Source organism: Sphingomonas sp. Tas61C01, from assembly GCF_052567495.1.
In genome coordinates this window covers 2,116,484-2,229,460 of sequence record NZ_CP199583.1, presented here as the reverse complement: position 1 = coordinate 2,229,460, position 112,977 = coordinate 2,116,484, and the positions used below count along the sequence as shown (strand labels likewise).

102 protein-coding genes, 3 tRNA genes and 1 pseudogene (2 of these 106 only partly in view) are annotated in these 112,977 nt (G+C 68.3%); 47 read left to right on the top strand and 59 right to left on the bottom strand.

Annotation, left to right across the window (positions count from 1 at the left end):
* The 4 genes from ACT009_RS10350 to ACT009_RS10335 all read right to left on the bottom strand — a co-directional run.
* Positions 1-428: the 5' end (the start) of a M20/M25/M40 family metallo-hydrolase gene (locus ACT009_RS10350; protein WP_445191009.1), read on the bottom strand. Its footprint begins 967 nt before the window's first position; only the first 428 of its 1,395 coding nucleotides appear in the window; the start codon lies at positions 426-428; its stop codon lies off the left edge, out of view.
* Between the two features lie 162 nt (positions 429-590).
* Entirely contained in the window at positions 591-1,535 is a 945-nt protein-coding gene (locus ACT009_RS10345; RefSeq protein ID WP_445191008.1) for an aspartyl protease family protein, read from the bottom strand.
* A 55-nt stretch (positions 1,536-1,590) separates the two neighbouring features.
* Positions 1,591-4,065, bottom strand: a complete 2,475-nt coding sequence (locus tag ACT009_RS10340) for a ligase-associated DNA damage response DEXH box helicase (protein ID WP_445191007.1) — start codon at positions 4,063-4,065, stop codon at positions 1,591-1,593.
* Positions 4,025-4,201, bottom strand: coding sequence for a hypothetical protein (locus ACT009_RS10335; protein WP_445191006.1), 177 nt, complete (start codon positions 4,199-4,201; stop codon positions 4,025-4,027). The genes ACT009_RS10340 and ACT009_RS10335 overlap by 41 nt, the downstream gene beginning before the upstream one ends.
* A 100-nt stretch (positions 4,202-4,301) precedes the next feature.
* On the opposite strand from ACT009_RS10335, the gene ACT009_RS10330 reads away from it, so the two are divergent.
* Entirely contained in the window at positions 4,302-5,300 is a 999-nt protein-coding gene (locus ACT009_RS10330) for a ligase-associated DNA damage response exonuclease (protein WP_445191005.1), read from the top strand.
* A gap of 139 nt (positions 5,301-5,439) precedes the next feature.
* On the opposite strand, the gene rpoN is transcribed toward ACT009_RS10330, so the two are convergent.
* From rpoN to ACT009_RS10305, 5 genes are all read right to left on the bottom strand, one after another.
* Complete coding sequence (rpoN, locus tag ACT009_RS10325; protein WP_445191004.1) at positions 5,440-6,915, bottom strand: RNA polymerase factor sigma-54; 1,476 nt, start codon at positions 6,913-6,915, stop codon at positions 5,440-5,442.
* Positions 6,916-6,918: 3 nt separating this feature from the next.
* Positions 6,919-7,701 (bottom strand): LPS export ABC transporter ATP-binding protein, encoded by a 783-nt coding sequence (gene lptB / locus ACT009_RS10320; protein WP_445191003.1) that lies wholly within the window; start codon positions 7,699-7,701, stop codon positions 6,919-6,921.
* Between the two features lie 122 nt (positions 7,702-7,823).
* Complete coding sequence (locus ACT009_RS10315; protein WP_445191002.1) at positions 7,824-8,369, bottom strand: LptA/OstA family protein; 546 nt, start codon at positions 8,367-8,369, stop codon at positions 7,824-7,826.
* A gap of 5 nt (positions 8,370-8,374) precedes the next feature.
* Complete coding sequence (gene lptC, locus ACT009_RS10310) at positions 8,375-9,013, bottom strand: LPS export ABC transporter periplasmic protein LptC (RefSeq protein WP_445191001.1); 639 nt, start codon at positions 9,011-9,013, stop codon at positions 8,375-8,377.
* Positions 9,006-9,626, bottom strand: coding sequence for a ribonuclease D (locus tag ACT009_RS10305; RefSeq protein ID WP_445191000.1), 621 nt, complete (start codon positions 9,624-9,626; stop codon positions 9,006-9,008). Before ACT009_RS10305 ends, lptC begins: the two co-directional genes overlap by 8 nt.
* A 303-nt stretch (positions 9,627-9,929) precedes the next feature.
* Between ACT009_RS10305 and ACT009_RS10300 the strand changes: the two genes are divergently transcribed.
* The 4 genes from ACT009_RS10300 to era all read left to right on the top strand — a co-directional run bounded on the left by ACT009_RS10300 (position 9,930) and on the right by era (position 14,294).
* Positions 9,930-10,793 (top strand): cold-shock protein, encoded by an 864-nt coding sequence (locus ACT009_RS10300; protein ID WP_445190999.1) that lies wholly within the window; start codon positions 9,930-9,932, stop codon positions 10,791-10,793.
* A gap of 76 nt (positions 10,794-10,869) precedes the next feature.
* Entirely contained in the window at positions 10,870-11,637 is a 768-nt protein-coding gene (locus ACT009_RS10295) for a glutaminyl-peptide cyclotransferase (RefSeq protein WP_445190998.1), read from the top strand.
* Between the two features lie 349 nt (positions 11,638-11,986).
* Positions 11,987-13,405, top strand: a complete 1,419-nt coding sequence (locus ACT009_RS10290) for a M20/M25/M40 family metallo-hydrolase (RefSeq protein ID WP_445190997.1) — start codon at positions 11,987-11,989, stop codon at positions 13,403-13,405.
* A complete protein-coding gene (gene era / locus ACT009_RS10285) occupies positions 13,398-14,294 on the top strand; it encodes a GTPase Era (protein WP_445190996.1) in 897 nt (298 codons plus the stop codon). The genes ACT009_RS10290 and era overlap by 8 nt, the downstream gene beginning before the upstream one ends.
* Positions 14,295-14,450: 156 nt before the next feature.
* Here era and ACT009_RS10280 read toward each other — a convergent pair whose 3' ends face one another.
* Positions 14,451-15,146 (bottom strand): NAD-dependent deacylase, encoded by a 696-nt coding sequence (locus tag ACT009_RS10280; RefSeq protein ID WP_445190995.1) that lies wholly within the window; start codon positions 15,144-15,146, stop codon positions 14,451-14,453.
* A gap of 163 nt (positions 15,147-15,309) precedes the next feature.
* On the opposite strand from ACT009_RS10280, the gene dapB reads away from it, so the two are divergent.
* From dapB to ACT009_RS10265, 3 genes are all read left to right on the top strand, one after another.
* Positions 15,310-16,038 carry a 4-hydroxy-tetrahydrodipicolinate reductase gene (dapB, locus tag ACT009_RS10275; RefSeq protein WP_445190994.1) on the top strand — a complete coding sequence of 243 codons (729 nt, stop codon included), beginning with the start codon at positions 15,310-15,312 and terminating at the stop codon, positions 16,036-16,038.
* Complete coding sequence (gene nth, locus ACT009_RS10270; protein ID WP_445190993.1) at positions 16,035-16,700, top strand: endonuclease III; 666 nt, start codon at positions 16,035-16,037, stop codon at positions 16,698-16,700. The genes dapB and nth overlap by 4 nt, the downstream gene beginning before the upstream one ends.
* 79 nt (positions 16,701-16,779) lie before the next feature.
* Positions 16,780-16,856 (top strand) — tRNA-Arg (locus ACT009_RS10265).
* A 22-nt stretch (positions 16,857-16,878) separates the two neighbouring features.
* On the opposite strand, the gene ACT009_RS10260 is transcribed toward ACT009_RS10265, so the two are convergent.
* Genes ACT009_RS10260 through ACT009_RS10240 form a run of 5 tightly spaced genes read right to left on the bottom strand, consistent with a single transcriptional unit; the run spans position 16,879 to position 21,749 of the window.
* Positions 16,879-17,400 (bottom strand): DUF2141 domain-containing protein, encoded by a 522-nt coding sequence (locus tag ACT009_RS10260; protein ID WP_445190992.1) that lies wholly within the window; start codon positions 17,398-17,400, stop codon positions 16,879-16,881.
* Entirely contained in the window at positions 17,397-18,731 is a 1,335-nt protein-coding gene (locus tag ACT009_RS10255; RefSeq protein ID WP_445190991.1) for a lipopolysaccharide biosynthesis protein, read from the bottom strand. The genes ACT009_RS10260 and ACT009_RS10255 overlap by 4 nt, the downstream gene beginning before the upstream one ends.
* Before the next feature lie 13 nt (positions 18,732-18,744).
* Positions 18,745-19,866 carry a CDP-alcohol phosphatidyltransferase family protein gene (locus tag ACT009_RS10250; protein WP_445190990.1) on the bottom strand — a complete coding sequence of 374 codons (1,122 nt, stop codon included), beginning with the start codon at positions 19,864-19,866 and terminating at the stop codon, positions 18,745-18,747.
* A gap of 45 nt (positions 19,867-19,911) precedes the next feature.
* Complete coding sequence (locus ACT009_RS10245) at positions 19,912-21,024, bottom strand: hypothetical protein (RefSeq protein WP_445190989.1); 1,113 nt, start codon at positions 21,022-21,024, stop codon at positions 19,912-19,914.
* The gene (locus ACT009_RS10240; RefSeq protein WP_445190988.1) at positions 21,021-21,749 is read right to left on the bottom strand and encodes a phosphocholine cytidylyltransferase family protein; all 729 of its coding nucleotides are present in this window, start codon (positions 21,747-21,749) and stop codon (positions 21,021-21,023) included. The genes ACT009_RS10245 and ACT009_RS10240 overlap by 4 nt, the downstream gene beginning before the upstream one ends.
* A gap of 102 nt (positions 21,750-21,851) precedes the next feature.
* Between ACT009_RS10240 and ACT009_RS10235 the strand changes: the two genes are divergently transcribed.
* Positions 21,852-23,072, top strand: coding sequence for a class I SAM-dependent methyltransferase (locus tag ACT009_RS10235; RefSeq protein WP_445190987.1), 1,221 nt, complete (start codon positions 21,852-21,854; stop codon positions 23,070-23,072).
* A gap of 1,381 nt (positions 23,073-24,453) precedes the next feature.
* Here the strand turns inward: ACT009_RS10235 and ACT009_RS10230 are convergent.
* Genes ACT009_RS10230 through ACT009_RS10215 form a run of 4 tightly spaced genes read right to left on the bottom strand, consistent with a single transcriptional unit; the run spans position 24,454 to position 27,866 of the window.
* Positions 24,454-25,143: an HAD family hydrolase gene (locus tag ACT009_RS10230; protein WP_445190986.1), complete on the bottom strand. Its 690-nt coding sequence runs from the start codon at positions 25,141-25,143 to the stop codon at positions 24,454-24,456.
* Complete coding sequence (locus ACT009_RS10225) at positions 25,140-25,880, bottom strand: NTP transferase domain-containing protein (protein ID WP_445190985.1); 741 nt, start codon at positions 25,878-25,880, stop codon at positions 25,140-25,142. Before ACT009_RS10225 ends, ACT009_RS10230 begins: the two co-directional genes overlap by 4 nt.
* Before the next feature lie 13 nt (positions 25,881-25,893).
* Entirely contained in the window at positions 25,894-26,808 is a 915-nt protein-coding gene (locus tag ACT009_RS10220) for a hypothetical protein (RefSeq protein WP_445190984.1), read from the bottom strand.
* Positions 26,805-27,866, bottom strand: a complete 1,062-nt coding sequence (locus tag ACT009_RS10215) for a diacylglycerol/lipid kinase family protein (RefSeq protein WP_445190983.1) — start codon at positions 27,864-27,866, stop codon at positions 26,805-26,807. The genes ACT009_RS10220 and ACT009_RS10215 overlap by 4 nt, the downstream gene beginning before the upstream one ends.
* Before the next feature lie 99 nt (positions 27,867-27,965).
* Between ACT009_RS10215 and ACT009_RS10210 the strand changes: the two genes are divergently transcribed.
* Both ACT009_RS10210 and mgrA read left to right on the top strand, forming a co-directional pair.
* The gene (locus tag ACT009_RS10210) at positions 27,966-28,688 is read left to right on the top strand and encodes a haloacid dehalogenase type II (RefSeq protein WP_445190982.1); all 723 of its coding nucleotides are present in this window, start codon (positions 27,966-27,968) and stop codon (positions 28,686-28,688) included.
* A 79-nt stretch (positions 28,689-28,767) separates the two neighbouring features.
* On the top strand, positions 28,768-29,853 hold the full coding sequence (gene mgrA, locus ACT009_RS10205; RefSeq protein ID WP_445190981.1) for an L-glyceraldehyde 3-phosphate reductase: 1,086 nt from the start codon (positions 28,768-28,770) through the stop codon (positions 29,851-29,853).
* A 6-nt stretch (positions 29,854-29,859) separates the two neighbouring features.
* Here mgrA and ACT009_RS10200 read toward each other — a convergent pair whose 3' ends face one another.
* From ACT009_RS10200 to ACT009_RS10165, 8 genes are all read right to left on the bottom strand, one after another.
* Positions 29,860-31,380, bottom strand: a complete 1,521-nt coding sequence (locus ACT009_RS10200) for a methyl-accepting chemotaxis protein (RefSeq protein ID WP_445190980.1) — start codon at positions 31,378-31,380, stop codon at positions 29,860-29,862.
* Positions 31,377-31,685: a hypothetical protein gene (locus ACT009_RS10195; RefSeq protein ID WP_445190979.1), complete on the bottom strand. Its 309-nt coding sequence runs from the start codon at positions 31,683-31,685 to the stop codon at positions 31,377-31,379. The genes ACT009_RS10200 and ACT009_RS10195 overlap by 4 nt, the downstream gene beginning before the upstream one ends.
* A gap of 149 nt (positions 31,686-31,834) precedes the next feature.
* The gene (locus tag ACT009_RS10190) at positions 31,835-33,313 is read right to left on the bottom strand and encodes a tryptophan halogenase family protein (RefSeq protein ID WP_445190978.1); all 1,479 of its coding nucleotides are present in this window, start codon (positions 33,311-33,313) and stop codon (positions 31,835-31,837) included.
* Positions 33,314-33,326: 13 nt separating this feature from the next.
* Positions 33,327-34,352: a cupin-like domain-containing protein gene (locus tag ACT009_RS10185; protein WP_445190977.1), complete on the bottom strand. Its 1,026-nt coding sequence runs from the start codon at positions 34,350-34,352 to the stop codon at positions 33,327-33,329.
* Positions 34,349-35,065 (bottom strand): SapC family protein, encoded by a 717-nt coding sequence (locus ACT009_RS10180; protein ID WP_445190976.1) that lies wholly within the window; start codon positions 35,063-35,065, stop codon positions 34,349-34,351. The genes ACT009_RS10185 and ACT009_RS10180 overlap by 4 nt, the downstream gene beginning before the upstream one ends.
* Positions 35,066-35,208: 143 nt before the next feature.
* Positions 35,209-38,391: a TonB-dependent receptor gene (locus ACT009_RS10175; protein WP_445190975.1), complete on the bottom strand. Its 3,183-nt coding sequence runs from the start codon at positions 38,389-38,391 to the stop codon at positions 35,209-35,211.
* Between the two features lie 250 nt (positions 38,392-38,641).
* The gene (locus tag ACT009_RS10170) at positions 38,642-41,191 is read right to left on the bottom strand and encodes a glycoside hydrolase family 9 protein (protein WP_445190974.1); all 2,550 of its coding nucleotides are present in this window, start codon (positions 41,189-41,191) and stop codon (positions 38,642-38,644) included.
* Between the two features lie 74 nt (positions 41,192-41,265).
* On the bottom strand, positions 41,266-43,611 hold the full coding sequence (locus tag ACT009_RS10165) for a glycoside hydrolase family 31 protein (protein WP_445190973.1): 2,346 nt from the start codon (positions 43,609-43,611) through the stop codon (positions 41,266-41,268).
* Between the two features lie 252 nt (positions 43,612-43,863).
* Here ACT009_RS10165 and ACT009_RS10160 point away from each other — a divergent pair, with 252 nt between their 5' ends.
* A complete protein-coding gene (locus ACT009_RS10160; RefSeq protein WP_445190972.1) occupies positions 43,864-44,976 on the top strand; it encodes a lactonase family protein in 1,113 nt (370 codons plus the stop codon).
* A 258-nt stretch (positions 44,977-45,234) separates the two neighbouring features.
* Here ACT009_RS10160 and ACT009_RS10155 read toward each other — a convergent pair whose 3' ends face one another.
* From ACT009_RS10155 to ACT009_RS10140, 4 genes are read right to left on the bottom strand one after another with little or no spacing between them, the layout of a single operon-like run.
* The gene (locus ACT009_RS10155) at positions 45,235-46,269 is read right to left on the bottom strand and encodes a glycoside hydrolase family 5 protein (protein WP_445190971.1); all 1,035 of its coding nucleotides are present in this window, start codon (positions 46,267-46,269) and stop codon (positions 45,235-45,237) included.
* Positions 46,270-46,292: 23 nt separating this feature from the next.
* Positions 46,293-47,627: a glycoside hydrolase 5 family protein gene (locus ACT009_RS10150; RefSeq protein ID WP_445190970.1), complete on the bottom strand. Its 1,335-nt coding sequence runs from the start codon at positions 47,625-47,627 to the stop codon at positions 46,293-46,295.
* A 30-nt stretch (positions 47,628-47,657) separates the two neighbouring features.
* Positions 47,658-48,872 (bottom strand): glycoside hydrolase family 27 protein, encoded by a 1,215-nt coding sequence (locus ACT009_RS10145; protein ID WP_445190969.1) that lies wholly within the window; start codon positions 48,870-48,872, stop codon positions 47,658-47,660.
* Positions 48,873-48,900: 28 nt separating this feature from the next.
* The gene (locus ACT009_RS10140) at positions 48,901-50,142 is read right to left on the bottom strand and encodes an ROK family protein (RefSeq protein WP_445190968.1); all 1,242 of its coding nucleotides are present in this window, start codon (positions 50,140-50,142) and stop codon (positions 48,901-48,903) included.
* 216 nt (positions 50,143-50,358) lie between these two features.
* Here ACT009_RS10140 and ACT009_RS10135 point away from each other — a divergent pair, with 216 nt between their 5' ends.
* Entirely contained in the window at positions 50,359-51,627 is a 1,269-nt protein-coding gene (locus tag ACT009_RS10135) for a sugar MFS transporter (protein ID WP_445190967.1), read from the top strand.
* A 132-nt stretch (positions 51,628-51,759) separates the two neighbouring features.
* Here ACT009_RS10135 and ACT009_RS10130 read toward each other — a convergent pair whose 3' ends face one another.
* The 4 genes from ACT009_RS10130 to ACT009_RS10115 are packed head-to-tail and all read right to left on the bottom strand — an operon-like array spanning position 51,760 to position 59,324.
* Positions 51,760-53,220, bottom strand: a complete 1,461-nt coding sequence (locus ACT009_RS10130) for a carboxylesterase/lipase family protein (protein WP_445190966.1) — start codon at positions 53,218-53,220, stop codon at positions 51,760-51,762.
* Positions 53,217-53,951, bottom strand: a complete 735-nt coding sequence (locus tag ACT009_RS10125; protein ID WP_445190965.1) for an SGNH/GDSL hydrolase family protein — start codon at positions 53,949-53,951, stop codon at positions 53,217-53,219. Before ACT009_RS10125 ends, ACT009_RS10130 begins: the two co-directional genes overlap by 4 nt.
* A 22-nt stretch (positions 53,952-53,973) precedes the next feature.
* Positions 53,974-55,923 (bottom strand): glycoside hydrolase family 97 protein, encoded by a 1,950-nt coding sequence (locus tag ACT009_RS10120; protein ID WP_445190964.1) that lies wholly within the window; start codon positions 55,921-55,923, stop codon positions 53,974-53,976.
* Positions 55,920-59,324 (bottom strand): glycosyl hydrolase 2 galactose-binding domain-containing protein, encoded by a 3,405-nt coding sequence (locus ACT009_RS10115; RefSeq protein WP_445190963.1) that lies wholly within the window; start codon positions 59,322-59,324, stop codon positions 55,920-55,922. Before ACT009_RS10115 ends, ACT009_RS10120 begins: the two co-directional genes overlap by 4 nt.
* Before the next feature lie 215 nt (positions 59,325-59,539).
* On the opposite strand from ACT009_RS10115, the gene ACT009_RS10110 reads away from it, so the two are divergent.
* Positions 59,540-61,990 (top strand): glycoside hydrolase family 3 N-terminal domain-containing protein, encoded by a 2,451-nt coding sequence (locus tag ACT009_RS10110; RefSeq protein WP_445194060.1) that lies wholly within the window; start codon positions 59,540-59,542, stop codon positions 61,988-61,990.
* Between the two features lie 175 nt (positions 61,991-62,165).
* On the opposite strand, the gene ACT009_RS10105 is transcribed toward ACT009_RS10110, so the two are convergent.
* A complete protein-coding gene (locus ACT009_RS10105; RefSeq protein WP_445190962.1) occupies positions 62,166-63,095 on the bottom strand; it encodes an L-threonylcarbamoyladenylate synthase in 930 nt (309 codons plus the stop codon).
* A 40-nt stretch (positions 63,096-63,135) separates the two neighbouring features.
* Here ACT009_RS10105 and ACT009_RS10100 point away from each other — a divergent pair, with 40 nt between their 5' ends.
* Together ACT009_RS10100 and ACT009_RS10095 are read left to right on the top strand one after the other, a co-directional pair.
* Entirely contained in the window at positions 63,136-64,851 is a 1,716-nt protein-coding gene (locus tag ACT009_RS10100) for an acyl-CoA dehydrogenase (RefSeq protein ID WP_445190961.1), read from the top strand.
* A 5-nt stretch (positions 64,852-64,856) separates the two neighbouring features.
* Positions 64,857-65,675, top strand: a complete 819-nt coding sequence (locus ACT009_RS10095) for an arylamine N-acetyltransferase family protein (protein WP_445190960.1) — start codon at positions 64,857-64,859, stop codon at positions 65,673-65,675.
* A gap of 57 nt (positions 65,676-65,732) precedes the next feature.
* Here ACT009_RS10095 and ACT009_RS10090 read toward each other — a convergent pair whose 3' ends face one another.
* Both ACT009_RS10090 and ACT009_RS10085 read right to left on the bottom strand, forming a co-directional pair.
* Entirely contained in the window at positions 65,733-66,089 is a 357-nt protein-coding gene (locus tag ACT009_RS10090; protein ID WP_445190959.1) for a GntR family transcriptional regulator, read from the bottom strand.
* 39 nt (positions 66,090-66,128) lie between these two features.
* Complete coding sequence (locus tag ACT009_RS10085) at positions 66,129-66,707, bottom strand: nitroreductase family protein (RefSeq protein WP_445190958.1); 579 nt, start codon at positions 66,705-66,707, stop codon at positions 66,129-66,131.
* Between the two features lie 159 nt (positions 66,708-66,866).
* On the opposite strand from ACT009_RS10085, the gene ACT009_RS10080 reads away from it, so the two are divergent.
* Complete coding sequence (locus ACT009_RS10080; RefSeq protein ID WP_445190957.1) at positions 66,867-68,438, top strand: peptide MFS transporter; 1,572 nt, start codon at positions 66,867-66,869, stop codon at positions 68,436-68,438.
* A gap of 122 nt (positions 68,439-68,560) precedes the next feature.
* Here the strand turns inward: ACT009_RS10080 and ACT009_RS10075 are convergent, their stop codons facing one another.
* Positions 68,561-69,856 carry a dicarboxylate/amino acid:cation symporter gene (locus tag ACT009_RS10075; protein WP_445190956.1) on the bottom strand — a complete coding sequence of 432 codons (1,296 nt, stop codon included), beginning with the start codon at positions 69,854-69,856 and terminating at the stop codon, positions 68,561-68,563.
* Positions 69,857-69,928: 72 nt separating this feature from the next.
* Here ACT009_RS10075 and glmM point away from each other — a divergent pair, with 72 nt between their 5' ends.
* From glmM to ACT009_RS10050, 5 genes are all read left to right on the top strand, one after another.
* A complete protein-coding gene (gene glmM / locus ACT009_RS10070; protein ID WP_445190955.1) occupies positions 69,929-71,269 on the top strand; it encodes a phosphoglucosamine mutase in 1,341 nt (446 codons plus the stop codon).
* Positions 71,269-71,493 (top strand): DUF1272 domain-containing protein, encoded by a 225-nt coding sequence (locus ACT009_RS10065; protein WP_445190954.1) that lies wholly within the window; start codon positions 71,269-71,271, stop codon positions 71,491-71,493. The genes glmM and ACT009_RS10065 overlap by 1 nt, the downstream gene beginning before the upstream one ends.
* A 191-nt stretch (positions 71,494-71,684) precedes the next feature.
* A complete protein-coding gene (gene thiD, locus ACT009_RS10060; RefSeq protein ID WP_445190953.1) occupies positions 71,685-72,446 on the top strand; it encodes a bifunctional hydroxymethylpyrimidine kinase/phosphomethylpyrimidine kinase in 762 nt (253 codons plus the stop codon).
* Positions 72,443-73,045: a ribonuclease HII gene (locus ACT009_RS10055; RefSeq protein ID WP_445190952.1), complete on the top strand. Its 603-nt coding sequence runs from the start codon at positions 72,443-72,445 to the stop codon at positions 73,043-73,045. The genes thiD and ACT009_RS10055 overlap by 4 nt, the downstream gene beginning before the upstream one ends.
* A gap of 174 nt (positions 73,046-73,219) precedes the next feature.
* Positions 73,220-74,341 carry a site-specific DNA-methyltransferase gene (locus ACT009_RS10050; protein WP_445190951.1) on the top strand — a complete coding sequence of 374 codons (1,122 nt, stop codon included), beginning with the start codon at positions 73,220-73,222 and terminating at the stop codon, positions 74,339-74,341.
* A 98-nt stretch (positions 74,342-74,439) separates the two neighbouring features.
* On the opposite strand, the gene msrA is transcribed toward ACT009_RS10050, so the two are convergent.
* The 4 genes from msrA to pabB all read right to left on the bottom strand — a co-directional run bounded on the left by msrA (position 74,440) and on the right by pabB (position 78,427).
* Positions 74,440-75,102, bottom strand: a complete 663-nt coding sequence (gene msrA, locus ACT009_RS10045) for a peptide-methionine (S)-S-oxide reductase MsrA (protein WP_445190950.1) — start codon at positions 75,100-75,102, stop codon at positions 74,440-74,442.
* A 37-nt stretch (positions 75,103-75,139) separates the two neighbouring features.
* Positions 75,140-75,286 carry a hypothetical protein gene (locus ACT009_RS10040; RefSeq protein ID WP_445190949.1) on the bottom strand — a complete coding sequence of 49 codons (147 nt, stop codon included), beginning with the start codon at positions 75,284-75,286 and terminating at the stop codon, positions 75,140-75,142.
* A 143-nt stretch (positions 75,287-75,429) separates the two neighbouring features.
* Complete coding sequence (locus tag ACT009_RS10035) at positions 75,430-76,629, bottom strand: pyridoxal phosphate-dependent aminotransferase (protein WP_445190948.1); 1,200 nt, start codon at positions 76,627-76,629, stop codon at positions 75,430-75,432.
* 34 nt (positions 76,630-76,663) lie between these two features.
* Entirely contained in the window at positions 76,664-78,427 is a 1,764-nt protein-coding gene (gene pabB / locus ACT009_RS10030; protein WP_445190947.1) for an aminodeoxychorismate synthase component I, read from the bottom strand.
* Between the two features lie 144 nt (positions 78,428-78,571).
* Between pabB and ACT009_RS10025 the strand changes: the two genes are divergently transcribed.
* From ACT009_RS10025 to ACT009_RS10000, 6 genes are all read left to right on the top strand, one after another.
* On the top strand, positions 78,572-79,228 hold the full coding sequence (locus ACT009_RS10025; protein WP_445190946.1) for an MBL fold metallo-hydrolase: 657 nt from the start codon (positions 78,572-78,574) through the stop codon (positions 79,226-79,228).
* A gap of 280 nt (positions 79,229-79,508) precedes the next feature.
* Entirely contained in the window at positions 79,509-79,688 is a 180-nt protein-coding gene (gene rpmF / locus ACT009_RS10020; protein ID WP_445190945.1) for a 50S ribosomal protein L32, read from the top strand.
* A 27-nt stretch (positions 79,689-79,715) separates the two neighbouring features.
* Positions 79,716-80,759 carry a phosphate acyltransferase PlsX gene (plsX, locus tag ACT009_RS10015; protein WP_445190944.1) on the top strand — a complete coding sequence of 348 codons (1,044 nt, stop codon included), beginning with the start codon at positions 79,716-79,718 and terminating at the stop codon, positions 80,757-80,759.
* A complete protein-coding gene (locus ACT009_RS10010) occupies positions 80,756-81,724 on the top strand; it encodes a beta-ketoacyl-ACP synthase III (protein ID WP_445190943.1) in 969 nt (322 codons plus the stop codon). Before plsX ends, ACT009_RS10010 begins: the two co-directional genes overlap by 4 nt.
* An 86-nt stretch (positions 81,725-81,810) precedes the next feature.
* Entirely contained in the window at positions 81,811-82,110 is a 300-nt protein-coding gene (locus ACT009_RS10005; protein WP_445194059.1) for an integration host factor subunit alpha, read from the top strand.
* A gap of 4 nt (positions 82,111-82,114) precedes the next feature.
* Positions 82,115-82,474, top strand: a complete 360-nt coding sequence (locus ACT009_RS10000; RefSeq protein WP_445190942.1) for a MerR family transcriptional regulator — start codon at positions 82,115-82,117, stop codon at positions 82,472-82,474.
* Between the two features lie 584 nt (positions 82,475-83,058).
* On the opposite strand, the gene ACT009_RS09995 is transcribed toward ACT009_RS10000, so the two are convergent.
* Both ACT009_RS09995 and ACT009_RS09990 read right to left on the bottom strand, forming a co-directional pair.
* Positions 83,059-83,283, bottom strand: coding sequence for a hypothetical protein (locus tag ACT009_RS09995; protein WP_445190941.1), 225 nt, complete (start codon positions 83,281-83,283; stop codon positions 83,059-83,061).
* A gap of 318 nt (positions 83,284-83,601) precedes the next feature.
* Complete coding sequence (locus ACT009_RS09990) at positions 83,602-84,441, bottom strand: hypothetical protein (RefSeq protein ID WP_445190940.1); 840 nt, start codon at positions 84,439-84,441, stop codon at positions 83,602-83,604.
* 115 nt (positions 84,442-84,556) lie between these two features.
* Here ACT009_RS09990 and ACT009_RS09985 point away from each other — a divergent pair, with 115 nt between their 5' ends.
* From ACT009_RS09985 to ACT009_RS09975, 3 genes are all read left to right on the top strand, one after another.
* Positions 84,557-84,751: a hypothetical protein gene (locus ACT009_RS09985; RefSeq protein WP_445190939.1), complete on the top strand. Its 195-nt coding sequence runs from the start codon at positions 84,557-84,559 to the stop codon at positions 84,749-84,751.
* A 3-nt stretch (positions 84,752-84,754) separates the two neighbouring features.
* Entirely contained in the window at positions 84,755-85,393 is a 639-nt protein-coding gene (locus tag ACT009_RS09980) for an SOS response-associated peptidase family protein (protein WP_445190938.1), read from the top strand.
* Positions 85,394-85,538: 145 nt separating this feature from the next.
* The gene (locus ACT009_RS09975) at positions 85,539-86,081 is read left to right on the top strand and encodes a PEPxxWA-CTERM sorting domain-containing protein (protein ID WP_445190937.1); all 543 of its coding nucleotides are present in this window, start codon (positions 85,539-85,541) and stop codon (positions 86,079-86,081) included.
* Between the two features lie 1,148 nt (positions 86,082-87,229).
* Here ACT009_RS09975 and ACT009_RS09970 read toward each other — a convergent pair.
* The 7 genes and pseudogenes from ACT009_RS09970 to folK form a co-directional block, all read right to left on the bottom strand.
* On the bottom strand, positions 87,230-87,376 hold the full coding sequence (locus ACT009_RS09970) for a PEPxxWA-CTERM sorting domain-containing protein (RefSeq protein WP_445194058.1): 147 nt from the start codon (positions 87,374-87,376) through the stop codon (positions 87,230-87,232).
* Positions 87,377-87,441: 65 nt separating this feature from the next.
* The gene (locus tag ACT009_RS09965) at positions 87,442-87,837 is read right to left on the bottom strand and encodes a hypothetical protein (protein WP_445190936.1); all 396 of its coding nucleotides are present in this window, start codon (positions 87,835-87,837) and stop codon (positions 87,442-87,444) included.
* 111 nt (positions 87,838-87,948) lie between these two features.
* On the bottom strand, positions 87,949-88,176 hold the full coding sequence (locus tag ACT009_RS09960; protein ID WP_445190935.1) for a hypothetical protein: 228 nt from the start codon (positions 88,174-88,176) through the stop codon (positions 87,949-87,951).
* A 19-nt stretch (positions 88,177-88,195) separates the two neighbouring features.
* Complete coding sequence (locus tag ACT009_RS09955; RefSeq protein ID WP_445190934.1) at positions 88,196-89,704, bottom strand: hypothetical protein; 1,509 nt, start codon at positions 89,702-89,704, stop codon at positions 88,196-88,198.
* Positions 89,705-90,293: 589 nt separating this feature from the next.
* Positions 90,294-91,126, bottom strand: a pseudogene (locus ACT009_RS09950) (tyrosine-type recombinase/integrase).
* Positions 91,127-91,284: 158 nt separating this feature from the next.
* Positions 91,285-91,360, bottom strand: a tRNA-Lys gene (locus tag ACT009_RS09945).
* A 19-nt stretch (positions 91,361-91,379) separates the two neighbouring features.
* On the bottom strand, positions 91,380-91,856 hold the full coding sequence (gene folK, locus ACT009_RS09940; protein ID WP_445190933.1) for a 2-amino-4-hydroxy-6-hydroxymethyldihydropteridine diphosphokinase: 477 nt from the start codon (positions 91,854-91,856) through the stop codon (positions 91,380-91,382).
* A 22-nt stretch (positions 91,857-91,878) separates the two neighbouring features.
* Between folK and ACT009_RS09935 the strand changes: the two genes are divergently transcribed.
* The 3 genes from ACT009_RS09935 to ACT009_RS09925 are packed head-to-tail and all read left to right on the top strand — an operon-like array spanning position 91,879 to position 94,548.
* Positions 91,879-92,586 (top strand): uracil-DNA glycosylase, encoded by a 708-nt coding sequence (locus ACT009_RS09935; protein ID WP_445190932.1) that lies wholly within the window; start codon positions 91,879-91,881, stop codon positions 92,584-92,586.
* Entirely contained in the window at positions 92,583-93,647 is a 1,065-nt protein-coding gene (gene folP / locus ACT009_RS09930; protein WP_445190931.1) for a dihydropteroate synthase, read from the top strand. The genes ACT009_RS09935 and folP overlap by 4 nt, the downstream gene beginning before the upstream one ends.
* A 16-nt stretch (positions 93,648-93,663) precedes the next feature.
* The gene (locus tag ACT009_RS09925) at positions 93,664-94,548 is read left to right on the top strand and encodes a bestrophin family protein (protein ID WP_445190930.1); all 885 of its coding nucleotides are present in this window, start codon (positions 93,664-93,666) and stop codon (positions 94,546-94,548) included.
* 114 nt (positions 94,549-94,662) lie between these two features.
* Here ACT009_RS09925 and ACT009_RS09920 read toward each other — a convergent pair whose 3' ends face one another.
* Positions 94,663-96,075 (bottom strand): sigma-54-dependent transcriptional regulator, encoded by a 1,413-nt coding sequence (locus ACT009_RS09920; RefSeq protein WP_445190929.1) that lies wholly within the window; start codon positions 96,073-96,075, stop codon positions 94,663-94,665.
* Positions 96,076-96,227: 152 nt separating this feature from the next.
* Here ACT009_RS09920 and ACT009_RS09915 point away from each other — a divergent pair, with 152 nt between their 5' ends.
* The 8 genes from ACT009_RS09915 to ACT009_RS09880 all read left to right on the top strand — a co-directional run bounded on the left by ACT009_RS09915 (position 96,228) and on the right by ACT009_RS09880 (position 100,964).
* Positions 96,228-96,356 (top strand): aa3-type cytochrome c oxidase subunit IV, encoded by a 129-nt coding sequence (locus ACT009_RS09915; RefSeq protein ID WP_445190928.1) that lies wholly within the window; start codon positions 96,228-96,230, stop codon positions 96,354-96,356.
* A gap of 7 nt (positions 96,357-96,363) precedes the next feature.
* Entirely contained in the window at positions 96,364-97,491 is a 1,128-nt protein-coding gene (locus tag ACT009_RS09910; protein WP_445190927.1) for an NAD(P) transhydrogenase subunit alpha, read from the top strand.
* A gap of 26 nt (positions 97,492-97,517) precedes the next feature.
* Positions 97,518-97,766: a type II toxin-antitoxin system HicA family toxin gene (locus ACT009_RS09905; protein ID WP_445190926.1), complete on the top strand. Its 249-nt coding sequence runs from the start codon at positions 97,518-97,520 to the stop codon at positions 97,764-97,766.
* Positions 97,763-97,978 carry a type II toxin-antitoxin system HicB family antitoxin gene (locus ACT009_RS09900; protein ID WP_445190925.1) on the top strand — a complete coding sequence of 72 codons (216 nt, stop codon included), beginning with the start codon at positions 97,763-97,765 and terminating at the stop codon, positions 97,976-97,978. Before ACT009_RS09905 ends, ACT009_RS09900 begins: the two co-directional genes overlap by 4 nt.
* Before the next feature lie 9 nt (positions 97,979-97,987).
* Entirely contained in the window at positions 97,988-98,269 is a 282-nt protein-coding gene (locus tag ACT009_RS09895) for an NAD(P) transhydrogenase subunit alpha (protein ID WP_445190924.1), read from the top strand.
* A 1-nt stretch (position 98,270) separates the two neighbouring features.
* Positions 98,271-99,728, top strand: a complete 1,458-nt coding sequence (locus ACT009_RS09890; RefSeq protein WP_445190923.1) for an NAD(P)(+) transhydrogenase (Re/Si-specific) subunit beta — start codon at positions 98,271-98,273, stop codon at positions 99,726-99,728.
* A gap of 139 nt (positions 99,729-99,867) precedes the next feature.
* Positions 99,868-100,815: a hypothetical protein gene (locus ACT009_RS09885; protein WP_445190922.1), complete on the top strand. Its 948-nt coding sequence runs from the start codon at positions 99,868-99,870 to the stop codon at positions 100,813-100,815.
* Between the two features lie 73 nt (positions 100,816-100,888).
* A tRNA-Val gene (locus ACT009_RS09880) sits at positions 100,889-100,964 on the top strand.
* A gap of 13 nt (positions 100,965-100,977) precedes the next feature.
* Here the strand turns inward: ACT009_RS09880 and ACT009_RS09875 are convergent.
* Entirely contained in the window at positions 100,978-101,544 is a 567-nt protein-coding gene (locus tag ACT009_RS09875) for a helix-turn-helix domain-containing protein (RefSeq protein ID WP_445190921.1), read from the bottom strand.
* A 90-nt stretch (positions 101,545-101,634) separates the two neighbouring features.
* On the opposite strand from ACT009_RS09875, the gene ACT009_RS09870 reads away from it, so the two are divergent.
* The 3 genes from ACT009_RS09870 (at position 101,635) to ACT009_RS09860 (ending at position 103,420) form a co-directional block, all read left to right on the top strand.
* Positions 101,635-102,072: a DUF6456 domain-containing protein gene (locus tag ACT009_RS09870; protein ID WP_445190920.1), complete on the top strand. Its 438-nt coding sequence runs from the start codon at positions 101,635-101,637 to the stop codon at positions 102,070-102,072.
* A 65-nt stretch (positions 102,073-102,137) separates the two neighbouring features.
* On the top strand, positions 102,138-103,100 hold the full coding sequence (dapF, locus tag ACT009_RS09865; protein WP_445194057.1) for a diaminopimelate epimerase: 963 nt from the start codon (positions 102,138-102,140) through the stop codon (positions 103,098-103,100).
* Positions 103,101-103,159: 59 nt separating this feature from the next.
* On the top strand, positions 103,160-103,420 hold the full coding sequence (locus tag ACT009_RS09860) for a hypothetical protein (RefSeq protein ID WP_445190919.1): 261 nt from the start codon (positions 103,160-103,162) through the stop codon (positions 103,418-103,420).
* A 47-nt stretch (positions 103,421-103,467) separates the two neighbouring features.
* On the opposite strand, the gene ACT009_RS09855 is transcribed toward ACT009_RS09860, so the two are convergent.
* From ACT009_RS09855 to ACT009_RS09845, 3 genes are all read right to left on the bottom strand, one after another.
* The gene (locus ACT009_RS09855) at positions 103,468-104,751 is read right to left on the bottom strand and encodes an MFS transporter (RefSeq protein ID WP_445190918.1); all 1,284 of its coding nucleotides are present in this window, start codon (positions 104,749-104,751) and stop codon (positions 103,468-103,470) included.
* 69 nt (positions 104,752-104,820) lie between these two features.
* Positions 104,821-106,254 (bottom strand): mannitol dehydrogenase family protein, encoded by a 1,434-nt coding sequence (locus ACT009_RS09850; RefSeq protein WP_445190917.1) that lies wholly within the window; start codon positions 106,252-106,254, stop codon positions 104,821-104,823.
* Positions 106,251-107,726: a UxaA family hydrolase gene (locus ACT009_RS09845; protein WP_445194056.1), complete on the bottom strand. Its 1,476-nt coding sequence runs from the start codon at positions 107,724-107,726 to the stop codon at positions 106,251-106,253. The genes ACT009_RS09850 and ACT009_RS09845 overlap by 4 nt, the downstream gene beginning before the upstream one ends.
* A gap of 141 nt (positions 107,727-107,867) precedes the next feature.
* Between ACT009_RS09845 and uxaC the strand changes: the two genes are divergently transcribed.
* Both uxaC and ACT009_RS09835 read left to right on the top strand, forming a co-directional pair.
* Positions 107,868-109,307, top strand: a complete 1,440-nt coding sequence (gene uxaC / locus ACT009_RS09840) for a glucuronate isomerase (RefSeq protein WP_445190916.1) — start codon at positions 107,868-107,870, stop codon at positions 109,305-109,307.
* On the top strand, positions 109,304-110,320 hold the full coding sequence (locus tag ACT009_RS09835; protein WP_445190915.1) for a sugar kinase: 1,017 nt from the start codon (positions 109,304-109,306) through the stop codon (positions 110,318-110,320). The genes uxaC and ACT009_RS09835 overlap by 4 nt, the downstream gene beginning before the upstream one ends.
* A 136-nt stretch (positions 110,321-110,456) precedes the next feature.
* Here the strand turns inward: ACT009_RS09835 and ACT009_RS09830 are convergent, their stop codons facing one another.
* Complete coding sequence (locus tag ACT009_RS09830; RefSeq protein ID WP_445190914.1) at positions 110,457-111,617, bottom strand: alpha-hydroxy-acid oxidizing protein; 1,161 nt, start codon at positions 111,615-111,617, stop codon at positions 110,457-110,459.
* A gap of 74 nt (positions 111,618-111,691) precedes the next feature.
* On the bottom strand, positions 111,692-112,977 hold the 3' portion of the coding sequence (locus ACT009_RS09825) for a hypothetical protein (protein WP_445190913.1). It continues 499 nt past the right edge of the window; the window shows 1,286 of its 1,785 coding nt (coding positions 500-1,785); the start codon falls outside the window, past its right edge; its stop codon occupies positions 111,692-111,694.

The window sequence follows — 112,977 nt, the reverse complement described above, 5'->3', positions numbered from 1 at the left end:
GCCCACACCGCGCTCATCGCCTTGTCGTCGAGCGTGCCGCGCGCATAATAATAGCCGCCCTCCTCGATCAGCGTGAACGGATCGCGCACCCAATCCTCGCGCTTGGCCTCCACCACGTCGAGATGGCCGAGCAGCAGCATCGGCTTCAGCGACGCGTTGCTGCCCTTCAGCACCGCGACGATGCCGCCCTCCTTGGGGTGATCGGGCACCGAGAACGGCACCAGGTCGGCGTCCGCGAACCCAGCCGCCTTCAACCGCGCGCCGATCTGCGCCGCGGCTTGCGTGCAGCTGCCGACCGACAGCGTGGTGTTGGTCTCGACCAGCTCCTTGTAGAGCCCGAAGAACGCCTGCTGGTCCGGCCGGGTCTGCGCCGTCGCCGGTGCCGCCAGCAGCATCGCGCCGGTCGCCATCATCCACGCTGCCCGCATCGTCCGTCTCCACCCGTTGAGGGGGAAGTAGAGCGGGTATCGGGGGAGGGCGCAACGGTCGCTTGCGTCACGTCCAGCGGAGGAGCCCCTAATTCCTCCCCTGCCGGGGGGAGGTGGCAGTCGCAGGCTGACGGAGGGGGAGGTAAGCGCGTAGCCCTCCCCTCAAGCGCCGACTCCCGAGACCGACACTCCCATCATCGCCCGCGGAAAGCGGAAGCGGATCTCGCGGTTGGCGAAGTCGATGTTGACGCTGCGGAACAGCCGCAGCACGTCCATGCCGAGCAGCAGCGCGGGCCGGCCGTGCAGGCCGAAGCGGCGGAACGGCGGTGCGTCGGCGAACGCGACGCGGACGTTGGAGAAGCCGACTCCGCCGATGTCGAGCCGGTCGACCGCGAACGCGTTGGTGACCAGCGTACCGCCGGTCGCCGAGGTCATCTCCATCGGCCCGAGCGCTTTCGGGCGCTTGGTGATCGCCGCGAACAGCGCGCTGTTGCCGATCGAGGCGGGGGAGCCGGTGTCGATCACCACCGCGATGCGGATGTTGCGCCAATGCGCGTCGGTGACGATCAGCTGGCCGAACAGCGACTTGGCGACGATCACGATCTCGTCGGGCTCGGCGCGCATCCGCGCGGCATGACGACGCGACGGCCGCAGCTTCATCTGCTTGCGATCGAAATCGATCGCGACGCTGTGGCCCTGCAGCGCATCGATGCCGAGCATCCCGACCGCGCCTAGATGGCGGCTCTGCAGGGCGGGCGCCTGGATCGTCGCCTGCGAGATGGTGCTGACCGACAGCTTCGGTACGATGACGGTGCCGACCGTCGAGGTGCCGGTCATTGCGGTGACGCGCACGTCCGCCCCCGCGGGCAAGCCGAGCACCCCGGCGAGCTCGCGCGACACCACGGTGCGCTCGGCGCCGGTGTCGACGATAAATGCCCAGGGCCCGCGGTCGCCGATCGAGACGGGCACGGTCATCCGGCTGTCCGAATCTCCGAAGGCGAGGGTGGCATCGTCCTCGAGCGGCAACGGCGGCGGTGTCGGCGGCGCAATCACGAGCTGCGCGAGGCCGGGGCCGGACGCGAAAAGCGCCGCGAGCCCAAGCATCATACGCGAGCCTCTCATAACGACGAGGCTGCGCCCGATCCGGCCCTTTGGCAAGCGGTCAATCGATCCGCATCGCTTCCGCCGCCAGCGCCTCCGCCTCGATCAGCAGCGCGTCGTCGGCGGTGCCCGTGGCGACGCGTTCGCGCCCGATCAGCGTCAGCACCGGTACCGCAAGCGGCGTCACCCGATCGAGATCGACGTGCAGCATCGTCTCCGCGGCTCGATCGAGCAGCCCCGCGAGCCGCCCGACATCGGTCATCCGCGCGCGCGCATCGGCCCAGGCGGCCTCGAGCAGCAGATGGGTCGGCTCGTATTTGCGCAGCACGTCGTAGATCAGGTCGGTCGAAAACGTCACCTGCCGCCCGGTCTTCTTCTTGCCAGGATGCTGGCGCTCGACCAGGCCGCCGATCACCGCGACCTCGCGGAACGCGCGCTTCAGCAGGTGCGATTGCTGCACCCAGTCGACGAATTCATGTTCCAGGATGTCGGCGTTGAACAGCGACGCCGGATCGGTGACCTTCTCGATCGAATAGGTCGCGATCGCATAGTCGTTGGCGACGAAGCCCAGCGGCTTGAGGCCCTGGGTCTCCATGCGCCGGGTGATCAGCATGCCGAGCGACTGGTGCGCGTTCCACCCTTCGAAGCTGTACGCGACCATGTAGTTGCGCCCCTCCCGCGGGAAGGTTTCGACCAGCAGCTGGCCGGGCTGCGGCAGCTGCGACCGGCGGCTCTGGAAGTCGAGCCATTCGCGGACGTCGTCGGGAAAGCGCGTCCATTCCGACGGCGTCGCCAGATAGGCGCGGACGCGGTCGGCCAGGCTTGTCGACAGCGGCATCCGCGCGCCGCCATAGGTCGGGATCCGTGCGGGGCGGGACGTGGCGCGGACGATCAGGTCGATCTGGTCGATCTTCATCACCTCCAGGCTCAGCCCGGCGAAGAAGAAGGTGTCCCCATGGCTCAGCTGCGCCGCGAAACTCTCCTCGACCCGGCCGAGATTGCGGCCGTTGTTGAAGCGGACGTCGAGCATCGTCGCCTCGACGATGATCCCCGCGTTGAGCCGATGCTGCGCCACGAAGCGCGGGTGACTGACCCGCCACGTCCCGTCGGGATCCTGGGTCAGCCGCTTGAACCGATCATAGGCCTTCAGCGAATAGCCACCGTCGCGGATGAAGCCGAGCACCCGATCGAACGTCTCGTCGGCCAGCGCCGAATAGGGCAGCGCCGAGCGGATCTCGTCGAGCAGGTCGGCCTGCGCGAACGGCGCCGCGCAGGCGCACGCCATCACATGCTGCGCCAGTACGTCGAGCGCGCCGGGGCGGAAGATGTCGGGGTCGAGCTCGCCGGCCTCGACCGCGTCCAGGGCGGCGCGTGCCTCGAGATATTCGAACCGGTTGCCCGGCACCACGATCGCCTCGGACGATTCGTCGAGCCGGTGGTTGGCGCGCCCGATCCGTTGCAGCAGCCGCGACGATCCCTTGGGCGCGCCCATCTGGATCACGCAATCGACGTCGCCCCAGTCGACCCCCAGATCGAGGCTCGCGGTCGCGACCAGCGCGCGCAGCCGCCCGTCCGCCATCGCGCCCTCGACCTTGCGTCGCGCCTCGCGTGCCAGGCTGCCGTGATGCACCCCAATCGGCAGGCTCATCGCATTGACCTTCCAAAGGTCCTGGAAGATCAGCTCGGCGAGACTGCGGGTGTTGCAGAACACGATCGTGGTCTTGTGGGTCTCGATCTCCGCCATCACCTGTTCGGCGGCATAGCGTCCCGAATGTCCCATCCACGGCACCCGTCCGTCGGGCAGCAGGATCGCGATATTGGGCTCGGCGCCTGCCTCGCCCTTCACCAGCGCGACCTCGTCGATGTCGCCGTCGGGCGCCAGCCAGGCGCGATAGCCATCGGGGTCCGCCACCGTCGCCGACAGCGCGACGCGGCGCATCGCCGGCGCGATCCGCTGCAGCCGGGCCATGCACAGCGACAGCAAGTCGCCGCGCTTGCCGGTCGCGAAGGCATGGACCTCGTCGACGACCATCGTCCGCAGCCCGGCGAACATCGTCGCGCTATCGGGATAGCTCAGCAGCAGCGACAAGGATTCGGGCGTGGTGAGCAGGATCTGCGGCGGCTTGATCCGCTGCCGCGCCTTGCGGTCGCTCGGGGTATCGCCGGTGCGCGTCTCGACGCGGATGTCGACGCCCATCTCCTCGATCGGCGCCATCAGGTTGCGCTGGATATCGACCGCGAGCGCCTTCAGCGGCGAGACGTAGAGCGTGTGCAGGCCGGGCGTGGGCGCCTCGAGCAACTCGACCAGCGTCGGCAGGAACCCCGCCAGCGTCTTGCCCGCGCCGGTCGTCGCGACCAGCAGCGCGTGGCGCCCGGCGCGTGCCTGCTCGAGCATCTCCAGCTGGTGCCGCCGCGGCTGCCAGCCGCGCGCGTCGAACCAGTCGGAGAGCCGCGTCGGCAGCTCTTGCGTCAAGGCGCGCTCGCCGGGCGCAGGGTCAGCGCGGTTCGCGAGCGGCGTCCTCCGCGGCCTGTTCATCGCGCACCCGCTTGGTCGCGGCCTCGGTCTCCGCGCGCGACACGCGGCTGTTCTTGTTGAGGAACCGCCCCGCGACCAGCGCCAGCAGCAGCAGGAGCGGGCCGGCGATGATCACGAACCCCCAGAGAGTAGCCATAGCAATTACCTTGTTTCGACTCCTCCATTGCAACGAGCGTCGGAATGGTTCGATCCCGCACCGGGTGGGAACCCTGCCGGTCGCCATCCATATAGTCAGGATGGCAAAACTCGGCGACTGGTTAGAGCCGCATCCGCACGGCATCCTCGTCAAGCCCGCGGACGCCTGGATCGACCCGTCGATCCCGAGCGCGCGGGCGCTGGTGACCCACGGCCACGCCGATCACGCGCGCGGCGGCCACGAGGCGGTGTGGGCGACCCCCGAGACGCTGGCGATCATGGACGCACGTTATGGCGAGCAGGCGGGCATCCCGGTGGCGTATGGCGAGACGGTGCGGGTCGGGGAGGTCGATGTCGGTTTCGTCCCCGCCGGGCATGTGCTCGGCTCCGCGCAGATCGTGCTCGACTATCGCGGCGAGCGCGTGGTGGTGTCGGGCGATTACAAGCGCCGCGCCGACCCGACCTGCGCGCCGTTCGAACCCGTCAAATGCGACGTCTTCGTCACCGAAGCGACCTTCGGCCTGCCGGTGTTCCGCCATCCGGAGACCGGCGACGAGATCGACAAGCTGCTCGCCGCGCTCCACGCCAACCCGACGCGGTGCGTGCTGGTCGGCGCCTATGCGCTCGGCAAGGCGCAGCGGGTGATCGCCGAACTCCGCGATCGCGGGCACGAGGCACCGATCTACATCCACGGTGCGCTGCAACGGCTGTGCGACCTCTATGCCGATCACGGCGTCCGCCTCGGCGAGCTGATCCCGGCGACCGGCGTCCCGAAGGCGGAGATCGCCGGCCATGTCGTGATGGCGCCACCCGGCGCGCTCAACGATCGCTGGTCCCGGCGCTTGCCCGATCCGATCACCGCGATGGCCAGCGGCTGGATGCGCGTCCGCCAGCGCGCCCGGCAGAAGAACGTCGAACTGCCGCTGATCCTCAGCGACCACGCCGACTGGGACGAACTGATCGACACCCTGACCGAGATCGCTCCCCGCGAAGTTTGGGTCACCCACGGCCGCGAGGACGCGCTGGTCCACTGGTGCATGACCCGCCAGATCAAGGCCCGCGCGCTGGCGCTGGTTGGCTTCGAGGACGAGGATGACTGAGGGTATGGGTTCGAAGCGGGGCCCCGGGTCAAGCCCGGGGTGACGGCGTTGTGGGGCAGCGTCCGCTACCGACCTTCCGTCACCCGGGCTTGACCCGGGGTCCCGCTACTTCGCGGCGGCGCCGATCAACATTGGCGCCCTACGCGCCCTCCAGCGCTCGGCTGCGGCGGCGCTGCACCGAGCTGCCGATCCCCAACGACTCGCGATATTTCGCCACCGTCCGCCGCGCGATGTCGAAGCCGCGGGCGTTGAGGAGTTCGACCAGGGTGTCGTCGGACAGGATCTTCGCGCCCTCGGTGTCGATCAGCGACTTGATCGCGCTCTTAACGGCCTGCGCCGACACGGCGTCGCCGCCGTCGGCGGACTGGATCGCGGAGGTGAAGAAGTATTTCAGCTCGTAGAGCCCGCGCGCGCAGCTGAGATATTTGTTCGAAGTGACGCGGCTGACGGTGGATTCGTGCATCTCGATCGCGTCGGCGACCTGGCGTAGCGTCAGCGGGCGCAGATGCGCGACGCCGTGGAGGAAGAATCCCTCCTGCTGCTTCACGATCTCGGTCGCGACCTTGATGATGGTGCGCTGGCGCTGGTCGAGCGCCTTCACCAGCCAGTTGGCGCTGGCGAGCGCCTCCGACAGCCACGCCTTGGACGACTTGTCCTGCGGGCCGTGGCTCAGTTCGTGATAATAGCTGCGGTTGACGAGCACCCGCGGCAGTGTCGCGGAATTGACCTCGATCGCCCAGCCGGCCTTGGTGCGGGCGACGAACAGGTCGGGGGTCACCGCCTGCGCGGGTTCGCCGCCATAGCGGCAGCCGGGTTTGGGATCGTAGCTGCGCAGCTCGCGGATCATGTCCGCCATGTCCTCGTCGTCTACCCCGCACATCCGCTTCAGCCGGGCGAGGTCGCCGCGTGCGAGCAGGTCGAGATTGTCGATCAGCCGCGCCATGCACGGATCGTAGCGGTCGGCTTCCCGCGCCTGGAGCGCGAGGCATTCGGCGAGGTCGCGGGCGCCGACCCCGGTCGGGTCGAGCGTCTGGATCGTGTCGAGCACCGCTTCGACCCGGACGAGCGGCACGCCCAGCCGGGTCGCGATGTCGAGCAGCGAGGCGGTCAGGTATCCCGCCTCGTCGATCTGGTCAATCAGGTGCTGCGCCACGAACCAGTCGGGGCCGTCGATCACCGCGCCGGCCTGGGCGAGCAGGTGATCCGCCAGGCTTGCCGCGCCGCTCGCGAAGCTGTCGAGATCGGGCGCCTCGCCGCTCCCCGCGCCCGCGGCGCCGCCGGTCATCGACAGGCCGCCGTCGAAGCCGCCGCCGCCATCGGCGACGCTGTCCTGCTGGTGGCTTTCGGTGGCGTAGTCGAGGTCGAGCGGTTCGGCGGCGGCGGCGCCGCTGACCAGTTCGTCGGCGCCCGCGGGATCGGGCGCCTCGGCGCGTTCGGGGCGGACGACCTCGTCGGTCGATGCGGCCTCCAGCAGCGGGTTGCGCTCGATTTCCTCGGCGATGAAGCCTTCGATCTCGAGGTTGGACAGCGCCAGCAGCTTGATCGCCTGCTGGAGCTGGGGCGTCATCACCAGCGATTGCGACTGGCGCAGGTCGAGGCGCGGCGCGAGGCTCATGGGCTACAGCGAGAAACCCTCGCCGAGGTAGAGCCGGCGGACATTGGCGTCGGCGACGAGCTCGGCGGGCGACCCGCTGAACAGCACGCGGCCGTCATAGATGATGTAGGCCCGGTCGACGATGTCGAGCGTCTCGCGGACATTGTGATCGGTGATCAGCACGCCGATGTCGCGGCGCTTCAGGTCCTTCACCAGATCGCGGATGTCGGCGATCGAGATCGGATCGATGCCCGCGAAGGGTTCGTCGAGCAGCATGATCGACGGTTCGGCGGCGAGCGCGCGCGCGATCTCGGCACGGCGCCGCTCGCCGCCCGACAGCGCCATCGCGGGGGAGGCGCGCAGCTTGGTGAGGCCGAACTCGCCGAGCAGCGTGTCGAGCTTGCGCTGCCGCGCCGCCTTGTCGGGCTCCGACAGTTCGAGCACGGTGAGGATGTTCTTCTCGATCGACAGCCCGCGGAAGATCGAGGTTTCCTGCGGCAGATAGCCCAGGCCGAGGATCGCGCGGCGGTACATCGGCAGACCGGTGATGTCGTCGCCGTCGAGCATGATCCGCCCGGAATCGGGCTTCACCAGCCCCATCACCGAATAGAAGCACGTCGTCTTGCCCGCACCGTTCGGGCCGAGCAGCCCGACCACTTCGCCGCGGCCGACCGAGACCGAGACGTCGGTCAGCACGCTGCGTTTGTCGTACGACTTCGCGATCGACACGACCTGGAGCCCGTTCGAGATCGGTGCCTCGATGATCGGTTCCGGCGTCGGCAGCGTGGGCAGGATATCGGCGTCCATCGACTATTCGCCTCGCAGCAAGTGGTTACCGAACGACTAACGCAGGCCCGGTTGGCAGGAATCATGCATGACCGGACGCCCGAGGGAAAGCCCGCGCGCGGCGAACGTCGACCGTCATGCGGTCAGTTGCGCTTGGGCACCGAGAAGGTGCCGGTCACCCGGCCCCCGCCGCCCTGGACGACGCCGCCCGGAACGCCGCTGCCCTTGCTGCCGCCCGCGACCGACGATCCGTCGATCACCGCGCGCCCGGTATCCATGTTCATCGTCAGCCGGCCGCCGTTGACGGTGTTGCCGCCCTGGGTCAGCGTCACCGCGCCCAGCATCGTCACGACGCGGCGGTTGAGATCGTAGATCGCATATTGGCTGCGTGCGGTCTGGTCCGGCCGGCGTACCGTGACCCCGCCCGACGCATCGAGCCGCGAGACCTGCGGGCTGCCGCCGACCACCTGGCCGGTATAGCTGACCGTCATCCGCGCGGCGTTGAGCGTCATGTCGCCCTGCTTGACCGCGACGTTGCCCGCCAGCACCGCGCGATTGGCCTTGTCCTGCAGTTCGATATGGTCCGCGCCGAAATCGATCGGTGCCGACGAATCGTGGCGCTGCTGCGCGATGGCAGGCGCGGCCGCGAGGCAGAGGGCGATGAACGCGGGGGCGGAGGTCGAGCGCATGGCGCCTATTTCGTCCGGCGGGGGACGAACCGCAAGCGCGCATTGCCGTCGAGCGTGACGGTGCGGCCTTCCAGATCGGCGTGGAGCTTGTCGGCGCTGAACCGGCCTTGCGGCACCGTGCCGGTCACCGCGCCGCCGCTGACCATCGTCCGCGCCTTCATGTCGATGGTCGCGTCGTTGGTCTTGAGGTCGTAACCGTTGGCGGCGGTGAAATTCAGCGGGCCGTCGAGCTGCACCTTCTCGGTGTCCATGTCGTAGCGGCCGGTATTGGCGGCGATCTTGGCGGGGCCGTCGCTCAACTGGAGCTGCGCGGCGAGCGCGTTGAGGTGGACGATCGGCTCGGCCGAGCTCTGCTGGATCGCGGAGCCGGCATCGAGCGTGAACGGCTGGCCCTTCGAATCCTGCCCGCGATACTGCGCGGCGCGGATCTTCAGCCGCTCGCGCGCGACCTCTACCTTGTTCTTGTCGAGCACGAACGACACGTCGCCCGCCGCGGTCAGCGGTGCCATCACCAGGAACGCCGCAAGCACGCCGATCCCGGTCGGCAGCGCGATCCGGGCGATCGTCACCAGCCGATCGTGGCTGCTGCCAGGCGACGCCCAGATCTGCCGCGCGGTGCGTGCCGGGCGCCGGGCGTCAGACATGCGCGAAGATGTCGGTTTCGGGCCAACCGGCGAGATCGAGCGCGGCGCGGTGTGGCAGGAAATCGAAGCACGCCTGTGCCAGCGCCATCCGCCCCTCGCGGACCAGCCGCCGGTCGAGCTCGGCCTGGAGGCGGTGGAGGAATCGTACGTCAGACGCGGCGTAATCCTTCTGCGCGTCGCTCAGCTCGGGTCCGCCCCAGTCGGACGATTGCTGCTGCTTCGACAGTTCCTGGCCGAGCAGCTCGCGCACCAGCTCCTTCAGTCCGTGGCGATCGGTGTACGTCCGCACCAACCGCGACGCGATCTTGGTGCAATAGACCGGCGCCGCGACGATGCCGAGATAATGCTGGAGCGCGGCGATATCGAATCGGCCGAAATGATAGAGCTTCACCCGATCCGGATCGGCGAGCAGTGCCTTCAGATTGGGCGCGGCATAGTCGCTGCCGGGATTGAAGCGGACGAGATGCTCGTCCGCGCCGCCGTCGGAGAGCTGGACGACGCACAGCCGGTCGCGTGGGGTGATCAGGCCCATCGTCTCGGTATCGACGGCGATCGAGGCACCGGGGGCGAAGACGCCTGCGGGGATGTCCTCCTCATGGAAATATACGGTCATGGGCGCGCCCTACGCGGCATTGGCCGCATGCTCAATGCCGCGGGGGCAATTCGCGCGACGCAGGGGAATGGGACGGCCATTCGGGTGGGGCGCACCGGCTGTGCCGTCTTGGCAACGCTTCGGCAAGTATTGGCGCAGCGGGTACAGCGATTACGACGAATTTACATGCAGCCACTTGTTTTCTGCGCTATGGCGTTTCTCAAGGCGCAAAAGGTTTCGCGCCCGAAGGCTCGTGTTCGTCGTCCGGCGCCCGGGTCCTTGGCTGGATGGATCGCGGGCGAAGTCGGGAAGACGAACAGGGTTATGGGTTTCGATAAAGGTGGCCGCGGCAATCGTGGCGGGCGTGGTCGCGACAAGCGCGACAGCTTTGGTGGCGGCGACGATTTCGGCGGCGGCAGCAGCTTCGGTGGCGGCGGCTTCGGCGGTGATCGCGGCGGCTTCGGCGGCGGCGGCGGCAGCAGCTATGGCGGCGGCGGCGGAAATTACGGCGGCGGCGGCGGTGGTGATCGCGGTGGCTTCGGCGGCGGCGGCGGTGGCGGTGGTTACCGCGGCGGTGGCGGTGGCGGCGGCTTCAGTGGCGGCGGCGGTGGCGGCGGTGGCCGCGGCATGCCCCCCCAGGTCGTCGGCGAGGGCACCGGTGTCGTCAAGTTCTTCAACGCGCAGAAAGGCTTCGGCTTCGTCGTTCGCGATGACGGCGGCGAGGACGTGTTCGTCCACATCAGCGCGGTCGAGCAGGCCGGCATGGCGGGCCTCGCCGAGGGTCAGCCGCTCGGCTTCACCCTCGTCGATCGCGGCGGCCGCATCTCGGCGACCGAGCTGAAGATCGACGGCGAGCCGATGCCGGTCACCGACCGCGGCCCGCCGCGCGACCGTGACGCAGCGGCACCGGGTGGCCCCCGTGGCGGCGCCGGCGCTGGCGCGGGTGCAGGTGGCGCGCAGCGTCAGCTGACCGGTGAAAAGGCGACGGGTACGGTAAAGTTCTTCAACGCCATGAAGGGCTTCGGCTTCATCCAGCGCGACGACGGCCAGCCCGATGCGTTCGTCCACATCTCCGCGGTCGAGCGTGCCGGCATGTCGACCCTCAACGAGGGCGACCGGCTCGAGTTCGAGCTCGAGGTCGATCGCCGTGGCAAGTACGCCGCGGTGAACCTCCAGGCATCCAGCTGATCCGCGACCCGGTCCGATGACGGCCGGGACGTGGAGTGCGATAGCGGCCGGTCTCGCCCTCGTGGCGGGGCCGGCCGTGTCGTCTCCGCCGCAGGCGGCGCCGGTCGCGCCGGCACCCGTCGTGGCGGTGGACGCCCCGGTGCCGCTGCTGCCGGTGCGGATCGTGGCGCGCTACCCGCACGATCCTGCCGCCTTCACCGAAGGACTGATCTGGCACGGCGGTGCGCTCTACGAGAGCGTCGGGCGCGAAGGCCAATCCGAGGTACGCCGCGTCCGGCTCGCCGACGGCAAGGTGACCGCGCGCGCGACGATCGACGCCGCGCAGTTCGGCGAAGGGCTGGCGGCATGGCGCGACGAGCTGGTCACGCTGACCTGGCACGACGGTATCGCCTATCGCTGGGACGCGCGGACGCTGAAGGCAAGGGGGCGGCTGCGCTACACCGGCGAGGGTTGGGGGCTGGCAACCACGGCCGACGGGCTGGTGCGATCCGACGGCACCGCGACGCTGCGCTTCGTCGACCCCAGGACGTTCACGGATCGCCGCAAGGTGACGGTGACGCTGCGCGGCAAGCCGCTGGCGCAGATCAACGAGCTAGAGGTGGTGCACGGCGCGATCCTGGCGAACGTGTGGCACACCAGCTTCCTGGTACGGATCGATCCCACGACCGGACGGGTGACCGGCATCGTCGACCTCCGCCCCTTGGTCGCCGAGATTGCCGCGACCGATCCGGAGGCGGTGGCGAACGGCATCGCCTACGACGCGGCGGCGGACCGCCTTTTCGTGACGGGCAAGCTGTGGCCGACGCTGTACGAGGTGAAGATCGGCGCACCGATCGCGCCCTGAACTCCTTCTCGCGAAGCGGGGGGAGGGGGACCGCGCCCACTGGGCGTGGTGGAGGGGGCGGTGCCGTTGGAGAGGTCCGGAGTTACCTCCCCCTCCGTCACGGCTCCGCCGCGCCACCTCCCCCTGGCGGGGGAGGAGTTAGGCCCTCCCTCGCGAAGCGGGGGAGGGGGACCGCGCCCGCAGGGCGTGGTGGAGGGGGCGGTGCCGCAGGAGAGGTCCGGAGTTACCGCTCCCTCCGTCAACGCTTAGCGCTCGCACTTCCTGGCAGAGGAGGAGTACGAGTCGCTACGGTCGACAGCCCCCGCCGCTATGCTTTAGCGCACGTCGGAACCATCACCGGGGATCGTCCGTGAAATCAGCCATCTTCGCCGTCTCCCTGTTCGCCGTCACCGCCCCTGCCCCTGCGCAAAAGCCGGCGACGGACCAGGCCCCCCGCCCCGACCAGCGCGCTTTCCGCGAACTGTTCCGCGAGCTGGTCGAAACCGACACCTCGGTCGCGACCGGCAGCTGCACGCTGGCGGCGGAGAAGATCGCCGGCCACCTCAAACAGGCGGGCTTCGCCGACGACCAGATCACGCTGTTCAAGGACGACAAGTTCCCGCTCGACGGCGGCATCGTCGCGGTGCTGCCGGGCAGCGTGGCCGCGGCCAAGCCGATGCTGCTGCTCGGCCATCTCGACGTGGTCAATGCTCGGCGCGAGGATTGGACCCGCGATCCGTTCAAGTTCATCGAGGAGGACGGCTATTTCTACGGCCGCGGCACTTCCGACATGAAGGTGCTGGTCGCGATCTGGGTCGATACGCTCATCCGCTTCAAACAGCAGGGCTATCGGCCAAAGCGCACGATCAAGCTCGCGCTGACCTGCGGTGAGGAATCCGGCGCGCGGATGAACGGCGTCCAGTGGCTCGCCGAAAATCGCACGGCACTGATCGCCGCCGCGTTCGCGCTCAACGAGGGCGGCGGCGGCGACACCGATGGCAAGGGCAAGCTCGTCACCCAGACGATGCAGGTCGGCGAGAAATCGAACCGCAATTTCGAGATCCAGGCGACAAACCCCGGCGGACACAGCTCGATCCCCGTGGACGACAATGCGATCTATGAACTCGGCGATGCGCTCGCCCGGGTCCGCGCCTACAAGTTTCCGGTGCGCTTCAACGACACCACGCGCGCCTTCTTCCGCCAGGCGGGGGCCGCGCGGACCGACGATCTCGGTCGCGCGATGGTACGCCTCGCCGCCGATCCCGGCGACAAGGCCGCCGAAGCGATCGTGGTGCGCGACCGGAGCTATAATTCGATGCTGCGCACCACCTGCGTGGCGACGCTGATCGAGGGCGGCCACGCCGCCAACGCGCTGCCGCAGCGCGCCAAGGCGAACGTCAATTGCCGGATCGCGCCGGGCGAGGATGCCGATACTACCCGCGCCGCGCTCGAACGCGCGATCGGCGATGCGGGCATGACGGTGACGCTCACGGGTCGGCTGCGCCCGGTCGCGGTGACGCCGCCGCTATCGCCGATGATCGTCAAGCCCGCCGAGCGGCTGGTGGCGCGCTACTTCCCCGGCGTGCCGCTGATCCCGACGATGAGCACCGGTGCGACCGATGCGACCTATCTCGCGCCGATCGGCATCCCCACCTATGGCGTGCCAGGGCCCTGGGGCGACCCCGACGGCAACGGCGCCCACGGGCTGAACGAGCGGCACGCGGTCCGCTCCGCCTATGTCGGGCGCGATTTTCTCTTCGACCTGGTGAAGGCTTATGCAGATGAGTGACACGAAATGCGGGCTGGTGGCCGTCGTCGGCGCGCCCAATGCGGGCAAGTCGACGCTGGTCAATGCGCTGGTCGGCCAGAAGGTCGCGATCGTCAGCCCCAAGGCGCAGACCACGCGCACCCGGCTGATGGGCGTCGCGATCGAGGGCGACACCCAGCTGCTGCTGGTCGACACGCCGGGGATCTTCGAACCCAAGCGTCGGCTGGACCGCGCGATGGTCGCCGCGGCATGGGGCGGCGCCGAGGGTGCCGATCTGCTGGTGCTGGTGGTCGACGGCAAGGGCGGACTGGGCAGCAAGGTGACCGACATCGTCGAATCGCTGAAGGATCGCCCCGAGCCGAAGCACCTGGTGCTCAACAAGGTCGACCTCGCCGACAAGGCCAAGCTGCTCGTTCACGCCGAACGGCTGAATGCGCTGGCAACGTTCGACGATACCTGGTTCGTCAGCGCGCAGACCGGCGACGGACTGGCCGAGCTGAAGCGCGCCTTCGCGGCGAGGATGCCTGCGGGGCCGTGGCATTTTCCCGAGGATCAGGTGTCCGACGCCACCGAACGCGCGCTCGCGTCCGAGGTGACGCGTGAGCAGCTATATCTCCAACTGCACGCCGAACTGCCTTATGCGAGCACGATCGAGACCGAGAAATACGAGGAGCGCGCGGACGGGTCGGTCGAGATCCACCAGCAGATCCTGGTCGAGCGCCCCACCCAACGCGCGATCGTGCTCGGCAAGGGCGGGGTCCGCATCAAGGAGATCGGCAACCGCGCGCGGACCGAGCTGGCGTCGATCATGGGCCGGCCGGTGCACCTCTACCTGCACGTGAAGGTGAAACCCGGCTGGGACGAGGACCGCGAGACCTATCGCGGGATCGGGCTCGACTGGGTGGAGTGAGGGGAACTCGTCGCGCCGAGCCTGATTACGTCTAATCGCCCCCAACACGTACCTGCTTGTGTCCCCGCGAAGGCGGGGACCCAGTACTGGGCTCCCGCCTCCGCGGGAGCACAAAGGACGTCGGGCTCGTGGCGATCATAGGTCGGGCGAAAACCCTCACCCCAGCATCTGATCCACCCAGGCCGGCACCAGCGTCCCCGCCGCACCGGTCCGCGTCTCGGCGAAGAAGAAGCTCGCAGCCGACGGTTCCAAATTCATCTCCAGCGTCGCCGCGCCGTGATGCCGCGCGGTGCGGACGAAGCCGGCGGCGGGATAGACCGCGCCCGAGGTGCCGATCGATACGAACAGGTCCGCCCGCGCGATCGCCTCGTCGATCCGCTCCATCGCGTACGGCATCTCGCCGAAGAACACGATGTCGGGCCTGAGCATGGGCTGCCCGCAGGCGTGGCAGGGCGTGCCGGGCGGCAGCGGCGCGGTCCAGCGCTCCCGCACGCCGCAAGCAGCACAGAGCGCGGAGCGAAGCTCGCCATGCATGTGCAACATCCGCCGGGCGCCCGCGCGTTCGTGGAGGTCGTCGACATTTTGCGTGACGATCAGCAACTCGCCCGGCCACGCCGCATCGAGCCGCGCCAGCGCAAGGTGGGCGGGGTTCGGCTCGACCTCGTCCAGCGCCGCCCGACGCGCATCGTAGAAGTGGTGGACCAGCGCAGGATCGCGCGCGAGCGCCTCCGGATTGCAGACATCCTCGACCCGGTGGCCGTTCCATAGCCCGTCCGGACCGCGGAAGGTGGCGATGCCGCTCTCGGCGGAGATGCCGGCGCCGGTGAGGATGACGATGTTGGCGATGTCCATCCTCGCCTCATAGCGGCGGCGGCGATGCGGTGAAACGTTCCTGCCGGGGACCATGCCACGACGCGTCGGCCCTGTCCGTCGATCGCGCAGCGTGCCACAAGGGGGACGTGACCGATGGTTTTCCGCTTTCCGCCCGCCGCTTCTCCGCGCCGCGATCCGCCGCATGACCGCGATCGGCATCTATGGCAGCGCCGGGCGCATGGGGCGCGCGATCGCCGACCTGATCGAGATCGAGGGCGGGCGCTATGCGGGCGGCGCCGACGCGACCGACGATGCCGATGCGCTCGCGGTCGCGGCCGACGTGCTGGTCGACTTCTCCACCGCCTCCGCGGTCGACGCGCACCTGGCGTCGGCGCTGGCGGCGCGGACCCCGATCGTGATCGGCACCACCGGCCTGTCGCCGGCGCAGCACCTCGCGATCGATCACGCGGCGACCGAGATCGCGGTGCTGCAGACCGGCAACACGTCGCTCGGCGTCACCCTGCTCGGCATCCTGGTGCGCGAGGCGGCGGCGCGGCTCGGCCCCGACTGGGATGTCGAGATCATGGAGATGCACCACCGCCACAAGGTCGACGCGCCGTCGGGTACCGCGCTGCTGCTCGGCGAGGCGGCGGCGGCGGGCCGCGGCACGTCGCTGGGCGAGGTCCGGGTCGACAGCCGCGCCGGGCTGGTCGGCGCGCGGGCGGAGGGCACGATCGGCTTCGCCAGCCTGCGCGGCGGTTCGGTGATCGGCGACCACAGCGTGATCTTCGCCAGTGAGGGCGAGCGGATCGAGCTAAACCATCTCGGCCAGGATCGATCGATCTTCGCCAAGGGCGCGGTGAAGGCGGCGATGTGGCTCGCGGGGCAGCCGGCAGGGCGCTACCGGATGGGTGACGTGCTCGGGCTGTGAAGAAGGTGGACGTCATCGCGTTCTACGCGCGGCTGGCGGAGGCCAATCCGCACCCCGAGACCGAGCTCGAATCGGGCAATGTCTATCAGCTGCTCGTGGCGGTCGTGCTGTCGGCGCAGGCGACCGATGCCGGGGTCAACAAGGCGACGCGCACGCTGTTCGACACGGTGAAGACCCCGGCCGAGATGATCGCGCTCGGCATCGAAGGGCTGAAGCAGCACATCCGCACCATTGGCCTGTTCAACACCAAGGCCAAGAACGTCGTTGCGCTCTCGCAGCAGCTGGTCGAGCGGCACGGCGGGGCGGTGCCCGCGGATCGCGATGCGCTGGAGGCGCTGCCGGGCGTCGGGCGCAAGACCGCCAACGTGGTGATGAACGTCGCCTTTGCGGCGGAAACCTTCGCGGTGGATACCCACATCTTCCGGGTCGGCAACCGCACCGGACTGGCGCGGGGCAAGACGCCGCTTGCGGTCGAACTCGCGCTGGATCGCGCGACGCCGCAGCCGTTCCGCCTGCACGCGCACCACTGGCTAATCCTCCACGGCCGCTATGTCTGCAAGGCGCGAAAGCCCGAATGCTGGCGCTGCATCGTCCGCGATCTCTGTGCGTACAAGCCCAAGACGCCCGCCCCCGCCGGCGCCGACGTCGTGCCGCAAACCTGAGCGATGCGGCACTGCGCGGCGGCGCACCGCGCAAAACGCTGGCGCCCGCGCCGATGCTTTGCTACGCGCTCGCCCCCAGGCACCCGTAGCTCAGCTGGATAGAGCGCTGCCCTCCGAAGGCAGAGGTCACAGGTTCGAATCCTGTCGGGTGCACCACCATTTCAGCGACGATCAACCGCTAGCGGCGATATCGCATGCGGGCGCGGATCGTGCCGCCGCTTGCGGGCAGCGCGAAGCGGGCGCTGGCGAAGGAGGGGAGGCCGATCGAGGTCGGGGCATCGTTCGAAAAGCCGAAGCCTTCCTTGGGTGCGAACAGCGTCCGGTTGAAATTATGGTCGCCGTTCTCGTCATGATATTGGGCGAGCGCATAATGCCCGGGCGGCAGCCAGAAGCAGGCGCGGGTTTCCGGTCGTGCTGCGGGTGTGCGGACGCGCAGCAGCTTGCCGCCCTTTGCCAGGAAACGGGATTTGTCGTCGGGGTAGATGGTGAAGGCGACCTCGCCGTCCTTGCTGCGCATTTCGGTCGCGATCACGACGAGCTGGACCGCGCCGCCGCCGGGGCGGCCCGCACAGCCCTGCGCGTGCGCGGTGGTCGCCAGCGAGCCGAGTGCGGCGATGGCGAGGAACGGTATCGATAGCTTCATGTGCGCGGGCTTTGCGCCTCGGGAGGTGAGCAGCGCGTGAACGATGCGCTTGGTCATGCCGCGTCCGCCGGCGCCTCGCGGGTAACCCGTGCCGCGGCGATCCCCAGCAGCAGCGCGACGGCGGTCGATCCCGCCAGCACCGCGATCGCCATGCCCGTCGCACCGTGTTCGGGAACGATCACGAAGGCGGCGCCGAGCAGGACGGCGACGCCGCAGGTCCTGATCGCGAAGACGAGCGATGCGCGGTTGAGCGCGGTCAGCATGGTTTCGGCGCTGATCATCACCAGTTCCAGGCAGCCCGCGGCGGTGAGATAGAGCAGCATCGGATAGGCGTCGCGATAGCTTTTGCCCCCGATCAGCGACAACACCGTCTTACCGCCCAGCGTGACCACCGCCATGATCGTAAGCGCCGCCAATCCGCTCACCAGATAGGTTCGTGGAAGTAATCGACCCAAATGTTGAGGGGAGGCTTGCTTGGCCATGCGGACGACTTCGGGAAAGGCGGCGCGGGCGACCAACTGGGTTACCTTGGCGAGAGCCTGGGCGAGTTGGGCGGAGAGGCGGAACGCGCCGGCGGCGGAGGTGCCGACCATCGCGCCGACCAGCAGCAAGGGGATCTGCTTGCCCGACATGCCGAGCGTCGCGTTGGCGTTGGTGCTGAGTGCGAAGGAAACGATGCCGGGGTTCTCGTCGACCGTGCGGCGGGGCTCGGCGGGGACCGAGCGTAGCAGCGGCAGATCGTCGCCGCGCGCGACCAGGATCCAATAGGCGGCGGCGGTTGCCAGCTCGGCCGCGCCCCAGGCGATCAGGAAGCCGCGGATCGAGGGATCGAACGCCAATGCGTAGAGCGAGCCGAGGAACCGTGCGACCGGCGTCATGCTGTCCGCCAGCGCGGCGTGGGCGAAGCGATCGCGCAGGCGCAGGATGCCGAGCGGGGTCGAGCGGATCGACAGCAGCGTGACGACCGCGAAGATCAGCGTGTTCTGCCGCAGCGCATCGGGGATGCCGAGCGCACCGCTGGCGAAGGTTAGGATCGCCGCGGCGAGCGCGATGCCCGCGGTCGCGCTGATGATGTCGAGGATCAGCGCACAGCGCAGCAGGCGCGCGAGCTTGCCGTTCTGCCCCTGCTGGAGCGGATCGACGCCGTATTGGACGATGATCTGCCAGGTCTGGAAGCCGACCAGGGTGGTGATCGCCTGCGCCGCGCCGGTGATCAGCGCGAACCGACCGAAATCGACCACGCCCAGCGACCGGGTCGCGAAGCCGAGATAGAAGAGCGACAGCACCCCGAGCACTCCGCGGCTGGCGAGCAGCCAGCCGAGATTGCGCAGGATCGCGCGCAGCGCGGGCGACCGGATCGGTCGCGGGGCTCCGGCAGTCGGGTTCATGGCCGGCGCGCGATCACGCCAGCCAGCTCGTCAGCGGTCCGCGCCGCCGCGCCAGCATCGCCTGGCCGAGCCGTACCAGATGGACGACGAGCGAGAGGATCGTCCAGATCGCGACCGCGACGATCCCCCAATCCGGGCGGCCGATCAGCAGCCCGGCAAACAGGATGACCATGTTCGGGTTGCGCCGCGCGGTGACCAGGCGGAAGTCGCTGTCGAACCGCTGCCAGACATGGATGTGCATGCCGAAACGGACGATGAACGCACCCTCGATCAGGCGTTGCGCGACGTAACCGACCAGCATCGCCGCCATCACCGCCCAGAAGAGGTCGTCGGCGAGCGGGCTGCCATAGACCGCGCACCCCGCCGCCCAGGCCCACCACCAGATCGGCGGATGGACCAGATCGATGCCGTGATCCCAGGCGTTGCCAAGTGCGGAGGAGGTGATCGTGCAGCGCGCGAGCTTCCCGTCGACGGTGTCGAGCACCATGAAGAACAGCCCGGTGGCCAGCCCCGTCCAGAACCAGCCGTGCCAGAAGGCGATCGTGGCGACGATGCAGAGGATCGTCCCGAGTGCGGTGATCTGGTTGGGCGAGATGCCCCAGCGTGCTGCCAGCCGGGTCAGCGCGAGCGCCCAGCGCGGCCAGAGATATTTGGTCAGCAGATCTGTGACGCCCTTATAGGCGCCGCGATAGCTCTCCTCCTCGATGTGGCGGACGGTCGCGGGCTCGAGCCGGTCGGCGAACGGCTTTTCGCGCTTGCGAAGCTGTTCGTTGAAGATGCCGCCTTCGGCCTCCGCGGCGATCATGACGAGCCCGGTCGCGTCGCCGATCGGCGTCCCGGCGCGCATTGCGGCCATGATCCGCTCGCGCGCCGCCTCGCCCGCGACATAGCCGAGAACGGGCACGCCCGCGCGCGTCAGCACCGTGCCCGGGCGCTTCGCCAGATAGGCGAGCCAGGCGGGGTCGAACGCGTAATCGAGATTGGCGACGATCGTCGCATCAACCGCTGCGTCGAACTGCTGCGCGGCGACGATCCGGCGCACGCGTTCGGCGTTGGACATGCCCCAGATCGGGGTCGGGTTGTTGCCGACGCAAAGGGTCGGCGCGCCCCGATCGGGATGGTTCGCGTGCTGCATCGATATCGCGATAGGAGATTGGACGGGTTTTGCGAACATCAAGCGTCAAGCCGGCAGCGCGGCAAGCACCGCCTGGGCGGCGTTGCGCGCGCCGGCACCGCTGGTGTCGCCGAGCGCATCGGCGGCGAACGCGGCCTGCGCCGCGGCGAACCCCGCCTGCCGGCCGGGCGCTGCGGCCAGCGTCGGGAGGAGCGCGGCGAGATCGGACACCACCTCTCCGCAGTGCCACATCGCGTAGGAGGGATCGTCCCGCCATGCGGCGCCGCCGGAATCGAGGAACACGCAGGGTCGGGGGTTCATGAAATATTCCACCGCCTGGCTCGACGTGTCGCCGAGATAGACGTCCGCGGCCGCGGTGTAGCTGCCGTCGACCATCGCGAAGCTGTCGAGGTCGCAGTGCACGCCGGGTAGCCCGGCGATGCCGTCGGCGAAGGCGCGGACCTCCGGCGCGCGTTCGGCGAGCCGCTGGTGCGGGGCGAAGATGAGGTTGTAGCGATCGTCGGCGACGATCTGCCGCACGACCTCCGGGCCCCAGGCCCACCATGACGACCGGTGGCGCTGCCAATGCGGGGTGTAGAGGATGATCTGCCGGTCGCGATCGAACCAGCGCGTCGCGGGCGTGCGGCGGTCTAAGGCGGCCTTCACATAGCCGGTGGTGACGATCCGCGCGGGATCGTCGCCGAGCGCGATCAGCGCGCGGCGATCGCGATCGGCGGCGACCAAGGTCCGCCAGCCCGCGCGCCGTCGCCAGTGGCCACGCGCCATCATCGATCCGGCGCCGTGGAAGGTGTCGATGAACCGCGCACGCATCGGCAGCAGCGCCGGCAACCACAGGCTGGTCTGTTCCGCGCACACGATCACGTCGGTGCCGCGCAGGTGCCGGGCGAGGCGGAGCAGCGTCGGCAGCTTGGGCGGCAGCGGCGGGTTGCGGCCATCACCGTCGTCGGCGACCGTGCGGAAGCCCGGCACGCGACGGATGACCGGCCTGGGGGCAGCCAGCGTCGCGATCCAGCCGCCCAGCAGCTTTTCGTGCACCGAGGTGCCGACCCACAGGTCGATCGCAACGTCGGACCGGGCGGCGAGCGCCGCGACGATCGGGTAGAGGTGCGGGATCAGCAGGGTCTCGCCCAGGAACAGGAAGGCGACGCGGCCGCTCATCGATGCAGCGCGTCCTCGTGCCGGCCATGTTCCCAGCGCGCTATATCGGCGGGCGCGTCGACCTCCTGCCAATCGGCGGCGGGGTCGACGACCAGCGCGTTGACCCCGTGGGCGGCGAGCCGGGCGACGACCGCGTGATGATACGCGTCGGTGCCACCAGGCGCGGCGATGGTGTCGCGCAGCGCGCGCGCATAGGCATCACCGCCGGTCGACAGGACGATGCCGAGTGACCGGTGGTCGGCGACCGCGGGATCGAGCCCCTTGCCCACCGCCGCTACACGGCGACCCGCGATCGCGACGCGCATGTCGTCCTGATGGATATCGGTGGTCGCCTCCACCACCAGGGTTAGGCCCGGCGGCGCGGCGCGGACCGCGTCGACGATCACCGATGCCGCGAACACGGTGTCGCCGTTCATCAGCATGAAGGCGTCGCGGAGGTGATCGTGCGCCGCCCAGACGCTGCCGATGCTGCTCGAGATCGACCAGAAGGGATTGAAGACGAGGGTCGTCGCGATCTTGCCCGCGCGACGTGCGAGATGATCCCCGACCTGATCGATCCGGTAGCCACCGACGACGACCGCGTCGGTGATCCCGGCGGCTTCGGCGGCATCGAGCTGGTGATCGATGATCGCGCGACCGCCGACCCGGACCAGACATTTCGGCATGTCCAGCGTCAACGGCAACAGCCGCGATCCCTGCCCGGCCGCGATGATGATCGCCTTCATAGGTGTACGGTTCGCATGGCTAAGCGCCTGTAGGCAAATCGACGCGGCAAAACTATGGCGGCGGGATGCCTTCGGACGTCGAGGGCCGGAAAACGGATCGCCATGTTCCTGCTCGACAAGATGCTCCGCAAGATCGTGCGCAGCGGCGACCTCACCGTGATCACCGCGGACGGACGCGAGCGGCGCTATGGCAGCCCCGACCCCGCGCGCGAACCGGTGACGATCCGCTTCCTCGATGCCCGCGCCCCGGATTTCATCGCGCGGCACCCGCGGCTCGGCATGGGCGAGGCGTTCATGGACGGCCGGGTGGTGGTCGATCGCGGCGACGTCGTCGCTCTGCTGGACCTGATCCGATCGAACGTGCCGTGGGAGCGCGGCGGCGGGATCGACGGCAAGCGCAAGATCGGCAAACGGCTGCTGGGCACGGTCGGGCGGTTCAATTCGCTGCGCGCGTCGCGGCGCAACGTCGCGCATCATTACGATCTGTCGGATCGGCTGTACGATCTCTTCCTCGACGCCGACCGCCAATATAGCTGCGCCTATTTCACCGATCCTGCGGTGTCGCTGGAGCGCGCGCAGGCGGACAAGAAGGCGCATATCGCGGCCAAGCTGGCGCTCGCGCCGGGCCAGCGGGTGCTCGACATCGGCTGCGGATGGGGCGGGATGGCGCTGTATCTGAACCGCGTCGCCGATGTCGACGTGCTCGGCGTGACGCTGAGCGAAGAGCAGCTCGGCGTTGCCCGGCGGCGGGCGGCCGACGCGGGGGTCGCGGATCGCGTCAAGTTCGAGCTGATCGACTATCGCGAGCTCGACGGCCGGTTCGACCGGATCGTCTCGGTCGGGATGTTCGAACATGTCGGCGCGCCGCATTACCGCCGGTTCTTCACCAAGTGCCGCAGCCTGCTTGCCGATGACGGAATGATGCTGCTGCACACGATCGGGCGGGTCGGCGGGCCGGGGGCGACCGACGCGTTCACCGCCAAGTACATCTTTCCTGGGGGCTACAATCCCGCGTTGTCGGAGATCCTCGGTGCAAGCGAGGCGGCGGGGATGGTCACCACCGATGTCGAGACGCTGCGGCTCCATTACGCGCTGACGCTGGAACATTGGTACGAGCGCACGGTCGCCGCAAAGGCCGAGATCGAGGCGATCTACGACGTGCGCTTCTACCGGCTGTGGACCTTCTATCTGGCAGGCGCGATCTCGGCGTTCCGGCACGGCGGGCTGGTCAATTATCAGCTCGCCTATGCGAAGAGCCGCGACGTTCCCGCGATCGCGCGGACGGAGATCGTCCAGGCAGAGCGGCACTTGCGCGACGCATGACGGTGCGCCGCATCGTCCTCTACCTGGTCGCGGCGTTCGCGATCCGCGGAGCGCTGTTCGGCGACCCGGTGATCCACGTCGACGAGCAATTCTACCTGCTGGTCGGCGATCGCATGCTCCACGGGGCACTGCCTTTCGTCGACATCTGGGATCGAAAGCCGATCGGGCTGTTCCTGGTCTATGCCGCGATCCGGCTACTCGGCGGCGATGGCGTGGTCGCGTATCAGATAGTGGCAACCCTGTGCGTCGCCGCGACCGCAACGATCGCCGCGTCACTCGCCGATCGGTCGCTCGGCCGCGGCGGGACGGTGGCGGGGCTGCTCTACCTGATTTGGCCGATGATATGCGACGGCGCGGGCGGGCAGGCGCCGATCTTCTACGATCTGCCGATGGCGGGGGCGGCGGCAATCCTGGTCGGCGCGCTGATGAGCGCACCGGGCGCGCGGATCGGCAGGCGCGGGGCGGGGGCGATGGCGCTGGTCGGGATCGCGATCCAGCTGAAATACACCGCGGCGCTGGAAGGCGCGCTGTTCGGCGTGGCGCTGCTGGTAGCGCTGTGGCGCGGAAGTGCCGGCTGGGGCCGGATCGTGGCGCAGGGGACGATCTGGGCAGCGATCGCGCTCGCGCCGACCGCCGCCGCCTATGGCTATTATCGCGCGATCGGGCAGGGCGACACGTTCGTGTTCGCGAACTTCGTGTCGATCTTCGCGCGCGGGGAGGACGGCAGCGGGGGTTCGCGCCTCGTTCAGCTGCTCGGCGGCGTGGCGGTGCTGGTGCCGCTGGCGGTGCCCGCAGTGCTGGCGCTGCGGCGGCCGACGGGGCCCGGCGCATGGTTCATGATCGCGTGGCTGGCGGTCGCGACGGTGGCGATCCTCGCGGTCGGCACCTTCCGGCTGCAATTCTTCCTGCCGCTGCTGCTGCCGCTGGCAATCGCAGCGGGGGCGGGGCTGGGGACGGGGATTGCGGCGGCCCTCGTGCTGGTGCTTGGCATGGCGGCGGGGGCGTTCGTCGCGCACGATCATGTCGAGCGGCGCGGTACCGCGCGACAGGTGGCGGCGCTGGTGTCGCAGATCGGGCTGCGACCGGCGGGGTGCCTGTTCGTGTTCGGCAGCGAACCGATCCTCTATCACCTGACCCGGTCCTGCCTGCCGTCGCGCTTCGTGTTCCGCAGCCACCTGGCGCAGCGACGCGAGGCGGGGGCGATCGGGGTCGACCAGCTCGGCGAGATGCGCCGAATACTCGCTGCGCGACCGGGGGTGATCGTGGTGCGGACCAGCAAGGGCAACGCCGATCCGCGAGTGGAGGCGTTGCTCCGTGCAGTATTGGGGAGGGACTATCGGCTGGCGGCGGCGGTCAGGGTCGGCACGCTGCCGCACCTCGTCTATCGGCTGCGCGCCACGCCCCAGTCGCGGATTGGCCAGCCCTTCGCGGCGGCGAGCCGGCGTAGCGGCGGGCTCGGGTTGACCGCGACCGGCTCGTCGGCCCAGCCGAGCGTCGCCGCGTCGGACACGTCGTCGGAATAGAAGCGGACGGTAGCGGCGTCGCGATCGGCGGCCGACAGCCACGCCAGCACTGCCGCGTGCTTGGCGCCGGCGTACCGGTTCGGGCCATCGAGCGTGTGGAGCAGGTGTCCGGCCGCGTCGTAGCGGGCGCGGGTGGCGATCAGGTCGTCGATGCCGAGGCGCTCGGCGATCGGCGCGGCGACAAAGGCGTGCGAGGCGGTGGCGATAACGATCCGGTAGCCGTCGCGGCGATCGGCGGCGATCTGGGCCAGCGCGCCGGGGCGGATGTGGCGCGCGATCATGAGATCGGCGAAGGCCGCCGCGGTCGCCTCGATCCGCGCGGCGGGCAGGCGCGGTCCGAGCATCGTGCGGTGCATCAGCTCCTTCAGCCGGTCGCGATCGATCAGGCCGATCGTCTTGGCGAGCGCCTGGAGCGGCAGCAGCGGCACCAGCGCCAGCCGCCATGGCGCCAACCGGCGCGCCGCGAAGAGCAGGAAGAAGGTCCATGTCGGGACGCTGGTGATGGTGCGATCGAGATCGTAGATCGCGATCGCTCGCGGCGGGCTCACGCGATCAGGCGGCGGACGAGATCGAGGTCCGCCGGCTTGTCGACGTCGATCGCGGCCAGCCCGCTCGCGCATTCGACCAGCGCGGCGCGGGCGCCGACCCGCGCGCCGATCCGCGCCAGCCCCTCGGCAAGCGGCAGGCGACCGCGGGCGTAGCGGACCAGCAGCGGAACGCCGAGGCGGAGCACGATCCGCCACGGCCGCTTGCGATCGCGCTCGACCCGCTCCCACAGGTCGAGCGCCGCGACCGCCTTCGGGGTCGCGAGCAGGAAGAGGTTGCAGCCCGACCAGTCACCGTCGGCGAAGCGCAGATAGGTGCGCCTGGTCGGCGGGGCATCGCGCTCGATCGAGGTGCGCCGGGCGAGCAGCGCGGCGACATCGGTGCCCGGGGGGACGTCGCGCAGGAACGCGTCGACCCATTCGGCGCGCAGCAGCGGGTGGTCGCCGGTGGTTACCAGCAACGGTGCGCCGGCCTCGACGAAGGCGATTCGCGCACTCGCGCTGGGGCCGGGGCCGGCCGCGATCGGTTCCGCGCCGAGATCGCTGGCGTGCGCGCGCACCGGCTCGCTCGCGGTGCTGACCAGGATCCGGGTCATCCCCGCCGCACGCAACGCGGCGACGACGCGCGCGAGCATGGTCCGGCCACCGATCTCGATCAGCGCCTTGTCGGTCACCCCCGCATAGGCGGCGACCGGATCGACGCCGCCGCGATTGCCCGCGAGCACCAGCGCGGTGCTCACGCCGTGCGGTCCGTCATGACGGCGTGGTGCGCAGGACCCGCCACAGCACCGCGGGCGCGGCGAGCACCGGATGGCGTTCGCGCCACGGGGTGAGCTGGACGCGGACGCCGGTGTGGCGCTCGATCTTGTAGAGGCCGTAGCGCGCTGCGCCGTCGAAGGTGAAGGCGGCCTTGATCAGCCGCGCGATGTTGAGGAACTTGCCCATCGCCGAGCACAGCATCCACTGTTCCGCCACCGTCCGGCAGAGATCGAAGCCGATCCGCGGCACCAGCGTGTCGCCCTGGCGCGCATACGCGATCCCGCCCGCATCCCATGCCAGCGGCAGGACGCGATCGAAATGGGCGGGGGCGTGGCCGACGATCTGCGCCTCCCTTCCGGGCGCCTCGACCCGGAATTCGGTCCGGTAGGTCTCGCGGAGCAGCGCCAGCCAATAGTCGCGGGTCGATCCACACTGCGGGCCGAGTACCGCGGCGAAGCGCGACGCGGTCACGATCGCCGCCGCGACCGCGCGGACCGCGCGCAGCCGCGACGCAGGGCGATCCGCCCAGACGAGCGCCGCGGGTTGCGCGAAGCGGGTCCACACCGTGGTGTCGACCGATCCGCCGCCGGTCGCGCGCTCGAAGGTGTCGAACGGCATCGTGGCGACCTTGGCGCGGAGGATCCTCCGGCCGACCGCGATCTCGTGATAGCTGATGTCGGGCCACAGCCAGCGCAGGCCGAGCCGGCGCAGCGGCGTGCCGCGGCGACCATCGGTCAGGACGTAGAAGTCGAGGATGTCGCCGAGCGCGCCGGTCCGCAGCACCGACCCGTAGAACAGCACCGCGGTGCCGCCGAGCCGTTCGGCGAGCATGCGCGCCAGGGTGACGACCTCGTCGGGTGTTTCGGTGGCGAGCGCGTCGGCTACATAGGCCTGTAGCCCCCCGGTCATGGCACGAAGAAGTCGAGCGGGGCGCCCTTGGCGATGGTCAGGGCGCCGCCCTCATATGCCTCGCCGTCGAGGATGAAGCCGCCGTCCAGCGTCACGTCGAGCCGATCGACATCGCCGCGGTGATAGCCAGCACGCCGCAACCAGTCCTTCTCCGACCCCGCGAGCAGCGCGGGCAGCGTCAGCAGCACCCGGCGCGGCGGCGCGTCCACCCCGAGCAGCTTCAGCCCCGCGCGCACCCGCCCGAACGGCTTCAGGCCAAGCGGCAAGCGTTCCAGCGTCGACGCGATCATCAAATAGAGCCGATGTTCGACGATGCGGCCATCCTGAAGCTCGATCCGCATCCGCTCGCCCTGGCGCCAGGGATTGCCGCTGCCCGCGAACACCGTCTGCGCGATCGCCCCGCCGATCGACATCGCGACCGCCAGCCCGCGAAAAGCGCCGAGCCGGTGCACGCCTTGCGCCAACGCGGTCGCCTTGACGAACGCGCCGGCCCCGAACAGGAAGCCGCGCACCACCGGCGTGGAGCCGTCGGCGCGGGTGATCTCGATCGGCGCGCGTCGATCGACCCGCCCGTTCGCTATCGTCGCCAGGGCGTCGTCGAGCGTCCAATCGCGCGGAATGCCGAGATCGAAGGCGAGTGCGTTGGTCTTGCCCGACGGCACCACCGCCAGCCGCGGCAAGCCAGCGGGGAAATGCTCCGCCGCGACGGTGATCACGTCGCGGATCGTGCCGTCGCCGCCGTCGACGACAATCGCATCGACCTTGCTGGCGGCGAAGCGCGCGAGCGCCGCGGACAGTTCGGCCGCGGTCTGCGGCGACGCCCAGTCGAGCGACTGGTCCGCGGTCGGCAGCGCGCCCGCCTGCTGCAGGTTGCGATGCGCGCGACGATTGAACACGATCCCAATCCGCGCCGTCGGCCGCCGGACGCCGTCGGGCTCGCCGATGCGCGGCTCCTCGCGCCCGGCACGCGCGGCATAGGCTGGCGCCAACCCGCTGCGCGACAGGGGTAAGGCAACCAGGTGCGCGCCCGTATCGAAAAAGACCTTGTCAGATTTCATCTGTGTGCACACTAGACTGATCATCACGTCGTCATCAATTCGTAATGTTGGGAAGCGGCGGCTTTGGTCGGGACGGAACACCTCATCGCCGCACCACCTGTGCTGCCGAAGGTGCTGGCCTTCGACGTGTTCGGCACGGTCGTGGATTGGCGCTCGGGCATCGCGGCCCAGTCGGCGCGGTTCCTCGTCGCGATCGGCCGCCCCGAGATCGATGCAGCCGCTTTCGCGGATGCCTGGCGATCGCGCTATATCGAGGTCATGGCGTCGTTCAGGGCAAGCGGGCGCGTGTTCGAGCCGCTCGACGTGCTCCATCGCGAGATGCTCGAACAGGCGCTGAGTGCGCATGGCGTCGACGTCGCCGGTCTCGATCCTGCCCTGCTCGACGACTGGAACCGGGCCTGGCACCGGCTCGATCCCTGGCTAGATGCGGTCGCGGGATTGACGCGGCTTCGGCGCGATTTCCCGATCGTCACGCTCACCAACGGCAACATCGCGCTGATGCTGGCGATGGCGCGGCGGGCGGGGCTGCCATGGGATGCGCTGCTCGGGGCGGAAGTGACCCGCGCCTACAAGCCAGATCCCGACGCCTATCTGCGCGTCGCCCGGATCCTCGACGTCCAGCCGGGCGAGTTGTGCCTCGTTGCCTCGCACCACAGCGATCTCGCCGCGGCCAGGCGGTGCGGGCTCCGCACGGCTTATGTCGATCGCCCGATGGAGTATGGCGGTCGGGTGGCGCCCGATGCCGGAGCGGCAGAGTGTTGGGACTGGGCCGCGGATGCGCTGACCGACCTTGCCGACCAGCTCGGATGCGCGTCGGGCTGATCGTTCGACCCTCGTCGACGGCATTGGAACAACCGCCCGCGCCGGGAGATATCGTCGCTGTCCCCCAGGAGCCTTGATTATGCCGATCGATCCCAGCCGCCCCGATCCGAACCGCTATGACGGACGCATGCCGTACCGCCGCTGCGGGCGGAGCGGGCTCGTTCTGCCTGCGATCAGCCTCGGCCTTTGGCAGAATTTCGGCGGCACCGACGTTTTCGAGACCGGGCGCGCGATCATGATGCGGGCGTTCGATCGCGGGGTCACGCATTTCGACCTCGCGAACAATTACGGTCCGCCGTACGGATCGGCGGAGGAGAATGCCGGGCGGGTGTTCGCGACCGACCTGCGCGCGCACCGCGACGAGCTGGTGATCTCCAGCAAGGCGGGGTGGGACATGTGGCCGGGCCCCTATGGCGGACCGTCGGGCAGCCGCAAACATGTGCTGGCGAGCTGCGACCAGAGCCTGAAGCGGCTGGGCCTCGACTATGTCGACATCTTCTATTCGCACCGGGTCGACGAAAATACGCCGCTCGAGGAGACGATGGGCGCGCTTGCCCAGCTGCATCGCCAGGGGAAGGCACTGTATGTCGGCATCTCGTCGCACTCGCCCGCGCTCACCCGCCGGGCGGCGGCGATCTTGGCAGCCGAGGGCGTGCCACTGCTGATCCACCAGCCGAGCTATTCGATGCTCAACCGCTGGATCGAGCGCGAACTGCTCGACACGCTCGGCGACCTCGGGGTCGGCTGCATCGCATTCTCGCCGCTCGCCCAGGGGATGCTCACCGACAAGTATCGCGACGGCGTACCGGACGACGCGCGTGCGGCGAAAGGCGGGTCGCTCGACCAGCGGCTGCTGAGCGACGACAACCTCCAGCGGATCCGCGCACTCGGCGATATCGCCCAGTCGCGGGGGCAATCGCTGGCGCAGATGGCGATCGCGTGGGTATTGCGCGATCCGCGGGTCACCTCGGCGCTGATCGGCGCGCGTACGGTGGCGCAGCTCGACGACAGTCTCGATGCGGTGAAGCGGCTCGACTTTGGCGAGGCGGAATGCCGCGCGATCGACGAGCATGCCGCGGACGGCGGCATCGACCTGTGGGAAGTCTCCTCGCGGATCGAAGATCTGCCCGCGGCGGGTGGCGTGCCGAGAGCCGCCGCCAGCTAGGCGCGGTCAGCCGGCGCGGAGCATCGCGATGAACGCGCCGGTCGCGCTCTGCAGCGTTGCCACCTCGCCGACGAGCTGACGGGCGGTGCCCTGGACATTGGCGGTCAGCGTACCGGCTTCGTCGACCGCGTCGGACACGTCGGCGACGCGCTGCGCCATGTCGTCGGCACCGCGTGCCGCGGACAGCGCGCTGCGTTCGATCGCATCGCTAGCGCGGCGCTGATCGTCGACCTTGTGGCCGATCGCGTCGGCGGCCCGGGCGAGCTCGACGATCGCGCTGGCGACCTGTTCGAAATTGCTTTCGGCATCGCCGGCGCGGGCATTGATGCCGGTGACGAGCTGCGTGATCTCGCCGGTCGCGCGGCCGGTATGGTCGGCGAGTCCCTTCACTTCCGACGCGACCACCGCGAAGCCGCGGCCATGCTCGCCTGCGCGCGCCGCCTCGATCGTGGCGTTTAGCGCGAGGAGATTGGTCTGCGCGGAGATCCCCGCGATCGTGGTCGCGAGCGAGCCGATACCATTGGTGCTGGTCGCCAGCGTCCGGATCGCATCGCCGCCGAGCAGCGAGCGGGCACGGGCGTGGCGGGCGAGTTCGGCCTGTTCGGTGGCGTTGGTCGCGATCCCGGTGATCGATCGGGATAGCGCGCCGACTTCGGTCGCGACGTCGCTCGCGGCGGCGGAGGCTGCCCGTGCCGCATCCGCGACCTCGCCCGCGCGGCGACCGGCACCGCGCGCGACGGTGTCGAGCGCGAGGGTCGAGCGTTCGAGCAGCTTGGCGGACTCGCCGACCGCATCGGCGACGCCGACGACCGATTCCTCGAACTCGCTGGCGACGCGCAGCATGTCGGCACGCCGGCGTTCCGCTGCGGCGCGGAGTTCATCCTGGCGCAGGCGTCGCTCGATCGCGGCCTGCTCCTCCGCCAGCTTGGCGGCGGCAAGGGAAGCTTCGGCGCGGGTCTGCGCGGCGGCGGATTGGGCGGCCAGATCGCGGCTGTGTGCGAGCGCGGCAGCCTGCGCGGTGATCAGGATCGCGAGTTGGCGGGCGATGTAGCAGAGGATGCCGCATTGCAGGACGACCGCAAGCGCGTGGACGCCGACCCGCGCGAGCCCACCGCCGCCCGCGAACACCCAATCGGGCGCGACGATCGACAGCAGCACGTGATGCGCGGCGATTACCACCGAGGCGAGCACCAGCGGGCGCCAGTCGCAGAGGATCGTCAGCGTCGCCAGGCCGACGAAGAAATACATGTGCATGTCGAGCTGCCAGGCGGCGCCTTGCAGGACGAACAGCAGCAGCGCGGGTTGCGCCGCGATCATGAGCGCCGCAGCGAGCCGCGCGGGCAGATCGGTGCGCCGGACCGCCGCGCAGTGTAGCGGTGTCAGGATCAGCATCAGCCCGATGCCGGTGGCGTTCCAGCCGCCGCTCGCGCCCGACCAGGCGAAGCCGGCGAGCACGACGGTGCAGATCGCGCCAAGCGCGGCGATCAGCTGGATGCCGCGCAGGCGGAGATCGTCGAGGTCGCTCATCCGCGCGCCGGCAGCTTGCCGCACAGCGAGGGCGGGCTGGCGAGAGTGACGATTCCGTGGCGGAGCAATGTGCGGGCGCGCCGCGACCCATAGACCAGCAGCGAGCCGGGCAGCGGCCCGCGCGCGAGCAGCCGCACGTCGCCGACCAGCGCCAGCAGCGGCAGCGCGTTGGCGGCCTGCGGGCCGAGCGGGACCAGCATCATCGCCCCATTCGCGGGCGGCGCGATGATTAGCAACCCCGCCCCCGCGACCAGCAGCAGCTGCACCAGCAGGATCACGCCCCCGAAGCGGAAACGCATCGCCATCCGCAAGCCAGTCGGGCAGATCATGGGCGTCGAGCCATCGTTAGCGACAGGTGCCATGCAGCGTGCCTACGAAGAGATGGTAAATAGATCGTAAGCTTACCGGATTGAATGTGTTTCCCCGCCCGGATCGGCGAGGTTTTGGCGGCGGCTCAGCCGGCCATGTGCGCGTCGAGGAAGCGTTGGTGCTGGGGCATAGCGGCCAGCGTGCGATCGTGGTTGCGCTTGATGTCGGCGAGCGCCTGGCCGAGCCGTTCGCGGCCGAGGATGCGGGCGAGATGGTGGTGGCCCTGCGGCTGGAGGCGCTGGCCGAGCATCACCTGTACCCAGGAATCCACGCGGAACAGGTCTTCGCCCGCCTGATAGGCATGGGCGGCCTCGCGGAAGAGGGCGATGCGTTCGGCGAGTGTATCGGGAATCGTCATCTCGCGGCAGCGTTGCCAGAACGGCTCGGGACGCTGGTTCAGATGGTAATGCAGGATGATGAAGTCGCGGACGCCCTCCAGGTCCTGACGCGCCTGATCGTTGAAGCGCGATGCGGTGGCGGGGTTGATGCCCGCGAACGGAAAGACCTGCATCAGCCGGGTCAGCGCGATCATCACCAGGTGGATGCTGGTCGATTCGAGCGGTTCGACGAAGCCGCTGGCGAGGCTCAGCGCGATGCAGTTGCGGTCCCAGACCTTGCGACGGCGACCGGTGCGGTAGCGGATCAGCCGCGGTTCGGTGACCGGCTTGCCGTCGACCGCCTGCAGCAGACGGTCGCGGGCAGCGTCGTCGGAGAGGAAGTCGCTGCAATAAACCAGCCCGTTGCCGACCCGGTGCTGGAGCGGGATCTGCCAGCGCCAGCCCGCGTCGTGTGCGATCGCGCGAGTATAGGGCACCGCCGGCCGGGTGCTCTCGGTCTGCATTGCCAGCGCGCTGTTGGTCGGCAGCCAGTGCGACCAGTCGTCATAGCCTGCGGCGAGCGTCTCCTCGATCAGCAGGCCACGGAAGCCGGTGCAGTCGATGAACAGGTCGCCTTCGACCCGCTCGCCCGATTGCAAAACCAGCGCCGCGATGTCGCCGCTCTGCGGGTCTCGCTCGACCTGCGCGATCTTGCCCTCGATCCGGTGCAGGCCGTCGGCTTCGCTGCGCGCGCGGAGGAACTTGGCATAGAGGCCGGCGTCGAGATGATAGGCGTAGTTGACCGGTGCGTTCTCACCGGTGGCGAACTTCTCCGCGTCGGCGGCGCGTAGTTCGAGGCAATAATCGCCGATGTCGCCATCGATGCCGTCGGCGCGGGCCTGCAGCCAGAAATGGTGGAACGCGCCCATCCAGGTCGACTTGCCGATCTCGCCGAACGAATGGATGTAGCGGTCGCCGTCGCGCGCCCAATTCTCGAAGCTGATGCCGAGTTTGAAGCTCGCCTTGGTGGCGCGCATGAACTCGCGTTCGTCGAGGCCGAGGATCGCGTGGAAGCTGCGCATCGTCGGGATCGTCGCCTCGCCGACGCCGACGGTGCCGATCTCCTCGGATTCGACCAGCACGATGTCGAGCAGTTGGCCGAGCTGGCGCGACAGCGCGGCGGCGGCGAGCCACCCTGCGGTGCCGCCGCCGGCGATCACGACGCGCTTGACGAGCTGTTCGGTCATCGTCGTTCTTCCCCTAGCGATTCATCCGGGCGAGCAGCTTGGCGCGGAGCTGACGCGCGCGCCGATCGTCGAGCGGCGCAAGATCGCCGCGCATCGCGGCGGGCAGGTGCTCGCCCGCCCGCCCAGCCTCGCCGAACACGTAATGCTCGAACATCGCGCGCCAGGCTTCCTTCTCCGCCGCGGGGCGGTCGCGCAGGCTGAGCAGGCCGTGGAGCAGCGTGGTCATCGGCGTGTCGGCGAATGTCGGAACCGCGTTCCACCAATAGTTGATCATGACGTTGAAGGCGTCGAGCGCCTCGACATTGTGCCACCACAAGGCGGGGTAGAAGAGCACGTCGCCGGGTTCGAGATCGGCGACCTCGGCATGCGCCAGCGCCTCGGCAAAGCGCGGATAGCGGGCGAGATCGGGGGCGCGTAGATCGACCATGCTGACGACCTGGCCGCCGGGGGTCGGTTCGAGCGGGCCGGGATAGAGGTTCGCGACCTGATCGGGCGGGAACAGCGTGAAGCGGCGCCGCCCGACCATGCAGCAGGCGAGGTTGTTCGACATGTCGTAATGCGTCGCGGCGACGGTGCGGTTGCCGATCCAGATGCTGACCAGTGCGGGATCGTGCCCCGCGGGCGGGGCGGGGAGTGCGAGATCGTTCCCGGTGCGCAGGCCAGGAAGGTAGGTGTCGAGATCGGTGGAGCCGATGTAGAAGGACGGCGCGTCGGCGTCGCCCAGGCGTGCCGCGATCGCGTCGAGATAGGCGGACAGCGCGACGCGCTTCGCCTCGAAGTTGAGGCCGGTCCAATCGTCGCGGTAGAAGAAGCGACCGCCGATCGCCGGCGCGCCGGTGTAGCCGACCACCTCCCGCCCGACATCGAAGCGTTTCAGATAGGCGATGGCGGCATCCGCGCCGTCGTGTCCCGCAGCGACCAGCGGCCAGTGCGCCGCCGCGCCGCGCAGGATCACCGGCCGCCCGTCCGCGAGCAGATCCGCCGGCGATAGCTGCGCGCCGACGGCATCGACGACGCGGGTCGTGCGTAAAGCGGTCACTGCGACGCCGCGCGCGCGTTCTTGCGCTCGATCAGCAGCGCGACGTTGCCGAGTGAGGTCGCCGCCATGATCGCGGCGCGCAGGAAACCCAACCGGTGGAGCATCTCCAGCGTCGGGCCGGCGAGATCGGCGAGGCGATCCTGATCGATAGTGAACACGTCGGCGACGGTGTAGGTGGTGCCGTCGCCGAGTTCGATGTCGAGCGACACCGGGCGGATCAGCGCGGCCTCCGTAAGCGCGGCGAAGAAGGGCGCTTGCGCGTCGTGCCCGCGACGGATCACGTCGAGCACGCCGGCGATCCGTTCGAGGTAGGGCGTGCGACCGCCGTGGCGCAGGAACAGCGGCTCGCCGTTTGCCGCGCCGACACGTGGATCGTCGAGATCGACATAGATGCCAGGCCCGTCGTCGCTATCGGGACCAGGCGGGCCGTGGAGGAAGGGGCCGCGCTGCTGGATCGCGGGGACGTACCGCGCGTGCCAGTCGTCGCCCGCAAGGAAGAGATTCTCGTCGCGATCGAGCCCGAGCAGGGCGACCGCGTAGAAGGTGCTGTCGTCGTGGCGGCGGAACAGGACCGGATAGTCGCGCTGCAACGCCTCGAATTCGGTCGGGAACACGAGCAGCTGATTGACCGCGTCGCCCAGATCGGCACCGCGCCGCGTCGCGACCGTCAGATCGGCATGGGCAACATTGTCCAGCAGGACGCGATTGGTCATTCGATCAGGGCTCCGCCCAGTTTTGCCGCGCCCGATCAGGGCGTGCCGCGACCTGTAAGCGTCCCGGTCGGGCGCTCCAAGCGCGTAAAAAGAAACGAGCCGCCCAACCGGACGGCTCGTTCCCATGTCGTCACTGCATCCGATCAGAACCGGAAGCGACCGCCGAGCAGCAGGCGCGGCTTCAGTTCCTGGGCGAACACCAGGTTGGTCTTGTCGCGGCCATATTGGCGAAGCGATTCGCTGGTCAGGTTCACGCCCTCGAACGACAGCGCGATGTTTTCGGTGATGTCGTAGCTGATGTTGAAGTCCAGCGTGCCGAAGGCGTCGGTGAACAGCGGGTTGCGGTTCGCGCCTTGGTTGGTCGCCGCGAGGAACTTCGCGCGCCAATTGTACGACACTCGGGCCGAAATCCCGTTCTTGTCGTAGATCACCGACCCGTTCGCGCTGTCACCCAGACCGGTCAACGCGAAGACGTTGACGTTGGGGTTGGCCGCGATGTCGACGTTCACGTTGCCGTCCACCTTCGTGTACGACGCCGCCAGGCCGAAGCCGGTGTCGCCGAAGAAGTGCTGGCCGGCGACCTCGAACCCGTGGATGTGGCCATCACGGTTGTTGATCGGCTGCGACACCGCGAAGTTGAACGGTGCGTCGTTGGCGTCGGCGACGATGTCGACCGCCTTCAGGATGTTGTCGACGAAGCCCTGGTTGAGCAGGCCGTTCGCGCCGCGATTGGCCTGGAAGGTCGCATCGGCCGCACCGGTGTTGCCGGCGTTCTGGATCAGCAGCGCGGTGTAGGTGAACAGGTTCACGTCGCTGACGTCCGCCCCGAGCGCCTTCAGGCGATCGGTCGCAGTGCCCGAACGGCTGCCTGCATTGGCGGCAGTCGGATCCCGCAGGCCCAGCAGCGGCTGGTTGAACACGCCCGAGCCGATGAAGTTACGCACCCGCTTGTCGAAGAACCCGACCGATACGAAGCTCGACGGCTTATAGTACCATTCCAGCGACAGATCGAAATTGTCCGACACCAGCGGCAGCAGGCCGGCATTGCCCTGGCTGCCGGTGGCGGTACCGCCGAGCGACGTCGGGCGCGGCGGGCCGCCGACCGTGGTCGAGGCGAACAGGTTGCCGTAGTCCGGCCGTGCGAGCGTGCGGCTTGCCGAGGCGCGGGCCACCAGGTTGTTGACCAGTTCAATGTTGAAATCGACCGCCGGCAACAGGTTTTCGTAATGACCGCGCTGGGTGAATTCGACCGGCGTCGCGGTGGCGAGGTTGGGGAACACGACCGAGAAGTCGTTATCCGACTGCCAGACGATCGCCGACGGGGCGATCTGGCGCGCGAAAGAGCGAGTCTTGGTACGCTCGTAGCGGGTGCCGAACACCAGATTGGCGTCGTGGCCGGCGATGTCGCCCTTCCAGGTGATCTGGCCGTAGATCGACCAGATCTTCTCGCCGACCTGATCATAATCGAAGCCGGTCTGCGAGATCGCGTTCGCCTTGTAGTAGTTCGACAGCAGGTTGTTGAGCGCAACCGCATTGCCGCGGAAGGCGACCAGCGTCGAGCCGGTCGAGCGCGGCTTGAAGTCGTCGAACTTGCAGGTCAGGCAATAGGCACTGACGAGATCGCCCGCGAGCGTCTGGACCAGGCCGGGATCGCCGATGCCCCAATCGCCCAGCTGCTGCTGGGTCTGGGTACGGGTCGAGGTCATCAGCGTATCGGTATAGGCGGTGCCCACGTCGAAGCGGCTGCCACCGCCCAGATCCCAGCCGAGATCGGCGCGACCGCCGTTGATCCGCTGCTTCTGGTTCGCGGTGTTGGTCCGCGCGACCTGGGTGCCGAGATCGCCCACATCGAGGATGCCGTTGCCGTTGCCGCGGCGATAATCGTCGGCGGTGCCCAGGATGTTATCGGGACCGGCCGAGATGGTGCCGTCATTGACGACGTTGGTCTGAACCGGGAAGCCGTTGCTGAAATCGACCGATTGCGATGCGATGACGGGAGCGCCGAGGCTGACCAGCGTCGCCGAGGTGCCGTTCGGGGCATCCGGAGTCGACTTCGAGACTGCGTGGTAGCCGTCGAGGTTCAGCGTGAAGCTGTCGGCGATTTCCCACTTCGCGTTCAGGCCATAGGACTGAAGCTGCGTCTTGGTCGCGCGGTACTGCTGCTCGAAGCCCGCGTCCTTGACCGGATTCTCGTTCTCCTGGAGGAAAACAGTGGTCGCGATCGTCTTGTTCTGATCAAAGCCGACCTGGTTGAACGGACGGTTGAACCAATTGGTCTGCTCCGAACGCTGCTCCTGCAGGCGGTTCTGCGCGAACAGTGCGTCGGCGGTGAAGGTCAGCGTCTCCATCGGCCTGAACTGGACGACGGCCTGGCCGTTGATGCGCTCCCGCTTATTTTCGGAGAACTGGTAGCGGCTGTCGTTCGGCACCAGCACGTATGGCGTGGTCGGCCGGTTGGTGATGGTGGTCGACGAGTTGATGTATGGACCCGCGGTATTGAAGAAGTCTGCGGTCGGAACGACGTTGAAATAGTTCGGCGCGCTCTGCACCGAGGTGCTGTTGCGCTTCTGATAGCTGCCAAACACCGATGCGCCGAACATCTGGTTGGGGCTGGACCAGCTGAGGAGGCCCGACAGTTCGGGCGTGATCTCGTCGAGCTTGCTTTCCTTGTCCTTCAGGCTGGTGTCGTACAACGCCTTGGCGCCGATCGAGCCCGAGAAACCCGACTCGCGCGCGTCGAGCGGCTTGCGAGTGACGATGTTGATCGCGGCGCCGATACCGCCCGACGGGATCGCGGCGCGGCCGGTCTTGTAGACCTCGAGCGCGCTGACGCCTTCCGATGCCAGGTTCTGGAAGTCGAACGACCGACCGGTGCCGCGTGCGAAATCGCCCGCGCCGCTGGTGTCCACATTGGACGCAGGAAGCTGGCGACCGTTGATCGTCACCAGGTTGAAGCCGCCGGAGAAGCCGCGGACCGAGACCTGCGACCCTTCGCCGTTGACGCGGTTGATCGACACGCCGGTGATGCGCTGGAGCGATTCGGCGAGGTTGGTGTCGGGGAACTTGCCGATGTCTTCCGCGGAGATCGCGTCGACGACGCCGGCCGAGTTACGCTTGATGTCGATCGCGCGATCGAGGCTGGCGCGAATACCCGTGACGACGATGTCGCCTTCCGCCGGGCCCTGTTGCGGGTCCTGGCCGGTCGGCTGGACGGTGCTGGCTTCGCCGGGTTGCGGTGCGACGGATGGCTGCGCGTTGGTGGCTTCGGCGCCAGACCCTGCGGGTGCGGTGCCGGTCTGCGCGACCGCGCTGGTCGCCGTGGCCATGAATGCGACGATAGCCATGCTGGATACGGATTGAACCAGCAGGCGTGTACGGTTCTTCATTTGGAAACCCCCTCCTAAGTTTGTCGTCGATTGCGACAGTGACGCTTGGCCGTTGTGGCTCTCACGATAGCGCTATCATTGCTCTAACGTGTTCGGTACGCAAAATCACTTGTTTTATGTCTCGATGCGACGGTTTGACGCACGAACAGCGAAGATGTTGGCAAAATTGTCACGTTCGCCGCTGCAGCATTCAACGGCGACGGGCGAGATCGGCGGCGGCGTTGGCCAATTGGATGTAGGCGGCACCTTCGGGAACGACATATTCGTTCTCGCCCCAGAAGAACGGCCAATCCTCCTTGTTCTCCGGGAAGTCGGGTTTGACGATCAAGGTTCCCGGCACCACGCCGCCGGCGATGAAAGTGAAGTCGGCGCGATTGTTGCCATAGGCGACTTCCTTGGATCGGGTGCCGACCGCGGAGACGAAGGAGATGTCGGAGCCGGGATGATTGCCGTGCAGGAAGGCCAGGCTGGCGAACACTGGCGCGGACCCGACGATCTCCGGAAACGCTTTGTGCAGCGCATAGGCGGTCAGGCCGAATTCGAGCACCGTGCCGTTGCCCGCCCAGCCGCCGGTGGTGATCGGGACGCCGTAGGGATTGGCCTTGGCGATCATCGCGGCGTCGACGGCCCAGGCGCGTACCGCGGGCGTGATCGTCATGCGGAACGACGCGGGCATGAACGGCAGCGCACGGAGCACCGTCGTCGCGTCGCGCGGGAAGGTCTTCTCGATCGTCGGCCACAGCGCCGCGATGCGGTCGGCGTAACGGGCGTTGCGGGTGGCGACGAGCAATTCGACCGCGGCGGCCAGTTCCTCGGCCTCGATCGGGCCACCGGTGGTGTTGCCGTGCCTGAACAAGGCGGGCGGCTGGCTGTGTTCCTGCTGCCAGGTCCGTTCCGCGATCTGCAGCGCGCGCGCGGACAGCGGGTCGTCGAAGCCCGCGAGCGCGCGGCTGGCCGCCGCGAGCCCGGCGGCGGAGCCGTATTGAAGGGCGGTAGAGCGGCTGGTGAAGGCCCAGCGATCGTCGGGCACGCCGCTGCGCCCGTCCTTCGCATCCTGCTCCGCGAGCTTCGCGTCGTAGATCAGGCCATCGGTCTTGGTCGAGGCGTCGCCCAGATGGGTGTATTGTCCGACATCGGGCTCGACGATCCCGTTGATGGCGTGGCCGACCGCGTCATATTGCGCGACCAACTGCAGCGCACCGTGGCGGATCTGCTGGAGGAGGTCGGGCGCGCCGTCGGGCACGTGCATCTCGACCCGACGTTTGACGGGATCGATGCTGGTGGTGTCGCGGGTCGGGCGGAACCGCTCCCAGCTTTCGACCATCGAGCGGATTACCGCATATTGAGTCTGGGTGCGGATGTCGAAATCGCCCGCATCCAGCCAGCCGCCGACGTTCAGGCCGGGGATGTGTTCGCCGGGCTTGTACTTGGAATCGGTGGTGGGACCCTGCCGGTACAGGTCGATATGTTCGTGGTCGACCGGGGCCTGGCGGGCATCGTCGCGGTGCGGATCGCCGTGCCAGACGCGGTACGCCTCGTTGACGAACATATGGTCCATCGCGACCGGGAAGTAGACGTCGAGGGTCGGGTGCCAGGCATCGGCGTAGAGATCGTCGGCGATGCGGAACGGCGCGGTGCGGGTCTTGCCGTATTCGAGCATGTAGATGCCGGGTTCGCGCACCGTGCTGAAATCGAACCGTGCATAGCGGTAGCGTAGGTAATCGCCCCATGCGGTCGCGCGGCCGCTGGCGGCGACGCTGGTCGATCCGGCCGGCGCGACCTTCAGGAGGCGGATGGGCCCGCGAACGATATCGGCCCGGTCGAGCTCCAGCGTGGCGACCTTGCGCTCGCCCGGGGTATAGCCGAGCTGCGAATGGCCGATCACCGGGGTGCGCAGCCAACCGGGTGCGGCGGCGGCATCGAGCGTCCATTGCACCACCGTGCCGGTGCGGCCCGCGGGAAGCAGCGTGCGCAATACGAACCAGCCGTTCTGCGCCTGGTTGCGACCGTCGTACAAGGCGATGTCCGCATCGGCGGAGCGCACCGTGACGCGCCGCGCCGGATCCTCGGGCGCGAAGACGAAGCTGCGTCCGGTCGCCATCGGCTGCGGCTCGGCGCCGGGACCGTCGCTGCGGCCGCTGGCGGCGTTGCGGGTCGCGGTGGCGGTCATCGCGCTCGATGCGTAGAGCGGGAAGGTGCCGCCGCGGCCGTCGGCCATGAAGCTCTTGTGGAAATAGGCGGAGGGAAGAAATTCGAGATTGAACCCCGCCTTGCCGTCGAGCGCCGCGGGCAGCGCCGACGGCAGGACGATCGACACCAGCAGCGAGCCGCCGCGCGGCTCCGCCCGGACAACGTAGCGGAACTGATAGTCGGGATATTCCAGCACCGCCTCGACCACGCCGGTCTTCGCATCGACCTTGCGCTCTACGAGCCGGCCGATCGGATCCCATTGTCCGGGGGTAGCGGAGAGGCGGACGTCGCCGTTGGTGACGGTACGGACGTCCTGCTGGATCAATTCGACGCCGCTCATCTTGGCGTCGGCGAACAAGCCGTCATACCAGTTGCTGAACACCAGCCAGTTGACGCCGGGCGCCTCGTAATAGCCGGCGGAGGCGAGCCGGAGCGATGCAGTCGAGGCTGCCGGCGCGGGTGCCGCCTGCTGCGCGGCCAGCGGCGTGGAAGCGATGACGCACGCCGTGGCCAACGCGGTCGCCAGCGCCCGCCGTTCGTATCCGTCCATGCTACCCTCTCCGGCTTATGGTAGCGCTATAATGAACCTCCTTGGCAAAGATCAACGGGCAAAAGGTCGTAGGCTCATTGAGAGCCGACGACCTTCACCAGCGATGCCGCGTCCTGGCCTGTCGGCAGCTTGCCCGACGCAGTGAGCCGCTTGGCGGTATCGTTCCAGCGGAGTGACGCAGTCTTGCCGCCGCCGGTGCGGTACGCGTTGGTCACACCGTCGTCGTCGTACAGCGAGAAGCGCGCATCGCGGCCGGGATAGACGCGGATCGATTCGATCATCTGCCTGGTTGCGGTGCTCGGCACCTTCACGCCCATCGGCACGATCGATCCGGCACGGACGAACAGCGGGATCTGGTCGATCGGCGCGGCGACGTCGATCGTCTGGCCGCCGGCGTGGCGCTGGTCGGTCCAGTAATCGTACCAGTCGGCGCCCGCGGGCAGATAGACCTTGCGGGTGGTGACCCCCTGGTCGGTCACCGGCGCGACCAGGAAGGCAGGGCCGAACATATATTGGTCGCCGATCGTCGCCACCTTCGGATCGTTCGGGAAATCCATGAACAGTGCGCGCATGAACGGCGCGCCAGTGCGGTAGGTGTCGTGCCCGAGCGAGTAGAGATAGGGCATCAGCGCGTATCGCAGGTTCAGGAACTTCGCGAGCACCGGCTCGGCCGCGGTGCCGTATTCCCAGAGCGCGGTGCCGGGGCGCTGACCGTGGATGCGCAGCGTCGGGGTAAAGCTGTTATAGGCGAACCAGCGCGCGAACAGCTCGGGATAGTCGGCGTAATCCGGGCCCATCGCGATCGCGCCGGCGGGGTCGAGTAGGGGGGGGTGTGGCGCCTTGGAGCCGTTCGGCCACTGCCAGCCGCCGGTGTCGCTGCTCCAGTAGGCGAGCCCGCTTGCGGTGAAGCCGAGGCCGGTCGGCACCTGGCGGCGCAGCGCCTCCCAGGTCGATTGGACGTCCGACGACCAGAACAGCCCACCGTTGCGCTGGCTGCCGAGATAGGCGGCGCGCGCCAGGATGACGTTGCGCATCGTCGGCCGGTCGCGCGCCGAGCCGTCCGCGACGCTCGAGGTGTGCACCAGCGGATAGAGATTGTGGTAGCGATCGCCCGACCCGATCGAGAAGAAATGCCCGTCGGGCACCAGATCGGGTTCGGTCTCGTCGAGCCAGAACCAGTCGAACCCCTCCGACGCGATGTTGTCGCGGATCTTGCCCCAGAACCATTCGCGCGCATCGGGGTTGGTCGAATCGAGCAGCGCACCCGCGCGGTCGGCGCGTACCGGCAAGCCATCGACGACGCTGCCGTCGGCGTCGTGCAGCAGCCAGCCCTTGGTGGTCAGATAGTCGTAATAGCGCGATTCGCGTTCGAACCGTGGCCACACGCTGATGATCGAATGCATCCCCATCGATTTCAGCGTGGCGTTCATCGCCTTTGGATCGGGGAAGAAGGTGCGATCGATGTCGAGCTGCCCCATCCGCGTCCAGTGGAACCAGTCGAGCACCATGATGTCGATCGGCAGGTCGCGCTTGCGATAACCCTGGGCGATGCCGAGCATCTCGGCCTGGGATTCATAGCGCGCCTTGGACTGGATCAGCCCGAACGCGGCCTTGGGTGGCAGCGGCGTACCCCCGGTCAGCCGGGCATAGCCGGCGTAGAGTTCGTCGGTGGTGTTGCCGGTGATCACGAAGAACGACACGCGTTCGCCGACTTCGGACTGCCAGTGGGTGCGATTGTGCAGGCCAGGCGAGACGGTGGTGACCGAGGGATTGTCCCAGACGATGCCATAGCCCTTGTTGGTGACCATGAACGGCACGCACACGCTCTCGCCCATCGGTGCGTCGTAGTAATGCCGGCAATCGATGGTCCGGCCCTTCAGGTCGAGCACGCCGTCCTGATGCTGGCCGAGGCCGTAATAATGCTCGTCGGGCTGGACCGCGAAGCTGGCGCCGACGCGGAAGGTCTTCTCGCCATTGACGGTGTGCGGCGCGAGCTCCCAGCCGGTCATCTCGGCGAGCTGGCGACCGTCGGCGCCGCGGATCGACAGCGACACCGGCGGCAGCGACGGCGCGAAATACCGCTCCATCTGGGTCGGCGCCTTGGGCCAGGGCTGGGCATTGACGGTGAGGGTCAACGCGGGCGACGCGAAGACGTCGGCCCCGCCGTCGCGGCGGTGGCTCCACCCGGTCGCGTCGGGCTTGGCGTTGGGCCCCTCGCCGGGCGCGGCGTCGGCAAGCGCACGATCGAGCGAGATGGTGACGCGGACGATGTTGGGTGCGTAGGGCTCGACCGCGACGATGCTGCCGTTGCGATCGACGCTGGCGAGCGGCGCAGCGTCGGCGGCCGACATCGCAAGCGCCGCGGCGCCGGTGGCTAGGATGCCGCGGACCAGGCGGCGCCCGCTGTTGATGTGCTGCATCGTTTCTCTCCCCCTCGGTTCCGACCCGCGCGTGGTGTAGCCGACTGATGGGGCGCTGCAAGCGATGGCACGGGGTGTGGCGTGCGACCTTGGTCGGGGTGGTTTTCGCGGATTCGCAGGCCTTGCTGCAAATCCGTCCTACCCGCCTTCGCGAGGATGACGAAAGGGCGTGGCAGCGGGCGCGGAGAAACATCGGCGTGGCGGGATGGGCGCACCGCGCTATGACGATGCCGGACCGACGAGAGGCGACGGATGAACGACTGGACGATGACGCGGCGGGCGGCACTGGGCGCGGTGGCGACGGCGAGCCTGGCGGGTGCGTTGCGCGGCGCAGGCGAGGGTGGTGCGGTCCGGTTGATCGCGGGAACCTATGCGCGCGAGGGCGGCAAGGGGCTGTATCCGGTCGTCCGCGACGGTAACCGCTGGCGGGTCGATGCACCGATCGGCGGGATCGACGATGCGTCCTTCGGGGTCGGCGGCGGGCCCGCGGGCAGTTATTATCTGGCGAAGGAGGGCGGCGCGGGGTCGCTCGGCGCCTATGGTCCGGGGTGGCGGCGGCGTGCGGCGGTGCCGACCGGTGGCGCGGACCCCTGCTATCTCGCGATCGACCGCGCCAGCGCGTGCCTGGCGATCGCGCATTATTCGAGCGGCGGGATCGCGTTCGTTCGCCTCGATCCCCGGACCGGTGCGCCGGGCGAGCCGATCCAGTTCATGCACAAGGGTGGCGGCCCCAATCGCGACCGGCAGACCGCGCCGCACGCCCATTGGGTCGGGTTCAGCCCCGATCGACGGTGGCTGCATGCGATCGATCTCGGCGCCGATCGGATCTTCCGCTACGCCTTCGACGCCAAGGCACGGAGCCTCACGCCCGCGGGCGAGGCGTGGCAGGCGCCGCCGGGCGCGGGGCCTCGGCACCTGGTCCGCCATCCGCGGCTGCCGGTCGCCTATGTGGTGTGCGAGATGGGCAATGTCGTCGCGGCGCTGCACGCCAGCGCGGACGGGCAGTTCGCGACGCGGCAGATCGTGTCGACGCTGCCAGCAGGCTTCACCGGTGCGAGCCAGGCGGGACATATCGCGATCGATCGAGCGGGTCGCCGGCTCTACGTATCGAACCGCGGGCATGACAGCATCGCGGTGTTCGCGCTCGACGCCGCCGGCGCGCCGACGCTGCTCCAGCATGTCTCGGGTGGCGGGCGGTGGCCGCGCTTCTTCCTGTTGCTGGAGGATCAGCGGCAGGTGATGGTCGCCAACGAGCGGTCGGGGACGCTGGACCTGCTGGCGCTTCAGCCGGACGGTCGGCTGGCGGCGACGGGGGAGCGGCTGTCGGTGCCGGGGGTGGCGTTCCTCGGGGTGGTTGGGGCCTGAGCTCCTCGCCTGCGCTCTCCCTGCCCTTACACCACCCCGGCGGAGGCCGGGGCCCAGGCAGAAAGGCCCGGGTGATGGAGTGCGGCGCTTAGCCACGATTGTCTCCCAACTGGGCCCCGGCCTCCGCCGGGGTGGTACTAGCGTTGGTTTCAATCAGGATCGTACGCGTGGGAATTCTCCCCTTGCAGAGGAGGATCCGCGATGTCCAAACTTGGACAAATCCGAGCCTAAGGGAGAGACGAGTATCTTCGCCTCGCACTAAGGTATCAGCGCCTTGCGGATCGGCTCGACCCATTGGTCGCGATCGATGTCGTAAAGGATGAAGTCGCTGTCGAACTGCCAATAGGCCCAGGGGAAGCCGTGCGCTTCGGCTTCGCGACGGACGGTGGCGGTGTAGCGGGCGCGGTCGGCGATCGGGGTGCCGCTCTTTTCGTAGGCGCCGAACTCGCCCATCAGCACCGGGCGGTCGTTGGCCTTCGACCAGGCGCCGACCTTGTCGTAATCGGCCTTGATGCGCGCCTCGTCCGCGGGGGTGAACGGGATGTTCTTCAGCTTGGCGGTGTCTTCGGTCCAGGGCGCGCCCTGGTGGGTGAAGCGGAACGGTTCATAGGAGTGGAAGGTGACGAGGATGTTGCGATCGTCCTTCGGCAGGACGAGCGTCGGCAGTTCCTCGAGGTTGTTCCAGCGCGTCGGACCGATCACCAGCGTGCGGTTCGGGTTGGTGGCGCGGACCAGCGGAATGAGCTTGGCGACCATCGCGTTCCATGCCGCGGCGTCGAGCGGGGCGTGGGGTTCGTTGAGCAGTTCGAACAGGACGGTGTCGGGCGCGGCGCGATAGCGTTCGGCGATTTGCGTCCAGAACGCGGTCAGCTTCGGCTCGCACGCGGCGGGATCGGCAGAGCAGGCATTGAAATCATGTTCGTCGATGATCACGCCCAGCCCTGCAGCGGTCGCCTCCTTCACCACGCGGTCGAGCGTCGCGAGCCATTGCGGATCGAGCCGGTTCTGCGCGTCCATATGCTTGAACGACTGCAGCACGACGCGGACGAAATCGAACCCGCCCTGCTTGATGATCGTGAAGTGGCGGGTCTTGAAGCGGGCCTTGGCGGGGTCGTTCCACAGCGGATCATAGCCGATGATGTTGACGCCGCGGCGTAGTCTGGCGGCGGTCTGCCAGGCGGGGCCCTGGCCGGGCGTGGCGGCCGACACCGTGGGCGGCTTGGCGGCAGGGGACTGCGCGGCGACCGGGGTGGCGAGCAGGGCGGCGGCAAGGGCGAGCAGGGGAAGGTGCATCGGCGGGTTCCTCGTCTGGACGATCAGGCGGTGACGGTGGCGGCGAGCGCGGCGGCATGGTCGCGGATCACTTGCCGGGTGGTGCGATCGGTCGAGAAGACGCCGTACCAGCCCTGAGGCTCGTGCGGCGGATCGCCGACATAGGAACGGTCGCCGCGCTGGAACCGGAAGTCGTCGTGCGCGGCGCGACCCTCGCCGCTCCACGCCCAGAAGTTCGATCCCGCGATCGGCCCGTTCGCCTTGGCGCTGGCGAGCACTGCGGCATAGACCTGGCGGTAGAAGCGGTCCTTGAACGCGGTGGTGGCGGTGGGCGCATAGCTGCCGGCGTCGCGCGGGTAGCCGAATTCCTCGATCACCAGCGGCTTGCCGAGCTTCGTGGCGAGGGCAATGTGGCGGTCGATGTAATCCTGCACCTTCGCCGCGCCGGCATCGTAGGTGCCGGCGAGATCCTTGGCATCGACCCAGCTCCAATTGAGGGGCCAGACGTGCGCGGTGAGATAATCGATGCCGTCGATGCGGTGTTCGGCCTCGACGATGTCGGCGCGCTCGATCGCGCCCTTCAGCCCTTCGCTGCCGGTCGAGACGAGATGGTTGCGGTCGATGGTCTTGATCAGCGCCGCGGTGTCGCGGACCCAGCGGTAGAAGGCGGGAAGGTTGGCGATCGCGGCGGCCTCGCTGCCGCCGGGGCGCGGTTCGTTGGCGAGCTGCCAGGCCATGATCGTCGGATCGTCGGCATAGGCGGTGCCGGTGACGCGGTTGGTCCGCCCGACTACGGCGCGGACATAGTCGCGGTAAAGCGCCACCGCGGCGGCGTTGCCGTAGAATTGCGCGGCCATGTCGGCGAATTCGGGCCAGGGATGCGCGGGGTCGTTCATGTTGATGAACGTGCCACCGTTGACGTACGACAGGTACGTCATCATCCCGCCCGACCATTCCCAGAAATTGCCGACATAGAGGACCGCGCGCAGACCGCGCTTGGCCATTTCGGCGAGCAGGAAATCGAGGCCGCCGAACAGCGTCTCGTTATAATCCTTGCCGGGTCCGCGGAAAGTCGGCGTGATCGAGTTGCGCAGCGGCGACAATTCGGACGAGGCGAGCACGCGCAGATTGGTGATGCCGAGCGCGGCGACCGCGTCGAGCTCGCGCCGCAGCCGGTCGCGATCGCCGAACGCGGCGTCGGCGCCGAGATAGGCGCCGTACCAGATGTTGGCGCCGACGAAGCGGTACGGCTGGTCGCCGAGCCGTAGCGCGGTGCCGACGCGGCGAACGAAGCGCGACGGCGGCGCCGCGATCGCCGGTGCGGCGAGTGCGCCGGCGGCGGCCGCGCCGGTCGCCAGCAATGTCCTACGCGTGACCATGATACTCTCCTAATGTCGTTCTGTAGCGGCTCAGGGCTGGATGCGGAACATCGCGACGCCGTGCGGCGCGACGGTGGCGACGGCCGAGCCGCGCTTGCGGCCGAGATCGCGGTGCGCCCACAGGTCGCGAACGCTGGCGCCGAGACGATCGGGAAGGCCGAGCTGGTCCCAGGTCGTGGTGATCGTCGCGGGTGCCTCGCCGCGGTTCAGCAGCAGCACCGCGCGGGCGCCGCCGGCCAGCGGCTTGACCCATATCTCGCGGTCACCGTCCTTCCAGACGCGGCGACCCTGGACGCCGAGCCGGTCCTGGTCGATCGCGATGACGTCGTGGTTCAACAGGATCGCGCGGGTCGCGTCGTCCATCGCGGCGATGTCGTTACCTGCGATCAACGGCGCCGCCATCATCGCCCAGAGCGAGAAATGGGTGCGGTATTCGGTGTCGGTGAGACCGCCATTGCCGACCTCGAGCATGTCGGGATCGTTCCAGTGGCCGGGGCCGGCATGCGGCCAGAGCGGTTCGTTCATGTCGGCGATGGACATCACGCCCCAGCTGTAATTGTACTTGCCGACCCATTTGTCGGTGATGTCGCCGGTCGTGCGCCAGAGGTTGCCGATCTTCTTGCCCCAGTCCCACGGCCGGTTGTTGCCCCATTCGCAGATCGACAGCACGACGTCGCGGCCGGTGGCGCGGAGCGCGTCGGCGATCAGCGCATAAGCCTCCTCGGCATTGCGGGTGCCGGTGTTGCACCAGTCGTATTTCAGATAGTCGACGCCCCAGCGGGCATAGGTGATCGCGTCCTGATATTCATGGCCCTGGCTGCCGGGCCGGCCACCGCAGGTCTTGCGTCCGGCGTCCGAATAGATGCCGAACTTCAGCCCGCGCGAATGGACATAGTCGGCGAGCGCCTTCATCCCGCTGGGGAAGCGTGCGGGATCGGCGCCGATGAAGCCGTCCTTGTCGCGTTGGCCATGCCAGCAATCGTCGACCACGACATAGGTGTAGCCGGCGTCCTTCATGCCGGTCGACACCATCCCGTCGGCGACCGCGCGGACGGTCTTCTCGTCGATCTTGCAGTTGAACTTGTTCCAGCTGTTCCAGCCCATCGGCGGGGTCTGGGCAAGGCCGTTGGCGGTGCGGGTCGGGTCCTTCGACGGCGCCAGCGTGTTCTGGTCGATCGCCTCCTGCGCGGTCGCCGGTGCGCAGAGCAGCAGGGCCGCCGCGATCGCGAAAAATCTCATGATCATGCTCGGGTCCTCGAAATGTCGCGGCGGGTCAGCGGCCGGCCTGGATCAGGATCGCGTCGGAGGGGAGGACGTGATCCAGGAAGGGGAGGATCGCGGCGCCGATCGCGGGGGCGTCCTCCGCCATGACCGCGGGCAGGATCTTGGCGCGCGACGGCAGCTTGATGTCCTTCAGCGCGGCGGTGAGCCCGACGGACAGGCGCTGGATCAGCGGCATCGGCAGCCGCCCGCCGATCAGGATCGCGTCGGGATTGATCAGGCAGTTGATCGCGACCAGCGGCGCGGTCAGCGCGCGGGCGCAGTCGTGCAGCCACGCATCGATCACCGCCTGCTCGCCGTCCACGCCGTCGACGAGCTGGTCGATGCCGCAGTCGGGAAAGCCCGCAGCGTCGAGCCGGCCGCGCAGCGCCGACAGCGACACCGTGTCCTGCACCACCGCGCCGGGCACGCCCGCGCCGGCATCGGGCATCAGCCCGATCTCGCCGCTGCGATGCGTCGCGCCGCGATGATAGGTGCGATCGAACACCGGCCCGCCGCCGAGCCCGACGCTGATCAACAGGTAGAAGAAGCTCGGATGTTCGAACACCGTGCCGCACTGCGCCTCGCCGAGCGCTGCGGCAGCGGCGTCGTTGTCGACATGTACCGGCCAGGGCACGCTATCCTCCAGCAGCGCGCCGACATCGGTGTCGTGCCAGATGTCGTAGGCGGCGGGGCGGCCGGGCTGGGCGATCGTGCTGATCTCGTCGGGGATCGCGACGCCGAGGCCGAGCACGCGCTCGCGGTCTACCCCGCCCTCGCGAACCGCATTGTCGAGCTCGTCGTCGACGAAGCCGATGACGTCGGCGGGCAGCGCGAACGCGATTTCGCGCGTGATCCGGCTGCGGACCTCGCCCGCGAGATCGAGCGTCACCAGGGTCAGATGATCGCGGTCGATCGTCAGCCCGATCGCGAAGGCGCCGTCGGGATCGATCACCAGCCGCATCGCGGGCTGCCCGCGCCCGCCGACCCGGCGCCCCGCGGACTTGATCAGTCCCATGTCGGCGAGGCGGCCGGTAATGTTGGCGATGGTCGGCGCGGTGAGGCCGGTCTGCTGCGCGAGATCGACCCGCGTGGTCTCGCCGCCGAGCCGGATCGCCTGGAGCACGGTGCGCAGGTTGTAATCGCCCGCGCGTTCGAGATTGGTGCCCGACAGGCTGAGCGACAGCCGCGACGATCGCTTGCGCAGCGCCACCGACCCCAGTTCATTCGTCCGCCTCGTGCCCGTCACCGGCATCGTCATCCCCTCTTGCCCGCAGGCGATGGCCGCCCCCGGCCGTACCGTATCGATCGAGCACCGCGTCTGCCGCCCGGCCACTCGCAATTCGTCAGGCGACACGATGTGCGATCGGGCGCAGGAACACAATAAATTATCTAAATTGACTTTTCTTATGTCTGCGCCACTGTCGACTGTCAGATACGGACGTAGATCCGATAACGGGGATGAGGGATGATGAGCAACGAACCCGCGGGAAGCAAGACAGCATTCGGTTACGTTACCATGCTGTTCTTCATCTGGGGAGCGGTGACGTCGATCAACGACGTGCTCGTCCCCGCGGTGCGGTCGATCTTCGCGCTGTCGGTGACCGAGGCGCTGCTGACGCAATTCGCCTTCTTCCTCGCCTATGGAATCGTCTCGCTGCCGGCTGCGGCGTTGGCGGTGCGGCTGGGGTCGTCGCGGTCGATCACGGTCGCGCTGGCGACGATGGTGATCGGGTGCCTGCTGATCCCGGTGGCGACGCAGATCCGCGGCTATTGGCTGGTGCTCGTCGCGCTGTTCGTGATCGCATCGGGAATCACCTTGTTGCAGGTCGCGGCCAATCCGCTGTCGGCGGTGCTCGGCCCGCGCGAGAAGTCGCATTTCCGGCTGACGCTGAGCCAGGCGTTCAACTCGCTCGGCACGCTGATCGCGCCGCCGATCGCCGCGACCGCGCTGCTGACCGGCGGGCTGTTCGCGGGCGGGGTCGTCACGCCCGAGAAGATCGACGAATCGCTGGGCCGGATCAACACTGCCTATTTCGCGATCGCCGCGATCATCGTCGCACTCGCGGTGTTCCTGTACCGTCAGCGTGGCACCATCGACCGCGCCGCGCAGGCGGGGGTGGCGCCGGCCGGGTCGGTGCTCGATGCGCTGCGCTCGCGCTGGGCGCTGCTGGGCGCGGCGGCGATCTTCCTGTATGTCGGTGCCGAGGTCTCGATCGGATCGGTGCTGGTCAACTTCCTCGAGCAACCCTCGATCGCGGGCGTCAGCGCGGAGCGCGGCGGGCATCTGCTCGCCTTCTACTGGGGCGGCGCGATGGTCGGGCGTTTCCTCGGCAGCGCGCTGCTGACCCGGGTCGCGGCGGGGCGGCTGCTGGCGACCGCGGCGGGCGTGGCGGCGCTGCTCTGTCTCGCGGTGACGCAGGTGACCGGCACCACCGCGGCGGGCGCGGCGCTGTCGATCGGGTTGTTCAATTCGGTGATGTTCCCGATCATCTTCACGCTGACGTTGGAGCGGTCGACCGCCTCGCAATCCGCGACCGCAGGGCTCCTGTGCGTGGCGATCGTCGGGGGCGCGTTCGTGCCGCTGTTGTTCGGGCTGGTGTCGAAGAGCCTGGGGCTGGGCGGCGCGTTCGTGGTGCCGGCGCTGTGCTATGCGGCGATCGTGGGATTCGCGATTGCAGCCGGGCGGGTGCGGGTGGCGGCGACGCGCGAGGATCAGGCGTACGCGTCGGCGCATTGAGGGAATGTCCTCCCCTTGCAGGCAAGGTGGCAGGGCGCAGCCCTGACGGAGGGGTGATCTCCTCTCGGTAGCGTGTCACCCCTCCGTCTGGCTGGCGCCAGCCACCTCCCCTTACAGGGGAGGATCATGGTGTTACGGCGTGTCGCGCAACTCGCAGATCTCGCCGCGCAGGTCTCGCGCGGGCACCGCGCCCTGAGCGGTGAAGGACAGGTAGGCGCGGGTGGTCGGATCGTAGCGCGGCCATGTCGCGAGCGCGTCGCCGTTCGGATCGCCGGTGCGGACGAAGTTTACCCAATAGCGTTGCAGCGGCGGTGCGCCGGGCGCGGGGGCGTCGAAGACGTAGCGGAGCTCGCTGCTGTGCGCGACCGTCGCGCCATAATCGAACTGATATTGCCAGACCTTGCCGGCCTGTGTGGCCGCCAGTTTCGAAAGCGCCACGGCGGGACAGCGGAAGGTGAGGTCGGTGGCGAGCTGGACGGTCGCGTCGCCGAGCCTCGCGTCGTCAACGGGTGACTGGCCCTTGCCCAGGCCGTAGACGGCGAGGGCACGATCGGGCGCGCGCGGGAATTCACGGCGTATCGTCGCCGCTGCGGCCGGGCTGCCGCCGTGGAGGGTCAGCTCGCGCGCGTTGACGCCGACGATGAGCGGGACGGGGGCGCGGCGGCCGGTAGCGAGCATGCGAGCGGGGGTGTCGGGGAGGATCCGGCCGTCGACCACCGCCTGCAACCAGATGAAGCTGTCGTCGTCGAGATCGGGAACGTCGACCGCCTCCTGCGCGGCGATCAACGCGGCGGCGGGCAGCGCGCGGAGCTGGGCGGCGGTGGCGCCGGGGCGGGCGCCCGCCTTTGCCGCGATCATCTCGCCGAGGCGTTCGTTCTGCCGGAGGGTGCGCGGGGCGACGCCGAAGCCGGCGGTGCCGCTCTCCTGGATCGCCTGCGCGAACAGCCCGCGCGATCCCGGCAACAATTGCTGGAGCGCGACGTCCTGCGCGCCGGCGGACTGACCGGCGATCGTGACCTTCGCGGGATCGCCGCCGAAGCGCGCGATGTTGCGCCGGATCCATTCGAGTGCGAGCCGCTGATCGAGCAACGCGTAATTGCCCGAGCTGCCCTTGTTCTCGGCACTCAGCGCGGGGTGCGACATGAAGCCGAGCGCGCCGAGACGGTACTGGATGCTGACCAGGACGATGCCGCCGTCGGTGATCCGCGATTCGACGGTGCCGCCGGCGGCGCCGCCGCGATTGCCGCCGCCATGGATCCAGACCAGCACGGGCAGCTTCGCGCCCTTGCCTAGCGAGGGCGTGCGGATGTCGAGGAATAGGCAGTCTTCGGCGCTGTTCTCGGCGGCCTTGCGGTTCCAGTCGCCATAGACCGGCTGCGGGCACGCCTTGTGCTCGGCGATCGCGTCGATCGGGGTGCGCCACGGCGCCGGGCGTTCGGGCGCGCGCCAGCGCAACGGACCGACCGGGGGCTTGGCGTAGGGGATGCCGCGGAACACCGCGCCGTCCGCCGCCGCTGCCTCGCCGCGCACCGGGCCGTCGTCGGTCGCGACCACCGGACCGGCGGCGAGCAGCGCGAGTGCGGCGGCGATCATGGCTTGGCAGTAGGCGCGGGGCCGGCGAGCGCCTTGCGGATCGCTTCGTTCGCGACCGGCGCCATCGCCGCATAGCCGGCCTTGGTGGGGTGGACGCCGTCCTTCGTATAGTCGGCGCGCATCGCGTCGCCGTCGTGGAGCGCGGTCCAGTAATCCGCGTAGACCGCGCCGGTGCGGGCGGCGTAGCTCTTCATCCAGCTGTTGATCGCGGCGATCTTGGGTGCGGTGACGAGGCCGGGACGCCACGGGAAATGGTCGGCGGGCGGGATCGAGGCGAGGATCACGCGGATGCCGTGCAGCCGCGCCAGTTCGGCCATCGACATGATGTTGGCCTGGGTCTGCTCGATCGTCATCGGACCGGTGTTGCTGGCGATGTCGTTTGTGCCGGCCATGATCTGGACCACGGCGGGGCGCAGCGCGATAACGTCCTGGCGGAAGCGGACGAGCATCTGCGGCGTGGTCTGCCCGCCGATACCGCGGCCGACCCGGTCGCCCGCGAAGAATTCGGGCACCATGTCGTACCAGCCCTGGGTGATCGAATCGCCGATCAGGACGACGCGCTGGCGGGTCGGCGCGGGCAGCGCGGCGTTGGCGTCGGCATACCGCCCCATCCAGGCCCAATCGTCGTGCAAGCGGGTCTCCGCGGCCTTCGCCTGCGCGTCCTGCGCCTGCACCTTCACCGCCGACGCCAGGGTCAGGCCGATCGCGATCGCGGTCAAAGCGTATTTCATCGGTAGCTCCTTCGGAAGGGAATCAACGCGCCGGTGACAGGATTGCGGCGGCGCCACCGGTTTCGGCGAGTTGCAGCGTCAGCGCCTCGTCGCCGCGAACCTCGCGATCGGACGTCACCACCGCATCTACGGTGGCGCCGTCCTGCCACGTCCTGGCGGTAAACCTGCCCTTGCCGAGAAAGCCGAGCGGCAGCGTGACGCTGCGCGCAGTCTCGTTGGTCATCGCGCCGACATACCAGGTCCGGCCCTTGCGCCGCGCGACCGCAACGAACTCACCGATCGATCCGGCGAGGAAGCGGGTCTCGTTCCAGCTGGTCGGGACCGCGGCGATGAAATCGACCCCGGTCTGGCCGCGATACGCGTCGGGCGAATCGGCAACGGACATCAGCGGACTGTCATAGACGACGTACATCGCCAGCCCGTGGCCGCGGGTGGTCTGGACCTCGGGGCCGATCGGGCGCGGCGCGAAATCGGCGGGGGCGCGGTTGCGGAAGCCGCCGGGGGTGTAGTCCATCGGACCCGCCAGCATCCGGGTGTACGCCAGGGTGACGTTGTGGCGCGCGGTGATGCGCCTGGTCCACTTGTTGTACTCGGCGCCGAGCACACCCTCCTGGGTGATGAAGTTGGGCCAGGTGCGGATCATGCCCCAGGGATGCGTCGCGCCGTGCAGGTCGAGCAGCAGCTTGTTGCGCGCGGTGGCGGCGGCGAGGCGGTGGTAGAAGCCGATCATGTCCTGATCGTCGCGATCCATGAAATCGACCTTGATGCCCTTGACGCCCCATTTGGCGTAGAGCGGCAGCAGGCGATCCATGTCGCGGTCGAGCAGCTTCCAGTGCACCCACAGGATCAGCCCGATCCGGCGCTGGCCGGCATAGTCGACGAGCGCGGGCATGTTCACCTCGGCGATCGGCTGCGCGGCATCGGCACCGGGCTTCAGATAGCCGCCGTCGCCGCTGTTCACATACCAGCCGTCGTCGACCATCATGTAGGGCAGCTTCTGTTCCGCGGCGAAATCGATGAAGCCGCGGATCGTCGCGTCGTTGGTGCCCGCCTTCGGCACGCCGGCGAGGATCGGGCCCGACCACCAGTCCCAGGCGGTCTTGCCGGGCTTCACCCAGGAGAAATCGCCGCGCGCGGGCGGATTGAGGCTGGTGACCAGCGTGTTCTCGATCAGCGCACCGGGCGTGGTGCCGATCATCACCACCCGCCACGGCGTCTCGACCGCGGCGGCGACGTCGCGGCGGACCGCGATCGCGGGATCGTCGGGGCGGCGGGTCAGCTTGGCCGCGACGCCGAGGCGGCCGGTCTCGGTGCCGGTGAGATAGGCGGCCGGATAGTCGTCGACATCGGCCTCGGTGATCGCGAAGGCGGGACCGGTGTCGCCCTGGCAGGCGAGCGGCAGTTCGTAGAGGTTGTGCGGGCGGATCGCGGATGCCGCGACCGGGTCGTATTCGCCCTCGTGGCTGGTGCCGAAGGTGCCGAGATTGAGGCCGTGGCAGGCGTAATCGGCGGGGAAGGCGAATTGGGTGAGTTCGTTGGCGATGCGCAACTGCCCGATATTGGGCTGGCGTGGGATGCGGTAGCGGAGCGCGATGCCGTCGTCGTAGGCGCGGACCACCAGATCGAGCTTGCGCGCCAGCCCGTCCGCTTCGGCGAAATGGATCACCATCTCGCGGTAGCGATCGGTCACCTGCGCGACCTTGCCGGCGGGAAGCGTGTAGCGATCCTCGCCCGCGCGCCGATCGACCCGGCCGGCGACGAGCCCGTTCGACAGCTTGGCGTAGCGTTCGAATTCCAGCCCGAGCGTCGACGGATCAAGCAGCGGCTTGCCCGCGACGGTGACCGCATAGGTCGGCTGGCTCTGGTCGTTGCGCGCGACCGTCACCTCGATCCGGCCGTCGGGCGAGGCGACGGTCTGCGCGCCAGCGGCGGTCGCGAGCAGCGACGCGCCGAAGATCGCCAGCCGCATCATTGCACGGTCACCGACGCCGCGGCGACGTTCCAGCCGCGCAGGGTGATGCGCGGGTTCACCGCCTTCGCGCTCGGATAGCGGATCGTCACCGTGCGCATGTCACCGGGCAGCAGCGACACGTAGTTGTCGGAGAAATAGGCGGGCAGGACCTGGCTCCCATCGGCGTTCATGACGGTCATCTTGGCGGCGAGCGCGGCGACGGTGCCGGGATTGCGCAAGGTGAGGCGCACCTCGGTCTCGTCGCCGGCCTGGGTGCGTGCGGCGTCGGTCTGCAGCGTTACCGGCGCGAGCGCGTTCAGCGCCCGATAAGCGGCATCGTCGCGGCCCTGCCAATAGAGGTTGGTCGACAGCAACGTGCCGTCGCGCGCGGTCGCGGTGAGCTTGACCAGCGCCATGCCGCCGTCGGTGATCCGCGGCAGATCGAGCGCGAAGGCGTCGTTCTCGGCCTGCGCCTTGGCGGTGACGGTCGCGGTGCGTTCGGCGAGGACGCGGTTGTCGAGCGAGACCGCCTTGGCGGCGACGGTGATGCCGGTCAGCGCGGCGACGCCGTTGTTGACCAGGATCACCTTGCCGTCGGGCAGGTTCATCTGGACGTGGACCGGTTCCGACGCTTTCTTGACCCCGTAGAAGGAGCTGTGGGTGTCGTAGTCGGACGAGAAGATCTGCCAGGCCGAGGACGGCCAGGCGGGCTGCGTCATCCACAGCATGCGGCCGCTGTTCTGCGTCCACAGCCCGGCGTTCATGCCTTCGAAGATCGCGCGGTACGATTCATACTGCATCATCTGCGCCTTGCGTTCGAAATCCTCAAGGCTGGTGCCGGGACCGAAGCGGCGGGCGAGGGCGTCCATGTAGGTCTTCACCGCGCCGTTCCCGGTCTGGTGCCAGTCGTGATAGGCCCATGCGTCGCCGATCGGCCAGCGATCGGGTTCGGGGATCGCCCGCTTCCACGCCTCCAGCGTCGGCAGCGAGGGCGTGCCGGATTCGACCGAGAAGCCCTTGGCGTGTTCGGTGAAATATTCCGCGGGCTCGCGCCAGTTATAGGGGCCGGAATTCTGCAGGTTCACGCGGTTGGACGAGCCCATGTAGATGCGGGTGCCGTCGTAGCGCGCGATCGCGTCCTGTAGCCCTTCGTTGACGATCGGCTGCGGCACGCCTTCGTTGCGGCCGAACCACACCACGATCGAGGGATGGTTGCGGTAGCGTTTGATGGTGTCGACCGCGTTGGCGAGGAACAGTTGCGGGTCCTGCGCCTCGATGTTGTAGTCCTGCGTCGATTCCCAGAAATCGTTGAGGATCATCAGCCCGTATTCGTCGGCGAGTTCGTAGAAGCTTTCCTCGGTGTTCTGGCCGACCCAGTTGCGGATGATGTTGAGGTGCGCGTCCTTGTGCAGCCGGAAGAAGGGTTCGAGGCGCGACCGTTCGGTGCGCTTCATGAAATCGTCCATGCCGATGTTGCCGCCGCGCGCCGCGATGCGGACGCCGTTGACGCGGATGACGAGGTAGGGGCTGAGGCCGGGTGCGTCGCTCACCGGGGTGACCGCAGGCGATTTCTCAGCGCCCGGATAGAGCGACGCCGCCCAGCCGTTGGTGACCTTGCGGATGCCGGTGTGCGATCCGTCGACAATGCGCTGTCCAAGCTGACGTGCGCGCGACAGATCGATGCCGACGCGTTCCAGATCGCCCTGCTGGTCCATCAGCGAGATGTCGTAGGTGACCTGGCGCATCCCGAAGCGCAGCGTGCGGGCGTCGCTGGCGGTGCCGTCCACGGTGGTGGTGATGGTCAGCGCGTGGAGCGCCTGGTCGCCGTAACCGTTGGGCCACCACAGCTTGGGGTTGCGGACCGCGAGCTGGCGGAACTCCGACGGCTTCATGACGACGTCGCGGGTCTCGCCGGGGCCGAGCGTCACCTGCTTGTCGACGACGACATCGTCGAACGCGGCCCGGACCGAGGCGGTGACCGGGGATGCGGACAGGTTGGTGACCGGCACGCCGATCTCGACCTCGGCGACGCTGTTGTCGCGGCGTGGCAGGGTCGTGACCACCTGCGGATCGCCGAGCTGGGCAACGCCCGTGGTGGTGAGGGTGACGCCCTGCCACAGCCCGGTGTTGCGGTCGCGGATCGTCGGGATCCAGTCCCACCCCTCGGCGGCGCCGAAGGTCGGGCCGTCGAGCATCATCATGCCGCCATTCTCGCCGACCCCCGCGGTCATCGATTCCTCGTGGGCGATGCCGGGATGGGGCGGCGGCGAGACACGGACCGCGACCGCGTTGCGGCCGGGGACGAGCTTGCCGGTGACGTCGAAGCGACCGCGGATGAACGCGCCCTTCATGGTGCCGAGCACCGCGCCGTTCAGCCACACCTCCGCGGCATAATTGGCGCCGTCCAGCGTCAGCCACTGGCGGCGCGAGGCGGCCTCCGCCGGCGCGTCGAATTCGGTGCGATACCAGTAATCCTGGCGCGCGAGGCTTTCGGGAATGACGGTGTTGTTGAGGCCATAGGCGGGGTCGGGGTAGACGCCGCGATCGACCAGGGTGGTGAGCACGGTGCCGGGCACCGTCGCCGCATACCAGCGCCGCGCGTCGAAGCCGGCGCGGCTGATCGAGGCGCCGGGGGCGGTGACCTTGGGTGCCTCGGCGAGGCGCCAGCCGCGGACTTCCCAGCTGGCCGGACCGGTGCTGACCAGTGCGGGACCGGTCGGTTCGGGCTTGGCGACGGGGGCGGGGATGGGCGCCTTGGAGCGGGGCAGGGTCCACGCGTCCTGCGGGGCGGTCTGCCCGTACATCTGGCGGACCTGCACCGGCCAGTCTGGGCTGCCGGTCTGGTATACCAGGTCGGTGCGGGGCGGCGTCGCGGCGGTGCGGCGCAGCGCGGCGGCGTCGAGCGCGCTGCCGTCGAAGCGGAAACCGGCGATGCGCCCGGCGAAGGCGGGGCCGCCGCGCGGGGCGAGCAGCGCAGTCGGGGCGACGGGGGCGGCGGCGAGCGCGCGCTGCGCGACCTGGCGACCGTCGACGAACAGGCGCGCGACACCGCCGGCGTAGCTCGCGGCGAGGTGGCGCCAGCGGCCCGGCTGCAGCTTGGTGCCGCCGGTCAGGACCCCGGCTTCGGTGACCAGCGCGGGGCGGCCATCGACCAGCGCGAGGAAGCGGCGGGCGCCCGCGGGATCGCCGAGGCCACCGATCGGCACCGTGCCGGCTACGATCGTGCGCGGCTCGATCCAGCTTGCCAGCGTCCAAGCGGCGGGGGCGATCGGCGCGGCGTCGTCGCCGGCCATCCGCCGGGTGATGCCGTCGCCGCCGGCGGGGAAGGTGACGTTGAACGGCCCATAGGATTGCGCGGCAAGCGGCATCGCCGCCGTCGAAATCGCCGACGCCAACGCCGAAATCCAAACCCGCTTGTTCATCACGCTCTCCTGCCACCCGGGGTCTTGCCTGCCCTGCGGTGCCGCCGATCATGCACGGAGAACGACAAAAACAAAATTGAAATATGAATTATCGACCCATAGGCTAAGGATCGATCCGCAGCGGCAACAAGGTTGCGATCGAACCACGACCGCGGGAGAGATACGTGAATTCCACCAAGCACCGGACGCTCGGCGTCGCCCTGATCAGCGCGCTCATGCTCGGCGGATCGCCGCTGGTCGCGCAGGGCGCCGCACCTGCCGCAGCGCCGGCGATGTCCGCGGTCGCCAATCCCGCCAACTGGCCGAAGCTGACCCCGCGGCTGCGTCGCGACCCCAAGGTCGAGCAGCGGATCGACGCGCTGATGGCCAAGATGTCGATCGACGACAAGGTCGGCCAGCTGCTGCAGGTCGACATCGCCAGCATCAAGCCCAAGGATCTCGAGACGTACAAGCTCGGCTCGATCCTCAACGGCGGCAATTCGGCGCCCAACAACGACGAACGCGCGCCGGCATCGGAATGGCTGAAGCTCGCCGACGCCTTCTACGACGCGTCGATGATCAAGCGCGCCGACGGGCGCCCCGCGATCCCGGTGATCTGGGGGACCGATGCGGTGCACGGCGCCAACAACATCGTCGGCGGCACGCTCTTCCCGCACAATATCGGCCTCGGCGCGATGCGCGATCCGGCGCTGGTCCGCCGGATCGGCCAGGCGACCGCGGCCGAGACCGCGGCGACCGGGATCGACTGGAGCTTCGCGCCGACGCTGGCGGTGGTGCAGGACGATCGCTGGGGCCGCACCTACGAGAGCTATTCCGAGGAGCCCGCGGTCGTCGCCTCCTATGCGGGCGAGATGGTCGAGGGCATCCAGGGCGCGGTCGGCAAGGACTTCATGGGCCGTGGCCATGTGATCGCGTCGGTGAAGCATTTCGTCGGCGACGGCGGCACCGGCGGGCGCGACCAGGGCGACGCGCGGGTCAACGAGGCGGTGCTGCGCGACATCCACGCCGCAGGCTATCCACCCGCGATCGAGGCCGGGGCGCTGACCGTGATGATCAGCTTCTCGAGCTGGAACGGCGTCAAGATGACCGGCAACAAGAGCATGATCACCGACGTGCTGAAGGGGCGGATGGGCTTCGACGGGATCGTCGTCAGCGATTGGAACGCGCACGGCCAGGTGCCGGGCTGCACCAACGAGGATTGCGCGCCCGCGATCAACGCCGGGCTCGACATGTTCATGTATTCGGGGCCGGGCTGGAAGCAGCTCTACAACAACACGCTGGCGGAGGCGAAGTCGGGGGTGATCCCGGCGGCGCGGCTCGACGATGCGGTGCGGCGGATCCTGCGGGTGAAGCTGCTCGCGGGGACGTTCGAGGCGGGGCGGCCGTCGTCGCGGCCGCTCGCGGGCAAGTTCGACCTGCTGGGCGCTCCCGAACACCGCGCGATCGCGCGCGAGGCGGTGGCGCGGTCGCTGGTGCTGCTGAAGAACAACGGCAGCGTGCTGCCGATCAAGGCGAGCGCATCGATCATGGTCGCGGGCAAGGCGGCGGACAGCATCGGGCAGGCCGCGGGCGGCTGGTCGATCACCTGGCAGGGCACCGACGTCACCAACAAGGATTTCCCCAACGGCCAGTCGATCTGGTCGGGGATCGACGAGGCGGTGCGCGCCGGCGGCGGCAAGGCGACGCTGTCGCCCGACGGCAGCTTCGCCGCCAAGCCCGACGCCGCGATCGTAGTGTTCGGCGAGACGCCCTATGCGGAATTCACCGGCGACCGCGCGACGCTGGAATACAGCCCCGAGGACAAGTCCGACCTTGCGCTGCTGAAGAAGCTGAAGGCGGCGGGGGTGCCGGTGGTCGCGGTGTTCCTGTCGGGGCGGCCGATGTGGGTCAACCCGGAGATCAACGCCGCGGACGCGTTCGTCGCGGCGTTCCTGCCGGGCACCGAGGGCGGCGGTGTCGCCGACGTGCTGATCGCGCGCAAGGGCGGCAAGCCGGTCCGCGACTTCACCGGCAAGCTGAGCTTCAGCTGGCCGAAGCGGATCGACCAGAACGTCCTCAACCGGCGCGACGCCAATTACGACCCGCTGTTCCCGTTCGGCTACGGCCTCAGCTACGCCGCGGCGGCGACGGTGCCGGCGCTGGACGAGACCCGGCCCAAGGTGACGGCGGGCGACCAGAACGCGCTGTTCGTGCGCGGTCGGGTCGCGGCCGGCGCGCGGCTGGATGCGAGCGGCGCGGTGGTCCAGACCCGCACCGATCGCACCGCGCAGGAGGACAGCCTGCGGCTGACCTGGAGCGGCAAGAGCGAGGGCCGCGTCTCGATCGAGCAGGCCAACCCGATCGATCTCAGCCGCGAGACCAACGGGCAGCTGAGCCTGCTGATCGAATACCGTACCGCAGCGAAGCTCGCCGGGCCGCTGACGCTCGGCGTAGCAAGCGGCGAAAAGATCGCGACGGTGCCGATGACTGGCGCGTTCAACGTCGCCGGTGCGGGCAGCTGGGGACAGGCGGCGGTGCCGCTGCGCTGCTTCGCCGACGGCGGTGCGGACATGGCCAAGGTGACGCGGCCGTTCGTGCTGAGCGGCGCCGGCGCGGCGACGATCGACATCTCGTCGGTGCGGATCGGGAGCGCCCCTCCCGGGCCGGTGAGCTGCGGGGTGAAGTGAGATTGGGGGGAGGGCTGTTGCGGTCGTTTATTCCTCCCCCGCCAGGGGGAGGTGTCGGCCGCAGGCCGACGGAGGGGGAGGTAACGACGGACTGCGTTTGCGGCACCGCCCCCTCCACCACTCTCTTCGCGAGCGGTCCCCCTCCCCCGCTGAAGCGAAGGAGGAATGTGCGCGTCTAGTGCGCGGCGCGCTTCAGGCGGTCGTTGATAGCGGTGCCGATGCCGGTGTCGGGGATCGGTGCGACCGCGATCGACCCGCGCGGCGACGCGTCGGCGCGGTGGAGGGCGGCGAATAGGTTGGCGGCGGCTTCGATCGGGTCGCCGGTCGCCGACAGCGTGTCATCGCCGCCAATGGCGCCAAAGCCGATCAGCCATTCGTCCGGACGGGCATCGATCGCGTCCAAGCGGAGCGGTTTGGCGGGTGCGTAATGGCTTGCGAGCTGGCCGGGCGCGGTGATCGCGCCGTCGCCGTGCGACGCACGGACGCCGGGAATGAACTGGGCGAGCAAATCAGCGGTGATCGGGCCGGGGCGCAGGATCGTCCGGCCGGCCACGATCGTCGATTCCAATCCCCGCTGGGTCGCGCCGTCGTCGACGATGATCGGCACCGCGGCGCCGAGGCTGGCGGCGACGTGTTCGGCGCAGGTCGGGCTGATCCCGCCGCTGGCGTTGGCGGAGGGCGCGGCGAGCGGCTTGCCGGTCGCGGCGAGCAGCGCCTGCATGGCGCGATGCGCCGGCACCCGGATCGCGACGGTTGAGAGCCCGGCGACGACCAGCGCCGCGATCGGGGCGCCGGGGCTGAGCGGCAGCACCAGGGTGAGCGCGCCGGGCCAGAACGCCGCGGCGAGCGCGCGGGCATCATCGTCAAATAGCGCGATCGATTCGGCCGCGGCGAGATCGGCGACGTGGACGATCAGCGGGTTGAAGCTCGGCCGGCCCTTGGCGGCGTAGATCCGCGCCACCGCCTGCGCGTCCGTGGCGTCGGCGGCGAGGCCGTAGACCGTCTCGGTCGCGATTCCGACGATCCCGCCGCGCGCGATCTCCGCGGCGGCGGCGGCGATCGCCACGGTGCCGTAGGGTAAAATGCGCGGGTTTGGAGCAGCCATCGACGGGCGCTATAGCGCGCTCGAATCCAGGAGAGAAACGATGGCCTTCACCCCCGCGGTCGCCGAGCAGCGCTTCGTGCTCGATCATGTGGTGCGGATCGACGAGCTGGCGCAGAGCGACCGCTTCGCCGCGGCCAGCGACGATGTCGTCGACGCGGTGCTGGAAGGCGTCGGCGCGCTGGCGGCGGGAGAATGGGCACCGCTCAACCGGGTCGGCGACATGGTCGGCGCGCAATGGACCCCGGAGGGCGTGAAGATGCCCGAGGGGTTCGCCGCGGCGTATCGCGACTATGTCGAGGGCGGCTGGGGGACGATCGGGGTGCCCGAGGCATTCGGCGGGCAGGGGCTGCCGTTCGCGATCCAGACCGCGGTGCTCGACACGCTGGGATCGGCGAACATGGGCTTCGCGCTGTGCCCGACACTGACGGTCGGTGCGATCGAGGCGCTGGCGCATCACGGCTCGCCCGAGCAGCAGGCGCTGTACCTGCCGCACCTCGCGACCGGGGCGTGGACCGGCACGATGAACCTCACCGAACCGCAGGCCGGATCCGACGTCGGCGCGCTGCGCAGCCAGGCGATCCCGCGCGGCGACGGGACGTGGTCGGTCAAGGGCACCAAGATCTACATTTCGTTCGGCGATCACGACCTGGCCGAGAACATCGTCCATCTGGTGCTGGCGCGGACCCCCGGGGCGCCTGCGGGGACGCGCGGCATCTCGCTGTTCCTGGTGCCGAAGTTCCGGCTCGACGCCGACGGCCGGCCGGGTGCCGCCAACGACGTCCATGTCGTATCGATCGAACACAAGATGGGGCTGCATGCCTCGCCGACCTGCGTGCTGAGCTTCGGCGACAACGACGATTGCATCGGCGAGCTGATCGGCCCCGAACATGGCGGGATGCGTGCGATGTTCACGATGATGAACAACGCGCGGCTGAACGTCGGCCTGCAGGGCGTCCAGATCGCCGAGGGCGCGACCCAGAAGGCGGTCGATTATGCGCTGGAGCGGGTGCAGTCGGCGCGGGCCGGCGGGGCGAGCCGCGATCCGGTGCGGATCGTCGATCATCCCGACGTGCGACGGATGCTGATGCGAATGCGCGCGCAGACCCAGGCGGCGCGCGCCCTGGTCTATTACGCCGCGGGGCAGGTCGATCGCACGACGCTGGGCGATGCCGCAGCCAAGGACCGGCTGGAGATGGTGACGCCGCTCGCCAAGGCGCACGGTACCGATCTCGGCAACGAGGTCGCTAGCCTCGGCATCCAGATCCATGGCGGCATGGGCTATGTCGAGGAAACCGGCGCGGCGCAGTATTTCCGCGATGCGCGGATCACCCCGATCTACGAGGGCACCAACGGCATCCAGGCGGCCGATCTGGTCGGGCGCAAGCTGGGGCTGGCGAACGGCGGCGCCTTCGCGGCGCTGATCGCGGACATGCGCGCCGAGGTCCGGCATCCGGAACTCGCGGCGCTGGTCGATGCGTGCGATGCGATCGGGCGGCAGCTGGCGAGCGCGGATGCCGACGATCGGCTGGCGGCGAGCTATCCGTTCCTGACGATGCTGTCGGTCGCGACCTGCGGCTGGCTGATGGAGCGGCAGGGCCGCGCGGCGACGGGCGACGCGGCGTTCGCGGCGGGCAAGCGCGCGACGGTGGCGTTCTACCTCGACCAGGTGGTGCCCGAGGCGATGGGATTGAGGGCGGCGGCGACCGCGAGCGCGGCGGCGCTCTATGCGATCCCCGCCGAGGCGTTCGCGGCCTGACGCCGGTGTTCGATCTCGACGCCTATCTCCACCGCATCGGCATGCCGGCGCGCCCGACGCTGGACGATGCCGGACTGGCACGGCTGCAACGCGCGCACCGGCTGGCGATCCCGTTCGAGAATCTCGACGTGGTCCTCGGGCGCGGGATCGCGATCGACAGCGACGCGGTGTTCGCGAAGCTCGTAACCGCGCGGCGCGGGGGCTATTGCTTCGAACAGAACCGGCTGTTCCTCGATGCGCTGGCGGCGATCGGCTTCGTCGCGCGGCCGCTGCTGGCGCGGGTTTGGCTCGGCGGGACGGCGGTGCCGCCGCTGACCCATACGCTCAGTCTCGTCACGATCGCCGGGCAGGAATGGATCGCGGACCCCGGGTTCGGCGGCAGCTATGCGCCGCCGATGCCGCTGGTCGACGGCGCGGAGGCGAGCGCGCCCGACGGCGCGACGTTCCGGCTGGCAGTCGATCCCACGCATGGCTGGATGCTGCTGCGCGACGGCGACGGCACCACCACCGACGGGCGCGGGACCGGCGCGGGGTACATGCCGCAGTACAGCTTCACGACCGCCGAGGTGTTCGAGGCCGATCTGGCGATGGGCAATCACTGGACCTCGGCCTGGCCCGAGAGCCGATTCCGCATGCTGCGGATCGCCAGCATCGTCCTGCCGCACGGCTTCGCGAGCCTGATGGACCGCGAGTACAAGCGCAAGGCAGGCGACGCGGAGACCGGCGGTCCGATCGACGATCCGCGGGTGTACCGGATGCGGCTGAGCCTGATGTTCGGGATCGACCTGTCGGTCGAGGAAATCGCGGCGTTGGGGTTGTTCTGAGCAGTCGCGCGCGATCATCCGCGTGGTAGGCGGCGGATCCGACCGGCTGGCGGACCCTTAGACCCGCTCCCGATCCAGCAGGTCGGCGGCGTCGAGGCCGAGCAGGTCGATGTGGCTGCGGATGCGTGGCCAGTGGCTCGTCATGAAGCTGTCGCGTTCGGCGATGCGCAGCCGTTCCACCGCACCCGGCAGGACGAACATGCCGACGCCACGTCGGACCTCGACATAGCCGTCGTCCTGGAAGCTCTGATACGCCTTGGCCACGGTCAGCGGATTGGCGCCGTGTTCGGCAGCGAAGGCGCGGACCGAGGGAAGCTGGTCGCCGGCCTGATAGTCGCCGCGCAGGATCCCCGCGGCGATGGTGCCGCGCAGCCGTATATAGACCGGGCTGTCCTCGTTGCTTAGCGCTGTCATGCTGGGATAATACAGCAAATGACCTGCGCGTCGAGTCCTTCACGCGGTCCAGTGCGAGACGATGCGGCTCATGTCGGGGCGCGGGCGTTCGTCGAGGGGGCGTGACGGCGTGCCGATGAAGATGAAGCCGACGATCCGTTCGGGATCGCTGCCGAAGGCGTCGCGCACCGCGTCGGAATAGGTCGGCCAGCCGGTCAGCCAGCCGCCTGCGAAGCCGGAAGCATGCGCGGCGTGGAGGAGGTTCATGCACGCCGCGCCCGCCGACATCTGCTGCTCCCAGAGCGGAATGTGGCTGTCGGTGCGCGGCGAGAACAGCGCGACGACGAGGGTCGGTGCCTGGTGCGCGAACTGATCGAGCGAGGCGATCTCGGTAGCGGCGGCCTGCGGGCGATCGCGGCGATAGGCGTCGGTGATCAGCGCCGACAGCCGCGCGCGCTGGTCGTCGCCGACCACCACGAAGCGCCACGGTGCCAGCTTGCCGTGATCGGGTACCCGCGCCGCGATCGCCAGCATCGTCTCCAGTTGCGCCGCGTCGGGGCCGGGCGCGACCAGATCGCGCGGCTTGCCGGAGCGGCGGGTCGCGAGCAGCGACAGCGGGGTGGTGGGATCGTTGAGCATGCGTCGCGCCATAGCCCGCGCCGGCGCGTGTTTACACCCGGCGCTTTGCCGCTAGTCTCAACCGCGACGACGAGCCCGCGCGACGCGGGATGGGACGAGCCCGCGCGACGCGGGATGAGACGACCCCGCGCAACGCGGGATGGGGAGCTGTTCGACGACATGGCGAGTGCGTATCCGACCGGCGGCGGCGTTCCCGCCCATGCCAAGACGTTCCTGGGGCACCCGCGCGGGCTGTTCATGCTGTTCTTCGCCGAGATGTGGGAGCGTTTTTCCTATTACGGGATGCGCGCCATCCTGGTGTTCTATCTCACCAAGCATTTTCTGTTCGGCGAACAGCCCGCCTATGCGGTGTACGGCGCCTACACGACGCTGATCTACATCACCCCGATCATCGGCGGCTATCTGTCCGACCGGTATCTCGGCGCGCGCAAATCGGTGCTCGCGGGGGGCATCTTCATCACGCTCGGCCATCTGATGATCGCGCTGGTCGAAGGGCCGAAGGGCGTGCAGGGCACCGCGCTGGAAGGCTTCTACCTGGGGCTGGCGCTGATCATCGTCGGCACCGGGTTCCTGAAGGCCAACATATCGGTGCTGGTCGGCAAGCTCTACCCGCGCGACGACCTGCGGCGCGACGGCGCGTTCTCGATCTTCTACATGGGGATCAACACCGGCGCGTTCATCGGCCCGATTATCGTCGGCATCCTGGGCGAGACGGTCGGCTGGTCCTACGGCTTCGGCGCCGCGGGGATTGGCATGGCGCTGGGGCTGATCGTCTTCGTGCTGTTCCGGCGCGAGCTGCACGGGGTCGGCGAGCCGCCGGTCGCGGGGCAGGCGAAAGAGGTCCCGATCTATCTCGGCGCGGTCGCCGCGGTGCTGGTGTCGTGGTGGCTGGTGCGTAGCCAGGGCGTGGTCGGCACGCTGCTGGTGGTGTCGTCGGTCGTCACGATCGGCTTCATCCTGTGGACCGCGGTGTTCAAGCTGCCGCGCGAGGACCGCGACCGGATCTTCGCCGCGTTGTTCCTGGTGGCGCTGTCGCCGGTATTCTGGGCGCTGTTCGAACAGACCGGGTCGTCGCTGAACGTCTATACCGACCAGGCGGTCGACCGGACCTTCCTTGGCTGGACGATCCCGGCGTCGGTGTTCCAGTCGATCAACCCATTCTTCATCATCGTGCTGGCGCCGGTGTTCGGGGCATTGTGGGTGAAGCTGGCGCGGGTCGGCCGCGAACCGAGCGCACCGTTCAAGTTCGGGATAGGGCTGATCCTGGTCGGCGCGGGGTTCTTCGCGCTGATCCTGGGCGCGCCGGCGGAGGGGCTGACGCCGGCCATCTTCGTGGCGCTGCTGTACATCTTCCATTCGGCCGGGGAGCTGTGCTTCTCGCCGGTCGGGCTGTCGTCGATGACGCGGCTGTCGGTCGCGCAGATGACCGGGCTGATGATGGGCACCTGGTTCCTGGCGACCGCGGGAGGCAATTTCCTGGCCGGGCTGATCGCGCAGGCAACCGGCGGAGAGGGTGCGGGGACCGCGCAGGTGCTCGACGTCTATGGGCGGATCGGCTGGGTCTCGATGGGGCTCGGCGTCGGCGTGCTCGTGCTGGCGCCGTTCGTCAGCAAGCTGATGCACCTCGATACGCTGGCCGAGCCGGTCGACCACGCGCTGGCCGGGCAGGACGCGGCGGCGGAACCGGGCGCGGCCGGGCTGGATACGCGCGGCGAGCAGGTGCCTCGGTAATCTCAATCCTCCCCGGTACGGGGAGGGGGACCGCCGCGCAGCGGTGGTGGAGGGGGCTCGCCGCAAGCGATGCCCTCACTTGGACCCGTCACTGATGTGCCGCTTGGGGAAGTCCCCCTCCGTCACGCCTGCGGCGCGCCACCTCCCCGTGCCGGGGAGGAATTGCCCTCCACATCCATGCCGTCGTCCCACGCGTCCTTGTTGCGGCGGGAGACGGTGGCGGTGGCGGCCAGGTCCATCATGACGTTGCCGACGGTGCGGAAGATGTCGGGGATCGTCTCGACCGCGATCAGCAAGCCCAGCGGGGCGAGCGGTACGCCGAGCACGCCGGCGATCGGCGCGATCGCGCTAACGAAGGTGATCTGGCTCGGCAGGCTGGCCGAGCCGAGCGACGTCAGCGCCGCGACCACGACCGCCGCGACGAGCAGCCCCGGCGTCAGCGGGATGCCGAGCCACGCCGCGATGTAGATCGACACCGCGAGGTTCATCGCCGGCTGGGTGCCGCGGAAGATCGCGACCGCGAGCGGCAGCACCACCCCCGATGTCGCGACCGGGATGCCGAGCCCGCGCGCGACCTTCAGCATCGCCGGCAGCGTCGCCAGCGAGGATTGCGTGCTGATCGCGACCGCCTGCGCCGGAAACGAGGCGCGCAGGAAGCGCAACGGGCCGACCCCGCCGCCGATGCTCGCAAGCACGAACGAGCCGAAATACACGACCACGCCGATCGCGGAGACCGCGAGGATATAGTGGAGCAGCGCGCCGAACGCGGCGACCCCGGCGCGGCCGCCGACCACGAAGGCGAGCGCGAAGACGCCGATCGGCGCCAGCACCAGCACCCAGCCGACCACCACCAGCATCACGTCGCGCACCGCGACGAAGAAGCCGGTCAGCCGATCCCGGCCGTCTGGTTCGATCCTGAGGATGGCGAAGGCGAACACCAGCGTGAAGATGATGATGGACAGGAAAGCATTCGCCCCCGCCGCGGCGATGATGTTGGTCGGCACCACCGCGGCGAGCAGGTCCGCGATCGGCGGGGTCGGCGCGACCGGCCCGGCATCGGTCAGCGCCGCGCGCAGCGATGCCGCGGCATCGGTGGGCAGCGGGAAGGTGCGCACGATCAGCGGGCTGAGGATCGCGGACATCGTCGCGGTGCAGAACAGCACGCCGACGAACAGCAGGATCGCGCGACCCGCCAGTCGCCCGGCGCGCGCGGCCTCCGCGGTCGCGGCGACGCCGGTGATCAGCAGCGACACCACCAGTGGCACGATCGTCATCTGCAGCCCGTTGAGCCAGGCGGTGCCGATCGGTTGCGCGATCGGGATCAGCGCCTCCGCGGCGGTCGGGCTGACGGTCGCGAGCAGGATGCCGCCGACCAGCCCGACGATCAGGGCGAGAAGTATTCTGGTAGGTTGCGACATGCTCGCCCTTTGTCGAACGCGGCGCTACGAGGCGACGCAGATTGCTCCCTTAATCCGGACCGGACAGCGACGATGGCAAGAAAATATTTCGGCACAGACGGAATCCGCGGCGCGACCAATGCGGGCGCGATGACCGCGGCGATGGCGATGAAGGTCGGCATGGCCGCGGGTGCCTATTTCCAGCGCGGCGACCACAAGCACCGCGTGCTGATCGGCAAGGACACGCGGCTGTCGGGCTATATGCTCGAATCGGCGCTGGTCGCGGGGTTCACCAGCGTCGGCATGGACGTGGTGATGGTCGGCCCGCTGCCGACCCCGGCGGTGGCGATGCTGACCCAGTCGATGCGCGCCGACATCGGGGTGATGATCTCCGCCAGCCACAATCCGTTCGCGGACAACGGCATCAAGCTGTTCGGTCCCGACGGCTATAAATTGTCGGACGAGGCGGAGCAGAGCATCGAGCAGCTGATCGACAGCGACGTGCCGCTGATTGCGTCGGCGCAGATCGGCCGCGCCCGCCGCATCGACGACGCGCAGGGCCGCTACATCCATTTCGCCAAGGCGACGTTCCCCGAAAACCTGCGGCTGGACGGGCTGCGCGTGGTGATCGATTGCGCCAACGGTGCGGCGTACAAGGTCGCGCCGATGGCGTTGTGGGAGCTGGGCGCCGACGTCGTCGCGATCGGCGTCACCCCCGACGGCGTCAACATCAACGACGGCGTCGGATCGACCGCGCCGCAGGCGCTCTCGGAAACGGTGGTGGCGTCGGGCGCCGATCTCGGCATCGCGCTGGACGGCGATGCCGACCGGCTGATCGTGGTCGACGAACGCGGCAAGGTGGTCGACGGCGACCAGCTGATGGCGACGATCGCCGCGGGCTGGGCGCGTGCCGGACGGCTGGCGGGCGGCGGGCTGGTCGCGACGGTGATGTCCAATCTGGGGCTCGAACGCCATTTGAAGGCGCAGGGACTGGGCCTGGTCCGCACCGCGGTGGGCGATCGCTACGTGCTCGAGAAGATGCGGTCGTCGGGCTACAATGTCGGCGGCGAGCAATCGGGGCACATCATCCTGGCGGATTACGGCACCACCGGCGACGGACTGGTCGCAGCGCTACAGGTGCTGGCCGAGCTGAAGCGGTCGGGCGCGCCGGCGAGCGAGGTGCTGCACCGCTTCGAACCGCTGCCGCAGTTGCTGAAGAACGTCCGCTTCGCAGGCGGCAAGCCGCTGGAGGCCGAATCGGTGAAGGCGGTGATCGCGACCGCCGAGGCCGAACTCGTCGGCACCGGACGGCTCGTCATCCGCCCGTCGGGAACCGAGCCGGTGATCCGGGTGATGGCGGAGGGCGACGACGCCGGCCAGGTCGAGCGCGTGGTCGACCGGATCTGCGACGCGGTGCGGCAGGCAGCAGCCTGATGCTGGAGATGCGGCCCGACTGCGAGCGCTGCGGCATCGATCTGCCCGCGGACGAGGGCGGCGCGTTCATCTGCTCGTTCGAATGCACGTTCTGCGCCGATTGCGCGGAGGCGCTCGACGATCGCTGCCCGACCTGCCGTGGCGAACTGCTCGATCGCCCGGCGCGGGTCGATCGGGCTCTGACGGACCATCCCGCCTCGACGGTGCGCCGCCATCGGGCTTGAAGAAGGATCGTTCGCGCAGAGACGCGGAGGACGCAGAGGGGATGATCGAGCGGTAGCTCGTCCTTCTCGAACGATGATCCTCGAGGCGGACGCGGAATGGCCGTCGCACGCCAGCCAGATTTCCTCTGCGTTCTCCGCGGCTCCGCGCGAACCACCTTCTTTTCTCTTCATGAAGATGGCATCGCGCTGCGATGATTGGAACGATCCCCCGCGTGCTCATCATCGCCGGGTCTGATTCGGGCGGTGGCGCGGGGATCCAGGCGGACATCAAGACGGTGACGATGCTCGGCGGCCACGCGACCACCGCGATCACCGCGATCACCGCGCAGAACACGATGGGGGTGCAGGCGGTGCACGGCGTGCCGGTCGACATGGTGCTAGCGCAGATCGAATCGGTGCTGGGCGATATCGGCGCGGACGCGGTGAAGATCGGGATGATCGGGTCGGCGGATACCGCGCAGGCGGTCGCTGACCGGCTGGCGGGCCTGGACGTGCCGATCGTGTTCGATCCGGTGATGATCGCGACCAGCGGATCGGTGCTGGCTGACGCGGCGACGATCGCTGCGTTCGCGCGACTGATGGCGCTCGCGACGGTGGTGACTCCGAACCTGCCCGAACTCGCCGCACTCGGCGGGCGGGAGGCGGTGCTGGGATTCGGTTGTCACCTGGCGGAAAAGGGCGGTCATGCCGAGGGCGAGACCGTGGTCGATCGGCTGTGGTCGGGCGCGGGCGTGGTGCGCGAGACTCGGGGCGAGCGGATCCACACCGGCAGCACCCACGGCACCGGCTGCACCTTCGCCACCGCGCTCGCGACCGGGCTCGGCCAGGGGCTGGCGATCGGCGACGCGTTCGAACGCGCGGTCGCGTTCGTGCGGCAGGCGTTGATCGCCGCCCCCGATCTGGGGCAAGGACATGGCCCGATGGGACAGCAATTCGTGACCGGCTTTCGATGACCAGACCGCATCTTCGCCACGAGAAACTCTGCCTCGCGCCGGTCGCGGGCGTCGACGAAGCCGGGCGCGGGCCGCTCGCCGGGCCGGTCGTCGCCGCGGCGGTGATCCTGCCCGCCAGGGGCGTGCCGCGGGGAATCGACGATTCGAAGAAGCTCAGCGCCGGCGAACGCGAGCGGCTGTGCGGACGGCTGTACGGATGCGCGATCGTCGGGGTGGGGATCGTCGAGGCGGACGAGATCGATTCGCTCAACATATACTGGGCGACGATGAAGGCGATGACGCTCGCGGTCGGCGCACTGACCGAACAGCCCGCGCACGTGCTGGTCGACGGCAACCGCCTGCCGCGCTGGTCGCACGCCGCCACCGCGCTGGTCGGCGGCGATGCCAAGAGCCTGTCGATCGCGGCGGCGTCGATCGTCGCCAAGCATACCCGCGACACGATCATGCTCGCGCATGCCGAGGCCCATCCACATTATGGCTGGCATTCGAACAAGGGCTATGGCTGCCCCGCGCATCTGCGGGCGCTGCGCGAACACGGCCCCTCGCCGCTGCATCGGCGCAGCTTCGCCCCGGTCGCGCAGGCATATCTCGCCCGGTGAGTCTTTCGCGCCACACCGCTAGGGGTTGAGTGGCGCCGGGCGGGGCGACTCAAGATGTAGCCGGGTCGCCGAAATGTTCTCCCCGATTTACGATTTGGTAACCCGGGTCGTTAACCAATGCGCGCTTGACGGAGTCGTCGGATTTCGCGCGAATGGCGACCTGAGGGGGACGTGATGGGGGTTATCGACAAGGTGCGGCCGCTGACGGCCGAGCGCGACGCGCTGATCCCGCTCGATCGAATCGTGATCGGCGACTGCATCGCCGCGATGCGCGCGATGCCCGCCAAATCGGTCGACATGGTATTCGCCGACCCGCCCTATAACCTGCAGCTGGGCGGCGAGCTGTTCCGGCCCGACGGAACCCATGTCGATGCGGTCACCGACGATTGGGACAAGTTCGATTCGCTCGCCCAGTACGACGCGTTCACCCGCGCGTGGCTGGCGGAGGCGCACCGAATCCTGAAGGACGACGGCACGATCTGGGTAATCGGCAGCTATCACAATATCTTCCGGGTCGGCGCCGCGGTGCAGGATCTGGGCTATTGGATCCTCAACGACATCGTCTGGCGCAAGGCCAACCCAATGCCCAATTTCCGCGGCACCCGCTTCACCAACGCGCATGAGACGCTGATCTGGGCGTCGAAGGGCGAGAAGGCGAAATACACCTTCAACTATCGCAGCATGAAGACGCTAAACGACGAACTGCAGATGCGCAGCGATTGGGAATTCCCGATCTGCGGCGGGCAGGAGCGGCTGAAGAAAGGCGGCGTGAAGGTCCACCCGACCCAGAAGCCCGAGGCGCTGCTGTATCGCATCCTGCTGGCGTGCACCAAGCCCGGCGACGTCGTGCTCGACCCGTTTTTCGGCACCGGCACCACCGGCGCGGTGGCGAAGCGGCTCGGCCGGCACTGGATCGGGATCGAGCGCGAGGTCGACTATTGCGCGGCGGCGATCGACCGGATCGAGGCGGCGCTGCCGCTCGACGAATCGGCGCTGGCGACGATGCAGAGCCCCAAGAACCAGCCCAAGGTGGCGTTCGGGGTGCTGGTGGAGAATGCGCTGATCGTGCCGGGCGCGATGCTGACCGACGCCAAGCGGCGCTGGAGCGCGACGGTGCGCGCCGACGGATCGCTGCTCAGCGGCTGCGGGGCGGTGGGATCGATCCACAAGCTCGGCGCGACGCTGCAGGGGCAGCCGGCGTGCAACGGGTGGTCGTTCTGGCATCTGGAGCTGGAGGGCGTGCTGACGCCGATCGACGCGGTGCGACAGACGTACCTGCTGGCAACGACGGTCTGAGGAAACGCGAAGCTCTGTAGGCAGGAGCTGCCACCCGCTCGCTCGTCACCCGGATCAAGTCCGGGGTGACGGAAGATGTTGGCAGGCCTTCTTGAAGGTCAGCGCGCCAGCGCCAGGGTCGGGAAGGCGGCCTTGAACGCGGCGACCTTCGGCTTGTCGATGTTGACGATGTACGGGTGGCGCGGGTTCCGATCGTAGAAATTCTGGTGGTACGCCTCGGCCGGGTAGAAGCCGCCCTGTTCCAGTTTGGTGACGATCGGCGCGGAAAAGCTGTGCGCGGCGGTCAACTGCGCGATGTACGCCTTGGCGGCGGCGGCCTGTTGCGGCGATTGCGGGAAGATCGCCGAGCGGTAGCTGAGCCCGGTGTCGGGGCCCTGGCGGTTGAGCTGGGTCGGATCGTGCGCGATCGAAAAATAGACGCGCAACAGCGTGGCGTAGCTCACCTGGCGCGGGTCGTAGACGATCTTGATCGCCTCGGCATGGCGCGTCGTCTCGGTCGAGACGGTGTCGTAGTTCGCGCTGCCCGCGGTGCCGCCGGCATAGCCCGCCTCGACCGAGCGAACGCCCTTCACGCGTTCGAACACCGCCTCCATGCCCCAGAAGCAGCCGCCGGCGAGAACCGCGGTCTGCAAGCCGGTGCGCGGGGTGGCGTCGACCTTGGCAGCGGGGATCACCACCGCGCGCTCGGCCTGGGCACTCGACTGGGCGGCGACGATCGCGAGCAGCGAGGCGGCTGCGGCGGCGAGGAGGGTCTTGGTCATGACCCGAATATAGGGATGCGCCGCGTGCGCACCAAGATCAGCGCTGGAAGTGTGCGACCGGATCGAGATGGTGGATGAAGCTCTGGCGCGCGTCGGCTGGCTGCAGCGCGACCAACCCCAGCGTGCCGAGCACGAAGCCGCCGGCAAACTGCCACAGGAAGCTGGATTTGAGAACGCTGCGCATAAGCCCTTGCCTTTGTCATTCGGAAGGCGGCGTGCCGCATTCCCTACCCGCCAGATCGTGCACCGACGCGGTTTCCGCAATGCACCATCTATGAAACGCTGCGTTAACGCGGGCTGGCAGACCCGTTCATCGGGGAGTTGGGGTCAGCGCAGCGCGGCGCACGCGGTCTGGATGCGGGTGCACGCGTCGCGCAGCAGCGCGTCCGAGGTCGCGTAGCTGATCCGCATCGCCGGGGAGAGGCCGAACGCCGCGCCCTGCACCGCGGCGACCTTTGCGTCGTCGAGCAGATAGCCGACGAACGCCTCGTCGGTGTCGATCACCCGGCCCGACGGCGAGGTCTTGCCGATCAGATCAGGGAAGGTCGGGTAAACGTAGAACGCACCTTCGGGCAGCGGGCAGCGCATGCCGTCGATGTCGTTGAGCATCGACACCACCATGTCGCGGCGCACCTGGAACGCGGCATTGCGTTCGGCGAGGAACTCCTGTGGGCCGTTGAGCGCCGCGGTCGCCGCCGCCTGCGCGATCGAGCAGGGGTTGGAGGTCGATTGCGACTGGAGCTTGGAGATCGCCTTGATCAGCCAGGATGCGCCGCCGGCATAGCCGATCCGCCACCCGGTCATCGCATAGGCCTTGGAACAGCCGTTGACGGTCAGCGTGCGGTCGTAGAGCTCGGGGCAGACTTGCGCGATCGTCGCGAAGCGGAAGCCGTCATAGACGATGTGCTCGTACATATCGTCGGCGAAGATCCACACGTCGGGATAGCGCGCCAGCACCGCGCCGAGCGCCTTCAACTCGTCGGCGGTATAGCCCGCGCCGGTCGGATTCGACGGCGAGTTGAGGATCACCCATTTGGTGCGCGGGGTGATCGCCGCCTCCAGCGCCTCGGGTGACAGCTTGTAGCCCTGGTCGGGGCCGGCGGGCGCGATCACCGGGGTGCCGCCCGCGAACTGCACGACATCGGGATAGCTGACCCAATAGGGCGCCGGGATCACGACCTCGTCGCCGGGGTTCACGGTCGCGACGATCGCGTTGAACAGCGTGTGCTTGCCACCGACGTTCACCGTTACCTGATCGGGGGTGTAGGTGAGCCGGTTGTCGCGCGCGAATTTGGCGACGATCGCCTGCTTCAGCTCGATCGTGCCATCAACGTTGGTGTATTTGGTCTTGCCGTCGCGGATCGCCTGGATCGCGGCTTCCTTCACGAAATCGGGTGTGTCGAAATCGGGCTCGCCGGCACCCAGGCCGATCACGTCGACCCCGGCGCGCTTGAGCTCGATCACCCGGCTGGTGATCGCGAGCGTGGGCGAAGGAGTGATGCGGCCGAGGGCGATCGAAGGGGTCATGGGAGCAGCCTTTGCGCAGGATAGGCGCGCGGGCCTATAGCGAAGCGTGCGGCTCTTTCGCAACCGCAACGATTGCGGGCATCAGTCCGCGAAGCGCGTTGCCGACGAAGAAGCCCCCCGCCAGATCGTCGCGGGTCACGTCGCCCTCGATCGCGCGGCCGTCCGCGATCAGGTCGGCACGGAGCACGCCGGGCAGCAGGCCGGGGGCGCGCGGGGTGACGAGCACGCCGTCGCGCTCGACGAAGACCGAGGTGAAGCTGCCCTCGGTGATCAGGCCGTCATGGTCGAACACCACCTCGAAGACGCCCGACGATCGGCGCGTCTCGTCGTAGAAATCGCGGTCGCTGGTCTTGTGGCGCAGCCTGAAGTCGGCAGCGTCGACCGGCAGCGGCAGGATCGCGACCTCGACCGGGCCGGCTGGCGGCGGCGGCACGTCCGACACCTCGATCGCGATCGATCCGCTCGCCGCCAGCAACAGCCGGATTCGCTTGGCGCCGCGCAGCCGGAAGGTCGCGGCCTGGAGTTCGTTGCGCGCGGCATGGCGATCGAAGGCGAAGCCCAGCGCCTCGGCACTCGCCTTCAGCCGGGCGAGATGGGTCTCGAGCCGCAACAAGCCGATCTCGGGATCGAATCCCATCGTCTCGATCAGGTCGATCGGGCGCTGCCCCGCGGTAACGAACGCGCCTTTCGCCAGGCACTCCGCCCATTCCTCGTCGGCGCGGCTGTCGGCAACGATGCCCGATCCCAGCCCCAGCGTCGCGCACGCGGCGCCTGCAGGCACCACCAGCGTCCGGATCGCGACGTTGAAGGTGGCGCCGGCCGGGTCGATCCGCCCGATCGCTCCGGTATAGGGGCCGCGCGGGCCGGGCTCGAGCTCGGCGACGATCTCCATCGCGCGCTGTTTGGGCGCGCCGGTGATCGATCCGCACGGGAACAGCGCCTCGACCACGTCGATCGCGTCCTTGCTGGGCGCGAGCGTCGCGGTGACGGTCGAGGTCATCTGGTGGATCGTCGGATAGGTCTCGACCGTGAACAGCGCGGGCACCGCGACGCTGCCGGGCACCGCCACCCGCGACAGATCGTTGCGCATCAGATCGACGATCATCAGGTTCTCGGCGCGCTGCTTGGTATCGGCCGCGAGCGCGGCGGCGCGCGCGCGATCGTCGGCGGGGATCGCCGCGCGGGTCGCGGTGCCCTTCATCGGCCGGCAGGTGAGCGCATCGCCCTCGGCGGTGAAGAACAGCTCGGGCGACAGCGACAGCAAGGTCGTCGATCCGGTCGCGACCACGCCGCCGTGCCCGGCTCGCGCGTTGCGCCGCAGCCGGGCGTAGAGCGCCAGCGGATCGCCGAGGAACGGGACCTCGGCACGGAAGGTCAGGTTGGCCTGATAGATGTCGCCGGCACCGATATAGCCGAGCACGCGGGCCATCGCGGCGTCGTAATCGGCCTGGGTGATCGTCGGGACCGGCGCGCCCGCCCAGGCGCCGGCAGGATCGGGGAGCAGCGCGTCGATCGCTGCGGCAGAAAGCGATTCGTGGCCGTCGAACAGGCCGAACCAGAGCAGCGGCGCATCCGCGACCGACGGCGCCCGCGCGACGAGTGCCGCCCCCGCCTCATAGGCGAGATAGCCCGCGGCCTGCAGCCCTTCGCCCACCGCCGCGCGGATCTCGGCTAGCGCGCCGCGGACCTCACTCGCGGTGACGGCGGTGACGATGCGGCGCGGATCGCGGTATAGCCGCGCGGGCGCGCCACCGTCACGTGCATCGTCGAGCAGCACGAAGGGAGGAGCCGGCAGCATCCTTCGTGAGATGCACCGGGCGTTCCTGCAGGGCAAGACTGGGCGGGTACACATCGCGCTGTCATGAGGCTCGGATCTTGTGGACTGGCGGGACCAGCGATCCTATTTCCGCAGGCCCGTCCCCGCCCCGTCCGGAACCGCATCATGACCCCACCGCTCCGCGCCACGATCGTCCCGGTCACGCCGATCCAGCAGAATTGCACCGTCATCTGGTGCACCGCGACGATGAAGGCCGCGGTGGTCGATCCCGGCGGCGATCTGCCGCGCATCCACGCCGCGATCGCACAAGCGGGCGTGACGGTGGAGAAGATCCTGCTGACACACGGTCATATCGATCATGCGGGAGAAGCGAAGCCGCTTGCCGATGCGCTGGGCGTCGCGATCGAGGGGCCGCACGAGGCGGATCGTTTCTGGCTGGAACGGCTCGCCGAGGACGGCAAGACCTATGGCATCGACGGCGTGCCGTTCGAACCCGACCGCTGGTTGGTCGATGGCGACACCGTGACGGTCGGCGATCTCGTGCTCGATGTCTACGAGACGCCGGGGCACACGCTGGGGCACGTGATCTTCCACCATGCGCCGTCGAGGCTGGCGCTGGTCGGCGACGTGCTGTTCCAGGGATCGGTCGGCCGGTCGGACATGCCGGGCGGCAATCACCAGCAACTGATTCGCTCCGTGGTGGAAAAGCTGTGGCCGCTGGGCGACGATACCGCGTTCATCCCCGGCCACGGTGCCGCGAGCAATTTCGCGCATGAGCGGCGGACCAACATGTTCGTCAGCGACGCCGCACTGGCGGCTTGAGAGCCCGGCCAGGCTCTGTCCGTTCCTTGTGTCCCCGCGAAGGCGGGAACCCAGTACTGGGCTCCCGCCTTCGAGGGAGCACATGCTTCATTTGCCGACGTCGCACGCGCCGACGGCAAGGCCCAATGCTTGCAACCCGCGGTTAAATCGCTATAGGCCCGCGCTTCGCGATGCGTCCGGCCATTCAGGTGCGTCCCGCGCGGCCGGCTCTCGAGTCGGTTGCCGTGGCGCCGGGCCGGGTCTATCGGAAACCCGATCGATCAAAGAACAAGGTGCCGCAATGGCCGTCCCAAAAAGAAAGACTTCGCCCTCCAAGCGCGGCATGCGCCGTGGCCACGACTCGCTCAGCGTCGCGGCATTCCAGGAGTGCCCGAACTGCGGCGAACTGAAGCGCCCGCACAACCTGTGCGGGTCGTGTGGCCATTATAACGGCCGCGAGATTATCTCGGCCGAAGGCTAAGCCTCAACTCCCGGAACGCGTCTTATCATGCCCGACACTTCAACGATCGCCGTCGATGCGATGGGCGGCGACGGTGGTTTGGCGGTCATGCTCGCCGGCGTTGCGCGGGCGCAGGGGCGGCATCAGGGCATGCGGTTCCTGCTGGTCGGCGACCAGGACAGGATCGCGGATGAGTTGAAGAATCATCCGGCGCTGGCGACCCATGCGGAGATCGTCCACGCGCCGGAGATCGTCGGCGCCAGCGACAAGCCGAGCCAGGCGATGCGCCGCGCGAAGACGACGTCGATGGGCGTCGCGATCGCGCTGGTGAAGCAGGGCCGCGCCGGTGCGGCGGTGTCCGCGGGCAATACCGGCGCGCTGATGGCGATGGCGAAGCTTGCGCTGCGGACGCTGCCGGGGATCGACCGGCCGGCGCTGGCGGCGCCGCTGCCGACGCTCGGCAGCAACGACGTCGTGATGCTCGATCTCGGTGCCAACACCGAATGCGACGCGCAGAACCTGATCCAGTTCGCGGTGATGGGCGCGGCTTATGCGCGCGTCATTCTCGACCTCGAAAGCCCGCGGGTTGCGCTGCTGAACATCGGCAGCGAGGACCAGAAGGGCACTGACGAGATTCGCGACGCCGCCGCGGTGTTGCGCGCGCAGACGCATCTTCCGCTTGCTTTCACCGGCTTCGTCGAGGGCGACAAGCTCGCGCGCGGCGATCACGACGTGATCGTGTGCGACGGCTTCGCGGGCAACATCGCGTTGAAGAGCGTCGAGGGCACCGCGCGATTCGTCGGCGACCTGCTGAAGCGGGCCTTTTCCTCGTCGGTGCGCTCCAAGATCGGCTTCCTGATCTCGCGCCCCGCGACCGAGCTGCTGCGCGATCACCTCGATCCCAACAATCACAACGGCGCGGTCTTCCTGGGCCTCGGCGGGATCGTGGTGAAGAGCCACGGCAGCGCCAACGAGCTCGGCGTCGCGACCGCGATCGGCAATGCGGCGAAGATGGTCCGCGCCGATCTCACCCACCGGATCGCGGAAGATCTCGGCAATTTCGACGCCAAAGTGGATATGGGGCAGGCATGATCCGTTCGGTTCTCACCGGCACCGGTTCCGCGCTGCCTGCCCGCCGGGTGGCGAATGCCGAACTCGCGGAGCAGGTCGACACCAGCGACGAATGGATCGTCGAGCGCACCGGCATCCGCTTCCGCCATATCGCGGCGCCGGGCGAGACCACCGCGACGCTGGGCGCCGATGCCGCACGTGCGGCGATAGCCGCCGCGGGCGTCGAGGCGACCGACATCGATCTGATCGTGCTCGCCACCGCGACGCCCGACCAGACCTTCCCCGCCTCCGCCACCAAGGTGCAGGCACTGCTCGGCATCGACGATTGCGTCGCGTTCGACGTCAACGCGGTTTGTTCGGGCTTCCTCTACGCGGTGCAGGTCGCCGACAGCATGCTGCGCACCGGGGTGCACCGGCGCGCGCTGGTGATCGGGTCGGAGACCTTCAGCCGCATCCTCGACTGGGAAGATCGCGGCACCTGCGTCTTGTTCGGCGACGGCGCGGGCGCGGTGGTGCTGGAAGCGCAGGAAAGCGACGCCGACAGCGGGCGCGGCATCCTCGTCACCAAGCTTCACGCCGACGGGCGCCACAACGACCTGCTCTATGTCGATGGCGGGCCCTCGACCACGGGCACCGTTGGCAAGCTCAGGATGAAGGGGCGCGAGGTGTTCCGCCACGCGGTCGTCAACCTGGCGAGCGTCATGGACGAATCGCTCGCGCTGGTCGGCATGACCTCGGCCGACATCGACTGGCTGGTCCCGCACCAGGCCAATGCACGAATCCTCGACGCGACCGCGCGCAAGCTCGGCCTGTCGCCCGACAAGGTGGTGGTGACCGTCGACCAGCACGCCAACACCTCGGCCGCCTCGGTGCCGCTTGCGCTCGACGTCGCGGTGCGCGACGGGCGCATCAAGAAGGGGCACATCGTCGTGCTCGAAGCGATGGGCGGCGGCTTCACCTGGGGCGCCGCGGTGCTGCGCTTCTAGGCAGCGACACATTTTCCCTTCCGATCACTGCTAAGCTATTGTACTCTCCGCACGGGGAATTGGGCATAGGAGTGGCAATCGTGTTGATGAGCACGACCGGGACGCTGACGAGGGCCGATCTGGCCGAGTCGCTCCATCGGGAGATAGGACTGTCGCGCGCGGATTCGGCGAAGATCGTCGAGCAGATCCTTGCCGAGATGTGCGGGGCCTTGTCGCGGGGGGAAAACGTCAAGATCTCGGGCTTCGGCACCTTCGTGCTCCGCGACAAGGGCGAGCGGGTCGGGCGCAATCCCAAGACCGGGATCGAAGTGCCGATCGCACCGCGGCGGGTGCTCACCTTCCGTGCCAGCCACATGATGCGCGAACGCATCGTCAGCGCTGGCTGAAGGGGTGGCCGAGAACACCCCGAAGGCTAGCGGGGCGTTCAGGACGATCGGCGAACTCTCCAGCGAAACCGGCCTCGCCCCGCATATCCTGCGCTATTGGGAGACGCGGTTCCCGCAACTGCGCCCGCTGACCCGCGCAGGCAATCGCCGTTACTATCGGCCACAGGATGTCGCGCTGGTCAGCCGGATCGATGCGTTGCTGAACCGCGAGGGCTATACCGTCCGCGGGGTGCAGCAGCTGCTGGCGCGCGGTGGGGTCAAGGACGAGCCGGTCGCTGCCGTCGTACCGCCGAGCGACCCGACCGATGCGTTGCGGGCGATCCGCGATCTGCTGGCTGCGGCGTTGGTGGAGGACGGGGTCTAGTCGAGGGCTTGCGCTAATCGCCAACTCCGTCACGCCTTCGGCGCGCCACCTCCCCTTGGCGGAAAGGGCTATCGCATATGAAGTGCGGCTCCTTCATCTTCCTCCGTCATCCCGGACCAGTTCCGGGATCCACTGTTCCGCACGGCCATAAGCCGTTGATTTTGCGGAACGGTGGACCCCGGAACAAGGCTCTCCTGAGCGAAGTCGAAGGGCCCGGGGTGACGACGATTAGGGGGGAAGTCTGGCGACAACCAGTCGAGCCGGGCAGCCAAATTCCATATGCGATAGCCCTGCCATGGCGGGAGAGGATCTAATTGCTCCGGCACTGTAGCGGAGGAGGGTGACCGCTCGCGTAAGCGAACCGTGGAGCGGGGTCTTTTCGCTGGGCGCCGCGGCTGGTGATGGACCGCGCATCGCCGATAAGGATGCGGCGAGCCGAGCCATTTCACGAAGGATTTCTACGGATTTAGCCGCTAAGACGGCGCGCGATCGATAGCGGATATCGATTGCAAGGCGCCCTGCGTATGTGTGTCACTACGGTGCGCAGGGCGTTTCTCCCTACGGTTCGCGGCGAGCGCCGCACGTCAGATGTCGATCGGAAAGGTCGGTTCGCGTCGCAGCGCGACGATGTCCGCCCAGACCAGCGGCGCGGGCGCGCCGCGGCAATCGATGCAGACCGGCAGCGCGTCGTCGGTGCCCCATGCGGTCGCGAGCTGCACCATCTCCTGGAGCGAGCCATGCGCGATTTCGGTCTGCTCCGCCGGCCGCGGCCCGTCGCGCGCTCGCCGCAACAGCAATCGAGCAGGCATTCTCCACAGCGCATTTTCCACGGCACCGATCTCCACTCCGCCGAAGCGGCCAGAAGGGATGCGACCTGCCCGCCTTTATCGACGGTAGCGGTACGCATACGCCCGATCTGCGCGAATTTCCATAACCATGATTAGTCTATGAACAGAGCGGTTCGCCGGAACGGCGGATGCCGCGGTTTCAGGACCATCGAGAGGAGCCGGTGGTGGGTCCGCCGCCTACCACACCGCTTATGAAAATCGGCAGAAGACCGTAAGTCTACAGAAGTCCTCGAACGAGAACGCCTCCAGAAATGCCCCCATCCATGTCACGTTACCGGCTCAAAAGGGTGGCGGGATCTCCCGGCTGATTCGAATCACTTTGATCGTGCCGTGCTCAAGCGCCATCTCTGCACTCCAGCTCCCCCCGGCGAACAAAGTGACGACCTCACGCTTTTTGCCGTTTGTTGCGACTAGGTCGGTCTCGCTCAGCAGGTTGCGCCAAGACCGCTGACCTTCTGCTACATAGCTGATGTCGCCCAACGGGAATTGCGCCAGAGCGGCTTTGGCGCTGGTGATCTCAGGCAATTTTCCAGCTCGTACCCGACCACGAAAATAGTCGTTCGTCTTTGCCCATTCCCGCCATTGTCGGGCTTCCAGATCGTCGATACTCGCCACCACGTCGATGTGCTTACCCGATCTTGCGCGTGCCTGGATCGCGGCCAAAGAGCGTATCAGATCGAACGTGCGACGCTCGTCCTGTTCTATAGAGAAGTACTGCTTGTGGGGAGCTCGGCAGCCTGCCCGTTCACCCGAGTTGTACATCCAGCTATACGTCTGAGTGGTGTCGAGCTTGACTGGCGCTGCTGCGGGCGCCTCGTGGCCAACGTAGATGACGGGCGCCAGCAGGATCTTGACGATCGTCCTCTCACAGAAGCCTGACTGACTACTATCGCTGCCGGCCACGGTAAGCTCGATTGGCGATTGAAAAGGTTGGCCTGGTGGCGGGGGAGGTACCATGCCTTGGAGGCCGACGCGGGCGTCGACGATCAAGGGGTGGCCGGGGGCAAGCAAGGCGTCGCTCAGTTCGGCGGGTGTCATCGCTTTTGCCTGTGCGAGCGTCAGTTGCGGAGCATCCGATCTCAGGGCGATCGCAGCAGCCAGGAATAGTAGAACAGACATTGATGCTCCTCGGTCGCTAGACAGCTTTCAACACTTGGCTTGCCCGATCAGGTGCAAAAGGGCGCCTGCGTTCAATCCCGGTTGATTGCTGCATCTCAGAGCGTAGGCTGAGCATATGGCTGACCTGCTCACTGCTCTCGAACGCCTCCGCGCGTTCCGCTCGACTTGGGATGCGGATGCCGAGATTGACGAGCAAAGCGGTCTCACCGCAGCTGACCTCACCACGATCCTTGCAGCGGCAGATTGGACGAGCACACCGGAGCCCGGTGACGCGCTCACGATCGACGATCTCGGCAGCTTTGCCTCCTAGCGAATGCGCAACCGTGCTCGCCTCCGTGCCGAACCTGAGACAATGTTCGAGCGGTTCAACGCCAGCTGGCTAACCGAGAAGCCCCGAGACAACCGCTTCAACCCGGTCGAGCTATACCCGAAGAACCGCGCGTATGTCGTCCGGCAGGAAGGCTCCCAGCGCGGCGTCGACGTGATGGGCTGGGACGTGCTCGGTGGCATCGGGCCCTGGCCAATGACCAACGTCCGCAACCTCGCGTTGCCGCAGTGGAAGCGCTTGGCCGAGCATCCCGAGCAGCGCTGCCTGGTGCCGCTGACGGAGTTCGCCGAGTGGACGCCTGATAAGCATCAGGTCAGCGAGGGTAAGCCGATCAAAGGCGAGATGTGGTTCGACGTGCCGGACCAGCCCGTGTTCGCAGTCGCCGGGTTCTGGAAGCAGGTCGGCGATCACCGCGGCTTCACGATGGTGACCTGCGACCCGAACGAGTTGGTCGCACCGATTCACCCCAAGGCGATGATCACGATCCTGGCTGAGGAGGATTGGGATAAATGGCTGACGTGTAGCTATGACGATGTCGTAGCCCTTCAGCGACCATATACGGCAGGCCTCATGACGGTTCGTAGTCCCGTATCCCCAACGCGAGATGTCATTTTCGTGAACTAAGCCGCTCGAGAGGTCCCTTTTCGGTAGTTGTCGGAAGCAAGTACCCATTCCTAAACGGCGTCAACTACAATCACGTTGACAGCTTTGCGCTAGGTGACCGATGGCCCTGCACCGCCGACAACGATCCGTTAACAGGGAGACAATCATGAATTTTCGCGTGTTAGGCATGGGCATTGCGTCCGCCGTGTCCTGCTTCTCAGTACCAGCTTCTGCCGCAGACTTCACGCTAGAGCCAGGCGCGACGTATGCTCTTCAAGTAATCGCAGATCGCGGCATTTTCGATGGCACTACGTTCACGTGGGACGAAACGTCGACTGCGTCGAGCCTCTACCGTGTCGAGTTGAGCTATGGCGTGTACCCAGATCAGCGGTATTGCGACGGGGGGCCGATTGGATGCGATACTTTCATCAACACCGATTCCGCCCTGTTCACGGCTAGCGGGACCAATATCGCTCGCACGTTTAGGCCGTTTGTGGAGTATGGGGGCAACTACATCCTCGATAGGGCTGAGTTACGGTTCGTGTCTCTCGGCAGTTCGAATGTCGGCATTCGCAATCTGATGAATAGCAATCCTGCCATTTCGCTTGTTCCTGAGCCTACCACGTGGGCTATGGTGCTGATCGGTTTTGGCATGATGGGCGCTTCGATGCGTTATCGTCGCAAGAGCATCGCAGTTTCGTTCGCCTGATCTGAACTGTCTCGCGAACGGACGAAGCCGCTGGCCGAGAGGTTGGCGGCTTCTTCGTGAGCGCCGCTAGCCAAATCGTTCCCGCTGTGTTCTCACAGGTAAGTGAGCTACCGGCGGCTTCATACCCTCGACGACGCGCTTCGCGCCGGGCTTTTCCTGGAGGTGACGTGCCGTGGCTGCGGACGCCGTAGCATCTTCGCGGCAGCCGGGTTCTTCGGCGTGATCTCAGGGGCAACGCGGCTAGATCGGCTGGCGGCTCGGATGCGGTGCGAAGGTGCGCCGGGCACCGGTAAAGGTTGCGGGCATCGTGGCGCCAACATCCAAGCAATTGCTTGGCCGCCCACCGAGCCTGCTGCGTTGCCGCCTAAGCCGGTTGCCAGCCTTGCACCACGGGGCGTCGATCAGTCCGAGTGGGATAAGGCTGACGAGCGTATACGCAAGCGGCTGGTGCAGCGCGCGCGCGGGTGACGTACGCCGTTCCAGAGCGGTTTGAAGCCGAGCATCTTCCGTGTCTTCGCACCGGCGAGTACCTTCGCCAAGCCGCTGCGCTCGGGCTTCTCGCCAATTGTGCTGCTCAGGTATAGCCATGTCGCTTACGCCATTCCGCAGCCTCGGTCGCCGGGATTACCCGCATGACTTGATCTGATCGGACATCGACGACGTTGAAGCTGCGGCTGAAAAGGCGCTTCTCGAGCCGGTATCTTGGTTGGGCAGGAAGCGGCCTGTCGGGCAACACAACGGAGTATGTTCCTGAAGCGGGCGTCAGGTGCAAAGCTGCCGCGATCTGCGAGATGTACAAGCTGTCCTCCCCTTTTCTAGTTAAGGACGAGTGTCATGGACATCGTAGGCAGCTTCAAGTCTCCGGCACACGCCCTTCTGTCCCAAGTTAGATCAATTGGTCGATCATTGCGCGGGAGTCCAAGTTTGGGCGATGGTCTTAAGCAGAGCACGCCTCTTGGGCGTCTAGCTGATCGGCTGCCCCGCAATCTCGCGAATGCCCCGCGCGCCGTTGCCGGATGCCGCCGGTGGCCAAATAGACCGTGAACAGATCACGCACGCGCGTCATTTGGCGGGGTAGGTGGGGCGAGGATGAGTCGCATCCGATGGAACGGCTGCCCGACCAGCTCAATCCGATCGGGCGGCGCAAATCAGGCGGTGTACGCGACCTTTGAGCGACCGCGTAGAGCATACGCCATCATACCGAAGCCGGCGAGCATGAGCGCCCAGGTGGAGGGCTCGGGGACGTAGCCGATGAAGCTTATGTCTTCTCGGCCCGGCGTGGCTTGAGTAGTCACCGTCACTCGGGTGATGCGACCCGAAAACGAGAGGCGCTCATTGTCGCGGGGGGCGACCGCATCGATCAAGAATGGGCTGCAAGACGTGTCAGTAGATACGCTCGCAGTCGGAAGCCCACCACCGGCAAAGCATGCGCTGCCCGAGCCTGCAGCTGCTGAAAGAACTGCCCGTCGACGGGCGTGATCTTGATGTCGAAGCCTGTCGTCGTCGGCGTCAATCTGAAGTCGGTCGTGAAGGTGTTGCTGGCTGAGATCGGGTCGGTAGTGCTGTCGGCGTTGAATCTGAGCAGCAGCTGCGCGCTTTGAACGTTATCACGCCGGAACGCGGGAGTTCCCGCAGAGCCACTCTCGAGGACGCCAGATCCTGCGATGTCGATCGTATAGGTGAAGAAAGTGGCGCTCGCGGAACCGCTGCACGCCAAAGCAGCCGCGGTGACCGCGACCTTCCAGGCTCGACTCATGATGTTCTCCCTCTTCGCGACTCATGATCGCGGTGAGGGCGTTGGCCTACGATAAGGAAGAGAGTCAACGGACGTTAGCCGAGTTTGCAACACACGCCGCGCCGCGCGGCACTACTGCGGCGTAGATGCCTTATCCATCGCCGCGTTATGCTCGTCGAGGCGTGCCGCAAGATGCTCTTCCGCTGTAGCAAGCGCCACCTCGTGAGCCCCTTCATCCTGCACCAACTCCTGCGGTAGCCCGCGGAAGTTGGCGTAGGCCACGGCGTTCATCTGGTCACGTGCGGCTTCGAGATCAGTGAGGCGGACAATGTCAGCCGGCTTCGGTGCTTTCTTACCCATCGCTCATTCCTCCTGCCGCTCAGGCGTATGCCGGCCGAGCTTGGTTGTTCCGCGCGGCCATGTGACCTTCGTAGCGGGACTGGGTGGGCGCCTTGCCGTAACGCTTGAGGCCCCACTGGAACATGACGCCCGTGTAGTAGAACCCGTACCCCGACGCGACCTCCTGGATCATCATCTGGAAGTCGTATTCGACTGCTCGCATTAGCGTCGACCGTTCCAACTGATCCTGCACTTGCTTGTAATGCTCGGTGCACCCCGGTTTGTAGTACATCGGGTGCATTCCGCCTTCGTAGAAGCCGAATTGGAACGGGCCCAAGGTACGCATTTCTGCGATGTGATCGATGATGGCCTGACGAGCGATCGGGATCCGTGCGAGGAAACCGTCCGCCAGGATCTGCGGGGTGAGCCCGCTTTCAGCCTTATAGAGCGTACCCGGGTGATGCAGATACGTCGACGAGCCGAGGATCTTGACCTTCTGGCGATAGCCAGGGGTGCCATCCAGTCGGATGATCTCACGCGGCGCGATCTTGTTTCCGACTTGGGTGTAGATCGCGGGCAGGAACTGGCGCTCGTACCGCTCATTGCCGAGCACAGAGCGGAAGATCTCGATGATCTGGTTGTGCCGGTAGCCTTCGTAGAGAAGCCCGGCATTTAGCAACGGCGCGAGGCCCGCGATCAACTCGAAGTCGCCGGTGCCCAACTTAATGTCCGTGCCGGCGGCAATCGGCTTGAGGGCGCGCACCAAGTTGTACGAGCCGAGCCCTGGATTGCCGCCTTGGAAATTACCCAGCACACAATCGCCAGCGTTGAGCGCTGGCGAGCCGCCCAAATTGTTCGAGGTCGTAGGCACCTTCACGACCGGATACTTGATTCCGGGAGCAGCCGGCGTTCCATCAACGAAGCCCTGCTTGGCGCCCTCGATAAACGTCCGCCACCGTGCCGGGAAGCCGTCGCTCCATACCTCGTTGCTCAACTCTAAGATGGCCTTCGCGACGTTGTTGTCCGGGAAATTGTCGCGGAAGATCTGCGCCTCGCGCGTGACGTACGCGTCCGTCGCGGTCAGCATGAAGACGTGGTGATAGATCTTGAAGTTGGGATCGATCGCGTGCTTGTCGCGGAAGCCGCGCAATGGCACCGTCACAAGGTCGTAAAAATCAATATCGTAATAGCCCTGAAGCGGCGTTGAGTTGGCATTGCAGAGATCGAGATCGCGCATACGCCGACCAAAGGCAGAGTCGGAAAGCCAGCCCGGCCACGTATCGCCGGTGACGCTCGGATCCTTCATCTTGAACTTGGTGAGCGTACGATCACCGCCGTTGACGGCGAAGCCTCGCGCGTCGGACTCGCCAAGATCGCGGTTGTTGTCGCGCGTGATCGTCGCGGTGTCGAGGCCGGTCGACGCGTTGGTTGACGTTACAGTGATGCCGTTAGACGACGCGCCATTGTAAGGCGCCAGCGTGTAGCCGATGTCGGTGTCGATGTTGAAGTTACCGTTGATGCCGGCGAACGGCACCAGCACGTTCGCCACGTTGATCTTTGCGTGATAGCCGATGTCGCTCGAAATCGGGTTTGGGCGAGAGTAGCTGCCGCTCTGGAGATTGATCTAGCTTTCACGAGTGACCACCCACAAGAGGCAACGGTTTCTGTTTCCGCGGTCTGCGTATCAGCGTCGAGTGCGTACTCAAGGTTCTCAGCTTAGTGCCGTACAGGCGATCGACCCACTCCCATTCTCCATACTCTTGAGGAGAGACGCTCCACGCTGCCCAACGTCCAATCAGAGTCGCAATCCAGTCAGCGGCCTGCACTGTTTGGTAAAAAATGGCTTTCCACCTCAAAAGGAGGTTCAATCAAGGCTCTCGCCGGGTTTACGCCAAACATGGTCTTGCTGGCAGTGGCAAGCAACCTTAGCCTTTCCTGATGCTGATCTAATATCATCATAAAATTAGATCGTTTATTTACGCAGTAAGAGTCGGTGGCCCGAATTGTATGCGCTAGCACCGTTGTGCACAGGCCATTCGAATTACTATCAGAGGGTGTCTGATATTTCTCACGACCTTAGTAGATGATCTGTCCGCCTGATTTATACAGCTCGTTTAGCATGCGAGAAACGCCGTTTCTTACCCCGGCATATTTACGAACATTTTTTGAGGATATGAGTTCGGTGCCCTTCTTCTCCCAAGTGGCTCGAACTCCTCCCAACGAGCAGCACGGACTATACCTGGACGCACAACGGTGTAGGCCAACAGCCAGGAAGCCAGCTTGACCAGCGGACTGGACGTGGATGCGTCCATGTCACGCAGCAGCTGCCTAGCGGCCCCCAGATCTTTCAGGGCAGGCTGCTTGCCGCCCCTGGGCGTCGGCTTCAGGGCCTTCCCGATCGTCGCTGCAGGATCGGCACCGACGATCCCCTCAGCGATGCCGTAGCCGAAGATCGCAGAGACGTGCTGCCGGATGCGCTTGGCGGTGTCGATTGCGCCGCGCGCCTCGACCTTGCCGAGCATCGCCAGGATCGTCGGGCCGTCCACATCGATCAGCGGGAGCTTGCCAAAGTCGGGAATACGTCCCGGTGCAGCGCCTGCTCAACCTTCTTGATCTGCACTGGCGACCAGCGCGGCTTCTGCGCCTCATGCCATCTGAGAGCGATGACCTCGAACGTAGCGCCCGCAGCGGCGTGCGCTGCCATCCGACCTTTGCGCTTCTCGGTGCCTGGATCCTTGTGGTCGCGCAGCTGCTGACGGGCGGCGTCGCGCGCGTCACGCGCTTTGGCGAGGCTGACCTCGGGGTAGGGGCCGATGATCAGCCGCTTCTCCTTGCCATCGAAGCGATACTTATAGCGCCACGATTTGAAGCCCTTCTTGGTCACGTAGAGGTACAGCCCGCTCGAATCGGCGAGCTTGTAATCCTTGTCACCCGGCAAAGCCTTGCGCGCCTGCGTATCGGTCAACGGCATCAATGCCCCCAATCGCAGAAACGATGCCCCCGTTCGTGCCCCCTCGTCAAACGCGCTGGGGTGCCGCAGCATGAGAAGCCGCGATAAGCTCTACCCCGCGAAAAAGCTGAGGTTCTGAGGCTTGTTGAGGTGTTCTGAACTGCATCGAGAGGAGCCGGTGGTGGGTCCGCCGGGGCTCGAACCCGGGACCTCTCGATTAAAAGTCGCTTGCTCTACCAACTGAGCTACGGACCCTCACACCGGCACGCGGCACCTAGGGGCGGGGGCGGGGGCGGTCAACCTGATGTGCCAGATGACGAACGCGCAATCCGGTCGACGGGTCGCGCCAGTCGCCGGCGATCGCGGCCAGCGGACCGAGCACGAACGCGCGATCGCGGAACGAGCGGTGCGGGATCGTCAGCGTGCGGCTGCGCCATTGACCGGCCGACCAGAGGACGATGTCGAGGTCGAGGATTCGCGCCCCCCAGGTACGGGTGGCGCGGCGGCCGAAGCGTCGCTCGATCGCCTTCAGGCGCCGGAGCAGCATCGGCGGATCGTCGGTCACCCGGAGCAGCACGACGGTGTTGGCGAAGCGGCGAGTCGATGGGCCGAGCGGCGCGCTGGCGATGGTCGGTGCGACCGCGATCACGCCGGGCAGCACCGCGATCGCCGCGGCGACAGTGCGCGCGGGTGGGCCATGCCGCCCGTACCGGTTCGATCCGATCGCGATCGCATAGGTTGTCGCCGCCATCGCCGCGGCTTACCGCAGCGCGATGGCGAACGCACCCGGTCCGATCCCGCATGGCGAACCGCCGCACGATTGCCCGCGCTGCCCGCGACTCGTCGCGTTGCGGGAGGCCTGCCGAAACGAGCATCCCGACTGGTGGAATGCGCCGGTACCGGCGTTCGGCGATCCGGATGCATGGCTCGCGATCGTAGGGCTGGCGCCGGGCAAGCACGGCGCGAACCGCACCGGCCGAGCCTTCACCGGCGATGCGGCCGGGGCGATGCTGTTCGAGGCGCTCGCCCGGCATGGGCTGTGTACCGGCACGGACAGCGGCACGCTCGACGACGACCTGGCGCTGCACGGCGCGATCATCCTCAACGCGGTCAAATGCCTGCCGCCGCAGAACAAGCCGACCCCGGAGGAAGTGCGGACCTGCCGGCCGTTCCTCGCGGGTCAGGCGGCGATGCTGCCGCGCGCGCGGATCTTCGTCGCCCTCGGCCAGGTCGCGCACCAGTCGTGCGTCAAAATTCTTGGTGGGCGGTTGCCCAAGGCGCGGTTCGCGCACCTGGCGGAGCACCGCGTGCCCGACGGGCGGATCCTGATCGACAGCTATCATTGTTCGCGGCTCAACCAGAATACCGGCCGGCTGACTCCCGAGATGTTCGACGCGGTGTTCGCGCGGGCGGTGGCGTTGCGGGCGAGCCTCGCCGGCGGTGGACCGGAGGCGCCGCCCGCGGCTACGAGCATTGGATGAGCGATCTCCATCTCCGCCCCGTCCAGTTCGTCGATTCGCCGGTCGACCGCGACGGTGAGGTCGCGCGGCTGGCCGGGGGGATGCTGTGGTTCGCGGCCTATGAGGTGATCGAACCGGGGCGGCGGTCTACGGTGGCGGTGAGCGAATTCATGGACGAGTTCGCGCACGAAGCACGTGCGATGCGGCTGCATGCGGCGATCACCGCACCGCGCGCGCCCTGGACGCTCGGCGAGCGGGTGCTGCGGTTCGATCAGCCGGCAGTAGCGGGTATCCTCAACCTGACGCCCGACAGTTTCTCGGACGGCGGCGCGCTGATGGGCGATGCCGCGGCGGGGGCGGCGGCGGGGATCGACCTGGCAGCGGCGGGCGCGACGCTGATCGATGTCGGCGGCGAATCGACGCGGCCGGGCGCGGCGCTGGTCTGGGAGGGAGACGAGATCAAGCGGGTCGAGCCGGTGATCGCACGGCTCGCGGCGGCGGGCGCGCTGGTGTCGATCGACACGCGTAAGTCCGCGGTGATGGAAGCGGCGCTGGCGGCAGGCGCGGCCATCGTCAACGACGTGTCGGCGTTGCTGTGGGACGATCGCGCGCTGGGGGTGGTGGCGGGTGCCGGCTGCCCGGTGGTGCTGATGCACTCGCCCGATCCGGCGAAGGGGCCGCATGGCGAGGCACGCTACGGGAACGTGCTGACCGACGTGTTCGACTGGCTGGAGCGACGGATCGAGGCGGTCGTCGCCGCGGGGATCGATCGGGCGCGGATCGTCGTGGATCCGGGGATCGGCTTCGGCAAGTCGCTGGCGGACAATCTCGCGTTGCTGAACGGGCTGGCGCTGTTCCACGGGCTCGGCTGTCCGATCATGCTGGGCGCGAGCCGCAAGCGGATGATCGGCGCCTTGTCGAACGAGGCGAAGGCCAGCGAGCGGCTCGGCGGATCGATCGCGCTGGCGCTGAAGGGCGTCGAAGCGGGCGTGCAACTGCTTCGCGTTCACGACGTTGCGCAGACCGTCCAGGCGGTGCGTGTCTGGCGCGGCCTGCGCGATCAGGCGTTGGTCGGGCGATGAGGAGGAGAGCCGACGCATGATCGTCGATGCCGTGCCACGCTACCGGCGGATCGCCGCCGAGGTGTGGCGACCGTTGACCGCGCTGTTCGTCTGGGACGTCGTGGTGACGATCACTTATTACGTCCTGCCGTTCAAGGCGCCGACGCTGCCGCTGACGCTGTTCGGCTCGGCGCTCGCGCTGTTCCTCGGCTTTCGCGCGACGTCGGCGTATCAGCGCTGGTGGGAAGGCCGCGTGCTGTGGGGGGCGATGATCAATGCGTCGCGCAGCCTGGCGCGGGCGACACGAAGCTATCTGCCCGACGAGGCCGCGCGCGACCTGCAGCGCGCGATCATCCTTCGCCAGATCACCTACGTGAACGTTTTGCGCTGCCAGTTGCGACGGCAGGATACCACCGACGAGGTCAACCGCTTCCTGTCGCCCGACGAGGCGGCGCCGGCGCTGGCGCGGACCAACGTCGCCAACGGCATTCTCGACGGCACCGGGCGGCGGGTCGACCACGCCCGCGCGCAAAGCTGGATCGACACCATCCAGCAGGCGTCGATCGAGCAGACGCTGGTCGACATCACCAATGCGCAAGGCGGGATGGAGCGGCTGAAGAACACCCCGCTGCCGAACCAGTATCGCTTCTTCCCCACCTTGTTCACGCACATGTTCTGCGTGCTGCTGCCGATCGGTCTCGTCGAGACGCTAGGGTTCGCCACACCGCTCGGCTCCACGGTGGCGGGGCTGATGTTCCTGGCGGTGCTGGCGATCGGCGAGGATTTGGTCGATCCGTTCGCGAACACGGTGCACGACGTGCCGTTGACCGCGATGTGCCGGACGATCGAGATCGACCTGCTCCAGGCGCTGGGCGATCCCGCGCCGCCGCCGGTGACGCCGGAGCGCGGCGTGTTGTGGTAGCAGGGTTATGTTGGAGCGGGAGCAGTCGGCGCGGTCTTCCCCTCCTTGTGTCCCCGCGAAGGCGGGGACCCAGTACTGGGCTCCCGCCTTCGCGGGAGCACAAGCGGCGGCAGCTCACGCCGCGTTGTCGATCCCCAGCTCGCCGAGCTTGCGGTAGAGCGTCGAGCGACCGATGCCGAGTCGGCGGGCGACTTCGGTCATGCGGCCGCGGTAATGGCCGATCGCGAGGCGGATGACGTCGGCTTCGATGTCTTCCAGCGGGCGCAGGTTGCCGTCGGGACGGAAGAGGGTGACCCCGCCGCCATTGGTGCTGGCGGCATTGCCCTGGCGACGATGGCCGAGCGCGGCGATCTGCGGGAAATCGGCGCGGGTCAGCGCCGCGCCTTCGCACAGCACTGCGGCGCGGAAGAGCGCGTTCTGGAGCTGGCGGACATTGCCGGGCCAGTCGTATTCGACGAGCAGCGCGAGCGCGTCGTCGGTGATCCCGAGCGGGCGGAGCCCCGGCTGCTGCGCGATCCGCGCTAGCAGGTGGCGGGCGAGCGCGGGGACGTCTCCGGTACGTTCGCGCAACGGCGGGATCGTGACCTGGACGACGTTGAGGCGATAATAGAGGTCCTCGCGGAAGCGCCCGGCCTCGACCTCGTCGAGCAGCCGCTTGTTGGTCGCGGCGATGACGCGGACATCGACTTCGCGGGCGTGCCGCGCGCCGATCGGCTGGATCTCGCCGCTTTGCAGGACGCGGAGCAATTTGACCTGCGCCTCGAGCGGCATCTCGCCGATCTCGTCGAGGAAGATGGTGCTGCCGTCGGCTTCCTGGAACTTGCCGATCTTGCGTTCGAACGCGCCGGTGAAGGCGCCCTTTTCGTGCCCGAACAGCTCGCTTTCGACGAGGTTGGCGGGGATCGCGCCGCAATTGAGCGTGACCATCGGCTTCTTGCCGCGCGGGCTGGCGGCGTGCACCGCCTCCGCGACGACTTCCTTGCCGACGCCGCTCTCGCCTTCGAGCAGCACGGGGACGCGAGCACGCGCCGCCTTCGCCGCGATCGCCAGCGCGGCGCGGAAATCGGGCGAGGAGCCGACGATCTCGTCGAATGCGAGCAGTGCGGGGATCTTCTCAGTCAAGGGGCGGAGCTCGCCCGCCGCAGTGCCCGCGATCACCGCCTCCAGCGACGCCAGCAGGCGTTCGGGGGCGAGCGGCTTGACCAGGAAATCGGTGGCGCCGGCGCGCATCGCCGACACCGCGTGCGCGACCGAGCCATTGGCGGTGAACATCAGGATCGGCAGCGCCGGGCGGCGCGCGCGCAGTTCGGCGATCAGCGGCACCGCATCGGTATCCGGCGACGAATGATCGAGCAGGATCGCATCGAGCTGCATGCCGTCCTGCGTGCCGAGCGTCGCGATCGCCATCTCGGCATCCGCGGCGAAGATCGACCGCCAGCCGCCGCGCGCCGCAAGCGCCGCCACGAGTCGGCGCTGGGCCGGCTCTTCGTCGATCAGCAGGAGAAGGCGCTGGCCGTTGCGCGTCATCTGTGTTCCAATCCAATTCCGTGGAGGCATCCATACCGAGCGTGGGTAAAAGCGGCCTTAAGGGTGGCGAACGCTAGCGAACGGGGTCGAGCGGGCTTGAGGGAGCCGATCCGCACCGATATGCTTCGGGCGAACGGCGAATGGACGAGGGTATGACGATGGCTGGTGACGGCAACATGAATGCGCACGAGGCGACCTATGGCAGTGTCATGGGGATGATGAAGTGGGGCACGCTCGCCTGCGTCCTGATCGCGTTCTTCGTCATCTGGCTCATCTCGTAACCGCGCGGTGAAGATCGCCGTCCTGAGGGAGCAGATCGACGGCGAGCGGCGGGTGGCCGCGACGCCCGAAACCGTCCGCAAGTTCGTCGCCCTGGGGGCGACGGTGGCGCTGGAGGCGGGGGCGGGTGATGGCGCGTCCATAGCCGACGCCGCCTATGCCGAGGCGGGCGCCGAGATCGGCGACCGCGCCGGGACGCTGGCGGGGGCGGCGCTGATTCTCGGGGTGCAGGGCCCCGATCCGCAATCGCTCGGCGGCAGTGCGCCGGGTGCGTGGATCGTGGCGGGGCTCAACCCGTTCGGGGAGCGTGCGCGGGTCGACGTTTATGCCGCGGCGGGGTTCGAGGCGCTGGCGATGGAGCTGATGCCGCGGATCACGCGTGCGCAGTCGATGGACATCCTGTCGTCGCAGTCGAACCTCGCGGGCTACAAGGCGGTGCTCGATGCTGCCGCGGAATATGGCCGGGCGTTTCCGATGATGATGACCGCGGCGGGCACCGTCAGCGCGGCCAAGGTGTTCGTGATGGGCGTCGGCGTCGCGGGCCTGCAGGCGATCGCGACCGCGCGGCGGCTCGGTGCGCAGGTATCGGCTACCGACGTGCGCAGCGCGACCCGCGAACAGATCCAGTCGCTGGGCGCCAAGCCGATCTTCGTGGAGAACGTGGCGGGGATCGAGGGCGAGGGATCGGGCGGATATGCGGGCGAGATGAGCCCCGAATACCAGGCTGCGCAGGCGGAGCTGGTGTCCGCGCACATCGCCAAGCAGGACATCGTCATCACCACCGCGCTGATCCCCGGCCGGCCAGCGCCGCGGCTGATCAGCGCCGCGCAGATCGCGACGATGAAACCCGGCAGCGTGATCGTCGACCTCGCGGTCGAACAGGGCGGCAATGTCGAGGGCGCGGTAGCGGGCGAGGTCGCGACGGTGCACGGGGTGAAGATCGTCGGTCACCGCAACGTGCCGAGCCGGCTGGCCGCAGACGCGTCGGCGCTGTTTTCGCGCAACCTGTACAATTTCCTCAACGCGTTCTGGGACAAGGAGGCGGGCAAGCCGGTCTTCCCGGACGACGACGAGATCGTCCAGGGCGTGCGCCTGACCCAAGGCGGCAAGGTGGTAAACGCGAGGCTGCTGTCGTGACGATACCGACGGCTTGATCGCACAGGGTGTCGCGCGCCGAAAAGCTTCTCGAGCGGATGCGCGCCAATCCTCGCGACTGGCGGATCGCCGACGTCGTGGCAGCGTGCGAGGCGGCGGGCGTGGCTTGCACCCCGCCGCGCGCTGGCTCACACTACAAGGTGAAGCATCCGGATCTGATCGAGATACTGACGATACCAGCCCATCGCCCGATCAAACCTGTGTACATCCGAGCTCTGGTGCAGTTCATCGATCGCGCGAACGGAGGAACGCCTTGAACCCGCAAGATTTCGAAGTCGACATCCTACCCCTGTCGCCGGAGGACGGCGGCGGGTTCAGCGCGGTCGCACCCGAACTGCCGGGCTGCCGGTCGGATGGCGAGACGCCACAGGAAGCGCTGGACAACATCTACGACGCGATCGCCTGCTGGATCGAGGCGGCGCAGGAGATGGGCCGAGCCGTACCGCAACCCCGCCGCGCCGCGGCCTGAGGAGCAACCATGGACTTCATCGCGATCCTGTCGATCTTCGTGCTGGCGTGTTTCGTCGGTTATTTCGTGGTGTGGTCGGTCACCCCGGCGTTGCACACGCCGTTGATGGCGGTGACCAACGCGATCTCCAGTGTGATCATCGTCGGTGCGTTGATCGCGTCGGCGGCGGCGGGATCGCCGGTCGCGAAGTGGCTGGGGCTGCTCGCGGTGGTGCTGGCGAGCGTCAACATCTTCGGGGGCTTCGCGGTGACCGCGCGGATGCTGGCGATGTACAAGAAGAAGGTGCGCTGAGATGGACGAGACGGCGCACAACGCGGTCGGCAGCATAGCCGCGAGCCCGTGGGTGGCGCTGGCCTACCTCGTCGCGGGGGTGTGCTTCATTCTGGCGCTGCGTGGGCTTTCGAGCCCGGTGTCGAGCCAGCGCGGCAACCGCTTCGGCATGATCGGCATGACCATCGCGGTGGTCACGACGCTGATCACCCACGAGATCGCGAGCCTGCCCGAGATCGTCGCCGCGATCGCGATCGGCGGCGCGATCGGCTTCGTGATCGCGCGCAAGATAGCGATGACCGACATGCCGCAGCTGGTCGCGGGCTTCCACAGCCTGGTCGGGCTGGCGGCGGTGCTGGTCGGGTGCGCGGCGTACCTCAATCCCGAGGCGTTCGGGATCGCGACGCTGATGGTGCCGATGATCGGCCAGCCGGTCGCGATCATCCACCCCGCGAGCCGGATCGAGCTTGGGCTCGGCGTCGCGATCGGTGCGATCACCTTTTCCGGATCGATCATCGCGTTCCTGAAGCTCAACGGCAACATGGGCGGCAAGCCGATCATGCTGCCGGGGCGGCACGTCATCAACCTGGCAGTGCTCGCCGGCATCCTGGGGCTGATCGGCTATTTCACGCAGGATCAGGCGCCGGTGGTGTTCTGGACGATCCTCGGCCTCAGCTTCGCGATCGGCTTCCTGCTGATCATCCCGATCGGCGGCGCAGACATGCCGGTCGTGGTGTCGATGCTGAACAGCTATTCGGGCTGGGCGGCGGCGGCGATGGGGTTCACGCTGCACAACAGCGCGATGATCATCACCGGCGCGCTGGTCGGATCGTCGGGCGCGATCCTGTCCTACATTATGTGCCGCGCAATGAACCGCAGCTTCATCAGCGTGATCGCGGGCGGCTTCGGCGCCGAGGCGAGCAGCGGGGGCGGCGACGCCAAGGAGCAGCGGCCGTGGAAGCGCGGATCGGCCGAGGACGCGGCGTTCCTGATGAGCCAGGCCGAGCAGGTGGTGATCGTCCCAGGCTACGGCATGGCGGTGGCGCAGGCGCAGCACGTGCTCCGCGAGATGGGCGACAAGCTGAAGGCCGAGGGCGTGCGCGTCAGATATGCGATCCACCCCGTGGCGGGACGGATGCCCGGGCACATGAACGTTCTGCTCGCCGAGGCCAACGTGCCCTATGACGAGGTGTTTGAGCTGGAGGACATCAACTCCGAATTCGCGCAGACCGATGTCGCCTTCGTGATCGGCGCCAACGACGTCACCAATCCGGCGGCGAAGACCGACAAGACCTCGCCGATCTACGGCATGCCGATCCTCGACGTCGAGAAGGCGAAGACCGTGCTGTTCATCAAGCGATCGATGGGCGGGGTCGGCTATGCCGGCGTCGACAACGACGTGTTCTACATGGACAACACGATGATGCTGCTCGCCGACGCCAAGAAGATGGTCGAAGACATCGTCAAGGCGCTCGGCTGAGCGCGATCTTCTCCGTTATGGACCAATCTCCCGCGGCGTGCTTCACCATCGCCGGGTGAAAGCGCGGTTTCGGAGGTGAATGGCCGTGGCCGGGTCATGGCCACGCGTATCGTGCGCCCGATAATGGGGAAGATTGGACATGGGTGAGGGCGAGGGGGACGCCGCGGATTATGCGCGGATCGATCGCTGCACCGCGATCGTGATCGGCAGGCCCGCGCTGTGCGGGGAGGCATCGGCGGCGATCGAGATGATCGGCGGCCGGGTCGTCGCGCAGATCGACTGGGCGTCGATGGCGGAGGCGCTGGCCGGCGGCGGCGCGACCGCGGGGATCATCGTGGTCGAGGCCGAGGGGATCGACGATGTGGTGCTCGATACCGCGCTGCCGCGGATCGATGCCTATGCCTCGGCGCTCGACCTGCCGGTTATCGTCGCGTTCTCGGATCACCAAATCGACATGGTCGCGGCGCATCTGCTCGGCCGGCAGGTGCAATTGCTCTGCGCGCCGACGATGGCCGAGCGGGTCGCCGCGATCGCGGTGGCGGCGAAGCTGTCGAGCGCGCCGCGGCTGGAGGATTCGTGGCGCGAGAGCGAGGCGGCGCGGCTGCAGCGGCTCAATCAGGAAGTGGCGCGGATCGCCGAGATCCTCGCGCGGCTGACCCGCGACGAGCCGCCCGAGGTGGAGGACCGCCGCCGCAGCTACGATGCCGGCCCCGCGGTCACCGTCCCCACGCCCGACGAGCCGATCGACGCGCAGGAGATTCGCCGCGCGATTCGGGCGCGGCGCCTGCGCGAGCAGTTCTTCGGCGGGGGGCTGTTCGAGGATCCCGCTTGGGACATGCTGCTCGATCTGTTCGCGGCGGAGCTCGAACATGGCCGGGTGTCGGTGTCGAGCCTGTGCATCGCTGCCGCGGTGGCGCCGACGACCGCGCTGAGGTGGATCAGCAAGATGACCGAGGCGGAGCTGTTCGTGCGCCAGCCCGATCCGCAGGACCGCCGCCGCGCGTTCATGGCGCTGTCGCCGCGCGCGAGCCAGGCGATGCGCAGCTACGTCGCGGCGGCCCGGCGCGCGCAGCTGGCGATTGCCTGATCGGATTGAGCGCCGACCAAGGGCTTGCGGGCCGGCGTCCATTTTGGCATCGCCGTCGTCACCGGACGATCCCGGGCGCTTAGCTCAGCTGGTAGAGCGGCTCGTTTACACCGAGTAGGTCGGCGGTTCGAACCCGTCAGCGCCCACCATCCTCCCGCCTTCTCACAAGCTCCGCACCAGCCGGATCGCCTGCGCGATCCAGGGAGGCGAGGTGACGACCTGCTGGCGGCTGCCGGGTTGCAGCGGCAGCAGGTGGAGCTTGCCGCCGGGTTCGCGCCCGATCAGCCGGCCGAACAGGAAGCGGCCGGCGGGGCGCGGCACCAGCACGTCGCGGTTCAACGCGGTGCCGAATGCGTCGGGGGTCAAGGGCTGGCACCAGATCTCGTCGCCGGTGCGATAGTCGCCGACCCCCGCGGTGACGGTGACCGCGACCTGACCGCTGCCGACCGAGGGGGGCAGCACGGTTGCAGGGCGGCGGAGCGCGTGGGCGCCGCTGGCGTCGAGCTGCGCGGCGACCGGCAGCACCGCGCGATCGGGCAAGGTCACCAGATCCGCGGCATCCACCTCCAGCGCGGCGGCGATGCGGTTGAGCCAGCCGACCGAGACGGTGCGGGTGCCGGTCTCGAGCCGGCCGATCGTCTGCGCGGTCGTCGGCGGATCGCAGCGGCGCGCGACCTCGTCGAGGGTGAGGCCACGGCTGCGGCGGACATCGCGGATGGCGGTGATCATGGTGGAGGCTCCAACCAAATGGGTTTGCACGCTGTCCTACAATGGTGACGCTGTGGCAAGCCTTCGCGCGGAACCGAGCGGGAGGCGACGATGCAGGAATTGGTCGAGCGGACGATGAGTTGCGGGCGCCGGGTCACGGTGAACCTGGCTGAGTCGCCGCTCGGCTGGCTGCGCGCGCGCGGGCTGGTCGATGCGCGGCAGTTCGATGCGGGCGAGGCGCTGCGCCGCGATCACGAGCGCGCCGCGCTCGGCGCTGCGGTGACGATGCGGTGGGAGGCGCGGGTCGACGGCGGTGGTGGGGGCGATGCGGCGGATGCGGGGTTGGCGCGGATCGCGGCGAAGCGCCGCTTCGATGCCGCGATCGCGACGGCGGGCGCGGGGCTGGGCGACATCCTGTGGCGGGTGGTTTGTGCGGGCGAGGCGCTGCCGGTGGCGGAGAAGGCGCTGGGCTGGCCGTCCCGCAGCGGCCGGCTGGTGCTGACGCTCGCGCTCGATCGGCTCGCGGACCATTATCGCCTTGCGCGGTGAGACGGTGTAGGCCGCGCGCGCATGACCAAGGATTTCAGATGAGCGCGCGGCAAGCGGCGTCGACGATGCGCTTCGATGTCGTCAAGTGCCACGGATCGGGCAATGATTTCCCGATGATCGACGCACGCGCGATCGTACTCGACGATACGGCATGGGCGGCGGTGGCGCGCGCGCTGGCGGATCGGGCGGGGCCGATCGGCGGCGATGGCCTGCTGCTGCTGGGTGAGGGCCGCGAGGGCACCGCGTTCGCGATGCGGATGTTCAATTCGGATGGGTCGGAGGCGGAAACCTGCCTCAATGGCCTGCGCTGCGTGGCGCGGCTGGGGTTCGCGGCACTCGGGGTGGAGCGCGGCGACGTCGCGTTGAAGACCTCGGTCGCGACGGTCGAGCATGTCGGCGATCTCGCGCCGGCGGTCTACACGGTACGCGAGACCGCGGGACCGGCCTCGCTCGATGCCGCCGCCTGGCCGCTTCACGGGGCAACTACGAGGATCGTCGATGCGCCGATCGCGGCGCTGCCCGGCGTTCGGCGGTACACCGCGGTAGCGATGCCGAACCCGCATCTGGTGTGCTTCGTCGACGCGATCGACGATGCCGAATTGGGCGCGGTCGGGGCGGTGTGCGAGGCGGCGCCCGACTGGCTGCCGAACCGTGCCAATGTCAGCTTCGTCGAACGGCGTGGCGACGATCTGTTCGTGCGCACCTTCGAGCGCGGGGTCGGGCTGACGGACAGTTGCGGCAGCGCGATGGGCGCGTCGATCTACGCCGCCGGGATCACCGGTCGGGTGCCGTTCGGCCGCGACACGATGGTGTTCAACCGCGGCGGCCTGGTCCGAGCGAGCGCGTCGGCGGACGGGATGGTGACGCTGATGGGCAATGCGACGGTCGAGTGGCGCGGCGCGGTAACGGTCGATCTCGACTCCGCGGTCGCGACCGACCTGACGATCGACGAGCGCGCGGACGACGAGGTCGCGGCCTGGGCAGCTGCGGTCGCGGCGCTGTCGACAACCACCGAATATCCCACATAAATCGATATGGCGATGAACCCGCCGCGCCGCTGTTCGTTGAACGGGCGAGGCAGGTGGTTATGAACGACCCGTACGATGCTGACGACGAGCGACTGAAGCGACGGCAGAGCGACGCGCTCTTTCCTGTCGGCCGGGTGCTGCGATCCACCTACGATGCCGACAATCACGAAACGCTGAGCGCGGAGGTGACCGCGCTGATGATCAACCTGTCGCGGGTTCCATACGAGCCGTGCGCCAAGGCGACGGTCCCCGTTCCGGTGGCGGTCGCGCCACCGGTGCGATCGTTGCGGGCGCGGGTGATCACGTTGCTTGGGGGATAAGGCGAACGCTTCTGGCGTCACCTCCGCCTTCGCAGGCGTTGTCCAGATCAAGCATCCACTCTCGCCAGTCGCGGGCTCAGCAGGTGCACCACCGCCACCGCGATCAGGTACACGCTGCCGGCCACCGCGAAGATCAGCGTGTAGCTGCCGGTGGTCTGCAGCACGTAGCCGGTGAACTTCGCCATTACCATGCCGCCGATCGCGCCGAGCGTGCCGCCGATGCCGACCACCGATCCGATCGCGGCGCGCGGGAACATGTCCGACGGGATCGTGTAGAGATTGGCGGAGAAGCCTTGGTGCGCCGCCCCCGCGAGCCCGACGATCAGCACCGCGAGCCAGAGATGGTCGACATATTGCGCGAAGAAGATCGGCATGACCAGGATCGCGCAGGCGAGCATCGTCACCTTGCGCGCGACATTGGCGGAATAGCCGCGCTTCATCAGTCGCGACGATGACCAGCCGCCGGCGACGCTGCCGACATCGGAGATCAGGTAGATGACGACGAGCGGCGGACCGAAGCTCTTGAGGTCGAGGCCGTAGGTCTTGGCGAGGAAATCGGGGGTCCAGAACAGGAAGAGCCACCAGATCGGGTCGATCAGGAACTTGCCGAGCGCATAGGCCCAGGTCTCGCGATAGCCGAGCAACGTCAGCCAGCCGATCTTCCCCACCGGATCGGCGGGGTCGCTTTCGATGAAGGCGAGTTCGGCGGCGCCGAGCCGCGGCTGTTCGCGCGGGCGGCGGTAGATCGCGATCCACGCCACCAGCCAGATCAGGCTGACCGCGCCGGTGATCACGAACGCCATCCGCCAGCCGAAGGCGAGGGTGATGATCGGAACGATCAGCGGGGTGACGATCGCGCCGATATTGGCGCCGGCGTTGAACACGCCCGTGGCGAAGGCACGCTCGCGGGCCGGGAACCAGTCGGAGACCGCCTTCAACCCAGCGGGGAAGTTGCCCGCCTCGCCGACGCCGAGGACGAAGCGTGCCGCCGAAAATTGGAACGCGCTGCCGGCGAAGCCACACAGCGTGTGGCCGAGCGTCCAGATCACGAAGGCGATCGAATAGCCGATCCGGGCGCCGAGCATGTCGACGAGCTTGCCGAAGCTCAGATAACCGATCGCATAGGCGGCCTGAAACCAGAAGATGACGTCGGCATAGGTCAGGTCGTCCCAGCCGAGTTCGGCGGAGATGGTCGGCTTGAGCACGCCGATCATCTGCCGATCGACATAGTTGATCGCGGTGGCCACGAACAGCAGCGCGCAGATCGCCCAGCGATAGCGCCCGACCCGTTCCGCCGCGCCGGCAACCGCCGGCACCTCCCTCGTCGCCATCGGACCCTCTCCATGTCGCGCCCATGATCGGGCGTCGTTCGTCTCGGCGGCCGGGTGGGCCGCGATCGGTCAGCCGATCAGCAGGATGTTCCAGTCGCCGCGTTCGGCGGCGGCGGCAGCGGTCTTGACCGCGGCGAGCAGCGCCGGGTCGTCCGCGACTGCGCGCGGCATGCCGATATCGGCGGCGACCAGCCGGTCGACCACGTCCGCCGCGCTGCCGTCGCCCGCAAGCGTTGCCAAGTCGTGTGCGGGATCGACGATCGGGGTGCCCGCCCGCGACTGGCGCATGATGAACGCGACCCAACAGCCGAGCGCGGCGACGACATGGCCGGGGATGCGCCCGACCGCCCGATTGGCGAGCAGCGTGTCGCCGAGCCGGTAGGGCAGCTTCTGCGATCCGTCCTGCGCGATCTGATCGAGCCGGTGGACGATCGCTGGGTTACGGAACCGATCGAGCACCGCGGCGCGATAAAGGTCGAGATCGAGCCCGCGGGTGGCGGGCAGCATCGGGATGATGTCGCGGCGGATCATCGCGTCGACGAAGCCCGCCAGCGCGGCGTCGCGCATCGCCGCTGCGACGCTCGCATGGCCGCGCAGCAGCCCGGCATAGGCGAGCGTCGAATGTGCGCCGTTGAGAATGCGGAGCTTGGCCTTTTCATAGCCGGCGACGTCGTCGGTGACGATGGCGCCCGCGGCGGCGAGATCGGGGCCGAGCGGACGGCCGATATCCTCGATCACCCATTGCGCGAAGGTCTCGCGCTGGACCGCGGCGCGATCCTCGACGCCGAGCGTCGCCGCGACGTCGGCGTAGAGCCCGTCGTCGGAGGCGGGGGTGATCGAATCGACCATCGTCGAGGGCACCCGCACCTCGGCGGCGATCCAGTCGGCCAGCGCCTGGTCGCGCGCGGCGGCGAAGGCGATCAGCGCGGCGTGGAGCTTGACGCCGTTATTGGCGAGGTTGTCGCACGGCATCGGCACGAACGGCGCGATGCCCGCGTCAAGACGCGCGGCGAGGCCGGCGACGATCCAGCCGATGACGCTGCGCGGCACGTCGGCATCCGCCAGATCGTGGACGATGTCGGGATGGGCGAGATCGAGGCTGCCGTCGGGGGCGAGGCAATATCCCTTTTCGGTGACCGTCGTGGTCACCAGCAGAACCGCGGGATGCGCGAGCAGCCGGTGGGTCTCGGCGGCGTCTTCCGGCCCCAGGAAGCGGCGGTGCGCGGCGATGATCCGCATCGACGACACCGCATCGCGGATCGCCAGCGTGTAGAGCCCGTCCTGCGCGGCCAGCGCGTCGATCGTGCCGCGGGTGCGCAGCGACACCGCGGCGATGCCCCAGCGCGGGTCGTGCGCGAGCACGCGATCGATATAGTCGGCCTGGTGCGCGCGGTGGAACGCGCCGGGGCCGAAATGCACGATCCCCACCGCGTCGGACGCCGGCCGGTCGCGGACGATGGGTGCGGGCAGGTCCGCCAGCGTATCGACCGACAATCGCTTCACAACGTCACTCCTCGTTTCCAGATCGCGATCTCGCGCTCGCCGTTGCGCTCTGCCGCGGTCTCCTCGCCCGACGCTACCGCGCAAATCCGGGCGAGCAATGCATCGGTGGTCCTGTCGAAACCATCCACCAGCACCGCGCCGGCGTCGAAATCGATCCAGCCGGGCTTGCGCGCGGCGAGATCGCTGTTCGACGCGATCTTCACGGTCGGCACCGGGAAGCCCATCGGCGTGCCGCGCCCGGTGGTGAACAGGATCGCGGTCGCGCCCGCCGCGGCGAGCGCGGTCGACGACACCGCGTCGTTGCCGGGCGCCTCGAGGATGGTCAGCCCGTCCTGCGTCACGCGGCGGCCATAGCCGATCACGTCGGCGACCGGCGACCGCCCCGCCTTCTGCACCGCGCCGAGCGACTTCTCCTCGAGCGTGGTGATGCCGCCCTCGACATTGCCGGGGGAGGGGTTCTCCGAGATCGGCTCGCCATGGTCGATGAAATATTGCTTGAAGCCGTTCACCACGCCGACGATCGCGTCGAACACGTCGGCATCGGCGGCGCGGTTCATCAGCGTGCGTTCGGCGCCGAACATCTCGGGGATCTCGGTGGCGACGACGCGCCCGCCTGCGGACGCGATGCGGTCCGCGATCCGGCCGACCAGCGGGTTGGCGGTCAGCCCCGACAGGCCGTCCGACCCGCCGCACTTGACCCCGAGCACCAGCTTGTCGAGCGCGACGGTGGTGCGCGGCGTCGCCGCCCGCTCGGCCAGTTCGGCGACCAGCGCGCAGCCCTCGGCGACTTCGTCGACGCTGGTCTGCGCCACCAGCGTGCGGATCGCGCCGTGGCGCCAGGCGGGGATCTCCGCCATCAGTGCGGCGAGCTGGTTCTCCTCGCAGCCGAGCCCGATGATCAGCACGCCGCCGGCATTGGGATGGCAGGCGAGCGACGCCAGGATCGAACGGGTGCCGCCGAGATCGTTGCCGAGCTGCGAACAGCCATGCGGATGTGCGAAGGCGTGGACGCCGTCGACCTGCCCGGCGACCGCCTCCGCCGATCGCACGGCGATCCGTTCGGCGGTGCGCGCGACGCAACCGACGGTCGGTAGAACCCAGATCTCGTTGCGGGTGCCGACCCGGCCGTCGCCTCGGACATACCCGCCAAAGGTCGCGGGATCGCGAGCAGTGATCCAGGGTGCGGTGGCGACGGGTTCGTAGCGATAGTCGAGTGTGCCGCCGAGGCCGGTGGCGACGTTGTGCGAATGAACGTGCTCGCCGATTGCGATCGGCTGCCGCGCGACGCCGATCGGAAAGCCGTATTTGACCACCGCCTCACCCGCCGCGACCGGCACCAGCGCGACCTTGTGGCCGCGCCCGATGTCGGCGGTGAGCGTCACCGCCTGTCCGCCGACCTCGATCCGGTCGCCCGCCCGCGCATCGTCGAGCAGCGTGGCGACGCTGTCACCGGGATCGACCTGCACCGCCATCACCAAGAAAGCTCTCCCATCCGCGCCAGCGCTGGCACGTTGGCGCTGCATGCGCGATGTAGAGGGCGGAGCGCAAGCCCCGCGGGCTGGTCGTCGGCGATTCGCGTCGGTATGGCGGGGCGGAAACTGGAAGAGGATTCGATGAGGCCGCTGTCGCTGCACCCCGATCGGCTGTTCCCCGCCGACCCGACCACCCGGTCGATCGCTCGCGCGCTGTATGCGGAGGTCGGCGCGCTGCCGATCATCAGCCCGCATGGCCATGTCGATCCGACCTGGTTCGCCGACAACGCCAATTGGCAGGACGCGACCAGCCTGCTGCTCGCGCCCGATCACTACATCTATCGCATGCTCTACAGCCAGGGCGTCGATCTGGACGCGCTCGCGATTCCGCGGCGCGACGGCACGCCGGCGACCGATCCGCGTGCGGCGTGGCGGTTGTTCGCGGATCACTATGCGCTGTTCCGCGGCACGCCGTCGCGGCTGTGGCTCGATCACGTCTTCGCCGAGGTGTTCGGCATCGACGTGGCCTTGGACACGGCGAGCGCGGACCATTATTACGACACGATCAACGCGGCGCTGGCGACCCCGGCGTTCCGGCCGCGGGCGTTGTTCGACCGCTTCCGGATCGACTTCCTCGCGACTACCGAAGGCGCGCACGACGACCTCACCGCGCATCACCGGATCCGCCAGTCGGGCTGGCCGGGGCGGGTGGTCACCACCTATCGCCCCGACGGCGTGATCGATGTCGAGCACGAGCTGTTCACGCCGGCGATGGCCAAGTTCGCGGCGCTGACCGGCGAGGACGTCTATGACTGGCGCGGCTATCTCGCCGCGCACCGCAAGCGCCGCGCCGACTTCCGCGCTGCGGGCGCCACTGCGACCGACCACGGCCATGCGACCGCCGCCACCGCGAACCTGTCGCCGGTCGAGGCCGAGGCGCTGTTCGCGAAGGTCACCCGCGGCGACTGGACGCCGGCGGATGCGGAGCTGTTCCGCGCGCAGATGCTGACCGAGATGGCGGCGATGTCGGTCGAGGACGGCATGGTCATGCAGATCCACCCCGGCAGCCGTCGCAACCACAATGCCGGCCTCTATGCATCGCATGGCCGCGACAAGGGCGCGGACATCCCCGGCCGCACCGACTATGTCGACGCGCTGAAGCCGCTGCTCGACCGGTTCGGGACCAGCACCGATCTGTCGATCATCCTCTTCACGCTCGACGAAAGCGTGTATTCGCGCGAGCTGGCGCCACTGGCGGGCCATTATCCATGCCTGAAGCTGGGGCCCGCCTGGTGGTTCCACGACAGTCCCGAGGGCATGCGCCGGTTCCGCGAGACGACGACCGAGACCGCGGGCTTCTACAACACGGTCGGGTTCAACGACGATACCCGCGCCTTCCTGTCGATCCCGGCGCGCCACGACGTCGCGCGGCGGATCGATTGCGGGTTCCTCGCGCGGCTGGTCGCCGAGCACCGGATCGAGAATTGGGAGGCGGTCGAGCTGGCGCACGAGCTGACCAGCGGGCTGGTCCGGCGCGCCTATCGGATCGACGAGCCGGTCGGCGCCGCCCAGGCCGCATGACCATGCCGAAACAGCTGCTCGCCTTCGGCGAGATCATGTTGCGGCTCTCGCCCCCCGGGCGCGAGCTGTTGCTGCAATCGCCGCGGTTCGACGTGTGGGTCGCCGGTGCCGAGGCCAACGTCGCGACGCAGCTGGCGCGGCTCGGCCAGGAGGTCGCGTTTGCGAGCGCGGTGCCCGACAACGATCTCGGCCGGGCCGCGATCACGACGCTGCGCGGCCACGGCGTCGACGTCCGCGGCATCCGGACCTCGGGCGAGCGGATGGGGCTGTATTTCGTCACCAGCGGCGCGGGGCTGCGCGCGACCGAGGTGATCTACGACCGCGCCTGGTCGTCCTTCGCCGAGGCGCCGGCCGACGCGTGGGACTGGCCGGCGCTGCTGGCGGGCGTCGATCGGCTGCATCTGTCGGGCATCACCCCCGCGCTCGGCCCGGTGCCGGCGGCGAGTGCGCTCGCGGCGGTCGAGGCCGCGACCGCGCACGGCGTCGCGGTGTCGTTCGACGGCAACTGGCGCGGCAAATTGTGGGAGCGGTGGGATTCGGACCCGCAGACTATCCTGACCGGGATCGTCTCGCACGCCGACCTGATGTTCGGCAACCACCGCGACATCGCGCTGCTGCTCGGCCGGGACTTTTCGGGCGAGGCGGAGGATCGTCGGCGCGAGGCCGCCGAAGCCGCCTTCGCCGCCTTCCCGCGCCTGCAGACCATCGCGTCGACCGCGCGGACGGTGGAGCATGTCGACCTGCACCGGCTGTCGGCACGGATCGATACGCGGACGGGCGCGGTGCAGACCGGCGAGGTCGTGCTCGCGGGGATCGTCGACCGGATCGGCGGCGGGGACGCGTTCGCGGCGGGAGTGCTCCATGCACTGCGCAGTGGCGGCGACAGCGAGGCCGCGGCACGGACCGGGCTGGCGCTGGCGGCACTGAAGCATTCGCTGCCGGGGGATGCGAGCCTGTTTCGGCAGGCGGATATCGATGCGTATCTGGCGGGGGGGCTGGACGTGCGGCGGTAGGAGTGGCGTTGCTGCTAGAAGCGACCGTGGCGCAGACGCACAAGCGTTTTTGTGTCCCCGCGAAGGCGGGGACCCAGTACTGGGCTCCCGCCTTCGCGGGAGCACAATCGGAGGCGCGGGACGAGCTTGAAAAGCCCTACTGCCGCATTACCCCCGCCGCGCGGACCGCGGCCAGATCGGGATATCCGTTGACCGCCATCAGCAGGTCCGCCTCCGCCAAGATGCAGCGCAGCACGTGGGCGCAGCCCTCGGCGCCGTCCAGCGCGAGCCCGTACAGATAGGGCCGCCCGACGCCGACCGCCGTGGCGCCCATCGCGAGCGCCTTCACCGCGTCGGTGCCGCTACGCACGCCCGAATCGAACAGCACCGGGACGTCGCCCGATGCCGCGACCACATCGGCGAGCAGGTCGATCGCGGCGATCCCGCCATTGGCCTGGCGCCCGCCATGGTTCGAACAATAGATCGCGTCGGCGCCGCTATCGACCGCGCGGCGCGCGTCGTCGGGATGGCAGATGCCCTTCAGGACGATCGGCAGCTTGGTCAGTGAGCGCAGCCACGCCATGTCGTCCCAGGTCAGTACCTTCCCGAAGGTCGCCGCCCAGGTGCCGATCGCGGCGCGGGGATCCTCCTCGGGCGGCGTGGCGAGCAGGCTCCGGAAGACCGGATCGACGAAGTAGTTCTGCAGCACATGGCCGCGCAGCTGCGGGAAATTGGCGGTGTTGAGATCGCGTGGCCGCCATCCCGTCACCCAGGTATCGAGTGTGACGACGATGGCCTTGTACCCTGCCGCCTCCGCGCGTGAGACCAGGCTGGCGGCGAGGTCGAGGTTCTTGGGGGTGTAGAGCTGGAACAGCGCCGGCGTGTCGCCACAGGCGCGTGCGACATCCTCGAGCGGATCGTTCGATAGCGTCGACGCCACCAGCGGCACCCCGGTCGCCGCCGACGCGCGCGCCGCGGCGATGTCGCCGTGCGCGTCCTGCGTGCACATCCCCGTCACCCCGATCGGGCTCATGAAGATCGGGCTGGGCAGCGTCATCCCGAACAGCTCGATCGACAGGTCCCGGCGTGCGCAATCGATCATCATCCGGGGGACCATGCCCCAGTGGCGGAACGCCTCGGCATTGTGGCGTTGGGTATGTTCGTCGCCGCACCCGCCCTGGACATAGGTCAGCACCGAGGTGGGCAGCGCGGCGCTGCCCTGGCGTTCTAGCGTGGCGAAATCCACCGGCACCTTGGGGACTACGCCGCTCAGCCCGGCGCCGTAGATGCTGGTCTGGTAATCGCCATAATGGGGCATGGACGGTCTCGCGGGCGGGGCAGGGGTGCGGACTGTCGTCCGGGTGCGCGCGGAAGTCGAGCCTTCACATATCGTCAGCCGGGCTTGCGTTCCTGCGCGGCATCGCCCGCCGCGATCAGGTCGCCGATCTCGCCCGCGGGGCTCGCCGACGGCAGCGATGCCAGCGCGTCGCCGAGCGCCGCGGGATCGATCGCGCCGATCCGATCGGTCAGCATCGCGAAGGTCGCCGCGCTCGGCAGCGTCGCGAACGAGCGGGCGTAGCGGACGTTGAGCTGCGCCAGGGCGTCCTCCCGGCCGAGCATCGCCAGCGCGATCGCATGACGCAGGATCACCGCTTGCGCGACCTCGTCGAGCGTGTCGCCCCGCGGCAGCGCGGGCGCGGTGGCGGCATAGCCTGCCCAGTCGCGGGCGCGCCAGCGGATCTCGGCCCGCAGCGCATCGCTGCCCGCGACGTCCTGGATCGTCGCGAGCGCTTCGTCTGGCTTGCCGAGCAGGTCGAGCGCCACGGCCTCGATCCGCCGCCGATCGGCGCGCATCGCGGGCGGATAGGCTGGCGCGTCCGTACGGCGCAGCGCGTCGATCGCCTTGTCGGGCTTGCCCGCGAGGATGAAGAGGCTGGCGACGCGGATCGACAGCGGACCTTGCTCGATGTCCTCGGCGCGCGCGGTCATGCGGTATTGGAGCAGGTCGGCGGCGCGGCCGTAGAGCCCGACCGCCTGGAGGCGCGAGGCGAGCATCTCGACGAGGCGATCGCCTTCGACGCCGCTCGGCATCAGGTCGCGATAGGCCCAGAACAGCCCCGCGCCCTGCGCCAGCGACACCGAGGTGCCGGGCGATAGCGCCCTGTTGAGCTGGAATTGCAGCATGGCGGTGAGATTCCCGGTCTCGGTGCCGTTCTGGTAATAGCGGAACAGCACGCCGCCCGCGGCCAGTGCCGCAGGAGCATCGCCGATCCGGTCGGCGAGGCGCATCGACAGCCACAGCGCACGACGCTCGACCTCGCCGCCGCGCCAGCCGAAGCGCAGCGAGTCGAGCTGCTGCAGCGCCGCGGCGGGAGCGATCGCATTGGCCGCGACCGCGCCCTCGATCAGCGCGAGCCGCGCGGCGGCGCGCTGTTCGGGGTCGCCGCGCAGCACCACGCGGTCGAGCAACATCCGCCCGCCCTGGCGATCACCGAGCGCGGTCGTCGCGACCCCGCGCAGCAGATTGGCCGCGACATCGCCGGGCGGGAGCGCGTTCAGCCACGCCAGCGCGGGGCAATAGCGTCCCGCCGCGACCGCCGCGCTGCCGGCCGCGAGCAGGAACGGGTGGCGATCCGCGGGGGCGCGCGCGTACAAGGCGGGCATCGCGCAGCGCAGAT

What these genes read in the sequence shown, in the direction of transcription:
- ACT009_RS09895 (WP_445190924.1), top strand. Translation starts at nt 97,988, where the DNA reads ATGGACTTCATCGCGATCCTGTCGATCTTCGTGCTGGCGTGTTTCGTC.
- ACT009_RS10005 (WP_445194059.1), top strand. Translation starts at nt 81,811, where the DNA reads ATGAGCACGACCGGGACGCTGACGAGGGCCGATCTGGCCGAGTCGCTC.
- ACT009_RS10115 (WP_445190963.1), bottom strand. Translation starts at nt 59,324, where the DNA reads ATGAACAAGCGGGTTTGGATTTCGGCGTTGGCGTCGGCGATTTCGACG.
- ACT009_RS10125 (WP_445190965.1), bottom strand. Translation starts at nt 53,951, where the DNA reads ATGAAATACGCTTTGACCGCGATCGCGATCGGCCTGACCCTGGCGTCG.
- ACT009_RS10180 (WP_445190976.1), bottom strand. Translation starts at nt 35,065, where the DNA reads ATGACCAATCGCGTCCTGCTGGACAATGTTGCCCATGCCGATCTGACG.
- ACT009_RS10165 (WP_445190973.1), bottom strand. Translation starts at nt 43,611, where the DNA reads ATGCAGCACATCAACAGCGGGCGCCGCCTGGTCCGCGGCATCCTAGCC.
- ACT009_RS10190 (WP_445190978.1), bottom strand. Translation starts at nt 33,313, where the DNA reads ATGACCGAACAGCTCGTCAAGCGCGTCGTGATCGCCGGCGGCGGCACC.
- ACT009_RS10130 (WP_445190966.1), bottom strand. Translation starts at nt 53,220, where the DNA reads ATGATCGCCGCCGCACTCGCGCTGCTCGCCGCCGGTCCGGTGGTCGCG.
- ACT009_RS09975 (WP_445190937.1), top strand. Translation starts at nt 85,539, where the DNA reads ATGAATTTTCGCGTGTTAGGCATGGGCATTGCGTCCGCCGTGTCCTGC.
- ACT009_RS10105 (WP_445190962.1), bottom strand. Translation starts at nt 63,095, where the DNA reads ATGGCTGCTCCAAACCCGCGCATTTTACCCTACGGCACCGTGGCGATC.
- ACT009_RS09875 (WP_445190921.1), bottom strand. Translation starts at nt 101,544, where the DNA reads ATGATCACCGCCATCCGCGATGTCCGCCGCAGCCGTGGCCTCACCCTC.
- ACT009_RS10330 (WP_445191005.1), top strand. Translation starts at nt 4,302, where the DNA reads ATGGCAAAACTCGGCGACTGGTTAGAGCCGCATCCGCACGGCATCCTC.
- lptB (WP_445191003.1), bottom strand. Translation starts at nt 7,701, where the DNA reads ATGGACGCCGATATCCTGCCCACGCTGCCGACGCCGGAACCGATCATC.
- ACT009_RS10035 (WP_445190948.1), bottom strand. Translation starts at nt 76,629, where the DNA reads ATGACCCCTTCGATCGCCCTCGGCCGCATCACTCCTTCGCCCACGCTC.
- ACT009_RS10305 (WP_445191000.1), bottom strand. Translation starts at nt 9,626, where the DNA reads ATGACCGTATATTTCCATGAGGAGGACATCCCCGCAGGCGTCTTCGCC.
- ACT009_RS09995 (WP_445190941.1), bottom strand. Translation starts at nt 83,283, where the DNA reads ATGCCTGCTCGATTGCTGTTGCGGCGAGCGCGCGACGGGCCGCGGCCG.
- ACT009_RS10150 (WP_445190970.1), bottom strand. Translation starts at nt 47,627, where the DNA reads ATGGTCACGCGTAGGACATTGCTGGCGACCGGCGCGGCCGCCGCCGGC.
- ACT009_RS10175 (WP_445190975.1), bottom strand. Translation starts at nt 38,391, where the DNA reads ATGGCCACGGCGACCAGCGCGGTCGCGCAGACCGGCACCGCACCCGCA.
- ACT009_RS10345 (WP_445191008.1), bottom strand. Translation starts at nt 1,535, where the DNA reads ATGATGCTTGGGCTCGCGGCGCTTTTCGCGTCCGGCCCCGGCCTCGCG.
- ACT009_RS09885 (WP_445190922.1), top strand. Translation starts at nt 99,868, where the DNA reads ATGGGTGAGGGCGAGGGGGACGCCGCGGATTATGCGCGGATCGATCGC.
- ACT009_RS10240 (WP_445190988.1), bottom strand. Translation starts at nt 21,749, where the DNA reads ATGAAGGCGATCATCATCGCGGCCGGGCAGGGATCGCGGCTGTTGCCG.
- ACT009_RS10300 (WP_445190999.1), top strand. Translation starts at nt 9,930, where the DNA reads ATGGGTTTCGATAAAGGTGGCCGCGGCAATCGTGGCGGGCGTGGTCGC.
- ACT009_RS10195 (WP_445190979.1), bottom strand. Translation starts at nt 31,685, where the DNA reads ATGGCGATGCGTTTCCGCTTCGGGGGCGTGATCCTGCTGGTGCAGCTG.
- folK (WP_445190933.1), bottom strand. Translation starts at nt 91,856, where the DNA reads ATGGCGGCGACAACCTATGCGATCGCGATCGGATCGAACCGGTACGGG.
- ACT009_RS10080 (WP_445190957.1), top strand. Translation starts at nt 66,867, where the DNA reads ATGGCGAGTGCGTATCCGACCGGCGGCGGCGTTCCCGCCCATGCCAAG.
- ACT009_RS10050 (WP_445190951.1), top strand. Translation starts at nt 73,220, where the DNA reads ATGGGGGTTATCGACAAGGTGCGGCCGCTGACGGCCGAGCGCGACGCG.
- glmM (WP_445190955.1), top strand. Translation starts at nt 69,929, where the DNA reads ATGGCAAGAAAATATTTCGGCACAGACGGAATCCGCGGCGCGACCAAT.
- ACT009_RS09890 (WP_445190923.1), top strand. Translation starts at nt 98,271, where the DNA reads ATGGACGAGACGGCGCACAACGCGGTCGGCAGCATAGCCGCGAGCCCG.
- ACT009_RS09960 (WP_445190935.1), bottom strand. Translation starts at nt 88,176, where the DNA reads ATGGGTAAGAAAGCACCGAAGCCGGCTGACATTGTCCGCCTCACTGAT.
- ACT009_RS10135 (WP_445190967.1), top strand. Translation starts at nt 50,359, where the DNA reads ATGAGCAACGAACCCGCGGGAAGCAAGACAGCATTCGGTTACGTTACC.
- ACT009_RS10065 (WP_445190954.1), top strand. Translation starts at nt 71,269, where the DNA reads ATGCTGGAGATGCGGCCCGACTGCGAGCGCTGCGGCATCGATCTGCCC.
- ACT009_RS09845 (WP_445194056.1), bottom strand. Translation starts at nt 107,726, where the DNA reads ATGGCGGTGCAGGTCGATCCCGGTGACAGCGTCGCCACGCTGCTCGAC.
- ACT009_RS10140 (WP_445190968.1), bottom strand. Translation starts at nt 50,142, where the DNA reads ATGCCGGTGACGGGCACGAGGCGGACGAATGAACTGGGGTCGGTGGCG.
- rpmF (WP_445190945.1), top strand. Translation starts at nt 79,509, where the DNA reads ATGGCCGTCCCAAAAAGAAAGACTTCGCCCTCCAAGCGCGGCATGCGC.
- ACT009_RS10085 (WP_445190958.1), bottom strand. Translation starts at nt 66,707, where the DNA reads ATGCTCAACGATCCCACCACCCCGCTGTCGCTGCTCGCGACCCGCCGC.
- ACT009_RS09965 (WP_445190936.1), bottom strand. Translation starts at nt 87,837, where the DNA reads ATGAGTCGAGCCTGGAAGGTCGCGGTCACCGCGGCTGCTTTGGCGTGC.
- ACT009_RS09870 (WP_445190920.1), top strand. Translation starts at nt 101,635, where the DNA reads ATGCAGGAATTGGTCGAGCGGACGATGAGTTGCGGGCGCCGGGTCACG.
- ACT009_RS09830 (WP_445190914.1), bottom strand. Translation starts at nt 111,617, where the DNA reads ATGCCCCATTATGGCGATTACCAGACCAGCATCTACGGCGCCGGGCTG.
- ACT009_RS10200 (WP_445190980.1), bottom strand. Translation starts at nt 31,380, where the DNA reads ATGAGCGACCTCGACGATCTCCGCCTGCGCGGCATCCAGCTGATCGCC.
- ACT009_RS10160 (WP_445190972.1), top strand. Translation starts at nt 43,864, where the DNA reads ATGAACGACTGGACGATGACGCGGCGGGCGGCACTGGGCGCGGTGGCG.
- plsX (WP_445190944.1), top strand. Translation starts at nt 79,716, where the DNA reads ATGCCCGACACTTCAACGATCGCCGTCGATGCGATGGGCGGCGACGGT.
- mgrA (WP_445190981.1), top strand. Translation starts at nt 28,768, where the DNA reads ATGCCGATCGATCCCAGCCGCCCCGATCCGAACCGCTATGACGGACGC.
- ACT009_RS10340 (WP_445191007.1), bottom strand. Translation starts at nt 4,065, where the DNA reads ATGAACAGGCCGCGGAGGACGCCGCTCGCGAACCGCGCTGACCCTGCG.
- dapB (WP_445190994.1), top strand. Translation starts at nt 15,310, where the DNA reads ATGACCGCGATCGGCATCTATGGCAGCGCCGGGCGCATGGGGCGCGCG.
- era (WP_445190996.1), top strand. Translation starts at nt 13,398, where the DNA reads ATGAGTGACACGAAATGCGGGCTGGTGGCCGTCGTCGGCGCGCCCAAT.
- ACT009_RS09860 (WP_445190919.1), top strand. Translation starts at nt 103,160, where the DNA reads ATGAACGACCCGTACGATGCTGACGACGAGCGACTGAAGCGACGGCAG.
- ACT009_RS09925 (WP_445190930.1), top strand. Translation starts at nt 93,664, where the DNA reads ATGATCGTCGATGCCGTGCCACGCTACCGGCGGATCGCCGCCGAGGTG.
- ACT009_RS10255 (WP_445190991.1), bottom strand. Translation starts at nt 18,731, where the DNA reads ATGAACCCGACTGCCGGAGCCCCGCGACCGATCCGGTCGCCCGCGCTG.
- ACT009_RS10335 (WP_445191006.1), bottom strand. Translation starts at nt 4,201, where the DNA reads ATGGCTACTCTCTGGGGGTTCGTGATCATCGCCGGCCCGCTCCTGCTG.
- ACT009_RS10090 (WP_445190959.1), bottom strand. Translation starts at nt 66,089, where the DNA reads ATGACAGCGCTAAGCAACGAGGACAGCCCGGTCTATATACGGCTGCGC.
- ACT009_RS10100 (WP_445190961.1), top strand. Translation starts at nt 63,136, where the DNA reads ATGGCCTTCACCCCCGCGGTCGCCGAGCAGCGCTTCGTGCTCGATCAT.
- ACT009_RS10040 (WP_445190949.1), bottom strand. Translation starts at nt 75,286, where the DNA reads ATGCGCAGCGTTCTCAAATCCAGCTTCCTGTGGCAGTTTGCCGGCGGC.
- pabB (WP_445190947.1), bottom strand. Translation starts at nt 78,427, where the DNA reads ATGCTGCCGGCTCCTCCCTTCGTGCTGCTCGACGATGCACGTGACGGT.
- ACT009_RS10220 (WP_445190984.1), bottom strand. Translation starts at nt 26,808, where the DNA reads ATGACCGGGGGGCTACAGGCCTATGTAGCCGACGCGCTCGCCACCGAA.
- ACT009_RS10145 (WP_445190969.1), bottom strand. Translation starts at nt 48,872, where the DNA reads ATGATCATGAGATTTTTCGCGATCGCGGCGGCCCTGCTGCTCTGCGCA.
- ACT009_RS10155 (WP_445190971.1), bottom strand. Translation starts at nt 46,269, where the DNA reads ATGCACCTTCCCCTGCTCGCCCTTGCCGCCGCCCTGCTCGCCACCCCG.
- ACT009_RS10025 (WP_445190946.1), top strand. Translation starts at nt 78,572, where the DNA reads ATGACCCCACCGCTCCGCGCCACGATCGTCCCGGTCACGCCGATCCAG.
- folP (WP_445190931.1), top strand. Translation starts at nt 92,583, where the DNA reads ATGAGCGATCTCCATCTCCGCCCCGTCCAGTTCGTCGATTCGCCGGTC.
- uxaC (WP_445190916.1), top strand. Translation starts at nt 107,868, where the DNA reads ATGAGGCCGCTGTCGCTGCACCCCGATCGGCTGTTCCCCGCCGACCCG.
- rpoN (WP_445191004.1), bottom strand. Translation starts at nt 6,915, where the DNA reads ATGAGCCTCGCGCCGCGCCTCGACCTGCGCCAGTCGCAATCGCTGGTG.
- ACT009_RS09920 (WP_445190929.1), bottom strand. Translation starts at nt 96,075, where the DNA reads ATGACGCGCAACGGCCAGCGCCTTCTCCTGCTGATCGACGAAGAGCCG.
- ACT009_RS10260 (WP_445190992.1), bottom strand. Translation starts at nt 17,400, where the DNA reads ATGACCAAGCGCATCGTTCACGCGCTGCTCACCTCCCGAGGCGCAAAG.
- ACT009_RS10010 (WP_445190943.1), top strand. Translation starts at nt 80,756, where the DNA reads ATGATCCGTTCGGTTCTCACCGGCACCGGTTCCGCGCTGCCTGCCCGC.
- ACT009_RS10110 (WP_445194060.1), top strand. Translation starts at nt 59,540, where the DNA reads ATGCTCGGCGGATCGCCGCTGGTCGCGCAGGGCGCCGCACCTGCCGCA.
- dapF (WP_445194057.1), top strand. Translation starts at nt 102,138, where the DNA reads ATGCGCTTCGATGTCGTCAAGTGCCACGGATCGGGCAATGATTTCCCG.
- ACT009_RS10075 (WP_445190956.1), bottom strand. Translation starts at nt 69,856, where the DNA reads ATGTCGCAACCTACCAGAATACTTCTCGCCCTGATCGTCGGGCTGGTC.
- ACT009_RS10170 (WP_445190974.1), bottom strand. Translation starts at nt 41,191, where the DNA reads ATGGACGGATACGAACGGCGGGCGCTGGCGACCGCGTTGGCCACGGCG.
- ACT009_RS09985 (WP_445190939.1), top strand. Translation starts at nt 84,557, where the DNA reads ATGGCTGACCTGCTCACTGCTCTCGAACGCCTCCGCGCGTTCCGCTCG.
- ACT009_RS10245 (WP_445190989.1), bottom strand. Translation starts at nt 21,024, where the DNA reads ATGAGCGGCCGCGTCGCCTTCCTGTTCCTGGGCGAGACCCTGCTGATC.
- msrA (WP_445190950.1), bottom strand. Translation starts at nt 75,102, where the DNA reads ATGACCAAGACCCTCCTCGCCGCCGCAGCCGCCTCGCTGCTCGCGATC.
- ACT009_RS10250 (WP_445190990.1), bottom strand. Translation starts at nt 19,866, where the DNA reads ATGCAGCACGCGAACCATCCCGATCGGGGCGCGCCGACCCTTTGCGTC.
- ACT009_RS10120 (WP_445190964.1), bottom strand. Translation starts at nt 55,923, where the DNA reads ATGATGCGGCTGGCGATCTTCGGCGCGTCGCTGCTCGCGACCGCCGCT.
- ACT009_RS09990 (WP_445190940.1), bottom strand. Translation starts at nt 84,441, where the DNA reads ATGTCTGTTCTACTATTCCTGGCTGCTGCGATCGCCCTGAGATCGGAT.
- ACT009_RS09915 (WP_445190928.1), top strand. Translation starts at nt 96,228, where the DNA reads ATGACGATGGCTGGTGACGGCAACATGAATGCGCACGAGGCGACCTAT.
- ACT009_RS09980 (WP_445190938.1), top strand. Translation starts at nt 84,755, where the DNA reads ATGCGCAACCGTGCTCGCCTCCGTGCCGAACCTGAGACAATGTTCGAG.
- ACT009_RS10280 (WP_445190995.1), bottom strand. Translation starts at nt 15,146, where the DNA reads ATGGACATCGCCAACATCGTCATCCTCACCGGCGCCGGCATCTCCGCC.
- thiD (WP_445190953.1), top strand. Translation starts at nt 71,685, where the DNA reads ATGATTGGAACGATCCCCCGCGTGCTCATCATCGCCGGGTCTGATTCG.
- ACT009_RS10235 (WP_445190987.1), top strand. Translation starts at nt 21,852, where the DNA reads ATGTTCCTGCTCGACAAGATGCTCCGCAAGATCGTGCGCAGCGGCGAC.
- ACT009_RS10055 (WP_445190952.1), top strand. Translation starts at nt 72,443, where the DNA reads ATGACCAGACCGCATCTTCGCCACGAGAAACTCTGCCTCGCGCCGGTC.
- ACT009_RS10215 (WP_445190983.1), bottom strand. Translation starts at nt 27,866, where the DNA reads ATGAAATCTGACAAGGTCTTTTTCGATACGGGCGCGCACCTGGTTGCC.
- ACT009_RS09855 (WP_445190918.1), bottom strand. Translation starts at nt 104,751, where the DNA reads ATGGCGACGAGGGAGGTGCCGGCGGTTGCCGGCGCGGCGGAACGGGTC.
- lptC (WP_445191001.1), bottom strand. Translation starts at nt 9,013, where the DNA reads ATGTCTGACGCCCGGCGCCCGGCACGCACCGCGCGGCAGATCTGGGCG.
- ACT009_RS10315 (WP_445191002.1), bottom strand. Translation starts at nt 8,369, where the DNA reads ATGCGCTCGACCTCCGCCCCCGCGTTCATCGCCCTCTGCCTCGCGGCC.
- ACT009_RS09835 (WP_445190915.1), top strand. Translation starts at nt 109,304, where the DNA reads ATGACCATGCCGAAACAGCTGCTCGCCTTCGGCGAGATCATGTTGCGG.
- ACT009_RS09935 (WP_445190932.1), top strand. Translation starts at nt 91,879, where the DNA reads ATGGCGAACGCACCCGGTCCGATCCCGCATGGCGAACCGCCGCACGAT.